This is a genomic window from Agromyces sp. H17E-10, assembly GCF_022919715.1.
Lineage (GTDB): Bacteria > Actinomycetota > Actinomycetes > Actinomycetales > Microbacteriaceae > Agromyces.
The window spans coordinates 1713827-1826194 of the sequence record NZ_CP095042.1 but is presented as its reverse complement, the minus strand read 5'-3'; the positions used below and the strand labels follow the sequence as shown (position 1 = coordinate 1826194).

Sequence of the window (112368 nt, the reverse complement as noted above, 5' to 3'; positions counted from 1 at the left end):
ACCTCGAAGCGGGTTCCGGGGCGTTCGTAGATCCCGACGTAGCGCGCGGGGTCGAGGGCGAGTGCCGGGTCGGCCTCGGGCAGGTGCGGGATCCCGGCCATGCCGAGCTGCTCGAGGATGAGGTCGAAGACGCGCCTGTGGCGGCCCTCTCGTGGATCGCCGTTGCTGAGGAGGACCAGCGCGAGGTCGTCGTCGGGGAGGATCCGCATCCGGGCGTTCTGCCCGATCGTGCTGCCGTCGTGCCCGTACACGGTGCGGCCGTGCCAATCGCTGACGACCATGCCGAGTGCCCACGCGTGGCCGAGGGTGTACGGATCGGGGATCGGCACGCGCGAGGTCAGCATCTCCGTGATGGACGCCGCCGAGACGATGCGGCGCCCGTTCGGCGCGAGTCCAGCGTGCAGGAAGACGTGGGCGAGGGCGAGCACCTCACGAGCGGTGGAGGTGATGGCGCCGCCGGGTCCGTAGGCGCGGGGGAGGTGGTCCACCGGGGTGGGGAACGGCCCCTCCTCGAGCGAGCGGATGAGGTGGCCCCGCGCGGCGCGGTCCGGGTCGACGTCCTCCGGGCGGGCGGCGGTGCTGCGCAGCCCCATCGGGGTGAAGAGACGGTCGGCCATGATCAGGTGCCACGGCTTGTCGTCGGCGACCTCCATGATCCGGGCGAGGATGGCGTAGCCGAGCGCGGCACTGTAGCCGTGAACAGCGCCGAGCGGGCTCACCTGCGGGGCGTCGACGATCGCATCGACCATGCGCGAGTAGACGTCGTCGCCTTCGCCGGGGTCGCCGTACGCCTCCTCGATCCCGCTGGTGTGATCGAGGAGGTGCCGCGGCGTCACCCGCGCGCTCGCCCTCGCGTCGGCCACCTCGAACCGCGGAAGGAGGCGCCGCACCGGTTCATCCAGATCGAGCCCGCCCTCGTCGACGAGCTGCATGAAGGCCAGCGCCGTCCATGACTTCGTCAGCGACCCGCACTGGAAGACGGTGTCGGTCGTCACCGGTCGCCCGGTGGTGACGTCCTCCACGCCGAAGGCGAGCTCGGTGATCTCGCCGTCGTGCACGATACCGACCGCGGCGCCTGGCGTCTGATACTCGGCGAGCACCTGCGCGATGCGAGGCTCCAGGTCGGTCAGCCGGTTCATGTGCGCGGCCTAGGCGACGAGTCCGACGGCGTTCGCCGCATCGGCCTCGAGGTACTCCGTCACCGCCGCCGCGCCGGCGTATCCGTCGAGGAACTCCCGCACGGCGCCGATCGAGTCGTGCCGGATCACGTTCACCGCCCGGGTCCCGTCCGAGCTCGCGAGCGCGAGCACCCACGTCGCGCCGACGGGCAGCCGGCCGTACGCCTTCTTCAACCCGCCCCAGAACCGGTCGCTGTCGCTCACCGTCGAGATCGCCAAGACGTGCATGATGTCCTCCCTGTTCTCAGTTCACGAAACGCTACGTTGCGTTTCAAAAATCGGCAACGTAAACTCCTTGAAATACACGAATCGTTGCGCGGAGATGTTCGTAAACGCAACCGAATGGCGGTGCAGCGAGCGACGAGCTTGAGTGGAGGGGGCGGGGTGGCCGGGGGCAGACTGACCATGGACGACCGCCGAGCCATCGCCGCCGGAATCGGTGACGGGCTGTCGTACGCGGAGATCGCGCGACGGATCGGGCGACCGACCTCGACGATCAGTCGCGAGGTCGCCCGCAACGGGCACGGTCGGTACGCGGCAGACCGCGCGCAGCAGGCGACCCGCCGCAGGGGCCGAAGGAGTGCGACTCACGACGCGCGAGGCGAGTCCGCGGGTCCTGCCCGCGAGTTCGTCGACGAGCTCACCGCGCTCCTCGCCGGCACCGGGATGCCTCGCATGGCCTCACGTGTGTTCGCAGGCCTGATCACCTCGCCGACCGGCAGTCGCACCTCGGTCGAACTCGTGTCCGAGCTCCGCGTGAGTCCGGCGTCCGTGTCGAAGGCCATCGGCTACCTCGAGAGCATGGAACTCGTCGAACGACGACCCGATCCTCGCAGCCGCAGGGAGCGGTATTCGATCGGCGACGACATCTGGACGCGGGCCGTCAGGACCGACTCCAGCGCGCACGCCGCCGTCGCCGACGCGGCACAGCGCGGGGTCGTGCTCTTCGGCGCGGGAACGCCTGCGGGCATCCACCTCTCCCGGATGGCCACGTTCTTCGGCGACCTCACCCGGCAGCTCCGCGGCAGCGGCCTCGCCGACCCCGGCATCGACGACGCCATGACCGCGGTCGCCGCCCTCGGCCACGCCCGACAGCCGATGACCGCGCAACAGCTCGGCACTGTGCTCGGATGGCCGCAGCACCGCCTCGACGATGCGATCGGCCGGCTCCGCGAACAGCCCGCCCTCGGCGACCCCTTCACCCTGACCGAAGATCATGTCGGCTACCGGCTCGAGCCGCGCCAGGACCGGCTGTCCGCCGACCAGCGCGACGCAGTACGACGTGCGTCGGTCGGCGAATCGCGCGACTGACCCGTCGGTCCGCGGTGCCGTGCCTAGTGCGCCTCGTCGGCGCGCACGCCGAACACGGCCTCGAGGCCGTCGATCCACGCGCGCTGGTCGCCCGCTCGGGCGTACTCGCGCGAGCGCACCATGGGCGTGTGCAGCAGCACGCCGGCCATGTGCCGAAGTGCGGCCTCGACGCGCTCGTCGGCGGCCTCGTCGCCCGTGCCGCGCGACCGGGCGCGGGTGATCTCGGCCTCGAGCACTCCCTGCACGTGCGCGCGGAGCGCGACGACCGAGGGGGCCAGGTCGAGCTCTTCGCCGACCGCGCCGAAGTTGCGGGCCGCACGTTCGATGAGCACGCGGGCGTCGTCGGAGGCGCCGAGCTCTTCGAGCGGCGCGTGGCGGCGGATCGTCTCGAGGTCGAGCAGCTCGACCCCGTCGACGTCGACGACGTCGGTCGCGACGTTGCGCGGCATGCCGAGGTCGATCACGAGCTGGCGGGCGCCCAGTGCGGCTTCGGGCACGGGGCACCAGGCACGGAACTCGGCGAGCACGCCGGCGTCGGAGGGCGCAGTGGCCGAGGCATCCGGTTCGGTCGTCGCTGAGCCGGCCACCCCGGAGCCCGCCGCAGGGGCGGCGAGGGCCGAGTGGGAGGAGGCGAGCGTCGCGCGCCCGCCCTCGAGCAGCACCCGGTCGACGACGTGGTGCTCGGCGGTCGTGCAGGTGATGATGACGTCGGCGGCCGCCGCGGCGATCGCGTAGCCCGCGTGGGAGACGGCGGTGATGTCGTGGTTGCGGGCGAACTTCGCGGCCCGGCCCGAGGGGGAGTAGACGCGCACGTCGTTCGCGCCGCGGTCGCGCAGCGCCGCGAGCGTCGCGCCGGCGTACTGGCCGGTGCCGACGAGCAGCACGCGCGCGGCCGACCAGTCAGTGACGCGGCTCGACGCGAGTTCGAGCGCGAGGCGCACGAGCGAGCGGCCGGCGCCGCCGATGCCCGTCTCGTTCTTCACCCGGCGCGAGGTCTGCGAGGCGCGCTGGAAGAGGCGCTCGAGCTCGGGAGTCGTGGTGCCCTCGGCACGGGCGCGCTCGAGCGATCGGCGCACCTGGCCAGCGATCTCGCCCTCGCCGACGACGACCGATTCGAGACCGGATGCGACGGAGAAGAGGTGGCCGGCGACGGCGTTGCCGTGCACGAAGCCGAACGTCGAGCGCAGCTCGTCGGGCTCGAGGCCGGCGGCGTCGCCCACCGCGCGGATCGCCTCGTGCACGGCGGGAACGGGCGAGTCGCCCTCGGCGGTGTCGAGGTCGAGGTAGGCCTCGAAGCGGTTGCAGGTCGCGACGACGACCGCGCCCTGGAGCGAGTCATGACGGTCGAGGATGCGCGGCGCGGCGGATTCCGCGTGCGCCGAAAGCCGTTCGAGGGTGTCGAATGCGGCGTTCTTGTGGCTCGCGGTCAGGCAGATGAGCACCCGACGATTCTACCCGCCGTCGAAAGCGAGGATGACTCGGGGCGCAACAGCCCCCGGTGGTCGAGTAGCGCGCGCCCCGGTGGTCGAGTAGCGAAGCGTATCGAGACCCCTACCGAGCCCCCGCGTACGCCATCCCCGGCCTGATCACCGGAATCGCCCCGGTGACGGGCGGCGGCTCGATGCCCTCGGCCTTGAGCGCTTCGCGGTGCAGCGCCTTCCAGCTGCGCACGAGCGCGTAGAAGGGCGCGTCGCCGAGTGCGTACGCGCCGACGCGCGGAGCGCTGAACACGATCGGCAGCTCGGCACTGGTGCCGCCGCGGCGCACCCGCAGCACGAGCACGGAGACGAGCGTGCCGCCGATGACCATCGAGTCGGCGCGGATGTTACGCACCTCCCGCCAGGGGAAGAACACCGCGCGACGCGGTCGGTGGCCGCCGTTCCAGAAGGCGACGCCGAGCTCGTCGGCCACCATCGAGTAGCGGGCCGCGAGACGGATCGCGTGCGGCTCGTCGACGCGCACCTCGTTGAGTGCGCTGACGAGCATGCTGGTGCGGATGCCGCAGCTCACCTGGCCGCGCACGCTGGCCTCGAGCGCCCGGCGTCGCGCACGGCACCGGCCGGCCCGGGCCAGCCGGACGAGGATCAGGATCGCGCACACGAGTGCCGCAACGGCGATCACAGCCAGGGTCGCCCTGCCACCGGGCACGGTCGGCAGTCGGGGCACGACCTCCTCGACACGGGCCGCGCCCACGACGAGCCCGGCGACGACGAGTGCCGCGAACAGTGCGACGAGCACGGTGAGCTTGGTGCGATGGGGTGCGGCTTCGTTCATCGGATGCCTCGTGCGAGGTCGATGGCGCGGCGAAGCTGCGCGACGGTACGGGTGGACGTCATCGTTCGGGACATGCGAATCTCCGTGGGGGCGGAGGCGCGCCGTCGGGCGGCGCGTCGTCGCGCGTGGGTGGCGCACAACGACTCCGACCTTAGCGTGGCGCGAGTCGCGAGCGGAAGGGCGAGGTGAGGTTCCCTTCCCTGACTCCACGTTCAGTGCGACGGCGGAGAGAATCGGTGGCGTCGACGTCTCATCAGCACGACGTCAGGCCACTAGTTTCGGTGCATGGGCAATCTCAGCGGTGATGGTCACCTCCCGCCCAGGGTGCGTCATCGCTGGGCTTGGACCGTGCCGTTCCTTGTGCTCGCCGTGTCGCAGATCCTGATGTTGTTGCGTTCGCCTTCCGGCGACGGAATCCCTCTTGTCCTGACTGCGTGTGCGATCGGGCTGGCGGGTGTTGTGCTCCTCGTGCCCGTGCGGGTCGTCCGAGACGAATGGCGCGCGCGCCGACTGGTCGACGCCGTCGAGCGAGCCGGAGCGCCGCGCCCCCTGCTCGTTCGGAGAACGAAGGAGCTCGTCGCGTTCCTCGACGCCGTCGACGAGACGTTCGCGCTGTCGGAGCGGCCCTACCCGCCGCCCTACATGGCGGTCACGTTGGACGACGGTCGAGTCGGTTTCTGGGAGGACCTGCAGCACCCCGCCGAAGCTTGCTCGATCGAACTCAGCCAGGTGAAGGACGTCGCCCCCGGGGTTGCTCGCCTGAAGATGTCGACCGAGCGCGCAATCGACCTGACCCTCGACAGCGACCTCCGGACATCGATCGTCGTCATGGAGTGGAGGCACTGGCTGGGTGTGCACGTTGCACGGGCCGCCGAGTACATCGCCGCGCTCGACGAAATCTCACGCGCGGCAGAAGTCGACGACCGCGCCGCGGATGGGGGAGTGCGAAGCCCATGATTCGCTTTCTGTACTACGACGCGGTCGCGGTCGTGCCGATCGTCGGACCAGCGCTCGCATGAGTGAGGTCGCGCAGCTCCTTCTGCTGGTCATCCGAGGGATCCTGCTCTGGGTCATGGTGCCGGCCGGAGTTCTCTCGTGGATGGTGCTCGGCCCGATGACGAACGCTTCCCTCGGAGCCTGTCTCGGGTGGTTCGACCTCAACCTGATCGCCTTCGTTCAGCGAGGACTCCTGCGCCTCGTGATCCGTGATCCACAGGCAAAGTGGGTTCCCCTCGCCGAGATGAGGGCGACGAAGCACCGAATCGTCTTCCTCGGGATGTGGTAGCGATTTTCGAAGCGGTGCGCGCCAAGTACTTCTCCTGAATCGGAGACATCGTGACTCCGATGGGCGTCGATCCCGTCGGCATCCGGCTCCACCCTCCCAGCCCCGTGCGAGACAATGTCGGGCGTGATCCTCTCCCCGCAGCATCCCCTCTCTGCCGGCCTGACCAGCGACTCGCGCCTCGTGCGCGCCTACCGGGGCGAGCGCGCCGACACGACGCCCGTCTGGTTCATGCGCCAGGCGGGTCGCTCGCTGCCCGAGTACCGGGAGCTGCGCGTCGGCACGCGCATGCTCGACGCGTGCCTCGACCCGGCGATGGCGAGCGAGATCACGCTGCAGCCCGTGCGCCGTCACGGCGTCGACGCGGGCATCTTCTTCAGCGACATCGTCGTGCCGCTGAAGCTCGTCGGCGTCGACGTCGAGATCCAGCCGGGGCGCGGCCCCGTCTTCTCGAGGGGCTATGCGGATGCCGCGGCCGTCGCCGAGCTCACCGCCATCGACCCCGCGTCGCTCGACCAGGCCTCGGGCCCGATCGCCGAGGCCGTCGCGCTGACGATCGCCGAGCTGAACACGACCGCGCCGTCGGGCGGCTCGGGCGACGCCGGCACCCCGCTCATCGGCTTCGCCGGCGCCCCGTTCACGCTCGCGGCCTACCTCGCCGAGGGCGGCCCCTCGAAGGACCACCTTGCCGCCCGCACCCTCATGCACGCCGACCCCGGTGCGTGGCGCGCGCTCATGGAGTGGACGGCCGAGCTCACGGGTCGATTCCTGCGCACCCAGATCGTCGCCGGCGCCTCGGCCGCGCAGCTCTTCGACTCGTGGGCCGGTGCGCTCTCGCTCGCCGACTACGAGACCCACGTGGCACCCGCCTCGGCGCGCGCGCTGAGCTTCGTGCACGACCTCGAGTACGCGACCACGGATGCCTCGGGGCAGGCGCAGCCCGCACGCCCCGTGCCCGTCGTGCACTTCGGCGTCGGCACGGGCGAACTGCTCGGCGCCATGAAGGAGGTCGGGGTCGACGTCGTCGGCGTCGACTACCGGGTGCCGCTCGACGTCGCCGCCGAGCGCATCGGTGCCGGTGTGCCGCTGCAGGGCAACCTCGACCCGGCCCTGCTCGCCGCGCCCTGGCCCGTGCTCGAGGCCGCGGTGCGCGACGTGCTCGAGAAGGGCCGCGTCGCCCCCGCGCACGTGTTCAACCTCGGCCACGGCGTTCCGCCGGAGACCGACCCGACCGTGCTCACGCGCGTCGTCGAGCTCGTGCACGAGGCGGGCGCGGCGTGACCGACGAGGCTCCGCACATCACCGTCGAGACGACCGACGTGGTCGTCATCGGCGGCGGCGTCGCGGGTATGGTCGCGGCCCTCGAGTGCGCCAAGATCGGCCTGCGGGTCACGCTGCTCGAGCGGCGCGACGCGCTCGGCGGATGCGTCGGCCGCATCGAGCTCGACGGGCTCACCCTCGACTCGGGTGCCGAGTCGTTCGCGACCCGGGGCGACACGGTCGCCGAGCTGGTCACCTCGCTGAAGCTCGACGACGAGGTCGTCGACCCGAACCGGGCGGGTGCCTGGCTCGTATGGGGGAGTGCCGTGAACGACGCGCTCGACGCCGCGCCGCTGCCGAAGACCGGCGTGCTCGGCATTCCCGCGAACCCCCTCGGCGACGACGTGCGTCGCATCATCGGCTGGAGCGGCGCAGTGCGCGCGTATGCCGACCGGCTCATGCCGATCATGCGCATCGGCCGCGCCCACAGCCTCGGACAGCTCGTGCGCTCGCGCATGGGCGACGCGGTGCTCGACAAGCTCGTGACGCCGATCTCGGCGGGCGTCTACTCGGCCGATCCGAACCTGCTCGACCTCGACGTCGTGGCGCCGGGCCTCAACGAGGCGATGACCCGCATGGGCTCGCTCTCGGGCGGCGTGGGCCAACTCGTCGAGCAGCGCAAGGCGGGCGGCGCGGTGCGGGGCCTCCGCGGCGGCATGCACACCCTCGTCGACGCGCTCGTGCGCGAGCTCGCACGGTTCGACGTGACGGTGCTGACGGACGCCGACGCGACGGCGCTCGAGCGGGTCGGCGACGCCGGTTGGCGGGTGCGTGCGACGGTGCCCGGCGTCGACCCCGCGGGTGGCGAGGGCCTCGATGCGGATGCTGCTCCGTCGTCGCCGACCCCGCCGGCACGGGAGGAGCTCGATCTCATCGCGCCCGAGGTCGTGCTCGCGGCCCCCGCGCACTCCTCGCTGCGCCTCCTCGACGAGGCGGTCGAGGGCTGGGAGTCGACCGCCGACTGGCCGCAGGCCGCCTCGGTCGAGCTCGTGACGCTCGTGCTCGACGCGCCCGCACTCGATGCCGCACCGCGCGGGACGGGCGTGCTCGTCGCGGCCGACACCGCCGGAGTGGCGGCGAAGGCGCTCACCCACTCGACGGCGAAGTGGACGTGGCTCGCCGAGCAGGCTGCCGGCCGGCACGTCGTGCGACTCTCGTACGGCCGTGCCGGACAGCCGAACCCGCTCGACGGGCTCACCGACGAGGCGGTCGCGGCGCTCGCGCTCGCCGACGCCTCACGACTGCTCGGGGTGCCGCTCGACGCCTCGATGCTGCGGGCCTCGGGTCGCACCGAGTGGCGCGACGCGGTGTCGCACGCCGCGATCGGCCAGCGCGACCGCGTGCACGCGCTCGAGGAGGCGATCGCCGCCGAGCCGGGCATCGAGGTCACCGGATCGTGGGTCGCGGGCACCGGCCTGGCCTCGGTCGTGCCGCACGCTCGCGAAGCGGCCGCCCGCGTCCGCCACCGCGCCGTGCAACGACGCGAGCAGGGCTGACGCCGTTCAGGCGAGCGTCGCCGCGAGCTGCGCATCGGTGAGCGCGCGGTCGGCGTAGACGAGCCTGATCGCCGCGGGGTCGGGGTTGCCGGCGTCGGGCGCCCGATGCCGCAGCTCGAGGCCGACCTTCTCGGCGACGCGCGCCGACGCGAGGTTGTGCTCGAGCAGGTAGGCGACGACGGGCAGCTCGGGCCGGCGCGCGCGGGCCTCGTCGATCGCGGTCAGCGAGAGCTCGGTGGCGTAGCCGTGCCCGTGCGCTTCGGGCCGGAAGCGGTACCCGAGGTTCCAGAACGAGCCCGTGGGCGTCGTGGCGCCGCGGATCGCGCACCCGCCGTGACCGATGACCGTCGCCGGATCGGCGAGTGTGCGCACCGTCCAGGCGCCGAACCCGGCATCGCGCCAGTCGGCGAGCCAGCGGTCGAGCACCGCCTGCGTGTCGTCGATCGAGGCGTGCCGCCCCGACGGCAGGTGCTCCCATGTGCGCGGGTCGCCGTAGATCTCGTGCAGCGGCTCGAGGTCGGCCTCGACCGTCTCGTCGAGCAGCAGGCGGGCGGTGCGTCGGGTCATCCGAGGAGTCTAGGCGGGGGCGCCGACACGGTCCCGCTGATGCCCGGGGAATGCATGGCCGAAACGGAATATTTCGTCGCAACCCCCTTGCGCGGGTCGGCTCGGGGTCTACGCTGGAAAGGTCGCTGTGGCTGAACAGCGGGGGAAGACGGGGTGCACATGAAGGGCAAGATCCTCTTCGTCGTGGGGCTCGGTGTCGGCTACGTGCTCGGCACGCGCGCCGGACGCGAGCGCTACGAGCAGATCAAGCGCGCCGCCGAGGGCGTGTGGAACACGCCGGCCGTGCAGCAGGGCGTCGACCAGGTGAAGGGTTTCGCCGCCGCGAAGGCAGGCGACCTCTCCGACTCGGTGCTCGACGGCGTGAAGTCGTTCATCGGCAACGCGACGCGCGGATCGGGCGCCACCAGGAGCGACGTCTCCGACGCTGCCGCGAAGGCGAAGCGCGGTGTCTCCGACGGGGCGAAGGCCGCGAAGTCGGCCGTCGACGGTGTCGCCGATACCCTGAGCGACGCGATCGACTCGGCCGCCGAGGTCGCAGAAGACGCGGCGAAGCCGGCGAAGGCGAAGCCTGCGCCGAAGCGCTCAACGTCGCGCGGCGCCAAGCCCGCGGCATCCGGTTCATAGGATTCAGGCACCACAGACGGGAGGCGACCGCGCGATGGCCGCACCGACGAACGACGACCGCTCGCTGTTCACGCTGATCGGCGAACTGCCCGACACGATCTCGAACCTCGTGCGTGCCGAGATCGACCAGATCAAGGCCGAGGTCACCTACAAGGTCAAGCACTTCGGCATCGGTTCGGGGTTCTTCGTGGTGGCGCTCATCGTGCTGCCGTTCCTGATCTTCACCCTGCTCGCCGCGGCGATCTTCGCCCTCGCGCTCGTGATGCCGGCCTGGGCGGCCGCGCTCGTCGTGTCGGGCGTGCTCGTGCTGATCATCGCCGTGCTCGTGTGGATCGGCATCGTGAACTTCCAGCGGGGGTCCGAGCCCCTCGAATCGGTCGAGAGCCTCAAGGCCGACCTCGACGCCCTGAAGGGAACGGGTGACTATGACCGCCGCTACTGACGCGCCCCGCCCCTCGAAGCGCGAGAACGCCGAGCGCGAGCGCAACCTCACGCGCGTGCAGGCCCGGGTCGCCTCGCGCCAAGCTCGCGACGAGTTCGCCAAGACCCTCGACGCGCTCGAAGACAAGCTCAACGTGCCGAAGCAGGTCGGCATCCGCGTCGACCGCGCGAAGGTCTCGCTCAAGCGGTTCTACGACGAGCAGCCGGGCGTCGCGATCGCGGCAGCCGTCGGCGTCGCCGCCGCGGTCGGCGGGCTCGTGTGGCTCGTCGTGCGATCGAAGCTCGGCGACTGAGCGGGTCGAAGCGAGGGGATGCCTCGGTGTCGACGTCGAGCGCGGACACCGCCGTCGAGCGGGTGGCCGATGCGATCCGCTCCGAGATCCTGAGCGGGGCGATCGCCCTCGGATCGCCGTTGCGCGAGGAGGCCCAGGCCGAGCGCCACGGGGTGTCGCGGCACACGGTGCGCTCCGCGTTCCAGCGGCTCGTGGCCGAGCGGCTCGCCGAGGCCGAGCCCTACCGCGGCGTGCGTGTCGTGAGCTTCGACGGCGACGAGATCCGGGCGCTGCAGCAGTTGCGCGCCGCGCTCGAGGGCGAAGCGGTGCGCATCGTCGCCGAGCGGTACGGCCAGACCTGGCCGGCCGAGGTGCTCGCGCCCGCCGAGGAGGTACTCGATCGGCTCCGCGGGTTGAGGAGCGAGCGCAGCGAGCGTCTCGAAACCGAGGTGGGTCTCGAGGCGTCCCCTTCGCCGTCCCCGCAACCTGCTGTCGACTGGCTGGAGGTCGAGCGGCTCCACGCCGACTTCCACCGGGCGATCGTCGCCGCGTCGGCCAGCCCGCGCATCATCGAGACGCACGACGCGCTCGGCAGCGAGCTGCTGCTGTTCCTGCTGCACGTGCGGCCGCACTACACGCTCGAGTCGATCATCGTCGAGCATCGCGAGCTGCTCGACGCGGTGCAGGTGCGCGGCCCCGAGGCGATGCGGGAGCACCTCGTGCACTCGACCGAGCTGTTGCTCGGCGAGGCCGAAGCCGAGGCCGAGGCCGACGCTGCTGCCGATACCGTCGGCGACACCGCCACCGACGTCACCCCGTGATCGCCGCGTACCAGATCAGCAGCATCGTCACGGCGAAGCCGACCGCGTAGTTGATCGCGAGGAACCGCTTCCACCCCGCGTTCGCGCGGCCCGAGCTCGCGTCGGTGACGTCGACGAACGGTGCCGCCGCGACGATGTAGGGCACGACGAGCACCGCCGCGAGCGGGCCCGGCCACGAGGTCACGAGCATGAGCGCTCCCGCGACGGCCCAGAGCGCGATCGCGAACCGCACGGTGCGGCGCGCGCCCATGGCGGTGGCGATCGAGGCGATGCCCCCGGCGCGGTCGGGCACGACGTCTTGCACGGCGCCGAAGGCGTGGCTTGCGACGCCCCACGCGAGGAAGGCGAGCAGCAGGGCGATGAGCGGCGGCGTGAACGACGCCCCGGCCAGCACGAGCCCGTAGACGGCCGGCCCGACGAAGTGCACGCTCGAGGTGATCGAGTCGAGGCCCGGCACCTCCTTGAAACGGAGCCCCGGCACCGAGTACGCCGCGACCGCGAAGAGGCAGACGGCGAGCACGGCCGACGCCGCCGGAGACCCGAGGAGCACGAGCACGGCGACGAACGGCAGGCAGGCGACGATCGCAGCGACGATCGTCAGCCGGTGGCGGGCAGGCACGAGGAGTGCGCCCTCGGCCCCGCCCTTGCGCGGGTTCGCGGCATCCGAGGCGTAGTCGAAGACGTCGTTGATGCCGTACATCGCGAGGTTGTACGGCACGAGGAAGAAGAGCGTGCCCACGATGAGGGCTGCGTCGATCTCGCGGGTGGTGAGCAGGTACGCGGCCGCGAACGGGTATGCGGTGTTCACCCAGCTCAGCGGCCGCGACGCCGTGATCAGGTCGCCGATCGCGCCGCGTCGGCGTACGTCAGTGCTCACGACGCGGCCCTCCGAGGAGGTTCCAGAGCCCGCTGAGCAGCAGGACCCCGGCGATCGGGTAGGCGAGGTCCTCGACCGGGGCGAGCCAGATGCGCACGCCCCAGATGTGCGCCGCGCCGTAGTCGAAGAGCCCGGCCGCGATCATGATCGAGTCGAAGACGACGGTCAGCACGACGAGGATGCCGGCGGTCGCGCCCACCGCGCCCCAGTGCCACCGGGGTGCACGCCGCGCCCCGATGAGGGCGACGACGACCGCCACGGTCATGAAGACCGCGGAGAGCAGGAGGTAGGTCACCGGCCGTCCTCCCTCGTGGCGGCGAGGTGCTCCTGCACCGACGCCGTGTGCGCCCGCGCCGACGCGATGCGACGCATCGCTGCGTAGACCACGAGCGTGAGGTACGTCAGGAACGCGAGGAACACGATCTCCTCGACCGGCAGCTCGGGGGCGAGCAGCAGGCCGGTGCTCACAGGGTTCTCAGCACGATGGAAGATCCCGAGTGCGATGCCCGCGAGGTCCCACAGGAGGAAGAACGCAACCCCGGTGGCGACGAGCACCGCCGCCCGCCGCGCGCCGCCCGGCACGGCGAAGACGAGGCGCAACCGCACGTCGACGAGCACCATGCAGGCGATGCTCGCGCCGAGCACGGCGAGGTAGGCGAAGCTCATGCCGGCACCATCCCGCCCTGCGGTGCGGGCTCGGGCAGCCGCCCCGCGCCGCGTGCGCCGCGTACCGCCTTCGCCACGAGCTCGGCACTGATGAGGCACATCGGCAGTCCGATGCCGGGGACGGTCGTGGCGCCGGCGAAGAACAGCCCGCGCACCCGTTTCGACACCGTGCGACCGCGCAGGAACGCGCTCTGCCGCAGCACGTGGGCCGGGCCGAGCGCCGAACCCCGCCACGAGTTGAGGTCGACGGCGAAGTCGCCCGGGCCGACGGTGCGCCGCACCACGACGCGCTCGGCCAGGTCGTCGATGCCCGCCCAGGCGCCGAGCTGGGCGATCGCGGCGTCGGCGATCCGCTCGACGGTCTCGTCGCCCGCGCCGTCGACGCCGCCTCGGCCGAGCGCGGGGTCGGCGGGCACGGGCACGAGCACGAACAGGTTCTCGTCGCCCGCGGGGGCGACCGCGGCATCGGTCGCGCTCGGCATGCAGACGTAGAGCGACGCCGGGTCGGGCACCGATGGGGCGGGGCCGAAGATGCGCGCGAAGTTCTCGTGCCAGTCGGCGGTGAACAGGAGGTTGTGGTGGAGGAGCTGCGGCAACCGCCCGCGCACGCCGAGCATCACGAGCACGGCGCCGGGCCCGGGGTCGGCCCGTCGCCACGACGCCGCCGACCGGGTGCGGTGCTCGGGTGCGAGCAGGTCGTTCTCGGTGTGGTGGAGGTCGGCGGTCGAGACGACGAGGTCGGCGGCCGCGACGCGCTCGCCGCCGGCCGGGTCGGCGATGCGGATGCCTCGTGCCGAGCCGTCCTCGACGACGATGCCGGTGACCCGTGCGCCGGTCACCACCCGGGCGCCGGCCTGCTCGGCGAGGGCCGCGACCCGATCGATCAGGCCCGAGAACCCGCCCTGCGGGTAGTACACGCCGTCGTCGAGGTCGAAGTGGCTCATCAGGTGGTACAGGCTCGGCGCCGCCGACGGCGAGGTGCCGAGGAAGACGGCCGGGTAGCCCAGGATCTGCCGCAACCGCGGATCGCGGAACCGCCGGGCGATGCGACGGTCGAGCGGCTCGGCGAGCAGCCGCGTCAGGCGGCCGGCGTGGCGCAGCACGGGGCGCGAGACGAGCGACGACGGGGAGGAGAAGTCGTCGTAGAGGAAGTGATCGACGGCGAGGCGTGCGGTCTCGGCGGCGGAGTCGAGGTACCGCTCGAGCTCGTCGCCGGCACCGGGCTCGATCGATTCGAAGACCTCCGCTGCGCGGTCGCGGTCGGCGTGGAGGTCGAGCGGCGCGGGCTCGTGCTCGAAGAACACCCGGTACCCGGGCGCGAGCCGCACGAGCTCGAGCTGCTCCTCGGTGGTCGTGCCCATGAGCCGGAAGAAGTGCTCGAAGACCTCGGGCATGAGGTACCACGACGGCCCGGTGTCGAAGCGGAAGCCCTCGGCCTCCCATCGTCCGGCGCGACCGCCGATCTCGTCGCGCGCCTCGTACACGGTCACGTCGTGACCGTCGCGCGCGAGGAGCGCGGCGGTGGCGAGCCCCGCGATGCCCGCGCCGATCACGGCGACGCGGCTCACGGGCGCGCCTCCCGGGCGACTGCGACGGCGCTCGCGTCGGCGTGCGCGTCGGCGTGCGCGTTCGGCCGCGGCATCCCGCGCCCCGGGGACGCGACCGCACGCACGAGCAGCGCGAGCTTCCTCGCGGCGGGGACGCTCACCCGCTCGCGCACGAGCTGCTCGGCAGGCGTGCGCCGGAGTCGGGCCGAGAGCTCGGCGAAGAGCGCGTGCGCCGCCGCGACCGCGCGTCGGCACCCCGCCGGGAGCTCGGGGATCACCTCGCCCGCGATCGCGAGGTCGCGATCGATGTCGTCGAGCACCCGCTCCTGCTGCGCGTCGGTGAGGTGGGCGGGGTCGACCCCCGGCAGGTAGCGGCGACCGCGCTCGCCGAAGTCGTCGGCGAGGTCGCGCAGGAAGTTCACCTTCTGGAAGGCGGCGCCGAGGTGTCGCGCACCGCGCTGCCACCGTGCGTCGCGGGCCGCGTCGGCGGGCAGGCCCTCGCTGAACGCGCGCAGGCACATGAGGCCGACGACCTCGGCCGACCCGTAGACGTAGGCGTCGAGCTCGGCCTCGTCGAAGTCGATCGGGTCGAGGTCGCGGCGCATCGAGGCGAAGAACGGGCGGGTCAGCTCCGCGCCGAAGCCGGTGGCGCGCGCCGTCTGCGCGAACGCGTCGACCACGAGGTTCGCGCTGTATCCGCACCGCATCGCACGCTCGGTCTCGGCCTCGAGCGCGTCGAGCATCGCGAGGCGCTCGCCCCGGTCGAGCCCGGCCTCCTCGGCGGGTCCGTCGACGATCTCGTCGGCGATGCGCACGAGCGCGTAGACGGCGGCGACGTGGGTGCGCACCGGTCGCGAGCAGAGGCGGCTCGCAAGGCCGAACGAGGTCGAGTACTCGGTGATCACCCGCGCCGAACCGAGGCGGGCGGTGCGGTGGTAGAGGGCCAGGCCGGTCGTCGTCATCGCACGCGCTCCACGCAGCGCCCGGCGGTCGCGACGAGCTCGTCGCGGAGCGTCTCGGGGAAGCCGCCCGCCTCGATCGCGGCGACGGCCTCGGCGCAGCGTTCGCCGATCATCGTCTCGACCCGATCGAGAGCGCCGCTCGCGATGATCGCCGTGCGCAGGCGGGCCGCGGCCTCCTCGTCGAGGTCGGGGCGGCCGAAGTCTCCGGCGACCGCTCCCCAGCCGTGGTGCTCGCGCGCGAACGCGACCAGCAGGGTCTGCTTGCCCTCGCGCAGGTCGCCGGTGACCGTCTTGCCCGTGAGCGATGCGCTGCCGAACACGCCGAGCACGTCGTCGCGCAACTGGAACGCGACCCCCAGGTGACGCCCGACCTCGCCCAGGCTCGCCACCGACGGTGCCGGTGCGCCGCCGAGGAGCGCGCCCGCCCGCAGCGGCCCGCTGAACGAGTAGGCCGCGGTCTTCTGCTCGATCATCGCCACGATCTCGTGCGGGCCCGGCGACGCGGTGGACTGGCGAACGTCGGCGAGCTCGCCGGCCGCGGTCAGCAGCACGCACTCGTCGAGCACGTCGAGGAGGGCGGTGCGCACCTCCGTCGCGGCGTCGAGCCCCGCGACGATGCGGTGCGCCGAGCTGATGAGCAGGTCGCCGGCGAGGATCGCGGCCGCTTCGCCGTACTCGCGCGAGCGGGGCTCGCCGACGCCGCGGGCGAGCGCCTCGCGCATGAAGCGGGCCGTCACGTTCGGCGCGCCCCGCCGCTCGAGATCGTGGTCGATCACGTCGTCGTGCATGAGGAAGGCAGTGTGCAGGAGCTCGAACGCGGCGGCGAGCTGCACCGCCGCGGCGTCGCCGCGCTGGGTCGCGGCGCCGCGCTCCGCGTAGGCGGCATGCGCGGCGAGCACGAGCTCGGGTCGCAGGCGCTTGCCGCCCGTCGAGCTCGAGCGCGCGGCATCCCAGAGCCGCAGGTAGTCGTCGCCGCACGATGACGCCCGCGTCGCACGCTCGGTGAAGAACGCGTCGATGAACGCCTCGACGTCGGCGGTGCCCAGCCGGGTGGGCCGCTCGAGGACCGCGCCGATCATGAGGCGAGCACCCGCGGCTCGGAGGAACCGGAGAGGAACGGCAGCAGTCGGGCCTGCAGCACGAGCCAGGGGCTGAACGCCCAGGGTGCCCCGTCGATCGCGGCCGCGAGGCGTTCGGGCTCGACCCAGGCGATCTCCATGACCTCGTTCGGGTGCGGCTCGGGCGTCGACCGGGTGCGGGCGGTGTAGACGGGGCAGAGCTCGTTCTCGACGATGCCCGAGGCGTCGACGGCTCGGTAGTGGAAGAACGGCAGCACCGGCTCGAGGTCGTCGAGTTCGAGCCCGAGTTCGAACTCTCCGCGGCGGCGGATCGCATGGATGAGCGTCTCGGCCGGTGCCGGGTGCCCGCAGAACGAGTTGGTCCAGACTCCGGGCCACGCCTGCTTCGCGAGCGCTCGGCGGGTGACGAGCAGGCGACCCGCGTCGTCGAACACGTGGCACGAGAAGGCGAGGTGGCGGGCGGTGGCGGCTCCGTGCACGCTCGCCTTCGGTGCTCGCCCGATGGGGCGGTCGTCGGCGTCGAGCAGCACGACCTCTTCGATCAGGGTCACGGTCATGACGACTCCCTCGTTCGGTCGGCATCTTCTATCTGCCTTGGCAAGAAGCTAGCTTAGCGAACTATATGCCGAGTTGGCTAGAATCACGACATGGCAGATGAGTCAGCCGCGTGGCGGGAGGTCGCGCGGGGCATGCACGACCCCCGCATCTCCGATCGTGAGGGGCACCTCGTCGACCGGTCCCGACTCGACGATTCCGAGGTCGATCAGATCGTGCGGGTGATGCAGAGCCTGCGCGGATGGCACGAGACCCAGCGCCGCATGAGCGAGGCGTCTCGGCGCTACATGAAGCTCAACGAGACCGACATGCGCGCCATCCGGTACCTCGTCGCCGCCCGCAACCAGGGCGAGATCGCGACACCCGGAGCCATCAGCGCCTATCTCGGCATCTCGAGCGCCTCGACCACGAAGCTCCTCGACCGCCTCGAGCACGGCGGCCACATCGTGCGCGCACCGCACCCCACCGACCGGCGTGCGCTCGCCATCTCGGTGACCGACACGACCCGGGCCGCGGCGCGCGAGTCGGTCGGCCGGCTGCACGCCCGGCGATTCGCGGTGGCAGCGGCACTCACATCGGCCGAGCGGGAGACCGTGATCCGCTTCCTCGACGCGCTCAGCGCGACCGAGGTCGATGACGATGACGTCGACGACGCTGCGGCCGAAGGTCCGGCCGGCCCGCCTCAGTCCTGAGCGTCGGTCGCGCCTCCCGGCGGAAGCATGGCGCGCTCCCATGATGCGGCCGGCCCGTCGACCACCGCGAACAGCGGATGCTGTTCGGGGAGCACGACCGCCGACCAGCGTTCGGCGACCTCGGGGCTCCGCGCGGCGAGCTTCGCCCGCAGGTGCCGCCACTCCAGGTCGAGCTGACCGGTCGTCACCTCGATCGGCGCGGTCGCCCCGCGGCGGTGCACCTTCGCGTCGTCGAATCGATATCCGCGGGATGCCGCCTCCGCTGCCACCACGGCCAGGTAGTCGCCGATCGCCTCGAGCGGCCGGCCCGACTCGCGGAAGCGCTCGAGCTGCGGATGGCGCGTGTAGCCGCGAGTCGCACCCTCGAGCACCGCCTGCGCGAGCAGGGCCTCCCGCCAGCAGGCCGTGAGGCCCTGCCGGTCGAGGTATCGGGGGTGCAACGACCAGATCCGCATGGCAGGCAGCCTATGCGCGAGGCGGGAGGGTCGCTGCTTTTGGCCGTTCGCCCCGAAAGGGGGAGACTGGAATCATGTCTTCCCCCGCTGCCGAAGCGGCAGCCGACGCGTTCCATTCCGATTCCGACGCAGCGCAGACGCTCGAGGGGTACACGGTCTTCGCCGTGCTCCGCCGCGATCCCGCTCGTCCCGACGACTTCGACGGCCACGACGTCCCCCGCGTCGTGTCCGAGCTCGACGGCGTGATCTCGCTGATCGAGAACGAGGGCGTGACGCTCCGCGGCATCTACGACGTCTCCGGCCTGCGCGCCGACGCCGACGTCATGCTGTGGCTGCACGGCCCGACCGCCGAGGGGCTGCAGTGGGCGCTCCGCGAGCTCCGCCGTGCGCGCCTGCTCAAGGCGCTGCTGCCGACGTGGAACGCCATGGGCGTGCACCGCGACGCCGAGTTCAACAAGGCGCACGTGCCCGGGTTCCTCCGCGGCCTCGAGCCGAAGGGTTGGCTCACGGTCTACCCCTTCGTGCGCAGCTACGACTGGTACCTGCTCGACCCCGCCGAGCGCAGCCGCATGCTCGCCGAGCACGGCCGCAAGGGCGCCTCGTTCCGCGGCGCGATCGCGAACACGGTCGCCGCGTTCGCCCTCGGCGACTACGAGTGGCTGCTGCCGATCGAGTCCGACGAACTCACCGAGCTCGTCGACATGATGCGCGAGCTCCGCGCCACCGACGCCCGCATGCACGTGCGCGAAGAGGTGCCCTTCTACACCGGTCGACGCATCTCGACCGCCGAACTCGTGGAGGTGCTGCAGTAATGGCCGCCGTGAACCTCGGTGGGCGCGGCCGCAAGCCCGCGCCCGCGGCATCGGCCCCGTGCGTCGCAGGCGCGGTCGTTCCTGGCGCGACGCCGGCCGCCCAGGGCGGCGCACCCCACGTGACCGAACCGGTCGCCTACGACGCGATCCTGCTCGCCGGCTTCGGCGGGCCCGAAGGCCAGGACGACGTCATCCCGTTCCTCCGCAACGTCACCAGCGGACGCGGCATCCCCGACGAGCGCCTCGAAGAGGTCGCCCACCACTACCGCCACTTCGGCGGCATCAGCCCCATCAACGAGCAGAACCGGCAGCTCAAGGCCGCGCTCGAGCGCGAGCTCGCGTCGCGCGGCGTCGACCTGCCCGTGCTCTGGGGCAACCGCAACTGGGACCCGTACCTCAACGACGCGCTCGACGAGGCGAAGGCGGCCGGGTTCACCAAGCTCATCGCGATCGCGACGAGCGCCTACAGCTCGTACTCGAGCTGCCGCCAGTACCGCGAGGACTTCGCCGACGCGCTCGCCGACACGGGCACGGGCGAGGGCGAGCACGCGATCCAGATCGACAAGGTGCGCCAGTTCTTCGATCACCCCGGGTTCGTCGCCCCCTTCATCGAGGGCGTGCGCGACGGCATCGCCGGGCTCGTGGCCACGACCCCCGGGCTCGATCCCGTCACCGAGCTCGAGGTGCTCTTCGCCACGCACTCGATCCCGTCGACCGACGCCGCCAAGTCGGGGCCCGCTGAGCGCGGGTTCGGCGAGGGCGGCGCCTACGCGGCCCAGCACCGCGCGGTCGCCGAGGTCGTCATGCGCGAAGCGGGGGCATCCGACGTGCCCTGGCAGCTCGTGTACCAGTCGCGGAGCGGCCCGCCCTCGATGCCGTGGCTCGAGCCCGACATCAACGACGCCATCGCCGAGCTGCCGGCGGCAGGTCGCAAGGCGGTCGTGATCGTGCCGCTCGGCTTCGTGAGCGACCACATGGAGGTGCTCTGGGACCTCGACAACGAGGCCCTCGAGACCGCCGAGGAGCACGGGCTGGTCGCGGTGCGCGTGCCCACGCCCGGCACGCACCCGGCGTACGTCGCGGGTCTCGTCGATCTCGTGCTCGAGCGCGTGAACGGCACTCCGGTCGCCGAGCGGCCCGCCATGACCGACCTCGGGCCCTGGTACGACGTCTGCCGGCCGGGCTGCTGCGAGAACGTGCGCCTCGGCTTCCGCCCGGCGCTGGCCGGGATCGCGCCGTGAGCGGGCAGGGCGGTCCCGTCATCCGGGTCGGCACCCGCGGCAGCGCCCTCGCGATGGCGCAGACGAAGCAGATCTCCGAGCGCATCGCGAAGGCGGCGAACGCCGAGATCGAGCTCGTGCCGATCACGACCCAGGGCGATACGTCGCGCGCGTCGCTCTCGTCGATCGGCGGCACCGGCGTGTTCGCGGCCGCCCTCCGCGAGGCGCTGCTCGCCGGGGAGTGCGACCTCGTCGTGCACTCGCTGAAGGACCTGCCGACCGCCGAGCACCCGGGCCTTCGTCTCGGAGCCGTGCCGAAGCGGGTCGACGCGCGCGACGTGCTCTGCGCGCGCGACGGGCTCACGCTCGCCGAGCTGCCCGAGGGCGCCCGGGTCGGCACGGGCTCGCCGCGGCGCATCGCGCAGCTGCGTGCGGCCCGCCCCGACATCGAGGCGGTCGACCTGCGCGGCAACGTCGACACCCGGCTCGGTCGGGTATACGGCGACCCTTCGACAGGCTCAGGGCAGGCTGCCGACCTCGATGCGGTCATCCTGGCCGCCGCAGGCCTCGGTCGTCTCGGCCGGCTGGATGCCGCGACCGAGCACTTCTCGCTGGGCGACTGGCCGACCGCACCGGGTCAGGGCGCGCTCGCGATCGAGGTGCGCCGCGAACGCGGCGATCGCGACCTCGAGCGGGCGCTCGAGACGATCGACCACCGCTCCTCGCGGGCGACCGCGCTCGCCGAGCGGCTCGTGCTCGCCGGGCTCGAGGCGGGCTGTGCCGCACCGGTCGGGGCGACGGCACTCGTCGAGGACGAACTTCTGTTCCTGACCGCGAGCGTGTACAGTGCCGACGGGACGCGGCGACTCACCAGCTCGCACGCGGCCACTCCTGACAGCCACTCGGCCGCCGATCTTGCGGCCGCAGCCCACGACGTCGCCGACCGCGTCGTCGAAGAACTCCTCGGCAACGGCGCCGCAACCCTCGTTCCCCCAGAGGAGCAGCCGTGAGCGAATTCGAACCGATGACGGGCGCGATCCACCTGCCCGCGTCGGCCGGCGGTGCCAAGCCGCTCGCCGGGTGGCGCGTGCTCGTGCCGCGCGGCGGTCCGTGGGGCGACGGCGTCGCCGCCGCACTTCGCGACCGCGGAGCATCCCCGGTCATCGCCCCCCTGATCAACTTCGCGCCCGCCGACGACCAGCCGGCGCTCGAGGCCGCGCTCGCGAAGCTCGCCGCGGGCGGCTTCGACTGGCTGACGGTCACGAGCGCGACGACCGTCGACGTGCTCTCGTCGTACGGCGCAGTGATCCCCGAGACGACGAAGGTCGCAGCGGTCGGCGAGACGACCGCTGCCGCGCTCGTCGCCGCGGGCTATCACGCCGACATCGTGCCCTCGGAGGAGAACTCGGCGCGCGGCATGCTCGAGGAATGGGAGGCCGCGACCGGCGGTGCCACCGGCCTGCACGTGCTCGCGCTGCGCTCGGCGATCGCGAAGCAGGTGCTCTCGATCGGCCTCGAGCGCATGGGCCACCATGTCGAGGCCGTCGTCGCGTACCGCACCGTCGGGGTGCCCGTCTCGGCGAAGGTCGCCGACGACGTGCGCGCCGGCCGGGTGAACGCCGTGCTCGTCACCTCGGGCAGCGTCGCCGAGCAGGTGCAGCAGCAGCTCGGGCCGCTGCCCGAGTCGACGCTCGTCGCCGCCATCGGCCCGCAGACGAAGAAGGACGCCGCGAAGGTCGGCCTCCGCGTCGACGTCATCGCGCGCGAGCGCAGCGCCGAGTCGCTCATCGACGCCGTCGTCGGCGCCGCGACCGCGCTGGCGTAGACGCTCCGCCCGCTTGAGCAGCGCCCGACGCAGGAGGACGCGTATCGAGACCCCTTCGGCCGAGGTCGGTTCGCCCGAGGCATCCGTGGTGCTCACCGAACCATCGCCGAGGCGGCGCCGGTGGGCACCCATCGCGGGCTCCCTCGGCATCGTGCTCGCGATCGTCGGTGCCGCCGCGTTCGCGACCAAGGGCATCGTCGTCAAGCTCGCGCTCGCCGAGGGCATCGACTCGCTCACGACGTTGACCTGGCGCATGATCGTCGCCGTACCGGTGTTCGCGACCGTCGGCATCGTCGGCGTGCTGCGCCACCGCGACGCACGCACCGCGACCGGGGAGCGGGTGCTCGACGTGTCGTCGGCGCTGCAGGCCGCGGGCGTCGGCATGATCGGCTACTACCTCGCGAGCCTGCTCGACTTCTCGGCGCTCGAGTTCATCTCGGCGCAGCTCGACCGGCTCATCCTGCTGTTGTACCCGTTCTTCGTGGTGCTCTTCGGGGTGGTGTTCTTCCGGCGCCGAGTGACCCGCGTGATGATCGTCGGCCAGGTGCTCAGCTACCTCGGCATCGCGGTCATCTTCTGGCGCGACCTGAGCTTCGCGGGCGAGCACGTGCTCTTCGGATCGATGCTCGTGCTGGGCGCTGCGGTCGCGTACGCCGTCTACCAGATCCTCGCGAAGCCGCTCATCGACCGGATGGGTGCCGGGCTCTTCACGTCGATCGCGATGAGCGGCGCGGGCATCGCGATCTTCGTGCACTTCGCGCTCACGCATCCGATCGGCGAGCTCGCGGTGCCCGCCGACGCGTGGCCGCTCGTCATCGCGATCGGGCTCGTCTCGACGGTGCTCCCGTCGTACAGCATCTCGGCGGCGATCGGCATGATCGGCTCGGAGCGCACCGCCGTCATCGGCAACGTCTCGCCCGTCATCACGATCGTCTTCGCGGTGTGGCTGCTCGGCGAGCCGTTCACGGTGTGGCACGCGGTCGGCACCGCGCTCGTGCTCGTCGGCGCCTGGATCTTCGCGATGCCGCGCGCAGCGCGCTGACCCGCGCTCGCGCGCCCGCGCTCGCTGACGTCTCGGGGGTGCTTTCGCGCAACCGCGGGCGCGATTCGGGGCGGTGTCTTGCGGAAAAGCACCCTCTGAACGGATCAGGCGGAGCGGGCGGCACCCCCGGCGTGCGCCCAGCCGGGCGCGCGTAGGCTGGTTCGGTGAGTTCCGCGCCCCTTCCCCGCGTCCGACCGCGCCGGCTCCGCGAGACGCCGGCCCTGCGCCGCCTCGTCTCCGAGACCCGCCTCGACCCCGCCGACCTCGTGCTGCCGATCTTCGTGCGCGAGGGCGCAGCCGCCCCCGTGCCGATCGGCTCGATGCCGGGCGTCGTGCAGCATTCGCTCGAGAGCCTTCCGGGCGCGATCGACGAAGCCGCGGCGGCAGGCGTCGGCGGCGTGATGCTGTTCGGCGTGCCCGCGGTGCGCGACGCGCGAGGCTCGGGTGCGACCGACCCCGACGGCATCCTGAACGTCGCGACCGGCGTCGCCGCCGAGGCATCCGCCGGCCGCCTGGTGGTGCAGACCGACCTGTGCCTCGACGAGTTCACCGACCACGGGCACTGCGGCGTGCTCGACGAGCAGGGTCGCGTCGACAACGACGCCACCCTCGAGCGGTACACCGCCATGGCATTGGCGCAGGCGCGCGCGGGCTCCGAGCTGCTCGGCCTCAGCGGCATGATGGACGGCCAGGTCGCCGCCGTGCGCGACGCGCTCGACGACGCCGGCCGGCAGGACGTCGCGATCCTCGCGTACTCGGCGAAGTACGCGTCGGCGTTCTACGGTCCCTTCCGCGACGCGGTCGAGTCGACCCTCGAGGGCGACCGCCGCAGCTACCAGCTCGATCCCGGCAACCGCCGCGAGGGCCTGCGCGAGGCGATGATCGACATCGACGAGGGCGCCGACGTCGTCATGGTGAAGCCCGCGGGCGGCTACCTCGACGTGCTCGCCGACGTCGCGGCCGCGAGCGAGGTGCCGGTCTGGGCGTACCAGGTGTCGGGCGAGTACGCGATGATCGAGGCCGCCGCCGCGCACGGCTGGATCGACCGCAAGCGCGCCGTCATCGAGTCGGTGCGCTCGATCAAGCGCGCCGGCGCCGACGCCGTGCTCACCTACTGGGCGACCGAGCTCGCCGAATGGATCCGCAAGGGAGACGCCTCGTGACCGCCACCAACGCCGAGCTGTTCGCCCGCGCACAGGCCGCGATCCCGGGCGGGGTGAACTCGCCGGTGCGCGCCTTCCGCTCGGTCGGCGGCACGCCCCGCTTCTTCGTCTCCGCCAAGGGTGCGACCCTCACCGACGTCGAGGGTCGCGAGTACGTCGACCTCGTCGCCGGGTGGGGGCCCGCGATCCTGGGGCACGCCGACCCGCGGGTCGTCGAGGCGGTGCAGGATGCCGCGGCCAGGGGCCTCTCCTTCGGCTCGTCGACGCCCGCCGAGACCGAGCTGGCCGAGCTCGTCGAGGGCCGCGTCGCCCCCGTCGAGCAGCTGCGGCTCGTCTCGACCGGCACCGAGGCGACGATGAGCGCGATCCGCCTCGCCCGTGGCTTCACCGGCCGCGACCTGCTCGTGAAGTTCGCCGGGCACTACCACGGCCACTCCGACGGCCTCCTCGCCGAGGCCGGTTCGGGCCTCGCGACGTTCGCCCTCCCGGGCTCGGCCGGCGTGCCCGCCGAGATCGCCGCGCTCACCCTCGTCGTGCCCTACAACGACCTCGATGCGCTCCGCGCCGTGTTCGCCGAGCACGGCGACCGCATCGCGGCCGTCATCGTCGAGGCGTCGGCCGCGAACATGGGCGTCGTGCCGCCCGCGCCGGGCTTCAACCGCGCGCTCGTCGAGCTCGCCCACGCCAACGGCTCGCTCGTCATCAGCGACGAGGTGCTGACCGGCTTCCGCGTCTCGGAGGCCGGCTGGTGGGGGCTCGAGGCCCGCGCCGAGGCGTCCGCATACACCCCCGACCTCATGACCTTCGGCAAGGTCATCGGCGGCGGCATGCCGGTCGCCGCCCTCGGCGGCCGCGCCGAGATCATGCAGCGACTCGCGCCGCTCGGACCGGTGTACCAGGCGGGCACCCTCTCGGGGAACCCGGTCGCGGTCGCCGCGGGCATCGCGACGCTGCGCGCCGCCGACGCCGAGGTGTACGCGAAGCTGGATGCCGCGGCCGCGACCATCTCGGGCGCCGTCTCCGCCGCGCTCTCCGCGGAGGGCGTCGCCCACCGGGTGCAGCGAGCCGGCAACCTCTTCAGCTTCGTGTTCGGCGAAGAGCTCGCCGGAGCCGAGGTGCGCGACTACGCGACGGTGCAGCGGCAGGAGGCATGGCGGTACGCGCCGTTCTTCCACGCGATGCTCGACGGCGGCGTCTCGCTGCCGCCGAGCGTGTTCGAGGCGTGGTTCGTCACCGCCGCGCACGACGACGACGTGATCTCGCGCATCGTCGACGTGCTGCCGGCGGCGGCGAAGGCGGCGGCTGCGGCGACGGCGTAGCCGGGGTTTCGAGACGGTCGCTGGCGCTCCCTCCTCAACCCGCCCCGTTTTCGGGCAGGATGGGTACATGGCGAAGCTCCGCGTGCATCACGACCGGGTCGAGGTCCACCTCACCGCGGCCGAGAAGTCGCTCGCGCTCCGCGCCGACGACCTCGTCGTGCAGCGCGACGACATCCGCTCGGCGACCATCACCGACGATCCGTGGATCTGGATCCGCGGCATCCGGCGCCGCGGCACCGAGGTGCCCCTCGTCGTCGCCGTCGGCGTGTGGAAGTACCACGGCGGCAGCGACTTCGTGATCGTCAAGGGCAAGCGCCAGGCCGTCGTGCTCGAGCTCGCGGGCGGCGAGTTCGCCCGCATCATCCTCAGCACCAACCACGCCGCCGAGCTCATCGACCGGCTGCGGCTGACCCCCCTCGACGACCCGGCCGACGCCGCCGGCGACTGACCGGCACCGCAGCCCCGCCATCCGGGCCGGCGGCCGATTCGGCGGCACGACCGGCCTCGTTTAGGATGTCCCCCGGATGCCGCGGCTTCGCCGCGCCGCCGCTCGGGGGAGTTCGCCTTCGCCGACGGTTCCGGCGAGGCATCCGTCACCCGAACCCGACCGGCCCCGCCGGCGACCCGAACAGCCGGCAGGAGGGGCGCAGCTCGTGGCCAAACGCCTGCCCTCGGCACCCCCGGTCCTGTCGGGCTACAGCTACGTCCGCCCGCTCGGCACGGGCGGGTTCGCCGACGTGTTCCTCTACGAACAGGACCTGCCCCGCCGCGTCACCGCGGTCAAGGTGCTGCTCGTCGACGTCGTCGACCCCGAGGCCCGCCGCGCGTTCACGGTCGAGGCCGACTCGATGGCCCGGCTGAGCGCGCACCCGTCGATCGTGACGATCTACCAGGCGTCGATCTCGGCCGACGGGCGGCCCTACTTCGTCATGGAGTACTGCCCCGAGTCGCTCGGCGCCCGGTCGAAGCGCGGTCCGATGCCGGTCGGCGAGGTGCTCGACATCGGCGTCCGCATGGCCGGCGCCCTCGAGACCGCGCACCGCTCGGGCCTCCTGCACCGCGACATCAAGCCGTCGAACCTGCTCGTCAACTCGCTCGGCGCGCCCGTGCTGGCCGACTTCGGCATCGCCGGCACGATCGGCGACGGCGGCGCCGGCGACACGTTCGCGATGTCGATCCCGTGGAGCGCGCCCGAGGTGCTCGGCGAACGCACCACGGGCACCGTGGCCACCGAGATCTGGAGTCTCGGCGCCACCCTCTACACCCTGCTCGCCGGCCACAGCCCGTTCGAGCTGCCCGATCGCAGCCGCAACACCGTCGACCAGCTGTCGCGGCGCGTGCTCGGCGCGAAGTACACCCCGCTCGCCCCGCGCGGCGTGCCGGCCCGCATCGACACCGTGCTCTCGACGGCGATGCAGCGCGACCCCGCGCGCCGGTACGGCTCGATGGCCGAATTCGGCGAGGCGCTGCGCTGGGCGCAGTACGAGCTCGGCGTCGCGCCCACGAGCCTCGAGGTCGCCTCACCCGAGTGGGCGGCCGCGGCCCCGCTCGATTTCACGGATGCCGCGGAGCGAGGCCCGGTCGTGACGACCGTGAACCCCGACTCGCGTCGCGCGAGCCGTGCCGCGGCGACGGCCGCGGCCCGCCCCGCCGGACCCCGCATCGACGACGGCGGGCTCGCACCCGCCAGGGCGCGCGGCGGGGCGTGGAAGCCCGTGCTCATCGGCGTCGGCTCCGCGGTCGTCGTGATCGCGCTCGCCGCCGCCGGCCTCGTCATGTCGGGACTGATCTGATGGCGCGCCGCCGCGGGGCGATCATCGGTGCGATCGCCGGCGTCGCCGCCGTCGCGACCGTCGTGACCCTCGCGGTCACCGCGAACGGCTACGAGGCGCAGGAGGTGCCGCAGCTCGAGACCTCGATCTGGGTCACGCGCGACGCCGGCCAGTACGCCCGCGTCAACACCGACCTCGCCGAGATCGACCTCGTGCGCGACGTCGACGACCCGAGCACCATCGTGCAGTCGGGCTCGACCGCGGCGATCTTCAGCCAGGGCCTGCGCCAGCGATGGTCGATCGACCCGGCCGACCCCGTCGACCTCGTCTCGGAGGACGGCGGCGGCTCGGTCCCGACGCCGACCGGCACGCGCGACGTCGTCACGGCCGGCGACTGGATCGCCTACCGCACCGACACCGGCACCGTGCATGCCGGGCGCGTCGACGGCGACGACGCCTTCCCCGTCGACCCCTACGCCGAGGAGCGCGGCGACGGCGGCGACGACGAGACCTACGCGGCGACCGCGGTCGGCGTCTCGCCGGCCGGGCTCATCGCCATGTACTCCGGGCGCGAAGCGGCCGTTCGGCTCTACGACGCGTCCACGGGCGAGTTCACCGGCGGCGAGGTCGCCGTGCCCGAGCCGCCCGCCGCCGACGCCCGGCTCGAGCTCGCCGTGCTCGGCGAGCGATGGGTCATGCTCGACCCCGCCGCCGGCCGCGTCTGGATCGCCGGGCGCGACGCGCCGGTCGACCTCGACGTGGCTGCCGACGCCCGCCTGCAGCAGGGCTCCGGCCCCGAGGCATCCGTGCACGTGGCCGACTCGGCCGGCCTCGTCGAACTGCCGCTCGACGGCGGCGATGCCGACCGCATCGTCGACGCGACGGGCGCGCCCGCCCAGCCCATCCTCGTCGGCGACGAACTCGTCGCCGCCTGGCTGTCGACCGACGGCGGCTCGGTCTGGACGTCGGACGGCGGCGAACCGGTGCCGCTCGAGGTGCCGCAGGGCACCGCAGGCGGCGACGGGCCGCAGTCGCTCACACCCGTCCTGCGGGGCAACGGCGACCGTGCCGTGCTCAACGAGACGTCGTCGGGCCTCGTCTGGACCGTGCCCGACGGTCGCCTCGTGCCGCTCGCGCAATGGGAGCTCGACGACGAGATCGAAGACCGGGTCGGCACCGAGGAGGTCGAGGACCTCGCCCGCCAGGAGCCGCCCGTCGCCGTCGCCGACAGCTTCGGGGTGCGCGCCGGTCAGCAGGTCGAACTGCCGGTGCTCTACAACGACCACGACCCGAACGCGAAGGACGTGCTGACGGTCGACCCGGCCTCGATCACGGGCGGCCTCGCCGACCCCGCGTTCGGCGAGCTCGCGCTCACCGCGAACGACCAGACGCCGACCGTGCGGGTGCGCGCGAAGTCGGGGTCGACGACGTTCACCTACGCCGTCACCGACGGCGCGGCGAGCTCGGCACCGGTCACCGTCACACTCACCGTCGTGCCGGGCGACGTCAACTCGGCACCGGTCTGGTGCGGGGTCGACGACTGCCTGCAGACGTGGCCCGAGCCGCAGCTCATGCCGGGCGGCACGGCGCTCGTGTCGGTGCTCCCCGGCTGGGTCGACCCCGAGGGCGACCCGTTCGTGCTCGCCGACGCGCAGCCGGTCGACCCGAGCGCCCCCGTGAGCGTCGTGCCGATGGCCGACGGCCGGGTCGCGATCCGCCACACCGACCCGAACGCCGCGGCCGAGAAGGTGCAGGTGCGCCTCACCGTCGCCGACGTGAACGGGGCCGCGACCGAGGCGACCCTCGACGTGCGGGTCACGACGAACGCCTCGCTCGAGGTCGCACCGGTCGCGGTGACCGCGGGCGCCGCCGAGACCGCGATCGTCGACATCGCCGAGCACGTGAGCGGCGGGTCGGGCTCGATCCGACTGCTCGACGCCGTGCCGACCGCGGCCGCCGCGAGCGCCGGGCTCGCGGTCGTGCCGAACGCCGCCGCCGGCGAGGTCGAGCTCACCGCTGAGAAGCCCGGCGCCTACCTCGCGACGTTCACCGTGCAGGACCTGGTGACCCGCGCCGAACAGACCGCGACGATCCGCATGACGGTCGCCGCGCCCGGCGCACCCACCGCGCTCGCCCCGATGACCGCGTTCGTGCGAGCGGGCGAGGACACGATGGTCGACGTGCTCGGCGCCGCGCAGAACACGAGCGGACGGGTGCTCGTCGTGACCGGCGCCGTGTCGGCCACGCCCGAGCTGGGGGTCGGCGTCGTCGCCCAGTCGCAGGTGCGAGTGACGGGCGTCACCCGCAACGGCGAGCCCGGACTCGTCGGCCGGGCGAAGGTCACCGTCTCCGACGGCGCCGGTGCGACCGCGACCGGCGACCTCAGCGTGTTCCTCGTCGCGCCGTCGGCGGGTCTCAGCCCCATCGCCATGCCCGACACCGTGACGATGCGCGCCGGCGAGCTCATCTCGATCCCCGTGACCGACAACGACGTGAGCCCGCGCGCCGAGGCGCTCGTCGTGCACCCCGAGGTGACGAGCTCGGGCGCCGACGGCGAGCTCGCGTTCGCCTCGGGCGACGACGTGCGCTACCTCGCCCCGAAGACCCCGGGCACCTACGAGCTCGGCTACGCCGTCGGACTCGCGCAGGCGCCCGAACGACTGGACCACTCGACGGTCACCGTCACGGTGCTGCCCGACGGCGCGAACCGCGCACCGCAGCCGCACCCGCTCGTCGCGCGCGTGCTGAGCGGCCAGAGCGTGCGCATCCCGGTGCCGTCGACCGGCATGGACCCCGACGGCGACCGCACCGTGCTCGTCGGCGTCGCCCAGCCGAAGGCCGGACTCGGCATCGCGACCATCTCCGCCGAGGGCGACGCGATCGTCTACACCGCGCCCGAGAACGGCACGGGCGACGGGCAGCCGTCGTTCGAGTACACCGTTCGCGATGCGTCAGGCTCGGAGGGCGAGGGGCGCGTGCGCGTGGGCGTGCTCACCGCCGCCGTCACCGACGCGGCGCCCGTGACGTTCAGCGACTACGTGCGGGTGCAGCAGTCGGCGCCCACGCCCGTCACGGTCGAGCCCGCCGGCAACGACCTCGACCCGGCGCAGGGCGAACTCGAGCTCGTCGGCGTCGTGCCGAACGCACCCGAGGGCAGCCCCGAGTACGACCGCCTGGCCGAGCTCATCGACTCCTCGACCGACCCGGCCGCGGGGCGCGTCGTGCTGCACCCCGGCGACGTCGCCGGGTCGAACTCGTACCGCTACACCGTGCGGAGCGCGAAGACCTCGTCGACGGCCGAGGGCCTCATCGTCGTGAAGGTCACCGAGGGCGAGTCGCCCGACGCGCCCGTCGTCGCCGACACGGTGGTCACCGCACGTTCGCGCGCCGACCTGCCGAAGGACGGGCTCGACGTCGTCGCCGGCCACGTCACGTGGGCGTCGGGCGACCTCTCGGCGCTGCAGCTCGAGCTCTGGGGCAAGGCTCCCTCAGGCTACCGCGTCGACGGCCACCGCATCGTCGGGCCGCTCCCCGACGACGGCGCGCTCGTGCCGTTCCGCGTGCACGGCACCGACCGGGCCGGGCGCGACGCCGAGGCGTTCGGCTTCCTCGTCGTACCCGCGGCCGACGACCTGCGGGTGCAGCTACGCGGCGACCTCGACGAGATCGAGGTCAAGGAGGACCAGAAGGTCGCGTTCGACGTACGGGAGCTGCTCGACCTCGCGCCCGACGACTCGGTCGACGTCGGCACCGACGGCTACACGGTGCAGCGTGCGAACGCGAGCTGCCGCCCCGCCTCCGGCGGAAGCGCCGAGTACGCAGCCGGCCGGGACGCCCCGTGGAGCGACCACTGCCTCGTACCGGTTCGTCTCGACGGCCAGCAGAGCTGGTCGTGGGTCGGCGTTCCGATCTCGATCGTGCCGCGCGACCCGCAGGCGATCCTCTCGGCCGTGAGCCGAACCGTCGCGCCCGGCGCCGCCGAGAGCGTCAAGCTCTACGACGAGATGACGACGTGGGAGGGCGGACGCGAGGGCGACCGGTCGAAGCTCGACTACTCGGTCTCGTACTCGGGCAGCGCGTTCACCGTCGAGCAGAAGGGCGACACGGTCTCGTTCGAGGCGCACGCCGACGCCCGCCCGGGCACCCGCGAGACGGCGACCGTCGGCATCAGCGCGTTCGGCGGCCTCACCTCGGCGATCACGCTCGTCGTCGGCCAGGCTCCGCCCGACACCCCGCGCGGAGCGGTGTTCACCCAGCAGTGCTCGGTCGGCGACGGCGCCTCCTGCACGATCGCCGTCGTCGGCGTCTCGGGGGAGTACGACCCCTTCGCGGGCAAGACGGGCGCGGGCCTCAAGCTCGCCGGGCTGTCGGCCGGCGCGAACAGCTGCCAGGTCGCGAGCATCCGCGCCGTCGACGACCGGTCGGTCACGGTCACCTGGCCGAGCGGCAAGAACGCGTTCGGCGGCGAGTGCGTCGTGCCGTTCACCGTGACCGACGCCCAGGGGCGTTCGGGCGACGGACGCCTCACCGTCGACCTGCTCGGGCTCCCGCAGGCTCCCGCCTCGGTGTCGACGGCCGACTACACGGCGAACTCGGTGACGCTCGAGGTGTCGCTCGGCGAGGCGCTCCGCGCCCACCCCGACGTGACCGGCATCGAGATCCTCGAAGGCGAGCGCACCGTGCGCGCCGACTGCAAGCCCGGAGCACCGGGCGTGTGGTGGTGCACGGTCGGCGGACTCACCCCCGGTGAACGGCACCGCTACGCCGCCCGTGCGGTCAACAGCGTCGGCGCATCGACCCCGACGAGCCCCGTCGAGACGTGGAGCTACCAGGCGCCCGTGATCTCGTCGGCCGTCCCCGCCGTCGTCTACCGCGAGGGCACGACCGCCCCGAACGCGGGCGTCGTCGAGCTGCGCATCTCGGCCGAGCGCGATGCGCGCTCGTTCCGGGTGCGGGAGACGGGCCAGGTCATCGACCGTCGCGGGGCCACGACGACGGCCGAGCTCACGCTCGCGCCCGGCCCGCAGATGCTCACCCTCGTGCCGATCAGCATCTACGAACCGCCCACCGGGCGCGGCGGCAACGAGGGCGGCAACTTCGTCGTTCCCGTGACCGTGGCGGGCTCGCCCATCCTCAGCCCCAACGGCATCGCCGCCGCCGCGGCGTCGAACACGTCGATCCTCGTCACGGGCGTCGGGCTCGACGCGAACCACAGCGCCCGCGCGTCGGAGCTCGTCTATCTCGCGTGGCAGCGTGGCGACGCCTCGTGCCGGGCCGACGGCGACGGCGGGCTGCAGACCTCCGGTGCCGAGGTCGTCTCGAGCTCGTCGACGATCGCCGGGCTGCAGGACAGCCAGCGCTACTACGTGAAGGCGTGCGCCTCGAACGGCTTCGGCGTCGTCGAGACCGAGACGGTCCGCGCCGACACGATCCACGACGTCGACCCGCCGAGCGGCACGCTGACGTACACGGTCGCGACCGCGCCCGCCGGCAGCGGGGACCACTTCGAGTACCGGCTCTCGCAGGCCCCCGTCGTCGAGACCTCGAAGGGCTTCACGCCGTACTTCTACCTGTACGGCGACTGGCACGAGGACTTCCAGCTGCAGACCTGGGGGCTGCCGGGCGACGTCAAGGTGAAGACCTGCAAGCGTTCGTGGTGGGACACGAAGTGCTCCGGCGAGGTCGCCGTGATCGCGACGACCGCCCCGACCGAGGTGACGGTCGACTTCGCGGCCGGCTGCATCCCGAGCCAGGACGAGCTCGGCGTCACCGTCTCCGAGGCGGCGCGCGGTTCGTACGAGATCCGCAACTGGCGCCAGACCGACCCGACGAACGCGCCGCTCGCGGTCGCCTACGACCTCGTGTTCACGGGTGACTTCGTCAAGCTGGAGCCGATCCCGCGCTCGGGCGAGCTGTGCCCGCCGCCCGAGCCGACCCCGACACCGACCCCCACGCCGACCCCGACGCCGACCCCGCCCGCACCTGCCGGCTGAGCGGCCACCCACCCCGAGACATCCACCCCGCCCTTTCGAGAGGACCACCACCGTGACGATCGCACCTGAGCAGTCCGCCTGGTTCGCCGAGACGTTCTCGCTCATCGCCGACAACGTCGAGCAGGCCGTGCTCGGCAAGCGCCACGTCGTCGAGCTCGTGCTCGCGACCGCGATCTCGGGCGGCCACGTGCTGCTCGAGGACGCGCCCGGCACGGGCAAGACCGCGCTGGCCCGTGCGATCGCGCAGACGATCCACGGCACGAGCTCGCGCATCCAGTTCACGCCCGACCTGCTGCCGGGCGACGTCACGGGCATCACGGTCTACGACCAGAAGGCCGGGCAGTTCGAGTTCCACGCGGGTCCGGTGTTCGCGAACATCGTGCTCGCCGACGAGATCAACCGCGCGAGCCCGAAGACGCAGTCGGCGCTGCTCGAGGTGATGGAGGAGGGCAACGTCACGATCGACGGCGTCACCCGCCCGGTCGGCAACCCGTTCATGGTGCTCGCGACGCAGAACCCCATCGAGCAGGGCGGCACCTACCGCCTGCCCGAGGCGCAGCTCGACCGCTTCACCGTGAAGTCCTCGATCGGCTACCCCGACGAGGCGTCGACGATGCGCATCCTGCAGGCGGTCGGCGCCCCGAAGCCGCGCCTCGACGGCATCGTCGGCACCGACACGATCGTCGCGATGACCGAGCTGAGCCGCGGCGTCTACGTGAACCCACTCGTCTCCGACTACGTCATGCGCATCGTCGACGCCACCCGTCGCGCGAGCGAGGTGCGCCTCGGCGTGAGCGTGCGCGGCGCGATCGCGCTCTCGCGCCTCGCGATGACGTGGGCCGCTGCGGCCGGCCGTACCTACGCGACCCCCGACGACGTGCGCGAGCTCGCCGTCGCCGCGCTCGCGCACCGCCTCGTGCTCGAGCCCGAGCCCGAGTTCGACGGCGTCACCGCGATCGCCGTCGTCAACCAGATCCTGCTCGACGTGCCGGCGCCCCGGGAGAACGGCGTGGCGTGACCGAACCGACCGAACTCCTCACCAAGCCCGCGACCGCCGACACGCTCACCTCGACGCGTGGCGCGACGGTCACACGGCTGTCGCGCACGCGCCGCGGCCCCATGGCCGAGGGCGCTGCCCGGCTGCGCCGTGGTGCTCGGGCCGCGGGCGGCGCCGTCCGGCGCGCGGTCGCGTGGGTGCGGGAGACGGTCTCACCGGCGGGGATGCTGCTCGCCGCGCTCGTCGTCGCGGGCATCGTGTGCGGCGCCCTGTTCGGATGGTTCGAGGCCTGGGTGGTCGCGGCGATGGCGGCGACCCTCCTGGTCGTGTGCGTGCCGTTCCTGCTCGGCGCGCACGACTATCGCGTGAAGCTCGACCTCGACCGCGACCGGGTGGTCGCGGGCTCCGAGATCCGGGGGACGCTCGACCTCGTGAACAGCGGGTCGCGTCCGTCGCTGCCCGGCGTCGTCGACATCCCGGTCGGCAAGGGACTCGTCGAGGCGCACATCCCGCTGCTGCGCGGCGGCGCGCACCACCGCGAAGAGCTCGTGATCGCGGCGCAGCGCCGCGGCATCATCGACGTCGGCCCCATGACGGTCTCGCGGGGCGACCCGCTGCGCGTGCTCCGCCGCGAGATGAGCTGGCCCGAGGTGCAGCGCGTGCACGTGCACCCCGTCACGGTCGCGCTGCCCCCGTCGAGCGCCGGGCTCATCCGCGACCTCGAGGGCGCCCCGTCGAACCAGCTCGTCGACGCCGACCTGTCGTTCCACGCCGTGCGCGAGTACGTCGTCGGCGACTCGCAGCGCCACGTGCACTGGAAGTCGACCGCACGCACGGGCAAGCTCATGGTGCGCCAGTACGAGGAGTCGCGCCACGCCCGCATCGCCGTGCTGCTCGACCTCGACCTCGACGGCTACTCGGGCGACGACGAGTTCGAGACCGCCGTGAGCGCGGCCGCGTCACTCGGCGTGCAGGGCGTGCACGAGGGACGCGACGTGCTCGTCGGCGTCAGCGCCTGGCTCGACACGGCCGACCGCGGCGCCGTGCAGTCGATGCGCTCGCTGCCGACCGTGACGCCCCGCGTGCTGCTCGACGGCATGTCCGGCCTCGAGGGCGGATCCGCGGCGGGGACGGGTGCCCGCGTCATCCGTCTCGAATCGGTCGCGGCCCTCGTCGCGCAGTCGTTCGGCGACCTCTCGATCGCCTTCCTCGTGACCGGCTCCCAGGTGCCGCTGCAGCGGCTGCGCCGCGCGGCCATCACGCTGCCGCCCGGCATCACGGTCGTCGCGGTGCGCTGCGAACCGGGCGCCGAGCCCGCCGCCCGTCGCTCGCGCGAGCTCACCGTGCTCACGCTCGGCGAGCTGGGCGACCTGCCGCAGCTGCTCGCGAGGGGAGCCGTGCGATGAGCGCCGCGAACGGCCCGAGCACGGCCGCCACTCCTGCCGCCCCCGCGACCCCCACGCCCCCGGGCGTGCGGCCGCGCCGGGCGCGCGGCGGCGACGGGGAGTCGGCCCGCACCGCGCTCGGCATCGGCTACGTCGTCGTCGCCGGCCTGCTCGCGACCGTCGCCGCCTGGCCGGTCTACGCGTCGATGCGCATGCTCGTGGTCGCGGCCGCCGGCATCGTCGCCGGCCTCGGGCTCGCCGCCCTGGCCCGTGCGCTGCCGCTGCGCGGCGTGCTGCGGGTGCTCGTGGTCGTGGTCGCGACGGCCGCCGCGTACGCCCTGCTCGTCGTGCCGGTCGCGATCCCGTCGGCGATGACCGGCCTGCAGCCGTGGCTCCTCGGGATCCGCGACGGCTTCGTCGGCGTGGTCGTCGGGTGGAAGCAGTTGCTCACGCTGTCGCTGCCGCTCGGCGAGTACCAGGCGGTGCTCGTGCCGTTCCTGATCGTCATGCTCGTCGGCACCCTCGTCGCGACCCTCCTCGTCGTGCCCGACCGGCGCAGCTCACCGCTCGCGGTGATCGTCGGCTTCGCGATGTCGGGCTTCGGGCTCGCCTTCGGGTCGTCGACGCTGAGCGAGCCGCTCGTCATCGGACCCGTCGTCGTGCCCGCCCCGCGTGAACTCCTCGTCGGCATCGGCGGACTCGTCGCCGCGCTCGTGTGGCTGCTGCTGCGTTCGCGCTCGATCCGCGCGGTCGCCCTGCGCCGGGCGACGGCCGGCACCGTGCAGCGCGCAGGTCTGTCCGGCTGGCCGGCCTGGCGGCGGCGGGCGCTCGCGGGCGTGCTCGTCGTGCTGGCGCTCGTCGCCGGCGCCGTCGCCACCCCCGCAGCGGCATCCCTCGCCGACCGGACCGCGCTGCGCGACCGGGTCGAACCCGAGGTCGTCGTGCGCCAGACCGCGTCCCCGCTCGCGAGCTACCGCGCGGCGTTCGGCGCCGACCGCGTCGACGAGCCGTGGCTCGAGCTCTCGGGCGACACCGAGGGCCTGCAGCGACTGCGCCTCGCGACCCTCGAGGACTACGACGGCGAGACCTTCCACGTCGCCACCACCGGCCCCTCGTCGCAGTTCAGCCGGTTGCCGCGTGCGGCGGTGCGCGCACCGGGCGACGTGGCTCTCGAGGTCGGCGTCGGCGACGGCTACGCGGGCATCTGGGTGCCCGCGCCGCTCGGCCTGCGCGCTGCACCCGACTTCGGCGGGTCGCGGCAGGCCGCGCTCGACGACGGCTTCCACCGGTCGGCCGACGGCGCGACCGCCATCAGCATCGCCAAGATCCCGGATGCCTCGGGCGCACCGGCCGGCGTCACCCGCGGTCTCGCGCCCGGCGACGGGTACGACCTCGTCTCGGCGCCCGACGCGACCACGAAGCTCGCCGAACCCGGCGGGACCCCGCAGCTCGACCCCGAGGAGTACCCGGCCCTGTCGGCGTGGCTCGAACTGCAGGACCAGCCGAGCTCGGCCGCGGGCCTCACCGAGCTCGTGCAGCGACTGCGCGCCCGCGGCTACCTGAGTCACGCCGCGGTCGACGGACCCGACGCGGCCGGCTGGATCGCGGGCCTCGGCGGCGGCTACTCGTTCCTGCCGAGCTACTCGGGGCACTCGAAGGCGCGCATCGAGGCGCTCTTCACGCAGCTCGTCGACCAGCAGCGACTCGCCGGCCCGAAGGCCTCCGACGCGGCGCTCGTCGCCGGCGTCGGCGACGACGAGCAGTTCGCCGTCGCGATCGCGCTCATCGCGCGCGCGCTCGGCTACGACTCGCGGGTCGTGCTCGGGTTCCGGCTGCCCGACGCGGGCGACGTGCCCGGCGTCGCCACGTGCACCGACGTCTGCACGGGCGGTTCGCTCACGGCCTGGACCGAGGTGTCGGGCGGCGACGACGTCTGGGTGCCGATCGACGCGACGCCGCAGTTCGAGGTCGCGCCGAGCCTCATCCAGGAGGGTGAGCAGCTGCCGCAGCATCCCACGACGCCCGACCGCCCCGACACGGCGACCGTCGACCCGCCCTCCGCGCAGAGCGAGTCGAGCGACGCGACGGCCGCACCGCCCGCCGACGACCCCGTCGTCGGATCGTCGGTCTTCGCGGTGCTGCGCTGGGTCGCACTCGGCCTCGCCGTCGCGCTGTGCCTCGTGCTGCCGTTCCTCGCGCTGCTCGTCGCGAAGGGCGCCCGGACGCGCCGGCGCCGCCACGACCCGGTGCCCGAGCTGCGCGTCGTCGGCGCGTGGGACGAACTGGTCGACCTGTACGTCGACCACGGCGTGATCGACGCCGAGCGCGCCGCGCGCGCCGACACCGCCCGCGCTTCGGGCCGGCCCGCCGCCGCGACGCTCGCGGTGCTCGTCGACCGGGCGGTCTTCGCCGGGGACCCGCCGTCGACCGTCGACGCCGAGGCGGCGTGGGCGATCGTCGACGCCGAACGACGCGACCTCCGCGCGGCGGCTCGCGCGAGGCGCCGACTTTCCGCGAGGCTGTCGTTCGCCTCACTCGTCCGTCCATTCCGCCCTGCTCGCGCATCACTCGAGGAGCCCGCACGATGACCACCGCCGACACGCAGCAACTCGCCGCGCTCTCGCTCATGATGATGGGCATCTCGTTCCTCGTCGGCATCGGCGTGTACGTCTGGTACGCGGCGATGTTCGCGAAGGTGCTCAAGCGCTTCGGCCAGCCAGCCTGGTCGGCGTGGGTGCCCGTGTACAACGAGATGCAGCTGTTCAAGATCGGCGGCCAGCAGCCGTGGCTCGCACTGCTGCTCTTCGTGCCGCTCGCGCAGCTCGTCGGCATCGTGTTCAAGATCTTCGCCCTGCACCGCATCAGCCAGCAGAGCTGGCGCGGCATCGGCACGACCGTGCTCGGCGTGCTGCTGCCCCCGGTGTGGGCGACCGTGCTGGCGTTCGGGCCGTCGCCCGACCCCGAGCAGGGCCGCATGCCCGTGCGCGGGACGCCGACCGGCGACATCCCGCCCGTCGCGCCGACCGGCCCGCTCGCCGGCGCGGCCCCGGGCTCGCCGATCACCGGTGCGCCGGCCGGCGCACCCGTCGCGCTCGGCGGAGCGCCGGCCGCAGGGGCACCAGCCGACAACTGGTTCCTCGCCCAGCAGCAGGGCGCCCCCGCGCCGATCGTGGCGCCGGCACCCGCAGCCGCAGGGCCGGGTGCGGTCGCCGAACCGGCCCCGGTCGCAGCCCCGGCCACGACGCACCCCGACTGGGCGCCCGCCGCCGCGCAGGCGTGGTCCGCCCCCGGCAACGAATCGTCGGGTGCGGCGCCGGCGAACGCGCCGGCGCCGGTGCCCGCGTCGTCGGACTCGGGCATCAGCACGACCGGCGGGGCCTCGGCGCTCGCGTCGCTCTTCGCGCCTCCCGGCGATGCCCCGTCCGCGGCGCCCGTCGAACAGCCCGCCCGCATCCCGGGCCGGATCGAGCCGCTGCCGCCCGTGCCCGTGACGCCGCCGCCCGCTGCCGCCCCGGCGCTGCCCGCCGCGGCGCCGCCCGCCGCGCCCGCTGCGGCTGCAGCACCTGCCGCACCGCTCGCTGCAGCGGCTGCGGCCGCCGTCGCAGCACCCGTGCCGCCCGCCGCCGCCGCGCCGGCCGGGGTGCCGGTCGCAGGGCTGCCAGTCGTGCCCCCGCCCGGATTCGCGGGCCCGGCGACGGTCGCGGCCGCCGCGGTGCCGGCCGGCGGCTACGACCCGGCCGACGCGGAGACGATCGTGACGGGCGACGGCGACGACGACCCGCTCGACCGAACCGTCGTGGTCAGCCGCCGCCCGGTCGTGCCCTGGCGCCTCGTGCTCGACGACGGCACCGTGCTCGCGGTCGATGCCGTGGTCGTGGTGCTCGGTCGCAACCCGCGTGCGGCGCTGACGGGCGAGCAGCGTCTCGTCGTGCCCGACCCGAGCCGCACCCTGTCGAAGACGCACGCCGTGCTGCGCCTCGAGGGCGACCAGTGGACACTCACCGACCTCGACTCGACGAACGGCGTGATGGTGCCCGACGCGTCGGGCGTCGACCAGCTCGTCGACGCGGGGGTGCCGACCCCCGTGCGCGACCGCTTCGTGCTCGGAACGCTCGGCGTCCGCCTCGAGCGCACCGGCGAGACCCCGGGCGGCCGATGACCGACGCCACCGCCGTGAACCTCTCCGCCGCCGCCGCGACCGACGTCGGCCTCGTCCGGCGCGCCAACGAGGACGCGGCGCTCGCCGAGCGGCCCGTGTTCGTCGTCGCCGACGGCATGGGCGGCTACGAGGCCGGCGACCGGGCGAGCGCCGCCGTGGTTGCCGCGTTCCGCGAGCACGTCGCGGGGCGAACGGTCGCGACCCTCGCCGACGTGCGCACCGCGCTCGCGACCGCGAGCGACGCGGTGGCCGCCGTCGCGGCGACGACCGATCGCGGCGCGGGGTCGACCGTCGCCGGCATCGCGCTCGTCGACGACGAGGGCGAGCCCGCGTGGCTCGTGTTCAACGTCGGCGACTCGCGCGTCTACCGTCATCACGGCACGGTGCTCGAACAGCTCACGGTCGACCACTCGCTCGGCCAGGAGCTCGTCGACAACGGTGCCCTCGCCCCCGAGGACCTGGCGACGTTCGAACGCCGCAACGTGATCACGCGGGCGATCGGCGCCCCCGACTCGACGGCCGACAGCTGGCTGCTGCCCGTGATCAACGGCGAGCGGCTGCTCATCTGCAGCGACGGGCTCACCTCGGAGGTCAGTGACGAGGGCATCCGGGCGACGCTCACCATGAGCGGGCGCCCCGAGTCGGCGGCCGCAGCGCTCGTGCAGCGTGCCCGCCAGGCCGGCGGCCGCGACAACATCACGGTCGTCGTGGTCGATGTCGTGTCGGGCGGACTCGACGACCAGGGCGATGCCACCACCGGCCTGCCGCGACCGACGCCGACGAACGCGCCAGAGGTCGACGACGAGACCACCATCCCCGTGCGAGGCCGGTCATGAGCGACGGGCCGGTGATGAGCGACGAGCCGGTCATGGGCGAGGGGCCGGGTGCAGGCGCCGAGCTCGATCCGAACGTCGATGCGACCGTCGTGGTGCGACGCGACGACGACGCCACGATCGTGAGCTCCGCCGTCGCCGACCCCGACGCGACGATCGTCGTCGAGCGCGGGCAGTCTCAGGCGGCACCGCGGTCCGGTGTCGTCGACCTCGCCGACCCGGATGCCGACGATGCGACGGTCGTCGTCGCGCGCCCGGCGGCGGACGACGACGCCACCCGGGTCGTCGAGCGCGGCGAGCAGGCCGATCGCCGGTTCACGCACGGCGGCGCCGTGATGAACGCCCCGCGGCGCCGCGACCGGCGGCGTCCGGCGCCCGCTCCTGTCTCCGACGAGGTGCTGCGCACGGCGGAGCCCGCCGCCGGCCCCGGACCGCTCGCCCGCTACGAGGTCCGCGAGCTCGAGGCATCCGCACCGGCTGCCCCACCTCGGTTCGCCGACGGCCCGGCCCCCACGCGAGCCTCCGCCGACGCGCTGCCCTCGGTCGCACGCCGCAGTCGCCGCAGTGCCGCCGCCTCGATCGCGGCCTTCGCGGCCGCCTGCGTCGTCGCGGTCGCCGGGCTCACCGCCGTCGCCGTCGTGGTGCTCGGCGAACTGCTGGGCTGAGGCCGGCCGACCGGTCCAGCGGGTCGCCGCCCCGTCGGCCCATCGGCCCACCGGCCGCTCCGGCCAACCGGCCGCTCCGGTCACCCGCCGATCCGCTCAGCCGCTCACGCGAACGCGAACAGCACGAACCCGATGAGCGGCAGCGTTCCCTGGATGATCGCGGGCTTCAGGTAGCCGCGCCCGGTCGTCGTGAGCACCGCGGCGGCGAGGAACATGCACGCCGTCGTGAACAGCACGAGCGTCTTGCCGACGGGCATCGCGCCGGCCCAGTAGAGAACGAGCCCGAGCGCCGCGCCGATGCCGAGGAACAGGTTGTAGAACCCCTGGTTGTACGCCATCGGGCGGGTCGTGTCGGCTTGCTCCTGCCCGGCGACGCCGAAGCGCTTCCAGACCGACGGCCGCGTCCACCAGACGCTCTCCATGAGGAAGATGTAGCCGTGCAGCAGCGCGGCGAGGGCGACGACGACGGTTCCGATCACTGCGGCCATGCGGTGATCGTACGCGGTCGGGATGCCTCGGGGCGGGCGCCGCGCTCGTGCACCGGCAGGGGCGTTCAAGCCGCGGAGCGGGCCGGCAGTGCGGTGATGTCGGGCGGCGGCGGCAGGACCGCCGGCAGTCTTCGGTTGCCGGCGCGCGGCCGCCGTGCCGGATCGAGATGCGCGGGCGGCACGAACCACGTGAAGCCGCGCTCGATGAGGATGATCCAGCCATCGTCGTGGATGCGGTGGTGGTGATGACTGCAGAGCATGATGCCGTTGTCGAGGTCGGTGCCGCCCTTGTGGCGCCTCCACCACCTGATGTGGTGCGCCTGCGTGTGGGACGGCGGCCGCGCGCAACCAGGCCAAGCGCAACCGCCGTCGCGCTCGGTGAGCACGAGCTTCTGTGCCTGGGTGAACAACCTGCGTGACCTGCTGAACGTGACCTTCTCGCACCCGTCACCGACGTAGAGGAGTGAGATGCCGGCGGACATCGCGATCTGCCGGATGGAGGAGATCGACACGGGCTGGTCGATGCCGTCGATCATGCCGTGCCCGCGCCCCGCCCCGAGCGCCTCGGCGTCGGTCCTGACGACGACCGTCGCCTGCCGGAGCGGCACCGGCCCGTCTTTCGCGCCCAGCGAGTGGCGGGCGATGTCGGCCAGCGCGTCGAGGTTCATCTGCACGATCGTGCGCTGCTCATCGAACACGTCGTCGATCGCCGCACCGTTCTCGATGCCGGCGGGGCCGGCCGCACCGCCGGCGGGGTGGGTCGTCGTGCCCGGCGAACGGCGTTTCGCGTCGCGTGCCCGGTGGAGCTCGGCCCCCACCAGGGTCTCGATCGCGAGCTTGATCGGAGCTCCGTTGACGGGGTCGGCGGCGCCGGTGAACCGGATCATGCCGTGCTCGTCCTCCCAGATGCGGAACTCGCGAGCGGCCCGGAGCTCGTCTTCGCGCGGTTTCACGCCGTCGGGGTCGAGCCGGGCTTCGAGGCTCTTCACCAACCGAAGCAGCCCGTCGGCACCGACGACGGGGGCACGCTCGACGAGGAACCGTTCGGCCTCGCCGAGTTCGCCTCGATCGGCCCGGGGGGCGACGCGCTCGAGAAACCGGCGGATCACGTCGGCGGCGTCGACGCACACCTCGCCCGCTGCGATCGCTCGAGCGAGATGCGGATGCCGCGGCGGGAGCACCTCACCGGTGAACGCGGCGCGGGGCGCGGTGGCCTGCCCGACCGCGACGAGCTTCACGGCTTCTCGGTAGCGGCTGCCGGTCGCAGACGCGATCAACCGCTCGGCGGACGAGAAGCCGTGCTTGCGGGCGACCTCGTCGGTGCCCGGCCTCGACCGGGCCGCGAGTTCGGCCGCGACCGGCGCCTGCAACGCCTGCACCTGACGGAACAGCTCGCCCAATGCCTCGGTCACGCGGACCAGCCCGTCGGCGCTCATCAGTCGCACGTCGGAAGCGGCGTCGCTCGACGCCGGCGTGCCTGCCAGGAATGCGCCCGCCCACGCGTCGGCGAGCCCGAGTGCGGCAGCTGAAACCCCGGTCAGGGCGGGTATTCCAGCAGGTTCGGGCATGTCTCGATTCTACGCGAAATCCACCGAAATTCGAAGATATGTTCGATATTTGTGGAGAAATTCTCGAGCCGGAACTCGAGGTACAGGGGGAGCTGCCGTCAGACGGCGGCGACCGACTCGCGCTCGACGTCCGCGGGCACGCCGAGGAACGCGGCCACCTCGGCCAGTCGCCCCTCGAGGGAGCGCTCTTCGTCGGGAGTGAGCTCGCGCCACGGCAGGACGCGCAGCGTGGCACGGCCGCCCCGCACGACCGGCGCCCAGCGTCCGATCATCGTGCCGCCCGCGAGCATCGCGTGCAGCGGGTACTCGGGGATGATCGGCTGCTCGATGCCCGGCGGCTGCAGGTAGGCGCGCGGCATCGCGTGGCCCATCACGTACTCGTCGTAGCCCTGCAGCAGGTCGACGAGGGCGGGGTCGTCGTCGCGCGCGGCGCGGTCGGGTGGCCTGGCCGTCCATGCCGCGGACACCACGCCGTCGTGCCAGAGCTCCTCGTCGTCGGCGAGCAGGGCGATGCGCCCGACGGTGCGATCGGATGCCGCGGCCAGCGCCGCGCGCACGTCGCCGAGCGTCGATCCCGACCAGGTCGCGAGGTCGCGCACGGTCGCGGGCCCGCGGGTCGTGAGTGCCCGCTCGACGAGCTCGGCGAGGGCCTCCTCACGCGCCCGGGGCGGCGAGGCAGGCACCCGCTCGTCGAAGGCCGCATAGGTGCGCTGCTTGCCGGCGCTCGCCCCCGAGATCGCCACGCGCTCGACCTCGGCGACGAACAGCACGAACCCCAGCCCCGTCGTCGGCAACCCGGCGCGGTCGAACGCGGCGGCGAGATCGCTCCGGGTGCGATGGCCGCCGTCGAGCTCGCGCGCGATCACCTCGACGCCCCGTGCTCCGGCGTCGCCGTCCCAGCCGGCCTTGCGGATGTCGCTCGCCATCTGCCGGCGGATCCGCGGTGCCGAGAGCTCGAGCAGCCACCGGGCGTCGTCAGGCGTGACGAAGTGCCAGGTGGGGCGCAGCACGTGCGTGCGCAGGATCTCGCCGTGATCGACGGCGGCGGCGACCTCGGCGGCACCGGGCCGCGCGACCGGGTCGATGCGCTGCGCGAGTCCCCACTGGGAGGGCAGGTACTCCTGCGCCTGCACGGCGAGCGCACGGCGCACGACCTCGGCGGTCGTGCGCGGCGCCGGCCCCGAGGCATCCCCGTCATCACCGACCGGGCCGCGGAGGCCCTGTGCGAACAGGCGGCGCGACCGCAGCTCGGCGGGATGCACCTACGACACGTCCCTCCGCCACGTCGTCGCGCCGCCGATGACCGTCGCGACGACCGCGATGCCGAGCAGCACGAGACCGCCCTGCCACCACTCGAGCGACTGCACGGCCGCGCCTGTGGGCGTGGCCATCGTGTAGAACGACGCTCCGACGAGCGCGTCGCTCGCGGCACCCGGCAGGAACTGCCCGATCTTCGCCGTCACGTCGCTGAGCGAGGCGACGAGCCGCAGGATGGGCTCGATGAACTGGGCGAACACGATCACGATGACGATCGCCGCGACCTGGTTGACGACGAGCACGCCGAGCCCGACGCCGATCGCGCCCCAGAGCGCGAGCGCGAGCACGCCGCGACCGATGAGGGCCCACGTGTCGGACGAGTCGAGCCCGGTGTCGAGGCCGAACGCCGCGAGCGCGGCGGCGCCCGCACCGACCGAGGCGGCGAAGGCGAGCACGCCGAGGCCGGCGCCGACGACGAGCTGCGAGACGAACTTCGACCACAGCACGACCTGCCGGTACGGCGCGGCGAGGAAGGTCGGCGTGAGCGTCTTGTGCCGGTACTCGCTCGTGACCGCGAGCGCACCGAGCAGAACTGGGAACACGTAGCCGATCGACGAGGCGAAGCTGTAGATGAGCGGGGCGAGCGCGGTGCCCGGCGGTACGACGGCTCCGCCGCCACCCCCGCCGCTCGCGGCCGCAGCGGCGTCGGGGTTGGCGGTCGCCCAGCCGAGGAAGGCCCCGAGGCCGCCGGCCATGATCGCGACGTAGGCGACGAGGATGATCGCGAGCAGCCACCACATGCGCGTGGTGAAGACCTTGCGGAACTCGGCCGCGAGGGCGTTCCCGGCGTTCACTGCTCCTCACCTCCGCCCACGAGCGAGAGGAACGAGTCCTCGAGTCCGGATTTGAGTCGATGCAGCGCGCTCAGCTCGACGCCGCCGACGAAGGCGGCATGACCCACGCGGGCGGGGTCGGGCTCGGCGACGATGAATCCGCTGCGGCCCTCGGTGTGCTCGAGCCCCGCGGCGTCGAGCGCCGCCGCGAGCGCGGCCCGGTCGGGGGAGTCGACGATCGTGCGCGGCGCCGAGTCGAGCTCGAGGCTCGCGAGGGTGCCGCGCTTGACGAGTCGCCCCCGCGAGATGATGACCACGTCGTCGACCGACTGCTGCACCTCGCTCAACAGGTGCGACGACACGAGCACCGTGCGACCCTCGCGGGCGAGCGCCTGCAGGAACCCGCGGATCCACTTGATGCCCTCGGGGTCGAGACCGTTGATCGGCTCGTCGAGCACGAACACGGCCGGGTCGCCGAGCAGCGTGTAGGCGAGTGCGAGCCGCTGCCGCATGCCGAGCGAGTAGCCGCCGACGCGGCGGTCGGCGAACTCCTCGATGCCGACCTGCGCGAGCACGGCCGGAACCCGGGCCTGGTCGATGCCCGCCGCGGTCGCGTATACGCGCAGGTGGTTGCGCGCCGACCGGCCGGGATGGAAGCTCGCATCGAGCGAGGCCCCGACCGTCTCGAGGGGTCGCGACAGCGCCGCGTAGGGGGTGCCGCCGAAGGTCGCGGTGCCGGCGTCGGGCCGTTCGAGCCCGAGCAGCACGCGCAGGGTCGTCGTCTTGCCGGCGCCGTTCGGTCCGAGGAAGCCCGTGACCCGGCCCGGCTGCACTGTGAACCCGAGATCGTCGACCGCGGTGACCGCGCCGAATCGTTTGGTGAGACCCGAGATCTCGATGGGGATGCCGTCGACCATGCGCCCTCCTCAACGTCGGGGGCGTGATGGGCCGCGCAACGGGCCGCGCCCCGCACAGCCCAGGGCGACCCGGAGGTCGCCACACGGCCACCCTAGCGAGCGCGTCAGCGCCGAGGCATCCGTCTCATGGGGGATTCGCAGATCAGGGGTCGGAATCGAGGTCGCCCGTCGTCGGTCGAGGAGGCGCGCCGCGCCGTGTCGAGACCACCGGCGGCGGCGCCCCCGCCCCGCCGCCGCTCAGTTCAGCGGACGGATGCCCTCGGGCAGCACGCCGCCCGCGTAGAGCCCGCTCGCGAGGTCTTGGAGCGCGCCGAGCGCGACGCGCTGCGTGGTCGGTCCGTACGACAGGCGGGCGACGCCGAGCGCTTCGAGACGCGCGGGTGCGGGGATGCCCGGCAGTCCGATGAGCGAGATCTTCTGCTCGCCGATGCCCGCGACGAGCTCTTCGATCTCGGCCTCGCCGAACACGCCCGGCACGAACACGGTCGTCGCACCTGCGTCGAGGAACGCACGACCGCGCTCGATCACGTCGGCGATCCACACCTCGCGCGGGCGATCGTGGCCGCGCAGCCACGCGTCGGTGCGGGCGTTGAGCGCGAACGGCACGCCTTCGGCGTCGGCGGCTGCGACGGCGGCCTCGACGACGGCGACCGACTCGGCGAGCGGCTTCAGGCGGTCTTCGATGTTCGCGCCGACGATGCCCTCGCCGATCGCGCGGCGAACGGTCTCGCCCGGGGCGCCGTAGCCGTCGTCGAGGTCGGCGCTCACCGGCACCTCGACCGAGCGCGCGATGCGACCCGCCATGTCGAGCATGCGGTCGACGGGGATCTCGCCGTCGGGGTAGCCGAACGACGCGGCGATCGAGTGGCCGGCCGTCGCGATGGCGCGGGTCTCGGGCAGGGCGGCGACGGCGCGGGCGCTGACGACGTCCCACACGTTCACCACCTGGAGGAGCTCGGGGGCGGCGTGCAGGCGGCGGAGTTCGGCGGCGGTCTCGGCGAGGGTCATGATTCCAACCTAGGGGTCTGGTCCGACAGCCCGCCCGGCCACGACCGCCCGCGAGTAGCATTCGGACATGGGGGAGCAGTCGGCCGGGGCATCCGCATCGCCGCGCGCCGGCCGCATCTCGGCGAACGCCGTGCTCGACGGATTCTTCTTCGTCTACGCCGGCGTCGCCGCGGTCTGGCTGGCATGGCTGATCCTGCAGCAGAGCTTCGACTGGGGCTGGTTCGGGCTGCTGTTCTTCGTCGTGTTCTGGCTCGTGCTCGCCTACCTCGTGCTGCCGCGCCTGCACCGCATCCTCACGACGATCTACGTGCCCGACTACTTCATCGGCCGGGCCCGCACGAGCGACGGCCTGCTCGGCGACCCCGTCAACCTCGCGCTCCTCGGCGACGAACGCTCGGTGCACGAGGCGATGCTGGCGGCCGGCTGGACCCGTGCCGACGACGTCGACGCCCGATCGAGCTGGCGCATCATCACGTCGACGCTCACCCGACGCAGCTACGACGAGGCGCCCGTGAGCCCGCTGTTCCTCTTCGGGCGCATGCAGGACTTCGCCTACCAGCAGGAGGTCGAGGGCAACCCCGCCAAGCGCCACCACGTGCGGTTCTGGCGCACGCCCGACGGATGGCTGCTGCCCGGCGGGCGTCGCGTCGGCTGGCTCGCCGCCGGCACGTTCGACAAGTCGGTCGGGTTCTCGCTGTTCACCCTGCAGGTCACCCACAAGATCGACGCCGACACCGACGTCGAGCGCGACCACATCGTGCGCACCCTCGTCGACTCGGGCGTGCCGGTCGAGGTGGGCGTCATCCGCGACTTCTCGACCGGCTACCACTCGCGCAACGGCGGCGGCGACACGATCCGCACCGACGGCGACCTGCCGATCGTCGCGCTCGGCGACGCGGTCGGCTCGGGGCTCGGCGAGGGCGCGGCGTCCGCGCGGGCGGGCGGGCTCGCGCCGCATCCGGCCGCCGCCGCCGCCGCCGACGACGTCGCCGCCGTCGCCGAGGTCGACGTCGGCAAGCGCACCGCGTTCGAGCCGTTCGCGCGGCTCGCCGAGCGCGATGCCGGCGGGATGCCCCGGGCCCGAGCCGACCGCCGGCCGATCGCGATCTCGCTCGGGGCGCTGCTCATCGTCGTGCGGGTGCTGCTCGGCGTGCTCTGGCTGATCTCGCTCGCGGTGCAGTGGCCGACGATCGTGCGCGAGGCCGACATCCACCTCGATGACGTCGGCGACGCCGAGGCCGCGCAGATCGTGCTGTGGGTCTTCATCGTCGGCGGGGTCGTCGTGCTCATCGGCCAGCTCGTGTTCGCGTGGCTCGTCTACCGCGGCAGCAACTGGGCCCGCATCACGGTCATGGTCGTGGCCGTGCTGTCGACGATGCTGTCGGCGATCGACTGGTGGCTCGGCGGCGACGAGATCACCCTGCAGACGACGCTGCTGACGCTCGCGGCCGACATCCTCGTGCTGCTGGCGCTGTCGAGCCGTGCCGCGCGCAGGTGGTCGCGGCGGCCGCGCTGAGTCATGCGACCGCGCTGAGTCACGCTGCCGCGCCGGTCACGCCGCCGCGCTGAGTCATGCCACGGGGACGGGCCGCTCCACGGCCGGCAGCGCGAGCTCGGCGTTGCCCGCTGCGAACATGCGGCGCACGAGCGGCAGCAGCGGCTTCGACAGCATGACCCGGGTCGTCGCGCGGGCCATCGCCGCGGCGAACGGCGTCGCGGGCACCATCCGGTCGATGCCGCCGCCCGGGATCTTCTTGCCGGCCTCGACGAACGGCGCGATGTCGACCGCGTAGCGGGTGAGCGCCGCCTCCAGGTCGCCGGGCCGGGCCGCGACGTGCTCCGCGAGCAGGTACGCGCCGATGAGGGCCGTCGCGGTGCCCATGCCGGTCATCGGCGAGCCGCACGAGGCGGCGTCGCCGAGCAGCGCCACCCGGCCGTTCACGGGCGCGTCGAGGTCGATGCGCACGAGCTCGTCGAAATAGAAGTCGGATGCCTCGGCCATCGCCGCGACGATCGTGTCGGCGTGCCACCCGGCGCCTTCGAGAGCGCGGCGCACGAGCGCTTCCTGGGCGACACGATCGCCCCGCAGTGCGGGGTCGTGCGCACCGCGCAGCGTCAGGATCGCCTTCGACGTCGAAGGGTCGCGGTCGGGCCGCAGGCCGAAGGCGATGCCGGGCACGAAGCGCAGCGCGAACCAGCCGGGCTCGAGGTCGCTCGGCGTCGGGAGGGTGAAGAACGCGGCGTAGCCGCCGAGCGGGTGCGCATACTCCTCCTCGGGGCCGAACGCGAGGCGGCGGGTCGCCGAGTGCACGCCGTCGGCGCCCACGACGAGGTCGAACGAGGCGGGCGCAGCGTGCTCGAACACGACGTCGACGCGGTCGGGGTGCTGCTCGAGCGCGGTGATGCGGTCGCCGTAGCGCACCTCGACGAGCCCGGGTGCGGTGGCGGCGGCCTGGTCGAGCGCCTCGAGGAGGACCTCGGCGAGGTCGCCGCGGGCGATCTCGATCTCGGCGACCGCGCCCTCCCCGTCGAAGTCCTCCATCGACATGCGGCCGAAGACGCGCCCCTCGCCGTCGACGTACGACATGCCGAGCTCGTGCACCCGGCGTGCGTCGATGCCGGGCATGAGGCCCATGCGCTCGGCGACCTCGCGGCTCGCGCCGCGCAGGTCGACGGCCTGGCCGCCGGGTCGCGGCGCCTCGGCGCGTTCGACCACGGTCGAGCCGATGCCGCTGCGGGTGAGCTGCAGCGCGAGGGCGAGCCCGGCGATGCCGGCGCCCGAGATCAGGACGTGCGGTGCGGAGGTCGTGCTCATCGTCGTGCTCCTTCAGGTTGAGACATTTGTCTGACACGAATGTTCTACACCGGATTCAGACGTTTGTCTAATACAAATGTCTGAATCGTTCGCTAGCATGGGGCCATGGGCAATCGTGAAGACCTGCTCGAGGGCGCGCGGCGCGTGATCCTCGAGCGCGGCGTGGCGAAGGCGACCGCGCGCGACATCGCCGCGGCCGCGGGCGTGAGCCTCGCGGCGATCGGCTACCACTTCGGCTCGAAGGATCAGCTCATCACCGAGGCGCTCACCGAGTCGCTCGGCTCGGGCATCGGCGACCGCATCGACGAGGTCATCCGCGAGACCACGGCCTTGCCGCTGCTCGGGGGCTTCGCCGCGCTCTTCAACCGGATGCCGGAGGTGTTCGCCGACAATCGCGAAGCCCTGATCGCGAGCCTCGAGAACACGGTGCGGGTGCTGCGCGGGCCCGGCGGCGGGCACGATCTCGCGGCGGCGTCGAACGAGGCGGTGCGGGGCATCGCCGAGCACCTGCGTGCATCACGTCCCGAGCTCGACGACGAACAGGTCGAGGCGGTCGCGAAGCTGGAGTTCACGCTCGTGCAGAGCCTCGGCATCCTGTGGCTCGTCGACCCCTCGCTCGTGCCGACCGGCGACGAGCTCGCGCTGGCGGTCGCGGCGATCGCGGCGCCTCCCGCTGGTTGAGTAGCGCCCGACGGAGTCGGACGCGTATCGAAACCCGGCGAGCCGCTCTCGAGACCCGGTCACCGGGTTTCGATACGCGTCGCGCTGCGCGCGGCGCTACTCAACCAGCGGGGAGGACGTGCGCCGCGCACGGCGCGACCCCGCACGACGCGCACAGCACGAACTCGGCGTCGCACGAGGCATCCGTGCAGTTGGCGGTGCGGTTCGTCGCCGTACCGCAGCGCGCGCACTCGCCGATGACGGCCGCGTGGTCGCTGAAGTCGATCGAGCCGCGGCCGTCGAAGACGTAGAGCGAGCCCTCCCAGAGCCCGTCGTCGCCGAACCGCTCGCCGTAGCGCACGATGCCGCCGTCGAGCTGGTACACCTCGCCGAACCCGCGGCTCGCCATGAGGCTCGAGAGCACCTCGCAGCGGATGCCGCCCGTGCAGTACGTGACGACCGGTCGGTCCTTGAGGTGGTCGTACGCGCCCGAGTCGAGCAGCCCGATGAAGTCGCGGGTCGTCTCGGTCGGCGGCACGATCGCGCCGCGGAAGCGTCCGATCCCGGCCTCGAGCGCATTGCGCCCGTCGAAGAACACGACGTCGTCGCCGCGCTCGCCGACGAGCTCGTGCAGGTCGTCGGGGCTCAGCTTCGTGCCGCCGCCCACGACGCCCGCGTCGTCGACCCGCAGCTCGCCGGGCGCTCCGAACGAGACGATCTCGTCGCGCACCTTGACGCTGAGCTTCGGGAAGTCGAGGCTGCGTCCCGCGTCGTCGAGACCGGTGCCCATGCTCCACTTGAAGTCGACGTGCGCGAACGGCGGGTACTCACGGGTCCTTCGCACGTACCGCTTGAGCGCACCGAGCTCACCGCCGAGGGTGCCGTTGAGGCCGTCCTTCGAGATCAGGATGCGGCCGCGCAGCCCGAGCGACTCGGCGAGCCCGCGCTGCCACAGCCGGATCGCCTCGGGATCGGCGAGCGGCGTGAAGGCGTAGTAGAGCAGGATCTTCGCGACGGGCACCCGCAGATCCTACGGGCGTAGGCTGACGATCGGCCCGGATGCCTCGACCCGGGTCGGGAGAGGACACCGATGTTCGACCACGATCCCTACGCGCAGTTGCAGGCCCTGAGGCCCATCGGCTCGTTCACCGTCACGAGCGCCGACCTCGAGGCCGGCGGGCAGCTCGCAGCGCCGCAGCGCAGTGCCGGCCGGGGCGGCCAGGACGTCTCGCCGCAGCTGAGCTGGTCGGGGTTCCCCGCCGAGACGAAGAGCTTCGCCGTCACCTGCTTCGACCCGGATGCTCCGAGCGGAGCCGGTTGGTGGCACTGGGCGGTCGCGAACATCCCGGTGACGACGACCTCGCTCGAGGCCGGCGCGGGCGCGCCCGACGCGCTGTCGCGGGGACTGCTGCCCGAGGGCGTGACCGTGCTCGACAACGAGTACCGCGAGCCGAGGTACCGCGGCTCGGGCCCGCCTCCCGGAACGGGCGTGCACCGCTACTTCTTCGTCGTGCACGCGCTCGGCGTGGAGCGGCTCGACGTCGACCCCGCGACGACGACGCCGACCGTGCTGAGCGCGCAGTGCTTCTTCAACAGCGTGGCCCGCGGCATCCTCCTCGGCACCGACCTGAACCCCGCCGACGCGTAACCCCTCGGTGGTCGAGTAGCGCGCGACGAAGGAGCACGCGTATCGAGACCCCTCGCGACGGGTCTCGATACGCTCGCTGGCGCTCGCTACTCGACCACCGGGGCGACGTCAGTGCTTGGAGCCGCTGAGCGCGAGCACGCCGCCGAGCCCGATCATCATCACGCCGCCGGTCGCGGCGAGGTGCTCGGCGCGCTTCGGCGACTTCGCGAACCAGTCGCGGGCCGAGCCGGCCGCGAGCGCCCAGACCGAGTCGCACACGAGGGCGAGCACGACGAACACGACGCCGAGCTCGGCCATCTGCAGGGGGATGGAACCCGCGTGGAAGTCGACGAACTGCGGCAGCACTGCGACGAAGAACGCGATGGTCTTGGGGTTCGAGATGCCCACGACGAAGCCTTCGGCGAGCAGGCGCCATGGCGAGCGGCGCGCCACCTTGCCGGCGACCGCGGCCGAGGCATCCGCGCGATGCCGGATCGCCTGGATACCGAGGTAGGCGAGGTACAGCGCACCCGCGATCTTGATGATCGTGAAGAGCGCGACCGACTGCGCGACGATCGCCCCGACGCCGAGCGCGACAGCGGCGACGAGCGGCAGCATGCCGAGCTCGTTGCCGACGACGCTGAGCAGGCCGCCCATCCGTCCGAGCGCGAGCGACCGCCCGATGACGAACAGCACGCTCGGACCGGGGATCACGATGAGCACCACCGAGGCGATGACGAACGCCCAGAGATTCGATGCGGGGACCATCCCGGAATCGTACGCCTCATCTCGTCACGCGTGAATCGCACTTCTTCACCCCTGTTGGGTTGCACGCACGAGCCGCATTGGTTCTCCGTTTCACCTGTTTCAGTTCCGCCTCACGATGAGGCGGAACTGAAACAGCTCGAACGAGAATCCGCCAGGGCGGCGGCACGCTCAGCGACCGCGCCGCCCCTTGCAGCCCGCCCGGTGCAGACGCGCTGGCAGCCGGCGCTCAGCGTGCGGGACTCGCGATGGTTCGAGTCGAAGAGGATCGCCGTCGGTGCCGAACCCGTATCGATGGCGCCAGAGCGCAAAGAGCTCGCCGACCGCCTCGTCGAGTTCGAGAAGGAAGCCCTCTTCCAGGAGGTAGAGCCGCTGCGTGTAGTCGGGGATCACCTTCACGACCCCGTGGTCCCGCAGGACCTTCAGGTGGTGCGAGACGGCCGATCGCGACACTCCGAACTCGCCTGCGACGGCATCGGCCACCATGCCCGACGGGTGCGATCCGACAGCGAGCACCTCGATGATGCGTCGGCGCACGGGTTCGGCCATGATCTCGAACGGGTCCACGCTCGCACGCTACGTCGTGCTGATTCGAGAGGGCCCCGGCGCCGGACTCTGTACGTGTGAACGTGACGGATCCGCTCCTGTGGAGGACGGCTCAGGGCGATACGGTGGCAGCGTGAGCGCCCACATCTCCGCGACGGTCGCCGACGGCGTCGGCCACGTCACGCTCGACCGCCCCCAGGCCATCAACGCCCTCTCGTACGAGATGGTGCGCGAGCTGACCGCCGTGTTCGACGCGTGGCGCCACGACAGCGAGGTCGGCGTCGTCGTGCTCGACGGCGCCGGCGACCGCGGGTTCTGCGCGGGCGGCGACATCCGGGAGCTCTACCACTACGCGACGAACGACGGGCACGGCGAGGCGCGCGACTTCTTCCGCACCGAGTACCGGCTCGACGCCGCGATCGCGCGCTTCCCGAAGCCGGTCGTGGCGATCATGGACGGCATCACCATGGGCGGTGGCATCGGGCTCTCGGGGCACGCCGCGATCCGTGTCGTCACCGAGCGGTCGAAGCTCGCGATGCCCGAGACGCGCATCGGCTTCACGCCCGACGTCGGCGGCACCTGGCTGCTCGCGAGCGCGCCCGGCGAGACCGGGGTGCACCTCGCCCTCAACTCCCGCACGATGACCGCCGCCGACGCGATCTACGCCGGCTTCGCGGACTCGTACGTGCTCTCGCGCGACCTGCCGCACCTCCTGCAGGCGCTCGCCGAACGCGCCGACCCCGGCAGCCCCGCCGAGATCGTCATGCTCTTCGACGAGACCCCGGCCGAGGCATCCACCCTCGCGCTCGCACGCGACTGGATCGACGAATGCTATTCGGCGCCCACGGTGGCCGAGATCATCGCGCGCCTGCGCGCGCACGCGCACCCCGACGCCGCGAGCGCCGCCGACGAGCTCGAGACGCTCTCGCCGACCGCGATGGCCGTGACCCTCGAGTCGGTGCGCCGGGCGCGCACCCTGCCGAACCTCGAAGCGGCGCTCGAGCAGGAGTTCCGGGCGGTGAACTGGTTCCTCGGGCAGCACGACCTGCACGAGGGAATCCGCGCGCAGGTCATCGACAAGGACCGCAACCCCACGTGGAACCCGCCCGAGCTGCGCGACCTGCCGCACGACCTCGGTGCACGCGTGCTCGACGACCCGAGCGCAGGCCCGGTCTTCGATACCGGGGGTTGAGGAGGAGCGAAGCGACGTCTCGAAACCCCGGTTCGTTCGTGCAAGGGTTTCGAGACGCTCCTACGTCGCTCCTCAACCCGCAGGGCGGGCCGCCTGCGCGAGGCACGCCTCGAGGGCGACCCACGCGAGCATCGCGCACTTGACGCGCATCACGTACTTCGAGACGCCGTGGAACGCGATCGCGTCGCCCAGCACGTCCTCGTCGGGCTCGCCAGCGCCCTGCGAGCGCAGCATAGTCCGGAACGCCTCGATGAGCTCGCGTGCTTCGTCGACCGTGCGGCCGGAGACGAGCTCAGCGAGCGTCGAGGCGGAGGCCATCGAGATGCTGCACCCGTCGCCCTGCCAGGCCAGGGTGTCGATGCGTTCGGCTCCCTCGGCGCCGGGCGCCAGCTTCACCCGCACCGTGATCTCGTCGCCGCAGGTCGGGTTGTACTCGTGGTGCTCGGCATCGGCGCCCTCGAGCGGGCCGTCGCCGTTGCGACGCTTCGACTGGTCGAGGATGATCTGCTGGTACAGCCCCTCGAGCCCGCTCACGCGATCACCGCCGCGGTCTCGTCGGAGGAGACCCCGAAGAACCGGCGCACCTCGCCGAGCGCGTCGACGAACCGGTCCATCTCGTCGGCCGTCGTGTAGACGTGCGCACTCGCGCGCGTCGTCGCCGTGACGCCGAGCGCCCGGTGCAGCGGCTGCGCGCAGTGGTGGCCGACCCGCACGACGAGGCCGTGCTCGTCGAGGAACTGCCCCACGTCGTGCGCGTGAACGCCCTCGACGGCGACGGCGACGAGGCCGGCGCGCGGCGAGCCCGCCTGCGGGCCGACGACCCGCACGCCCGGAAGCTCCGCGAGCTGCGCGACCACCCGTTCCGCGAGCGCCTGCTCGTGCGCCACGACCGCGTCCATGCCGATCGCCTCGAGGTAGCGCACCGCCTCGGCGAGGGCGACGACCTGCGAGACCGGCTGCGTGCCCGCCTCGAAGCGGTGCGGCGCGGGCAGGAACTCGGCGTGTTCGAGCGTCACCCGCGTGATCGTCGACCCGCCGGTACGGGCAGGCGGCAGCGCGTCGAGCAGTTCGGCGCGCCCGTAGAGCACGCCGATGCCGTTCGGCCCCAGCATCTTGTGGCCGCTGAATGCGGCGAAGTCGACCCCGAGGGCCGCGAAGTCGGACGGACGGTGCGGCACCGACTGGCACGCGTCGAGCACGATGAGCGCCTGCGGCGCCCGCTCGCGAACGAGGGCGACGACCTCGGCGACCGGGGCGATGAAACCCGTGACGTTCGAGACCTCGGCGAACGCGACGACCTTCGTGCGCGACGAGAGCGCCTCGGCAAGCGCGTCGAGCGACCAGAGCCCGTGCTCGTCGACCCGAACGCCCCGCAGGCTCGCTCCCGTGCGCGCGGCGAGCCGCTGCCAGGGGATGAGGTTCGCGTGGTGCTCGGCCTCGGTCACCACGATCTCGTCGCCGGGCGCGAGCACGAACCGGGATGCCTCGGGGCCGCCGAGCCCGGCCGCGGCGTCGGCCATGCCGAGGGCGACGATGTTGAGCGCGTCGGTGGCGTTCTCGGTCCACACGATCTCGCGCTCGCCGGCGCCGACGAAGCGCGCGACCGTCGCACGGGCGTCTTCGAAGAGGGTGGTCGAGCGGCCGACGGCCGCGCTCGCACCGCGGTGCACGGGCGCGAGGTGGCGTTCGAGGTAGTCGCGCTCGGCGTCGAGCACCTGGCGGGGGCGCTGCGCGGTCGCGGCGGAGTCGAGGTACGCCGCGGCGTGGCCCCCGAGCTCGTCGAAGCGGCGAAGGCCGGGAAATCGCCGCGGAGGTCTGAGACCGCTCGGGTGCCGATGCGGTCGAGGTCGGTGGTGCTCATCCCTTCAATCGTCCCACGCATGTGAGGGGTGACGGCTGGGAAGCTCATGTATACACAGCGAGCAGAAATGCTCGATATTTGCGCAGACGACCGCGCGAGCGTATACATGAGTGGGGGGAGGGAAGCATGCGAGCGAGTGAACGCGCCTATCAGGCGCTCCGCGAGGAGATCCTCGACGGCGTGCTCGCGCCTGGAACGGCCCTCGCCGAGGTCGAGCAGGCCAACCGGCTCGGCGTCTCCCGCACCCCCGTTCGCGAGGCGCTCGCCCGGCTCGAGGCCGACGGGCTCGCGACCGCCGCCTCGGCGCGGGTGCTGCAGGTCTCGGCGCTCGACGCCGCGAGCATCGCCGCGCTGTACGAGGTGCGCGAGGCGCTCGAAGGGCAGGCCGCCCGCCTCGCGGCCATGCGCCGCGACCCCGCGCGCTTCGCCCTGCTCCGCGACCGCATCGCCGAGGCGCCCGCGCTGCTCGACGACGGCGACGAGGGCCTTCGCACGTACTACGAGATCGTCGACGCGCTCGACGACGAGGTCGAGGCCGCCGTGGCCAACCCGATGCTGGCGGCGGCGCTGCAGAGCGCCAGGCTGCACTCCGCCCGCGTCCGCAGGCTCGCACGCCAGCATCCCGAACGGCTCCGCACCGCGGCATCCGAGCACCTGCTCATCGTCGATGCGATCGTCGCCGGCGACGCGGCACTCGCCGCCCACGCCACCCACGTGCACCTGCACCGCAGCCTCCGACACGCGCTCGCGTCGATCGAGGAGGGATCCGCCCCTCGTCAGCCCGACGGGCACCGCGTAGCCTGACCGATGGAACACTTCAGAAAGGTCCACCCCATGCACAACCACCACGTCCGCACGCACCGCAGCGACGAGAACCTGCAGCGCGAGGGTCAGCTCGCCTGGGCGCTCGCCGGCGTCGCGACCGACCCGGTCGAGCTCGACGACGACGTCGTCGACATGGTGGTGAACCGCGTCATCGACAACGCCGCGGTCGCGGCGGCCGCGATCGCTCGTCGCCCGGTCGTCTCGGCCCGCAGCCAGGCGCTCGCGCACCCCGTCTCGATCGGCGGCGACGGCGCGACCGTGTTCGGTGCCGACGCGGCGCGGCGCACGAGCCCCGAATGGGCGGCGTGGGCCAACGGGGTCGCGGTGCGCGAGCTCGACTACCACGACACCTTCCTCGCGGCCGAGTACTCGCACCCGGGCGACAACATCCCGCCGGTCACGGCCGTCGCCCAGCATCTCGCGCAGCGGCGCGGGCTCAGCGGGCGCGACCTCGTGCGCGGCATCGCGACGGGCTACGAGATCCAGGTCGACCTCGCCAAGGCGATCAGCCTGCACAAGCACAAGATCGACCACGTCGCCCACCTCGGCCCGTCGGCCGCCGCGGGCATCGGCACCCTCCTCGGCCTCGACCGGGAGACGATCTTCCAGGCGATCGGCCAGGCCCTGCACACGACCACCGCGACCCGCCAGTCGCGCAAGGGCGAGATCTCGACGTGGAAGGCGCACGCCCCCGCCTTCGCCGGCAAGATGGCGATCGAAGCCGTCGACCGCGCGATGCGCGGCCAGACGAGCCCGGTGCCCATCTACGAGGGCGAGGACGGCGTGATCGCGTGGCTGCTCGACGGCCCGGATGCCTCGTACGAGGTGCCCCTGCCCGACGAGGGCGAGGCGAAGCGCGCGATCCTCGACTCCTACACGAAGGAGCACTCGGCCGAGTACCAGGCGCAGGCGTGGATCGACCTCGCCCGCAAGCTGCACGACGAGTACCCGCTCATCCTCGACGCGGAGCACATCGAGTCGATCACGCTGCACACCTCGCACCACACGCACTACGTCATCGGCTCGGGCGCCAACGACCCGCAGAAGTACGACCCCGACGCCTCGCGCGAGACGCTCGACCACTCGATCCCGTACATCTTCACGGTCGCCCTGCAGGACGGCGCGTGGGACCACGACACCTCGTACTCGCCCGAGCGCGCGCACCAGCCCGAGACGGTCGCGCTGTGGAAGAAGGTCTCGACGGTCGAGGACCCCGAGTGGACGCGCCGCTACCACTCGCTCGACATCGCCGAGAAGGCGTTCGGCGGCCGCGTCGTGATCAAGCTCGCCGACGGCGGCGAGATCGTCGACGAGATCGCGGTGGCCGACGCGCACCCGCTCGGCGCCCGGCCGTTCGCCCGCGAGCAGTACGTGCACAAGTTCCGCACGCTCGCCGAGTGGGCGCTCACGCCCGACGAGATCGAGCGCTTCCTCGACGTCGCGCAGCGCCTGCCCGAGCTCGGCCCCGACGAGCTCGGCGGCCTGACCTTCACGGTCGCGCCGGGGGCGCTCACGGGCGTCGAGATCCCCGAGGGGCTGTTCTGATGCTGTACTCATCCACCCCGGCGCACGAGAAGCGGCGCCTGTTCCGCGAGCGGCTCGCGACGGGCGAGATCATGCGCTTCCCGGGCGCGTTCAACCCGCTCTCGGCGAAGCTCATCGGCGAACGCGGCTTCGAGGGCGTCTACATCTCGGGCGCCGTGCTGAGCGCCGACCTCGGCCTGCCCGACATCGGGCTCACGACCCTGAGCGAGGTCGCGGGTCGCGGCCGGCAGATCGCCCGCATGACCGAGTTGCCCGCGATCATCGACGCCGATACCGGCTTCGGCGAGCCGATGAACGTCGCCCGCACGGTGCAGGAGATGGAGGACGCGGGCCTCGCCGGCCTCCACATCGAGGACCAGATCAACCCGAAGCGCTGCGGCCACCTCGACGGCAAGCAGGTCGTCGACGACGAGACGGCGCTCCGCCGCATCCGCGCCGCCGTCGACGCGCGCCGCGACGAGAACTTCCTCATCATGGCGCGCACCGACATCGCCGCGGTCGACGGGCTGCAGGCCGCGATCGACCGGGCCAAGGCCCTCGTCGACGCGGGCGCCGACGCGATCTTCCCCGAGGCGATGCGATCGCTCGAGGAGTTCGCGGCGATCCGCGCCGCGGTCGACGTGCCGTTGCTCGCGAACATGACCGAGTTCGGCAAGAGCGAGCTCTTCACGGTGCAGCAGCTGGCCGACGTGGGCATGAACATCGTCATCTGGCCCGTGTCGCTCCTGCGACTCGCGATGGGCAGCGCGATGCGCGGGCTCGACGAGCTCGAGGCATCCGGTTCGCTCACCGCCAAGCTCGGGGACATGCAGCACCGGGCCGAGCTCTACGAGCTCGTCGACTACGAGGCGTACAACCACTTCGACACCTCGATCTTCAACTTCACCGTCGCACGCTGACGACCGCAGAACGCCAACGCAAGGGAGCATCCATGGCCGAGCAGGAGATCTACAAGGGGCTGGCCGGGGTGCCGGTCGACTACACCGCCATCTCGAAGGTCAACCCCGAGACGAACTCGCTGCTCTACCGCGGCTACCCGGTGCAGGAGCTCGCCGCCTCCTGCACGTTCGAGGAGGTCGCCTACCTGCTCTGGTACGGCGAGCTGCCGAACGACGACGAGCTCGCGGCCTTCGAGGACCGCGAGCGGTCGCTGCGCGGGCTCGACCACGAGGTCAAGCGCATCATCGACGAGCTGCCGCTCGAGGCGCACCCGATGGACGTCGTGCGCACGGCCGTCAGCGTCATCGGCGCGAGCGATCCCATGACTTCGGATGCCTCGCCCGAGGCCGACCTCGACAAGGCGATCCGCCTCTTCGCGAAGCTGCCGTCGATCGTCGCCTACGACCAGCGCCGCCGGCACGAGCTCGAGTTCGTCGAGCCGCGCGACGACCTCGGCTACTCGGCGAACTTCCTGTGGCAGGCGTTCGGCGAGGTGCCCGAGCTGCCGGTCGTGAACGCGTTCGACGTGTCGATGATCCTGTACGCCGAGCACTCGTTCAACGCTTCGACGTTCACCGCGCGCGTGATCACGTCGACCCTCGCCGACCTGTACTCGGCGGTCACGGGTGCGATCGGTGCGCTCAAGGGTCCGCTGCACGGCGGCGCGAACGAGGCGGTCATGCACACGTTCGACGAGATCGGCGCGGGCCCAGGCGGCGCCGAGCGGGCGGTAGCCTGGCTCGACGACGCGCTCGCGTCGAAGCGCAAGATCATGGGCTTCGGGCACCGCGTCTACAAGAACGGCGACTCGCGGGTGCCGACGATGCGCGACGCCATGGAGCGCATGGTCGACTTCTACGACCGCCCCGACCTGCTCGAGCTGTACGTCGCGCTCGAGCAGGCGATGGGCGAGCGCAAGAACATCAAGCCGAACCTCGACTACCCGGCCGGCCCGACCTACCACCTGATGGGCTTCGACACGCTCACCTTCACTCCGCTCTTCGTCGCCTCCCGGGTGACCGGGTGGACGGCGCACATCATGGAGCAGGCCGCGTCGAACGCGCTCATCCGCCCGCTGTCGGTGTACAACGGCGTCGACGAACGGCACGTCCCGGCCAAGGGCTGACGCAGAGGGGCTGAATCGATGTCGCACGTCTTCCTCGAGATGACGATGACGCTCGACGGCTTCACGGCCGCCCACGGCGTGAGCCTCGAGCATCCGCTCGGCATCGATGGCGAACGCGTGCACGAGTGGATCCGCAACTCGGTGTTCAGCGGCGCCGTACCCCAGTCGAGCGACGCGGTCGTCGACACCGAGCCGGCCCGCATCGATCGCGAGGCCCGCGAGCGCATGTTCGAGTCGACCGGGGCGTTCGTGCTCGGCCGTCGCACCTTCGACGTCGGTGAGGCGGCCTGGGGGGATGCCCCGGTGTTCGAGGGACGCCCGTGCTTCGTCGTCACGAGCCGCGAGCACGAACCCGTCGAGTGCGGCGGCTCCCGCTTCGAGTTCGTCACGGGCGGCGTCCGCGAGGCCGTCGCGCGGGCGAGCGAGGCCGCGAGCGCCGCGTCGGTGTGCATCATGGGCGGTGCGCGGGTCGCGCGCGACGCGTTCGCGGAGCAGCTCGTCGACGAGGCGCGGCTGCACCTGGTGCCGGTGCTGCTCGGCGGCGGTGCCCGACTGTTCCCCGACGCGGCGGAGCATCGCATCGAGCTCGACCCGCTGAGCGTCGCGCAGGGCGCGAAGGCGACTCACCTGCGCTACCGCGTGGTGCGCGACGCGCGACCGACCTAGATCGTCAGCAGTTCGACCGGCGAGTTGTTCATCAGCACCGCGCCCTCGTCGCCGACCACGACGATGTCCTCGATGCGCACGCCGAACCGTCCGGGCAGGTAGACGCCCGGCTCGATCGAGAACGCCATGCCGGGCTCGAGCGGGCGGGTGTTGCCGGCCACGATGTACGGGTGCTCGTGCACCTCGAGCCCGATGCCGTGACCGGTGCGGGTGATGAAGTACTCGCCGTAACCGGCCTGCTCGAGCACCTCGCGGGCGGCACGGTCGATCGACTCGGCCGTCGCTCCCGGCCGCACCGCGGCGACTGCGGCGCGCTGCGCCGTGCGCACCAGCTCGTGCACCTTCGCGAACTCGGGGTCGGGCTCGCCGCCCGCCACGAGGTAGGTGCGGGTGCTGTCGGAGTTGTAGCCGGCCGGGTTCGGGCCGCCGATGTCGACGACCACGGGGTCGCCCGCCTCGATCACCCGGTCGGAGGCCTCGTGGTGCGGCGACGCCCCGTTCGGTCCCGACGCGACGATCACGAAGTCGGCCGAGCGGTGCCCCTCCTCGACGAGTGCCTCGGCGATGTCGGCGGCGACCTCGTTCTCGGTGCGACCGGCGCGCAGCCACTCGCCGATGCGCAGGTGCACGCGGTCGATCGCCGCGCCCACCGCCGCGAGTTCGTCGATCTCGGCCGGCTGCTTGCGCATGCGCAGTTCGGCGATGAGCTCGCCGGCCGGCTGCAGGCGCAGCGCCGGCCGGGTCTGCTGCAGCCGGAACGCGTGCAGGTACGGCAGGTGGTCGTCGACGGCGGCGCTGCCGAGTGCGCCGCCCGCATCGAGCGCGTCCAGCAGCATCGCGTACGGGTCCTGCCCGTCGAGCCAGGTGATGAACCGGATGCCGGCCGCCTCGGCCGTGCTGCCCTCCCAGCCGCCGCGCTCCAACGCGGGCAGGACCATGACGGCGTCTCCCGGCGAACCCGACGGCACCGCGAGCAGCGTCAGCCGCTCGTGCGAGGCGACCGAGTGGCCGACGAGATAGGCGAGATCGGGGCCGGGCGCGATCAGCGAGACGTCGATGCCCGCGTCGCGGGCGGCGGCGGCCAGTCGGTCGAGGCGGTCGGTGGTCGTGGCGGTGGCGTCGGTCGACATGCCTCGGAGTCTACGGCGGGGGTCGGCTGGGCCTTCGGCACAACTTCGGCGCGAGGCATCCGCCCCCGCGTTGTCAGGATCGAACGACTATCGGAACCCACCGCGGAATCGGCATACAGTCGTTGATCATGCACATGTTCTTCCGCACGATGCTGCATTTCGTGCTCGCCCGCTTCCGCAGCCGGCTCGGCCACGGCGACGTCGCCCGCACGAACTTCATCACCCTGCCGACCGACCTCGACATCCTCAACCACATGAACAACGGGGTCTACTTCTCGATCATGGATGTCGCGCGGTTCGAGATGCTCGTGCGCAACGGCGTGTGGCAGCTCATGAAGGAGCGCGGCTGGTACCCGGTCGTCGCGAGCGAGACGATGACGTTCCGCAAGTCGCTCAACCCGTGGGACCGGTTCACGATCGAGTCGCGCATCGTCGGTCACGACGACAAGGCCGTCTACATGGAGCAGCGGTTCGTGCGGCCGTCGGCGGCAGACGGATCGCCCGAGATCTACGCGACCGGGCACATCAGGGCGCGGTTCCTGCGCAAGTCGGGCGGCACCGTGCCGATGTCCGAGCTCGTCGAGGCGTTCGGCGTCGACGGCTTCGACGGCATCCCCGAGTGGATCGAGCGCTGGGGCGATGACGTCGCGCTGCCCGCGACGCGCGCCGCGGCACCCTCGATCTGGAAGTGAGCCGGCGGCTCAGCCCGCCTTGCTGAGCCCTTCGAGCACGAGCCCGAGCTTGTCGCCGAACGTGCACGCGAAGAGCTCGTCGACCTGGTCGTCGACGTCGATGCCCACGGTCAGGTTCGACGCGATGAGCGTGTTGATGAGCATGCCCTGGGCGATGAAGCGCATGGCCCCCTCGGCGTCCATGACGCTGCGCAGGCGCTCGTAGATCGTCATGAAGCCCTTTCGGGCGACCGGGCCGATCGCCGGGTCCTGGCCCAGGATGAACCCCTGCATGAGCGAGAGCAGGATGCCGCGGTCGGTCTGCACGAGGTCGACGTAGGCCTCGCCGATGCGGGGGCCGACCGTGCGGTCGCTCGACTCGTCGGCGATCGCCCGGTCCATCGCCTCGGCGATGCGCGCGCAGGCTCGCTCGACGACCTCGATGAACAGCTGCTCCTTCGTGCCGAAGAGGCGCACGACGTACGGCTGGCTGATGCCGGCGGCCTTCGCGACGCGGTCGGTCGTGGCGCCGGCGTAGCCCTGCTCGCCGAAGACCCGGGTGGCGGCCTCGAGGATCTGCTCGCGCCGCTCCGTTGCCGGGATCCGATCGGTGCTCGAACTCATGCTTGACATGTTATCAGTCGATTACTACATTTGCTCCCGAACGGGTTATCAGTCGATTACCACACCCCGGGCGGCTCACGGTCGCACCCCAGCCCCGATCCCTTCGAAGGAGCATCCGATGTCCACCAGCGCACGCCGCATTCCCGTGTGGCTCGCCATCGTCGCGGCATCCCTGCCGATGTTCATGGCGACGCTCGACAACCTCGTCATCACCAACGCACTGCCCGCGATGGCCGTCGACCTCGGCGCCTCCATCGAGGAGCTGCAGTGGTTCGTCAACGCCTTCACGCTCGCGTTCGCGACGTTCATCCTCGCGGCGGCCGCGCTCGGCGACCGCATCGGCCGGCGCACGGTCTTCGTCGTCGCCATCGCGATCTTCACGGCCGCGAGCGCGCTCGTCGCGCTCAGCACCGAGCCGTGGCAGGTCATCGCGAGCCGCGCCGTGCAGGGCTTCGGCGCGGCGGGCATCATGCCCCTCTCGCTGACCCTGCTCGCCGGCAGCGTGCCGAAGCGCCTGCGGCCCATGGCGATCGGCATCTGGGGCGGCGTCGCCGGCCTCGGCGTCGCGCTCGGGCCCCTCATCGGCGGCGCCGTCATCGAGGGCTGGAACTGGCAGGCGATCTTCTGGCTCAACGTGCCCGTCGGCATCGTCGCGATCCCGCTCGCGCTCGCCGCACTGCCGAACGCGCTGGGCGCGAAGGCCCGCATCGACCTCGTCGGGGTCGCGCTCGCCGGCCTCGGCGTGCTCGGCGTCGTGTTCGGCATCGTTCGCGGCAACGACGCCGGCTGGGACAGCGCCGAGGTGATCGGCTCGCTCGTCGCCGGCGCCGCGCTGCTCGCCGCGTTCGTCTGGTGGGAGTCGCGCACGAGCGCCCCGCTGCTGCCGCTCCGGCTCTTCCGCGATCGCAGCTTCACGGCGGCGAACCTCGTCGGCTTCTGGTTCAGCTTCGGCATGTTCGGGTCGGTGTTCGTGCTCATCCAGTTCCTCCAGGTCGTGCAGGGTGCGTCGCCGCTCGAGGCCGGCGTGCAGACCATGCCGTGGACGCTCGCGCCCATGTTCATCGCCCCGATCGCCGGTGCCATCGCTCCCAGGGTCGGCACGCGCACGCTCATCGTCACCGGTCTCGCCCTGCAGGCGGCGGCGCTCACCTGGCTCGCGCTCGAGCTCGACCCCGACGTGGCGTACGCGTCGCTCATCGGCCCGTTCCTCATGGCCGGTATCGGCATGTCGCTCGTCTTCGCGCCGATGTCGACCGCAGTGCTCGCCCACATGCCCGAGGACGACCACGCCAAGGCCTCGGGCACGAACTCGACCCTCCGCGAGGTGGGCGTCGCCCTCGGCGTCGCGGTGCTCACGGCGGTCTTCACCGGCGCAGGCGGCGAGCTCACCCCGACCGGCTTCACGGATGCCGCGGGGCCCGCCGTGCTCGTCGGCGCCGCGGGCCTCGTGATCGCGTTCGTCGCGGCGCTCTTCCTGCCCGCCGGGCGCGGCACCGGCGACCACGGTTCGAGTGACGACGGCTCGGCGATCGAGGATGCCGCGGCCGAGGCATCCCGCACGGCCGACGAGCTCGCCGAGCGAGCGCCCGCCGCCGTGTGATCCCAGCCGGACCGGGCCGATGCGCGGGGCGACGTCGGTGGTCGAGCGTACCGTCGGCCCGGTGGCGGTGAACGAGACACGACGACCCCGCGTCGTCATGATGTGCGGGCCGGGCGGTGCCGGCAAGACCACCTACGCCAAGCGCCTCGAGCGCGACGGCTGGACGCGGCTGTCGTTCGAGGTGGAGTTCTGGGAGCGTGGGATCACGACGATGCCCTCCGCCGATGTGGTCGCCGAGGTGGCGGCAGAACTGAAGGCGAGCCTGCTGCGCCAGGTCGCGGCGGGGAACGACGTCGTGCTCGACTTCGGATTCTGGTTCCGGCGACAACGCGACGAGTATCGCGCACTGCTCGCACCCCGGGGCATCGTGCCCGAGACGGTGTACCTCGCGACGAGTCTCGAGGTCATCCTGAGTCGAGTCGGCGACCGGCACGGCAGGGGAGCGGACGACTGGCCGCTCACCGAGCAGACGGCGACCGAGTACTTCGAGCGGTTCGAGCCGCCGACGGCCGAGGAGGGGCCGCTCGAGGTGGTCTCCGAGGCCGTGTGAGCTCGGGCCCGGCCGCCCCTAGCTGCGCGCCTGCTTCGGGATGACGACCTCGCGGATGATGAGCAGGATGCCGGCCGAGATCGGGATCGCCACGAGGGCGCCGAGGAGGCCGAGCAGGGTGCCGCCCGCGAGCGCCGAGATGAGCACGATCGTGCCGGGCACCTGCACCGCCTTGCCCATGACCTTCGGCGTGAGCACGTACGCCTCGACCTGCATGTAGACGAGCATCGCGATGAGCACGATGAGACCGGCGACCGGCGATACGAAGAGGGCGACGATCGTCATGATCACGGTCGTGATGACGGTGCCGATGAGGGGGATGAGCGTGATGAAGAACGCGAGCACACCGATGAAGAGCGCATAGCGCACGCCGACGAGCGAGAGCAGGATCGTCGACCACACCGCGTTGAAGAACGCGAGCACGACCATGCCGCTGAGGTACTTGCCGACCGAGAGCATGATGCGCTCGGCGAGGCTCTCGACGCGCTCCCGGTGGCTCGCGGCCACGAGCGTGTAGCAGGCGCGCTTGGTGGTGTCGAGGGTCGCGATGAAGTAGATCGAGAGCACGACGACGAAGACGCTCGTCGAGATGCCGTCGAGCAGGGCGGCCCCGAACTGCAGCGCTCCGCCGCCGATCGCCGCCCACGTGTCGGGATCGGTGAGCACGCCGCCGATCCACTCGACGATCGACGAGAGCACGCCGTTCGTCGAGTCGTCGTACCGCTCGAACCAGCCCGAGTCGACGAGGTGGTGCACCTCGGCGGGCATCGTCTTGATGAACACCGCGGCCTGGTTGACGACGGGCGGCACCACGAGCCAGATGACGCCGATCACGACGGCGACGAAGATCAGGATGACGGTGACGATCGCCGTACCGCGCGACATGCCCCGCCGCTGGAACCAGCGGATGAGCGGGTCGAGCCCGAGCGCGACGAACGCGGCCACGAATACCGAGAGCACGACGCCCTGCAGGGCGACGAGCGCCGACGCCAGCATGAGCGCGAGCAGCACGCCGAGCGTGACGATGAACCCCCAGCGCAGGGGGTGGTCCACGAAGAGTCCGCCGCGCCGGCGGGATGCCGGGCGCTCGCGCCGGCGGAGTCGTTCTGCCGTGTTCACGCGCGTCAGTCTAGGGTGCGGCTGTTCTGCGGTGCGGATGCCCCGGCGGAGGCATCCCGATCGGTGAAGCCCGCCCGGTCAGCCCTTCGCGGCGTCGGGCACCGTCAGTCCGCGGTAGTGCGGCGAGAACGACGGGAAGTACGTCTCCCAGGCCGGCAACGCCGACCCGGAACGCGAGGCGATGAGCCGGTCGAGGTAGAAGTCCCAGCCGGGACCGATGCTCGCCGCATCCGCCCCGTCTTTCACGCGCTGGCCGAGGGTGAGGGTCGTCATGCCGCCGCCCTCGACGAGGTGGCAGAACACGCGCACGCCGCTCGGGCCCGAGCCCGAGTCGGCCGTGAACCGGTGCGGGGCGTCGCACTCGAGGATGGAGACGTTCATCCACTCGGCCCCCTCCTCGCTCATCTGGAAGCGGACGCCGCCCGTCGCCGGGCTGCCGGTGTACGTGCCGATCCAGCCCTTCATCGCGTTCGGGTTGGTGAGGCTGTACCAGACGTCCTCGATGGGGGCGTGGAACAGGCGGTCGAACTGCAGGTAGAGCCCGTCGGCCTTCAGCACGTAGTGCCCGGTCGGTTTCGCGGTCATCGTCGCCCCCAGTCGCGTCATGAACCCTGAAGTTTCATTCAATTCAGGCTAAGCCCGCCCGTGCACGAAGCACTAGAGTCGGAGCCATGAGTTCGAAGGGGCGCACGGCGCACGAAGAAGCGTTGGACATCACCGAGGGCAAGTCGGGGCTGTGGGGCTGGCTCGCGGGTCTGGTCGTGCTCGTGCTCGTCGCGCTGCCGCTGTCGGCCGCGTTCGCGTTCGCCACCAACCCGCACACCCAGCAGCTGTTCTCCGGGCGGCTCGAAGAGGTCGGCGCCGGCGCGTACCAGACGTTCTGGTGGATCGTGACGCTCTTCCTCGTCGCCGTCCCGATCCTCGTCGGCTATGTCGTCGCGAACCTGTCGGCGAAGTCGCTCGCGATCGCGGGCGCGATCATCGCGCTGTTCGTCATCGCGATCATCGTGCTCGGCCAGATGTACATCTTCTGAGCCGGCTGATCTAGCCTTCTGCTCCTCGGAGCATCCTGGTCCGCGATCACGCCTCGTCGAAGGCCTCACGCGCGTCGGTGATCTGCTCGTGGTGGGCGGCGGCCCAGCCGACGAGACCCAGCACGGGCTCCGCGAGCGAACGGCCGAGCTCGGTCGCGGCGTACTCGACGCGCGGCGGGATCTCCGCGTAGCTCGTCCGTGAGACGAGTCCGTCGCGCTGCAGGTTGCGCAGCGTCTGCGTGAGCATGCGGTGCGAGATGCCGTCGATGCGCCGCTGCAGTTCGGTGAACCGCAGCGGTTCGTCGTGCAGCAGCCCGATCACGAGCAGGCTCCACTTGTCGCCGACGCGGGCGAGTACATCGCGGATGACTCCGCTCGCCTCGTGCTCGACGCTGCACGGCGACGCCGCGACGGATGCCGCCGCCGGGCAGTCGCCGATGACGGGGTCGATCGTCAGGGGTGCCGGGTTCGCCATGGTGGTCCTCTCTCGACGCGCTCGGCGCCGATACGCACGCCGAGGTGCGTGACGCACGGTGAAGTGCGTGGCGGCCGTCGGTTAGAGTCACCGATCGTGCGTTACGCACTGATAGTAACCGACCGATCGGAGAATCACCTTGATCATCGCGCTGTGGATCGTCACCGGGCTGCTCGCCCTGCTGTTCGTGATGGCCGGAAGCATGAAGGCCCTGAAGTCCCGCGAAGCGGTGCTCGCGAACATGCCGTGGGTCGAAGAGGTCAACGCCGGCCAGCTCAAGATGATCGGCATCCTCGAGGTGCTCGGCGGCATCGGACTCGTGCTCCCGGCGGCGACCGGCATCCTGCCGTGGCTCACCCCGGTCGCCGCGTTCGCGCTCGCCGTCACGATGGCGTTCGCCGTCGCGCTGCACGTCAAGCGCAAGGAGTCGTTCGTGCCGAGTCTCGTGCTCGGCCTCGTCTCGATCGTGGTCGGCGTCGGCTGGGTGCTGCTCGGCTGAGGTCGTCGGGGTTTCGAGACGTCGCTGCGCTCCTCCTCAACCCGCGAGGGATTCGAGCACGGCCATCGCCGCATTGTGCCCGCCGATGCCGCTCACCGCGCCGCCGCGCACGGCGCCCGATCCGCAGACGAGCACGCGAGGATGCCGCGTCGCGACGCCCCACCGCTCGGCCGGCGTCGCGAGTGCTGCGTCGTCGGCCCACGGCCACGACAGCGGCCCGTGGAAGATGTTGCCACCCGGCATGCGCAGCGCCTCCTCGAGGTCGAGGGTCGTCTTCGTCTCGATGCACGGCCGGCCCGAGGCATCCGTCGCGATGAGGCCCTCCACCGGTTCGGCGAGCACCGAGTCGAGCGAGTCGAGCACGGCGCGCTGCAGGAGCTCGCGGAGCTCGTCGTTGCCGTAGCGCTCGAGCAGCCGGTGCGGCACGTGCAGGCCGAAGACGGTGAGCGTGTGCATGCCGGCCTCGACGAGCTCGGGCGCGAGGATCGACGGGTCGCTCAGCGTGTGGCAGTAGACCTCGCAGGGCAGGGGCGTGGGGATGCCGCCGCGCGACGCGATCGTGAAGGCGGAGTCGAGCTGCGTCGCGAGCTCGTTGACGTGGAACGTGCCGGCGAACGCCTGCTCGGGCACGACCTCGGTGTCGCGCAGGCGGGGGAGCCGGGTGAGGAGCAGGTTGACCTTCACCTGGGCGCCCTCGGGTGCGTGGAGGGCGCGCAGGCGGGCCGCGACGACGGGCGGCACGCTCCCCGGGCCGGCATTCGCAGCGGCATCCGCATCGACGAGTTCGTCGAGCACGGCGGGCGCGACGTTCGCGAGCAGGGTGTGCGCGGTCGCGGTGTGCTCGTCGCCGTGCGCATCGCGGTACCGCACACGGCCGGTCGCCGGGTCGACGCCCAGCACCTCGGCCCCGGTCAGGAGCCGGGCACCGGCGTCGCGGGCCGCGCGTTCGAGCTCACCGGAGACGGCGCCCATGCCGCCGACGGGCACGTCCCAGTCGCCCGTGCCGCCGCCGATCACGTGGTACAGGAAGCAGCGGTTCGCGTCGAGCGACGGGTCGTCGAGGGCGGTGAACGTGCCGATGAGTCCGTCGGTCGCGACGACGCCTCGCACGAGGTCGCTCGTGAAGCGCGCGTCGATCGTGTCGCCGAGCGGGCGTTCGACGAACGCCGCCCAGACGTCGTCGTCGCCCACGAGCGCTCGCGCCTCGGCCCGGGTCGGCAACGGCTCGGTGAGGGTCGGGAAGAGTCGCTCGGCGAGCCGCGCGGTGTGCGCGCCGAACTCGCGCCAGGCGGCCGCGTCGCCGTCGGCGCCGGCTCGTGCGAAGGCTGCCCGGGATGCCTCGGGGCCGGCGTCGCGGTCGACGAGGAGGCCGCGTGCGGGATCGGCGGGATCGGGCGTGTACGACGAGAAGCGGCGCCGCACGAGCTCGATGTCGAGACCGAGGTCGTGGAGGATGCGCTGCGGCAGCAGGCTCACGAGGTACGAGTAGCGGCTGAGCCGAGCGTCGACCCCAGCGAACGCCTCGGCCGAGATCGCCGCGCCGCCCAGGTGGTCGTCGCGTTCGAGCAACAGAACGTCGAGCCCGGCCCGGGCGAGGTAGGCCGCGGCGGTGAGGCCGTTGTGGCCGCCGCCGACGATCACGACGTCGTGGTCGGCGGACTCGTGCTCGGTGCTCGTGTGTTCGGCGCGGGGGAGTGGCATCCTCCGAGCGTAGGCGGCCGACCGGCGCGGTGCCTCCCGGGCCGGCTCGGCCGCTCACGCGTTGCGGGGGTGCTCTCCCGACACTTCGGGCCCTGTTCGGACCTGCAGGCATCGGAAACGCACCCCCGGAGTGGGCCCGGCGACCGGCCCTGCCCAGCTCAGCGGGCCCGGCGCATCGCGCGCACGCCGACGAACACGCCGATCGCGCACGTGATGATCGCGGCGATCGCGCCGCCCACCACGGCGGGCGCCCCGAAGTCGCCCGCGAGCAGCGCCCGCTCGGCGCCGACGAGGTAGCTCAGCGGGTTGACCGCGGCGGCGACCTGCATCCAGCCGGGACCGTCGTCGAGCGGCAGCAGCATGCCCGACAGGATCATGAGCGGGAACAGCAGCGTCTGGTGCACCATCCAGAACATCCAGTCGCGGTTGCGGCAGGCGAGGGCGAGGGAGTAGCTGAGCGCGCCGAAGCCGATGCCGAACACGGCGAGCACCGCGAGGCCGGCGACGAGCCCCGGCACGTCGACGCTGAACCCGAACGGCACGGCCACGAGCACGACGAGCGTGCCCTGGATGACGAGCGGAACGACCTCCTTGAGGGCACGGCCCACGAGCAGGGCGCTGCGTGACAGCGGAGCGACGAGCGTGCGCTCGTGCGAGCCGGTCTGCATCTCGAAGAGCAGGTTCGCGCCCGTCGAGGCCGTGCCGAAGAGGGCGACCATGACGAGGATGCCGGGCACGAACCACTGCAGCGTGCCGGCGACGTCGCCGCCCGCCTCGCCGATGAGGAGCGGGCCGAACAGGCCGAGGAACACGAGCGGCTGCACGAGCGAGAACACGACGCTGAACGGGTCGCGCACGAGCGGCTTCGACTCGCGGGCGAAGACGGCCGCAGTGTCGCGGACGAACCCGGTCGGGCGGGCGGTGGGAGCGATGGTGGTCATGATGGTGGTCCTTTCAGGTGAGTCGAGCTGGTCGAGCGAGTCGAGGAGGAGCGGAGCGACGTCTCGAAACCGTCGTGTGCGCGGTTTCGAGACGCTTCGCTCCTCAACCGGCGAGGGCGAGCTCTTCGGCAGGCTCCGCGTGCGCCGCCTCCTCGCGGAGGCTGCGACCGGTGAGCGCGAGGAAGACGTCGTCGAGCGTCGGCCGGCGGTGCGTGGCGGCGACGACGTCGAGCCCCGCGTCGGAGAGCCCGCGGACGTAGCGCGGCAGTGCCCGGTCGCCGCCGGGAGCCGTCACCGTGACGACCCGTGCGTCGGCGGGGTCGACGTCGCCGCCGACGCGGGCGGCCGCGGCCGCGGCATCCGACGCCGTGTCGAACGTGAGCGTGACGCGATCGCCCGCGAGCGACTGCTTGAGCGCGATCGCCGTGTCGTCGGCGATGACCGAACCGTGGTCCATCACCATGACGCGTTCGGCGAGCTGGTCGGCCTCGTCGAGGTAGTGGGTCGTGAGGAAGATCGTCGTGCCGGTGGTTCGGCGCAGGTCGACGATGTGCTGCCACAGGTTGGCGCGGCTGTGCGGGTCGAGCCCGGTCGACGGCTCGTCGAGGAACAGCAGACCCGGCCGGTGGATGAGCCCGAGCGCGATGTCGAGACGGCGCTTCTGCCCGCCCGAGAGCTGCTGCACCGTGCGGTTCGCGACCTGCCCGAGCTCGAGCGACTCGATGAGCTCGGCGGAACGGGCGCGGGTCTCGCGGCGGCCGAGCCCGTAGAACGCCCCCTGCGCGTGCAGCTCGTCGCGAACCCGCTGGGTGTGGCCGCCCGAGCTGCCCTGGCCGACGTAGCCGATGCGTCGGCGCACGCCCGCCGCGTCGGTGCGGATGTCGCAGCCGGCGACCCTCGCCTCGCCGCTCGTCGCGGGCAGGAGGGTGGTCAGCATGCGGAGGGTCGTCGACTTGCCGGCGCCGTTCGGGCCGAGGAACGCGACGAGTTCGCCCTCGCCGACGGCGAGGTCGAGGGAGCGGACGGCCTCGACGGTCTGCCCCTTCGAGCGGAACGTCTTCGTGAGGCCCTGGGCGGAGATCATCTGGTTCGTGTTCGTCATGAGCCCAGCTTCTCGATCAATCCGGTCACTTTCCGTCCGCATTGGCGAGAGAATCGGAACATGGCCGCAACCACCTCGAGGACCCTCGAACTGCTCTCGCTGCTGCAGAGCCACCGGCACTGGTCGGCGCGCGAACTCGTCGACCGCCTCGGTGTGAGCGACCGCACCCTGCGCCGCGATGTCGAGCGCCTGCGCGAGCTCGGCTACGGCATCGAGTCGCTGCGCGGCAGTGCCGGCGGCTACCGTCTCGAGGCCGGCACCGGGTTGCCGCCTCTGCTCCTCACCGACGACGAGGGCGTCGCGATCGCGCTCGGTCTGCGCTCCCAGGCGACGGCAGGGCTGCGCGGCGCCGAGCACACCACGCTCTCGGCGCTCGCGAAGATCGAGCAGGTGCTCCCGCCCGCCCTGCGCCGGCGCATCGAGGCACTGCAGTCCCACACGGCGGCCGGGCCGGGCACCGGCGCGCGGAACCGCGCGGGCCGGCCGTCACCCGAGGTCGACACCGACCTGCTCGGCCTCCTCGCACTCGCCTGCCGCGACAGCGAACGGCTGCGATTCCGGTACACGGATGCCTCGGGCGCGGCGTCGGCGCGAAGCGTCGAGCCGTACCGGCTCGTACCGGTCGCACGGCGCTGGTACCTGCTCGCCTGGGACCGCGATCGCGACGACTGGCGCACGTTCCGGCTCGATCGCATCAGCGACGTGTTCCCGACCCGGGTGCGGTTCGACCCGCACGTGCTCTCCGAGGACGACGCCCGCGAACGCGTCGAACGGGCCGTGCGCTATCGACGCCGCGTGATCACGGCGCGCGTGGTCGTCGACCTGCCGCGCGACGAACTCGTGGAGCACCTCGGCTGGTACGGCCGCGAGGTCGAGGCCGTCGATGCGACCCGTTGCGCGTGGCCGCTCGAGGCCGACTCCGTGGAGGTGCTCGCCTCGGCGCTCATGTGGCTGCCGCCCGGCGCACGTTACCGCGTCGAGGGATCGGCCGAACTCCAGGAGTTCCTCGCCGCGCAGGCGACGCGATTCGCCGCGGCATCCGCGGCGGCCTGACGAAGGCGGGCTGACCAACCGGCTCAGTCGGCCCGCTCGAGGGTGCCGATCTCGTACCCGTCCTGGCCGAGCACGGTCATCGTGTCGTCGCCGACCGTGGCCTCGTCGAGGCCGGCGAGCCAGGTGTCGACGTCCTCGCAGGCCATCATCGTCGATGCGACGTTCTCGAAGTGGACGTGGTCGGACTCGTCGACCGTCCACGTGCCGCTCAGTTGATTGCAGCCGTCGGTGCCGCTGAAGTCGCCGCCGTCCTCGAGCACGAGCGACGGTGCGGTGGCGTCCGAGGTGTCGCCCCAGGTGCCGGCCGGATCGACCGATCCGCCCTTCACCGACCCCTCCATGCCGAGGCATCCCGTCAAGAGCAACAGCACGACCGCGGCGCCCGAAGCGAGCGCGGCCCCCCGAATGATCGCCATGGCGGTCAGGGTAGTCCTCGGCAACGGCCGGCGCCATGCCCCGAACTGGGCTATGCCGTGCGGGGGAGCGTCGCGACGACCGCGTCGTGGTCGTCGTAGACGGTGAGGGTGTCGCCGTCGACCGAGGCGGAGTCGAGCTGCGCGAGCGACTGGTCCACACCGTCGCACGCCACCAGCGTCGACGCCATCTGGTCGAACTCGATGCGATCGCCGTCCTCGGGCTCCCAGCGTCCGGTGAGCGAGTTGCAGCCGTCGCTGCCGGTCACGGTGCCGTCGGCGGCGATCACGAGGAACGCCTGCTGCGCGCCGTCGGTGCCCCAGGTGCCGACGAACGCGCTCGTGGCGCCGGCGTCGGTCGGTGCTGGGGAGCCGGTGCCGCCCGCCGGTTCGGCCGACGTGCGCTCGAGCACGCCGAGCTCGACGTCGTCGTCGCCGAGCACGGTCATCGTGTCACCGTCGATCGTGGCCTCGTCGAGTCCCGACAGCCAGGTGTCGACGCCCTCGCACGCCATGCGGGTCGAGGCGACGTCGTCGAACTCGATGCGGCCGGGGCCCTGGTCCTCCCAGCGGCCGGTCAACAGGTTGCAGCCGTCGGTGCCGGTGAGCGTGCCGTCGGCCGCGAGCGAGAGCGACGGCGACGAGGCGTCGGACGCGTCGCCCCACGTGCCCACGGCGCTCGACGCGGTCGGCGTCGGCGACGAGGCATCCGACCCGCCTGGACCGCCCGGGCTCGCGCAACCCGCCGCGAGGGCGATCGTCGCAAGGGCGACGGACGCGAAGCCCAGTGCGCGGCCGAATCGGCGGCCGACCTGGCGATTCCCGAGCTGCATCGGTTCCATGGGCCGAGCGTAGTCCTCGGACCCGCTCACCGCACCGATCCGCCGTGCGGATGGAGCGTCTCCTCGGACGGGCATCACTCCGTGGCGGGCGTCACGGTCGCGCGCGCGGCTCGGGCGAGCGCGTCGCGACAGGCGACGACCGCGGGGCGGGCCGCGGCGGCGTGCCTGGTCGAGGTGAACACCTCGCGCACGGGATGCCCCGGCAGGTCGACGAGGCGCACGCTCGGCGCCTCACCCGCCCACACGAGGTCGGGCAGCACGCCGACGGCGTTGCCCGAGCGGATGAGGCGGATGTGCGCCATCAGGTCGGCGGTCTCGAAGCGCACGTCGGGTTCGAAGCCCGCTTCGCGGCACAGCTGCTCGGCCCACTCGCGTGACGCGGTACCCGCGGGTTCGAGCACCCAGGGCAGGGATGCGGCGCCGGCGAGCCCCGTCTCGCCGATGGCTGCCGTGGGATGCGGCGGCAGCGCGAGCCGGATCGTGTCGGCGGCGAGGTGCACGCGGTCGAGCTCGGCGCGGTGCGCCCGGGTGTGGCCCGGGTACTGCTCGGCGATCACGAGGTCGAAGTCGCGGGCGGCCACCTCGAAGAGGCCGACGTCGGGCTCGCGTTCGGTGATCTCCACTCGCAGCGCCGGGTGCTCGGCGCGCAGCAGCGTGAGCGCCTGCGGCACGACCGCGTGCGCCGCCGACTGGAACACCGCGATGCGTACGGTTCCGCCGACCGACGTGAGCGACCGGGCGACGTCGGACTCCGCCTCCTCGAGCCGGTCGAGGATCGCGCGGGCGTGCTCGACGAGCACGAGCGCCTGCGGGGTCAGTTGCACCCGCCGGCCGACCTGCACGAGCAGCGGGACGCCCGCCTCGCGCTCGAGGAGGCTGAGCTGCTGCGACACCGACGACGGGCTGTACGAGAGGGCTTCGGCGACCGCGGCGAGCGTGCCGCGCTGGCTCAGTTCGACCAGCAGGCGCAGGCGTCGCACGTCGAGCATGGGCTTCGCTCCCGGGTCGGTCGAGACGGTTCGCCGACTTACTCAACGACCGTTCGGTTTCACTGAACAGTATGCATCGGAATCATTCGCTGTACCCGAAGGATAACCCGGACGCACACTTGAAGCGACAGGCGTGCGAACCCCCGGCGCGCCCGAAGAAAGGGACACTACCCTCGTGACCATGTCGAACGCCGCCACTGACGCACGGCCGAACACCGATCACGTCGTCGCCCTCGTGCGACGCTGGCTCGAAGAGAGCGCGAACCATCCCGTCGACCCCGCCGCCGAGCGCCTCGCCGGCGTGCTCAAGGACCCCAATGGCCTCGCCTTCACCGTCGGCTTCGTCGACGGCGTCATGCGCCCCGAAGACCTCGGCGTCGCCGGCCGCAACCTCGCACAGGTCGCGAAGCTCACCCCGAAGTTCCTGCCCTGGTACCTGAAGGCCGCGATCCGACTCGGCGGGGTCGTCGCGCCCGTGCTGCCCTGGGTCGTCATCCCGATCGCGCGCCGCGTGCTGCGTGCCATGGTCGGCCACCTCGTGCTCGACGCCACCCCGGCGAAGCTCGGCCCGGCGATCGCGAAGCTGCGCGAGTCGGGCAACCGCCTGAACCTCAACCTCCTCGGCGAGGCCGTGCTCGGCGAGGACGAGGCCGACCGGCGCCTCAAGGGCACCTACGAGTTCCTTGCACGCGACGATGTCGACTACGTGTCGATCAAGGTGTCGTCGGTCGTGAGCCAGCTCTCGATGTGGTCGTTCGACGAAGCCGTCGCGAAGGTCGTCGCGAAGCTCACGCCGCTCTACGAGCTCGCCGCCGCCGGCAGCGCGAAGGGCAAGGCCAAGTTCATCAACCTCGACATGGAGGAGTACCGCGACCTCGACCTCACGATCGCGGTCTTCACGACCCTCCTCGACCAGCCGCAGCTGCGCGGCCTCGAGGCGGGCATCGTGCTGCAGACCTACCTGCCCGACGCGCTCGGCGCGATGCAGGAGCTCACCGCGTGGGCGCGGGCCCGTCGCGCCGACGGCGGTGCGCCCATCAAGGTGCGCATCGTCAAGGGCGCGAACCTCGCGATGGAGCAGGTCGACGCCGCCGTGCACGACTGGCCGCTCGCGACCTACTCGTCGAAGCAGGACTCCGACACGAACTACAAGCGCGTGCTCGACTGGTCGATGACCCCCGAGCGCGCCGACGCCGTGAAGCTCGGCGTCGCCGGCCACAATCTCTTCGACGTGGCGCACGCCTGGCTCACCGCCCGCGAGCGCGGCGTCGAGGACCGCGTCGAGTTCGAGATGCTGCTCGGCATGGCGACCGGCCAGGCCGAGGCGGTGCGCGGCGACGTCGGCAACCTGCTGCTCTACACGCCCGTCGTGAACCCGTCCGAGTTCGACGTCGCGATCGCCTACCTGATCCGTCGCCTCGAGGAGAACGCGAGCCAGGAGAACTTCATGTCGGCCGTGTTCGAGCTCGGTGCCGACCGGCGCCTGTTCGAGCGCGAGCGCGAGCGGTACCAGCGCTCGCTCGACGCCCTCGAACGGGATGCCTCGGCGCCGGCGCCGAACCGCACCCAGAACCGGCACACCGAGTGGGAGGGCGACGCGCTCGCCACCGCGATGGCCACCGCCGAGGCGCCCGCGCCCGGCAGCGAGCACGAGGGTTCGCTCACGAGCGTCGTGCTCGGCATCACGCGCGGCTCGGCCGGGGAGGGACTCGCGCCCGAGGCATCCTCGTCGGACCGGACGGATGCACCCGGAGCCGTGACCGGCCCCGGCGTCACGCCCGGTTTCCGCAACGAGCCCGACACCGACCCGGCGCTCGCGGCGAACCGCGAGTGGGGTCGCCGCATCCTCGCGAAGGTGCCCGAGACGCGCCTCGGCCTCGACGCCATCGCGGCCGCCCGCGTCGACGACGAGGCATCCCTCGAGCGCATCATCGCGACCGTCGCCGAACGAGGCAAGGCGTGGGGCGAGCTGCCCGGCGCCGAGCGCGCCGCCGTGCTGCACCGCGCGGGCATCGCGCTCGCCGCGAACCGCGACCGGCTCATCGAGATCATGGCCGCCGAGACCGGCAAGACGATCGCCGAGGCCGACCCCGAGATCAGCGAGGCGATCGACTTCGCGCACTACTACGCCGAGCGGGCTCGCGAGCTCGACCACGTGCAGGGTGCGACCTTCGTGCCGTCTCGCCTGACGGTGGTCACCCCGCCGTGGAACTTCCCCGTCGCGATCCCCGCCGGCGGCGTGCTCGCCGCGCTCGCCGCGGGCTCGGGCGTCATCATCAAGCCCGCGAAGCTCGCGCAGCGTTCGGGTGCCGTCATGGTCGAGGCGCTGTGGGAGGCGGGCATCCCGAAGGACCTGCTCGCCCTCGTCGACATCGGGGAGCGGGAGCTCGGCAAGGAGCTCGTCTCGCACCCGACCGTCGACCGGGTCATCCTCACCGGCGCGTACGAGACGGCGCAGCTGTTCCGGTCGTTCCGCCCCGACCTGCCGCTCCTCGCCGAGACGAGCGGCAAGAACGCGATCATCGTCACGCCGTCGGCCGACCTCGACCTCGCGGCCTCCGACGTCGTGAAGAGCGCGTTCGGCCACGCCGGCCAGAAGTGCTCGGCGGCGTCGCTCGTCATCCTCGTCGGGTCGGTCGCGAAGTCCGAGCGGTTCCGCCGCCAGCTCGTCGACGCGGCGACCTCGCTGCGGGTCGGCTACCCGGCCGACGCGCAGAGCCAGATGGGCCCGATCATCGAGCCCGCGAACGGCAAGCTGCTCAACGCCCTCACCGAGCTCGGCATCGGCGAGGAGTGGCTCGTCGAGCCGAAGCAGCTCGACGACACCGGCAAGCTGTGGTCGCCCGGTGTGAAGACCGGCGTCGCGCCCGGCTCGTACTTCCACCTCACCGAGTTCTTCGGGCCGGTGCTCGGCATCATGCACGCTCGCGACCTCGACGAGGCGATCCGCTTCCAGAACGCGGTCGACTACGGCCTCACCGCGGGCCTGCACTCGCTCGACTCGGAGGAGCTCGCGACGTGGCTCGACCGCGTCGAGGCCGGCAACCTCTACGTCAACCGCGGCATCACCGGCGCGATCGTGCAGCGCCAGCCCTTCGGCGGCTGGAAGAAGTCGGCCGTCGGCGCCGGCGCCAAGGCGGGCGGCCCCAACTACCTGTTCGGACTCGGCGACTGGGTGCCCGAGCACGGCAGCGCCTCGAAGTCGCTGCACCTGCGCGGGCTCGAGCGTCGCGTGACCGAGCTCATCGAGGCCGCCCAGTCGGCGCTCGACTACGACTCGTTCGAGGTGCTGCGCCGGTCGGCCCTCTCCGACGAGGTCGCCTGGGCGGAGGAGTACGGCACCACCCGCGACGTGTCGGGCCTCGGCGTCGAGCGCAACGTGTTCCGCTACCGCACGCTGCCCGTCGCGGTGCGCATCGGCGAGCAGGCCTCGCTCGCGGAGGGTCTCCGCGTCATCGCGGCCGGCCTCCTCGCGAAGGCGCCGTTCACGGTGTCGAGCGGCGTCGAGCTGCCGAAGAACGTGCGCACGGTGCTCTCGGCGCGCGACGTGCGCGTCGTGCGCGAGAACGACCGCGACTGGCTCGAGCGGGTGCGCTCGAACCGAGCGACCGCGCTCGGCGGTGCGAGCCGCGTGCGGCTCGTCGGCGGGGATGCCTCGGCGCTCGCGTCGGCCCTCGGCGGCACGCCCGACGTGGCCGTGTGGTCGCACCCCGTGACCCCGTCGGGTCGCGTCGAGCTGCTGCCGTTCCTGCACGAGCAGGCGATCTCGATCACGAACCACCGCTTCGGCAACCCGACGACGCTCTCGGACGGGGTCATCTAGCCTGCGCGGGCCCGGCTCCGTGTGATGCGAGCACGGTGCCGGGCCGGATCGTCGTCATCGTCGAGATCCGTGGTCGTTCGAACGGGCTCGGTCGACTATGTTCGGATCACCACCGACCCGACGATGGAGTTGCCCGTGTCCCTACCCGCGATGGGTTCTGCGAAGAGGCGCGGCCTGCTCGCCTCGCTCGGCGTGCTCGTGCTGGCCCTCACCCTGACCGCTCCGCTCGTTCCCGCGGCCGCCGCCGGCACCGTCTCCATCTCCGGAGTGATCGTCGACTCGGCAGGAGTGCGGGCTGCAGGTCAGAACGTCGCGGCGTACCTTCCCGACGGAGGCGCCGGCTGGGGTAAGCGTGTGAGCGCGACGAACGCGGCTGCCGACGGTACGTTCCGCCTCACCGGCCTCGAGGCCGGGCGGAAGTATCGTCTGAGAACCGAGTGGTCCGACTGCTGTGCGCAGGAGAACCTCAAGCCCTCGTTCTCGGGCTTCGCCACCAAGGACCCCGTCAACTCGATGACCAGGGAACCGGCGCTCGCCGGGCTGTTCACCCCGGGCACCTCGGGCCTGACCGGCGTCACGTTTCGGCTCGAACCGTCGACGGTCATGACCGGCCGTGTCGTCAGGCAGGACGGCACGCCGCTCGCGGGTGTCGAACTCGATATCCTCGCGCACACGACGCAGCGGGATATCTACCGATACGGTTCGCACGTCTTCGCGTCGCAGGCCGTCAGCAAGGCCGACGGGACGTTCCGGGCGACGGGGTTGGAGTACCTGGGCTCGGAGTTGCTCGGCCATTTCGTGCGCGTCACCACGCCGAACGGACATCAAGCGTTCGTCGGATCGGATACCTCGGGTCTGGTCCCCGTCGATCAGGCGCGGATCTTCGCGAAGTCGTCGACCGGCACCTCGGGCGTCAAGGTCATGGTTCCGAACGTGAAGCGGCCCGTCGAACAGATCGTGCTGGGGCGTCCGCTCACGGCAACGGGGGACCGATACGGGGAGATCATCGCAGTCGGCTCGGGAACGCTCTCGGTCTTCTCCCTCAGCAGGTCGACGGGCAAGGTCGGCACGTCGTATGCCCTGCGCACCGGCTTCGGCGACGAACAGGTCTACGCGCCGGGCGACTGGGGCGGCGTCGCACGCGACTGGCTCGAGAACGAGAATCCCGCGTATTCCCACTTCGAGTACTACGACGACCTCGTCTCGGTCGACACGCGCGGCGACATGTGGCTCTACGAAGGTGATGGCCATGCGACCCTGCGCAAGCCGAAGCGCATCGGGTGGGGTTGGTCGGGCTATCGTGTGATCCCTGTCGGCGACGTCAGCGGTGACTACATCCCCGACTTGCTCGCCATCGATCGCGACGGGTACCTCAAGTTGTACCGGGGCGACGGCAAGGGCGGCTTCCTCTACCCCTACCCGAGGATCGGCAACGGCTGGAAGGGCTTCGACCTCTACTCCGCCGGTGATCTCAACCGCGACGGACGGAACGACATCCTGTCGGTGGACTCGAGCGGCCGCCTGTGGATGTACGCCGGCAACGGGGTCGGCAGTCGAGGCAACGGCACGTTCGCCATGCGCAAGCAGGTGGGCTCGGGCTGGGGAGCCTTCACCGTTGGCGCCGGCGCCGACATCGACGGCTACTACAAGGAAGGCTACGGCGACGTGAACGGCGCCGCCGACATCGTCGGTCGCAAGGACGCGACCGGCGAACTGTTCCTCTTCTCCGGTCGGGGCGACGGAGGGTTCAAGGCCGCCAAGCTCATCGCAACCGGCTGGTAGCCCTCGCCGATCGCGAATTGCGGTAGCGGATGTCGGCTTCGGTTACAGGATGACGCGGTCGGCACCCCTGTATGCGGGGGTGCTTGCCGCCTCGTCCTGTAAGTGCGGGGTCGAGACCGTTCTGTCGCTACTCCGGCCGCGCGGGGTCGTCGTCGACCTCCCAGTCCGCCCGCGGCCAGTGGGAGGGGAGTTCGCCCGCGGTCCGTCGGTGAACAGCGCCGTGTTCATCGACGCTGATGCGCAGCGTCCGCGTGAGGATCGGATACGTCGGCGCCCCGGAGAGCCAGTAGATCGGGTTGACCAGCTCGACGAGCATGCGCCAAGCCGGCGGTGTCGCGGAGTGGGTCATCGTCATCTCGAACGCCGACTGTTCGACGACGTCCCAGCCCTGGTTCATCCGCGCCAGCATCTCGCCTCGAAGCAATGCGGTGCGGGCGCCCTCGTTCACGTCGTGTCAGCGCCCGCGATTGCGGCGACGGATGCCCCGGGGTGCGCGTCCGCCGATGAACGACTGGGCCGAGTCGACGACGAAGCCCTGGCGCAGCGCCTCGCGGCCGATGAGCATGCGGAACCCCATCTCGTCGCGGTTCGTGAGCGTCACCTCGGCGGTCACGGTGCGACCCTGCAGCACGACGTCCATGAGCACGACGATTCGCTCCTCGGTGTGACCCGACGAGCTGCGCACCTGACGTCGGTCGTGCACCGGCAGCTCGACGACGACGGCGTCGTCGTCGCTCTCCTGCCACGGGCGCACGCCGAAGCGGACACGGCCGAGGGGCGCCTCTGCAGCGGCATCCGCGCCGCCTGACGACCCGGCCGCCTGGCCGGCCGGAAGCTCCTCGACGTCGAACGCGTGCAGCGACGACGACCGCGCGCCGGTGTCGAGTTTCGCCTTGATCCACGGCACGCCCAGCGCCGGCAACGAAACCCATTCGCGCCATCCCGCGATGGTGCTTGAATGGGAGATCTCAGTCACATCGTCCATCTTGGCAGGGCACCACGCATGAAACTCGCGATCCTCTCGCGCGCGCCGCAGGCGTACTCGACCCAGCGACTGCGCGCCGCCGCGCAGTCGCGCGGGCACCAGGTGAAGGTGCTCAACACCCTGCGATTCGCGATCGATCTCGCGGGGCCCGAGCCCGACCTGCAGTTCCGCGGCCGGCAGCTGAGCGACTACGACGCGATCCTGCCGCGCATCGGCAACTCCATCACGTACTTCGGCACGGCCGTGGTGCGCCAGTTCGAGCAGATGGACGTCTACACGCCGAACACCGCGAACGGCATCTCGAACGCGCGCGACAAGCTGCGGGCGAACCAGATCCTCTCGCGCCACAACATCGCGCTGCCGCCGACGGCGTTCGTGCGCAACCGGGCCGACGTGCGGCCCGCGATCGAGCGGGTCGGCGGGGCGCCGGTCGTCATCAAGCTGCTCGAGGGCACGCAGGGCATCGGCGTCATCCTCGCGCCGCAGGTGAAGGTGGCCGAGGCGATCATCGAGACGCTGCACTCGACGAAGCAGAACGTGCTCATCCAGAAGTTCATCGCCGAGAGCCGTGGCCGCGACATCCGGGCGCTCGTCGTCGGCGACCGCGTGGTCGCGGCGATGCGCCGGGTCGCGAGCGGCGACGAGTTCCGCTCGAACGTGCACCGCGGCGGCACCGTCGAACCGGTCGAGCTCTCGCCCGAGTACGAGCTGGCGGCCGTGCGCTCGGCGCAGATCATGGGCCTCAAGGTCGCGGGCGTCGACATGCTCGAGGGCGACGAGGGGCCGCTCGTCATGGAGGTCAACTCGTCGCCGGGCCTGCAGGGCATCGAGACGGCGACCAACCTCGACGTGGCCGGCGCGATCATCGACTACATCGCGAACCAGGTCGCGTTCCCCGAGATCGACGTGCGCCAGCGGCTGACCGTCTCGACCGGTTACGGCGTCGCCGAGCTGCTCGTGCACGGCAACGCCGACCTCGTCGGCAAGACGCTCGGCGAGTCCGGTCTCTGGGAGCGCGACATCACGGTGCTCACCCTGCACCGCGGCACGACCGTCATTCCGAACCCGCGCAAGGGCGTCGTGCTCGAGGCCGACGACCGGCTGCTCTGCTTCGGCAAGCTCGAGGAGATGCGCTCGATGATCCCCGAGCGCCGGCGTCGGCGCGCGAAGGTGCGCAAGCTGCCGAAGCAGCCGCTGCCGCCGCAGGAGTAGGCGCTCGGCCGGCTCGTGGCCGGCGCTCAGCCGGCGTCGAGTGCGGTGCCGACGATGGCACGGGCGGCGGATGCCTCCACGCCGAGCCGCTTCGCGAGCGCCGCGTAGTCCGCGGCGGCGGCCTGCAGCGCCCGCTCGGCGGGGTCGCCGTGCTCGGCGACGAACGTGCCGTTGCGCCCGCGCCCCTCGATGACCCCGTCGGCCTCGAGCGCCTTGTACGCCTTCGCGACGGTGTTCACCGCGAGCCCGAGTTCCTCCGCGAGGGCCCGCACGGTCGGCAGTTTCGTGCCCGGGGCCGCGCGACCCGAGCGCACCGCATCGACGACGGCCGCGTGCAGCTGCTCGTAGGGCGGCAGGGATGACGCGGGGTCGAGTTCGAGCATGTGGCAAACGGTATGGTGGCGGGCTGCGACGGGTCAAGGGGCGATTCCGGACCCTCACGCCCCGAAGTTCGCCGCTGGAGCGCCGAAGCTCGCGATGACTCCTGTTGCGGAATCCACGTAGACGAAGACGCCGAAATTGAGTCCATCCGCACCAGGTATCTGATCGGTCGGCGGAAGATCCTCGCCGATGCCGATTCGCGTGTACGCCGTCGAATCGGCGCTCGACCATCCCTCCTCGGTCTGGATCTCGTTGCCGCGATCGCCGACGACGACGCCCACGCTCGAGCCGACGCCCGGTGCGGCGCGCAGTGCAAGTCCGTCGACGGTCGGTGCCCAGGCGGTCACGCTGAAGTTCTCCCAGTACGGATATTCGGGGGAAGAGACCTTGTCGTAGAGCGCGAACCCCTCCCACTCGTATACGGTCCCGGTGAATCCATCGCCGCGCGACTGCAGTTCGCTGACCACCGGTTCACCGAGCAGTTCCGTGAACGTAGCGACCGCCGTACCGACGTCGTCGAAGTAACTGAACGCGGCGAACTCGGATTCGTCGTCGGCGATCACGGCCACGCGCTCCGAGGAGATCTCGATGACCACGGGCACGGGCACGGGCGCGGGGTCAGGTGGGGGCGCGGGGTCGGGCGCTGGCGCGGTCGCTTCATCGTCCTGCCCGGCCGTTGCCTGCGGGCTCGACGCTGCCGTCGATGGTGCAGTCGGCGTCGAGCTCGCCGCAGGCGTCGGGACGGTCCTCGGCCAGAGACCGATCGCGGCACCGGTGCCGGCACCGAGCAGGAGTGCGATCGCTGCGACCGCGCCGAGCACCTCGTTGCGCACGCGCCTCTCGTGCCTGCGCGGTACGGGGTCGTCGGTGGTCTGATCGATCGCTTGCTCGGGCATCGAGGTGTGCGGCGGCTCGCATGCCCGCGCGTCGTCGAGACCGGTCAACCGTAACCGCACGACGTTCACACCCCGTAGTTCGCCGACGGTGCAATGAGTTCGACCACGAGACCGCTTTCGGCGTCAGCCGTCACCCAAACACCGAAGTTGGCTTCGAACTCGCTCGTTGCCGGACTGAGCGGTGGAAGGGGCTCTCCGATACCGATCCGTGTCGATCGCCAAGCCTGGCCGGTCTCGGGATTGGGATTCTCCGACCAGGATTCTTCCGCGACGATGTCCGCCGTCGAATCCCCGACCGACACCCCTGCTGCGGTACCGACGCCCGGGGGCGTGCGTACGACGAGGTCGCCGACCGCCGCCGCAGTTGCGTGGACGTAGAAGCCGGGGCCGTGCGGTGGATCCGGCGGATAGATGCCGTCCGAGAGCACGAACCCGTTCCATTCGTACCGGGTTGAGCTGTACCCCTCCCATTGCGGGCGGACCTCGGTGACGACCGGTTCGCCGAGCTGCTCCGTGAGCAGTGCGATCAGCGGGGCGGGCTCCTCGAAGTAGCTGTACGCGGCGAACTCCGATCCGTCGTCGGCGATCACGGCCACGCGCTCCGAGGAGATCTCGATCACCGCGGGCACGGGGTCGGGCGCCGGAACGGCCGTGTACTCCTCCTGCTCGATCGTCGTGGTCGGCGATGGCGCCGCGGACGGAGCGGCGGTCGGCGTCGAGATCGCCGCCGGCTCGGGTTCGGGGCCGTCGGGCCAGAGCCCGAACGCGAACGCGGCCCCGGCCCCGACACCGAGCAGCAGGGCGATTGCGGCGAGTGCGCCGAGCACGCCGTTGCGGAGGCGCGATTCGCGAACGCGGGGGGCGGGTTCGTCCTCGGTCTGCTCCAGCACCTGTTCGCGCATCGAGGCGAGCAGGCGGGCGAGTTCATCGCCGTGCGGGGGTTCAGTTCTCATCGGCGGTCACCGCCTTCCTGAGTCGTGCGCGGCTGCGCAGGACGCGTTGCTTCACCGCGCCGACGGAGAGACCGAGGGACTCGGCCGCTTCTCCGTAGGGCACGCCGTCGACGAGGCACAGTTCGCACACTCGCCGGTCGATCGGCTCGAGCCGGCCGATCTCTTCGAGCACCCAGCGAAGCTGCTCGCGCGCCGCCTCCGCGTCGCGTTGCGCATGCGTGGAACGCTCGAGCCGGAACTCGTCGGGCAGTTCCTCCGCCAGGTTGCGGAGGTGCCGGCGGCCGGCGTTCGCGGCGAGGTAGCGGCACGTGGTGAGCAGCCATGGCAGCAGGGATGCCTCGTACAGCACGATCTCGGCCGACTTGCGCCAGAGCGTGATGAACGTGTCCTGCACGATCTCCTCGAGATCCTGCCGGTTCTGCGCGATCGCCCACGCGTACCGCGTGACGGTCGGCGCGTGACGGTCGAACAGGACCGGCAGCGCCGCGCGGTCACCGCGCACGAGACCGGCGAGCAAGGCATCGTCGCCGACGTCGATGTGGTCGTCCACGTGCACCTCCTTCACCTGAGAGATGTCGGAAGAAGTGCGAAGGTCACACGACGAGCGCAGCGATTTTCTCGAGCGGCTCGCGCCCGAGGCATCCGCATGCTTCGGCTGTCAGTCGCGGTTGCGGTTGACGAGCCGCGAGAGCACGATGGCGCTGCGGGTGTGGTCGACGTTGGGGGCGATGCGCACGCGTTCGAGCGCGTCTTCGAGCGAGGCGATGTCGCGGGCCCGGATCTGCACGATCGCGTCGGCCGACCCGGTGACCGTACCCGCGTAGACGACCTCGGGCACGTCTTGGAGGATGCGCTTGAGCTCGTCAGGAGCGACGGTGCCGCGGCAGAACAGCTCGACGTACGCCTCGGTCGACATGCCGTCGACGGCGGGGTCGACCTGGATCGTGAACGAGCGGATCACCCCGTCGGCGACGAGCCGGTCGACGCGGCGCTTCACCGCGGAGGCGCTGAGCCCGACCGACGAGCCGATGTCGCCGTAGCCCGCCCGGGAGTTCTGCCGCAGCAGATCGAGGATCGCGCGATCGAGGTTGTCCATGGTGGGAGTGTACGCGGATTCTTTGCGCGACGGCACCGGCTGGCGCCGGAATCGTGCGAGGTCAGGTCGTCGGCACGGCGGCGGCCCGCCTCGCGCGCAGGCCGTCGAGGAGGGCCGCGATGCCGATCTCGAAGGCGGCGGCGGCGCTCGTGGTCTCCTCGTACTCGGGTGCGAGCGCGGCGTGCACCATCTCGAGCTCGGCGGGCACCGACGCCTGGTCGAGCATGTCGCCCGGGGCGACGATGTCGAGCGCCGAGCCGAGCACATGGGCCTCGACCGTGCGCATCACGGCGACCGCGTCCTGCAGCGGCCAGCCCGCGTCGATGAGCGCCCCGATCACGACGTCGTAGATCTCGAACGTCGACACGTCCCGGATGGGCGTCGTCGCGAGGACGCGGATGAGGTTCGGGTGGGCCGCGAAGACGCGCAGGTACGAGCGGGCCCAGTCCTCGAGGGCGACGTCCCATCGGTGCTCGGCGAACGCCGAGGTGTCGATCTCGCTCACGATGCGCGCCCGGATGAGCTCGATGAGCTCGTCGCGGCTGCCGACGTGGTTGTAGAGCGACGAGACCTGCCGGTGCACCCGGCCCGCGAGGGTGCGCATGGTGAGCGCGTCGCTGCCCTGCTCGTCGACGATCTCGAGCGCGACGCGCACGAGCTGTTCGCGATTCACCGTCGACATGTTGCGCCCGCCTCTTCCGTCTGCCCTGCGGAGAGTGTAACCTCTCAGAACTCGATACGAACAGTGTTCGTATGAACAGCGTTCGTACGACGCGACGTTCGTACGAACAGCGCCCGGCGTCACCGACGCCGGGTCGACGGAAAGCAACGGTGCATGACCACGACCCACTTCTTCGGCGGAACCATCTGGCGCGGAGCCGGTGCGGCCACCTCGCGATCGCTCCTCGTACGCGACGGTCTCGTGGTCGCGCTCGACGACGAAGCGGATGCCGCGGCCGAGGCCGCCCGCGCCGCCGACGCGTCGATCGAAGTCGTCGATCTCGCCGGTGGGTTCCTCATGCCGTCGTTCGGCGACGGGCACGCGCATCCGCTCTTCGGCGGCCTCGAGGCCGAAGGCCCCGACGTGCGCGACTGCACCTCGGTCGAGCAGATCGTCGCGGCCGTCGCCGGGTACGCCGCGGCCAACCCCGACGCGCCGTGGATCTTCGGCGCCTCGTACGACCCCGCCCTCGTCGACGAGGGCCTGTTCGACGCCCGCTGGCTCGACGCGGCGGTCGCCGACCGGCCCGTCGTACTGCGTGCCTACGACTACCACACGATCTGGGTCAACTCGAGGGCGCTCGAGCTCGCGGGCATCGACGCCGACACGCCCGAGCCCGAGCTCGGCGAGATCACCCGCCGGGCCGACGGCAGCCCGCTCGGCACTCTGCGCGAGTGGGGCGCCGTCGACCTCGTGCTCGACGTCGCGCCGCCCCGTCCGGTCGACGAGCGTCGCCGCGCGCTGCAGCGCGCGGGGGAGTACTACCTCGCGCGCGGCGTCACCTGGGTGCAGGACGCCTGGGTCGAGCCCGGCGACGTCGAGAGCTACCTCGACGCCGCCCGGCACGACCTGCTGCCCGTTCGCTTCAACCTCGCGCTCTACGCCGACCCGCGTCGTTTCGCCCGACAGCTGCCCGCGATGGTCGAGGACCGCCGCCGCGTCGAGGCACTCGGCTCGCCGCTGTTGACCGCGAACACCGTCAAGTTCTTCGCCGACGGCGTCATCGAGTCGGAGACGGGCGCCCTGCTCGAGCCGTACTGCTCGGCGCTGCACAAGCACGGCATGGCGGTCTGGCAGGGGCGCGACCTCGACGACGCCGTGCGCGCGGTCGACGCCGCCGGGTTCCAGGTGCACATCCACGCGATCGGCGACGCCGCCGTGCGCCAGGCGCTCGACGCGATCGAACGCGCCATGGACGCCAACGGCCCCCGCGACCGCCGACCCGTGATCGCGCACGCGCAGCTCGTCGACGACGCAGACCTCGCCCGCTTCGCCGAGCTCGGCGTGATTGCGTGCATGCAGCCGCTCTGGGCGCAGCTCGACCCGCTCATGACGGTGCTCACCGTGCCGCGCCTCGGACAGGCGCGTGCCGACCGCCAGTACCGCATGCACACGATCGCCGAGTCGGGCGCCGTGCTCTCATTCGGCTCCGACTGGCCGGTGAGCTCGGGCGCCCCGCTCGACGGGCTTGCGATCGCCGCCTCCCGGCAGACCGCCGACGGCGTGCCGGCCGGCGGCTGGACGCCCGACGAGATCCTCCCGATCGACCGCGCACTCGACGCCTACTCGGCCGCCGTCGCGTACCAGGCGTTCGGGGATGCCTCGGCCGAGGCATCCGCGACCTGGGGCCGCATCGAACCGGGTGCGAGCGCCGACCTCGTCGAGTTCGTGCGCGACCCGCGCGAGCTCGCCCCGGGCGAGCTGCCCGACCTCCCCATCCGCGCCACCTACCTCGCAGGAAGCCCCCGATACCGCGCCGCAACGTAGCGACGCACACGAAAGGATCCCCCATGTCCCAGTCGCCCGCCCCCGAGCCGCTGATCTCACCCACCTCGGCGACCGCGCAGGTCACCGAGGGCCGCTTCAAGCGCGTGCTCGGCGTTCCGTCGCTCACACTCTTCGGCCTCGCCTACATGGTGCCGCTCACCGTGTTCACCACCTACGGCATCGTCACCGAGATCACGGGCGGGCGGGTGGCGGCCTCGTACATCATCACGCTCGTCGTCATGGTGTTCACCGCCCGCTCGTACGCGCGCATGGCCGTGGCCTACCCGTACGCGGGCTCGGCGTACGTGTACGCGCAACGCAGCTTCGGCGGCGCGGTCGGGTTCCTCTCGGGGTGGGCGCTGCTGCTCGACTACCTGTTCCTGCCGATGATCAACTACCTGGTGCTCGGGCTCTACCTGAACACCTCGTTCCCCGCGGTGCCGCCGTGGGTGTGGATCGTGCTCGCGATCGCCATCGTCACCGTGCTCAACCTCATCGGCATCGTCTCGGTCGCGCGGGCGAACTTCGTGATCATCGCCGTGCAGGTGATCTTCATCGTCGTGTTCGTCGCGCTCGTGGTCGCCGCGGCCGGCGGAAGCGAGGTCGACCTGCTCGCCCCGTTCACCGGCGACGGCACGGTCGACGGCATCGCCCCGCTGTTCGCGGGTGCGGCGATTCTCTGCCTCTCGTTCCTCGGCTTCGACGCCGTGTCGACTCTCGCGGAGGAGGCGAAGGACTCCACCCGCACGGTGCCGCGGGCCATCATGATCACGACGATCGGCGCCGGCCTCCTCTTCATCCTGCTCGCGTACTGCGCGCAGATCGGGTTCCCGTCGAACGAGTTCGGCTCGGCCGACACCGCCGCGTTCGACGTCGTGCAGGCGGTCGGCGGCCAGTGGCTCACGCCGCTCTTCATCGCCGGGTTCGTCGCTGGCGCCTTCGGGTCGGCGCTCACGTCGCAGGCGTCGGTCGCGCGCATCCTGTTCGCGATGGGTCGCGACGGCGTGCTGCCGCGCTCGATCTTCGGGCACCTCAACAAGCGGTTCGGCACCCCGCACGTCGCGATCCTGATCGTGTCGGCGGTGTCGCTGCTCGCGATCTGGATCGAGCTGCTCGCACTCACCGAGATGATCAGCTTCGGCGCGCTCATCGCGTTCTCGGTCGTCAACCTCGCGGTCATCAAGCACTACTACTTCGACCGCCGGGAGCGCTCGGGCTGGGGCCTCGTCCGCAACCTCATCCTGCCGCTCATCGGCTTCGCGCTGACCGTCTGGCTCTGGACGAACCTGTCGCCCCGCACGTTCCTGATCGGCGGCATCTGGCTCGCGGTCGGCGTGATCATCCTGGCGATCGCGACGAAGGGATTCCGCCGGCCGACGCCCATGCTCGACCTCAAGGAGTAGGCCCTTGGGGGCGTGGTGCGATTCGCATGAAATCGCGCCGTCGCCCTTGAGGCGGTCCCCCATCGCTCGTCACGATGGGGGACATGGTGCCGAAGGTTTGGTGGGGAATCCTGGCGGCGATCTTCGGGGTGTTCGTCCTCGTGGTCGCGATGCTGCACAACTCGTCGTCGACGGCGCCCGTCGCCGCGGGGCCCGGGCCGCAGGGGGAGGGCGAGCAGAAGAGCTGGACCTTCATGGTCTACATGATCGGCGACACCGACCTCGAGCCGTACGCGCTCGACGACATCGCCGAGATGGCGTCGGTCGGGTCGACCGACGAGGTCAACATCGTCGCGCTCGTCGATCGCAGCCCCGACTACACGACCGACCCGGCCGTGGATCTCGCCGACTTCGAGGACACGGTCGCGTTCCAGGTGCAACAGGACCACCTCGCGATCGTCGACGAACCCGGCGAGCTCAACATGGGCGACCCCGATACCCTCGCCGACTTCGTCGCCGACACGGCGACGCGGTTCCCGGCCGACCAGTACGGCCTCGTGCTGTGGGACCACGGCGCGGGCTGGCCGGGCATGGGGCCCGACGAGTCCGACGGCTACGACATCCTCGACCTCGACGAGATGGACGTCGCACTCACCGACGGGCTCGGCCGTGCCGGCATCGACAAGCTCGACTTCATGGGCTTCGACGCATGCCTGATGTCGACCTACGAGGTGGCGAGCGTGATGTCGCAGCACGCCGACATCATGGTCGGCTCGCAGGAGCTCGAACCCGGCCACGGCTGGAACTACGGCGAGCTCTCGGTGCTCGCCGACGAACCGGCGACGACCCCGACCGAGCTCGGCTCGGCGTTCATCCAGGGCTACGCCGAGCAGGCCGACGAGTGGGGCACGGGCGCCGACATCACGCTCGCGATGCTCGACCTCTCGCAGGTGGGCGGCGTGCAGGACGCGGTCACCGCGCTCGCCGACGTCTACGAGGCCGACCCCGACGGGCTCGGACCCGAGCTGGCGACCGCCCAGTCCGACGTGCTCGAGTTCGGCCGCAACCCCGACCCCGAGCTCGCCACGAACCAGATCGACCTCGGCGGGTACGTGCAGAGCCTCGCCGAGACCGGTGGGCCCGAGGTCGCCGCAGCCGCCGATGCGGTCGCGCAGTCGCTCGAGGCGCTCGTGCTCGACGAGACCACGGGGCCCGCGACCGACGCTGCGTCGGGTCTCTCGATCTACTTCCCCGAGGTCGAGGCGTACTTCTCCGACGACTACTACACGCTGCGCAACGTGCCGGCCTGGCCCGACGCCCTCTCCGCGTTCTTCGACAGCGGCAGCCGGCTCGCCGATGACGTGCGGGCCCGGTTCGAGACGGGCGACGGCTCCACCGACGTGCAGTTCGGCGACGACGGCGTGACGTTCACGGCCTACCTGCCGCCGGCCTCTGCGGCCGCGGTCATCAGCTCGACGGTGTCGGCGGGCTACCGCGACGGAGACGACCTCGTCTACGTCGCCGAGATGCCGGCGAAGCTCACGGCGGGCGCCGACGAGGCGTCGGTGACGGCCCAGTACGACCTGACCTACCTGACGGTCAGCGACGGGGATGACGAGATGGCCGTCTACCAGGACATCACGACCGACCCCGAGACCGGCTATCGCACGATCGACGTGCCGCTCGAGTACGTCGCGCCCGACGACGACGAGTACCAGGACGCCCTGCTCTCGATCGTGCTCGACACCGCCGGCGACGTGGTCGAGGAGGACTTCTACGTGCTCGACGAGTCGGGCACGTACGGCGCGATGACGCCCGACCCCGACGCGCGCATCTACCCGGTCGCCCTCGTGTTCACGGGCGACGGGGAGTGGGAGTACCAGCGCACCGACGACGTCGGCGTCGCAGCCGACCTGCCGGCGATCCAGTACGCGTTCGAGTACCTCGAGTCGGGCACGACGCTCGTGCTCGACGCCGACGTGCAGGACTACGGGCAGCAGGCCGATACGGCGAGCGTCGAGGTGGTGATTCCCTGACCGGGCGGGTCATAGGCTGTGCGCATGCCCTACGACGATCGTGTACGCCTCGGCGTGCAGCTGCAGCCCCAGCACGCCCGTTACGAGTCGATCCGCGACGCGGTGCTGCGTCTCGAAGAGCTCGGCGTCGACTTCGTCTTCAACTGGGACCACTTCTTCCCGCTGCACGGCGACCCCGACGGCCTGCACTTCGAGGCGTGGACGATGCTCGGCGCCTGGGCCGAGCAGACCGAGCGCATCGAGTTCGGCACGCTCGTGAACTGCAACTCGTACCGCAACGCCGACCTGCAGGCCGACATGGCTCGCACGCTCGACCACATCTCGGCGAAGGGCACGGGCGTCGGCCGCTTCGTCTTCGGCACCGGCGCCGGCTGGTTCGAGCGCGACTACGACGAGTACGGCTACGAGTTCGGCACCCGCGGCTCGCGCCTGAACGCGCTCGGTGCCGCGCTGCCGCGCATCGAGGCCCGCTGGGCGAAGCTCAACCCCGCGCCGACCCGCCGCATCCCGGTGATGATCGGCGGCCAGGGCGAGCAGAAGACGTTGAAGCTCGTCGCGAAGCACGCCGACATCTGGCACTCGTTCGTCGCACCCGACGTGATCGCGCACAAGCTCGACGTGCTGCGCCGGTGGGGTGACGAGGTCGGCCGGGATGTCTCGGAGATCACGATCTCGAACGAGCTGAGCCGGCACGGGGCCGACGTCGAGCACGCCGACGCGCTGTACGACGCGGGCGTGCGGCTGTTCACGCTCGGGGTCGACGGGCCCGACTACGACCTCGAGCCGGTGCGTCGCTGGCTCGCGTGGCGTGACGAGCGCAATGGCTGAAACCCCGAGCGGCGACGGTTCCGAGACGGCGCACTCGGCGCACACGGAGCCGGCTTCGCAGGCGTCGTCCGCGCCGTCCGCTTCCCGTCGGGAGCAGCGGGCGGCGGCCCGCAGTACGGTACGCCGCGGACGGCTGCGCGCCACGATCGACCGGGTGCCGACGAGCTGGCTCGCGACCGGGTTCGTCGTCGTGCTGCTCGGCGCCTCCGCCGCGTTCGGCGGGCTGGCCGACGCGCCTGAGCCGCCCATCGCGAAGGTCGTGCCGGGCGAGTCGATCGCGGGCACGCAGCTCGAGATCGCGGTGACCGGTGCGACGGTCGCCGATGCGCTGCCCGAGTTGTACCTCGAGGCCGAGCCGGGCATGCGCTACGTGACGGTCACCGCCGACGTCGAGAACGTGTGGACGACGCCCGCGAGCTCGGGCGACTTCGGCACGGTCGTGCGGCTCGGCGGCGTCGTCGGCAAGGCGCTCACGGTCTTCGACGTCGACGACGCCCGCGCGAACCCGGTGCTGCAGCACGGGGTGCCGCGCGCTCTCGGCTGGGTGTGGAAGCTGCCGGCCGACGCCGTCGACGACTCCGTCGGGGTGCGGGTGTACGACCGCAGCTACACCGAGGGGAAGACGGTCACGAGCGGCGGATCGTTCGGCGACCCCGTGCTCGTCGCGGCGGGACCCGTCGCGGTCGTCGAGGCACCGGCACCGTCGCCCGACGCGACGATCGACGGCTTCGCCGCTGGGGATTCCGAGTGAGCGCGCGACGCGGACTCGTCTCCGCGGGCATCGCGGTGGTTGCCCTCGTGGGCGCGTGGGCAGTCACCGAGACCGCGCCCTCGGCCCACGACTGGCTCGACCCCATCCCCGTGACCGCAGCGTTCGGCGAGGAGGCGGTCGGTCGAAACCTCGCCGCCACCGTGCACGACGCGACCGCCGCCGAGACCGTGATCGACCAGGATGGCGCCGAGATCGAGACGGGCGGCGTCTGGGTCGTCGTGGATGCCTCGGCCAGGGCGGTCATCTCCGAGCGCGCAGTGAACCTCGGCGGCACGAGGCTCGTCGTCGACGGCGTCGAGTACTCGCCGACCGACCGGGTGGACCGCTCCACCACGCTCGCCGGCCGACCGCTCTCGATCGGCGTCGACCTGCGCGGCCCGCTCGTGTTCGAGCTCCCCGCGGTCCCCGACGAGGCCGAGCTGCGGCTCGGACGCGGCGTGGGCGCCGGCCCGGTCGACCTGCGCGGCGACTCGGTGCTCGTCGTGCCGATCGATCTCGAGGGACGCGAGCCCGAGGCATCCGTCACCCTGCCCACCCCGGCCTTGGAGTCGGAGTGAACGCCCCGCGCCGCAGTTGGTGGCGCCGCAACGGACTCGGCCTCGCCGCGCTCGTCGTGCTGCTGCCCACGACGGTCGCCGTGACGAGCTGGAACGGCTGGACCGCCCTGTTCGCCGAGCGCCCGACGATCGCGGTCGACGAGTCGCCGAGCGAGACGTTCACCTACGGCGCCGCCGACTGGCGCCTGGTCGACGCCGCACGCGGCCGGCCGCAGCAGTCGCGCACCCCGCTGCCCGAGGGCATGCAGCTCGTCGTCGCGCAGGTCGAGGTCACGCCCACCGGCGCGCAGTCGCCCGGCTGCACGATCGAGCTCGTCGAACGCGCGACGGGCCGCATCTTCACGGACGACGCGTTCGCCGGCTACTGGGATGCGAGCGCCGACACGACCACGACCTGCAGCTCGGAGCAGACCGAGCCCTACGTCGTCGAGGTGCCGTTCATGGTGCCCGAGGACACGGGCGACGTCTCGCTCACGATCGCGGTCGTCTCGGAGCTGCCCTCGTTCGCGCGGGTGCCCCTCGAGATCGAGGCCAAGCAGTAGTCGTACGCCGCAGCGACGAGCACGAACAGCAGCGGCTGGAAGATCGTGTCGACGACGACCGCGATCGGCGTGTCGATGAGGAACCAGATGAGCTGCTCCTGCGGGCCGACGATCGGACCGAGCGCGTGCACGAGCCATTGCTCGCCCGCGAGCACGATCGAGTAGGCGAGCACGTACAGGCTCATCGGCACCGCACCGGCCCGCCAGATGAGCAGCAGCGCATCGGTGATGGTCTTCCACCGGCTGATCGACGACTCGCCGACGTCGGCGAGGCGACGCCGCGACCACTCGGGCAGCTTCGCGTAGCGGGCCTTCACCTGCTCGAGCGGGCGCTCGAGTGCGCGCAGGCGCCCGTACGTCACCGACCCGAGCGCCTGCCCGAAGACGACGCCCGCGATCGCGAGCCAGGCGAGCGGTTCGAGCAGCAGCCCGCCGAGCTGGTCGAGCACCCAGCCGATGCCCTGCTGCACGGGATCGAGCCACGAGAACACGACGTTGACGGCGCCCGTGAAGTCGTTCCACCAGTGCACCGCCGCGCGCGCGTTCATCCAGTCGGTCACGAAACCGATCAGGTCGCCGATGAGGAACAGCGTGAAGAACACCCACACCGCTTCGCAGTAGGCGGCGACGAGCGCGGTCCATTTCGGGAGTCGCTCCCGATTGCGCTTGATGAGCCAGCGTGCCGCGTAGGTCGCGACGACGACCGCGATCGTCACCACGTCGAACGCGAGCGTGTCGACCTCGCCCTCGCCGACCGAGTCGGTGAACCAGTTCACCTTGCCGAACGCACTCAGCTGGTAGGCGACCACGTCGTCCTTCAGGAAGCCCCACGCCGCATAGAAGAGGAAGAACGGCAGGATGGCGGCGAGCACCGAGCTCATGAACTGCGGCCGCTGCGCCCCGGTGAGCGTCGAGTAGTTCGGCATCGCCTCGCGCATCGTGAGGAACATCGCGATGAAGCTCACGAGCCGGGCGAGCGCGGCGAGCGGCAGCACGAGGAAGGCGCCGAGCGTCGAGTTCACGCCGATCGTGCCCGCGAGCTCGATGATCAGGTAGCGCGCGAGCCACCCGGCGACGTACCACGCGAGCAGCCGCGGCCACGTGCCCGCGAGGATGCGGCCGGCCGTCTGCAGCGTGTCGAGCATGGGGAAATGCTAGCGGCGCGGTGAGGGGCGTCGGTCACTCGGCGGCGGGCTGCCCGGCGACGTTCAGGATGACGCCGCCGTCGGGGCGGAGGGATGCGTCGATCCTCGCCTCGTCGTTGGCTTCGAACGAGAGGACGATGCCCTCGGTCGGCATCATCCCGTGCTCGGTGCAGGTCGACGCGGCGCCGAGATCGGGCTTCAACACGATGAAGCAGAGCTCGGAGCCCTGCTCGATGGAGGCCGCGAACGCCTGGACGCCGTCGGAACGCGTCGCCAGCAGCCTGAGGCTCTCGGGGTCGAGGTTGAGCCCGTCGACGAAGCCGGCGGGCGCAGAATCCGATGCTCGAGCTTCGCGCGCGAGGACGGCCGAGACCGGCGCATCGGCGACCGGGATCATCGACGAGACGATGCCCGTGTCGGGATCGGCCGAGACGCTCCCCGTTCCCTGATCCACCGAGACCGTGGCGCCGGGCGTGACGGGGCCGGCCGCAGGGACGCCGCCCGGTGCGACCAGCTCCACCGGCGCGGCCGCGAGCGACGAGATCTGCGTGCCGATCGCGATGCCGACCGCGAGTGCGACGACGCCGGCGGTGACGACCCAGCGCACCGTCGCCGTACGTGCCCGAGGCTCGTCGGGCTGGGAGGTCGCCGGCGCCGAGACGTCGCTGCGCTCCTCCACGACCGGCTCAGGGGCCCATGCGACGCTCGTCGCGGCATCCGCGAGCGCGTGCAGCTCGGCCTCGGCGGCCGCGCGCTCCTCGGGGGAGGCATCCGCCCCGTAGGCGATGCGCTGCAGGCGGCGCCGCCGTTCATCGTCTGGCGAGCCGTCCACGCGACCTCCGGGTTCGGGCCGGCGGGCCGCCGGGTCAACTCAGGATGCCGCAGGGCCCGCGCCGTGGCAAGCCGCAGTGCGGCGTGGCCGGCGTCACCGGCCGACGACGCGGATCGCCCCGTTCGACGTCGAGAGGTCGAGCGTGAACTCGCCGTCGTCGGTGTCGTCGATGCCGACGTCGACCGAGCCGTTCGAGGTGCCGGCGTCGACGCGGTACGTCGCACCGTCGGTCGGCACGGCGAGGTCGATCGCGCCGTTGGAGGTGCGCGCCTTGACGTCCTGCGCGGCGTCGAGCCGCAGGTCGATCGCACCGTTCGAGGTGACGGCGCGAATGCCGGACCCGGTGAGTCCGCGGCCCTCGATGCGCCCGTTGCTCGTGCGCGCGTCGACGGTGCCCGTCACGCCGTCGAGCTCGATGCGCCCGTTGCTCGTCTCGACGTCGACGGCGGCGACGTTCGCGAGCTCGATCGCCCCGTTCGTCGTGGAGCCGCGCACCTCGACGCCGGCAGGTGCGCTCACCGTGTACTCGACCGAGCAGTTGCGGCCGCAGCCGCCGAGCACGAGCACGCCGTCGCGCACCTCGACCGTCTCGCGCGTCGGGCGCTGGCCGCGGTACGACACCGTGCGTTCCACCGCGACCGAGCCGACGCCTTCGACGCCTTCGACGTGTACCGCGCCGTCGGGTTCGTCGATCTCGATCGACTGCACGGGTTCGTCGAACGAGGCGTCGTCGCTGAACCGCTCGACCGGCTGCAGCCAGGCGCAGCCGGTGAGCAGCGCGGCCACCGCGACGGTGCCGGCGAGTGCGATGGTCCTGGTGGTACGCATGCGGAGCGTCATCTCTTCCCCTCGGGGCACGGCGTCTCCCCGCCCCCGTTCGATGCTGGCACGGCGGCGAGCGGGCCGCACGGGGGCGAACCCCCGGGACGTGGCCTCGATACGGCGCTGCGCGCCTACTCGACCGACGAGACGGGGCCGGGGAGTAGGGTGACCCCCATGGGCAGTGTCACCGAACCTGCCCCGGGGGAGTACGGACCGCCTGAGCCGGGTGTGACCGGCGGGGGCGAGCGAGACACCCGGGGCGACCACGGATTCTTCGGGCAGCCGCGCCCGCTCATCCACATCTTCGGTGTCGAGATGTGGGAGCGGTTCAGCTTCTACGGCATGCAGGGCATCCTGCTGCTCTACCTCTACTACTCGGTCGCCGACGGCGGGCTCGGCATGGACCAGACCGCCGCGGCCGGCATCGTCGGCGCCTACGGCGGCACGGTCTACCTCTCGACCATCCTCGGCGCGTGGATCGCCGACCGATTGCTCGGCAGCGAGCGCGTGCTGTTCTACAGCGCGAGCGTCATCATGGCGGGCCACCTCGCCCTGGCGTTCCTGCCCGGGTTCTGGGGCGTGGGCGTCGGCCTCGTGCTCGTCGCGTTCGGTTCGGGCGGGCTCAAGGCCAACGCGACGAGCGTCGTCGGCACGCTGTACGACGAGCACGACCCCCGTCGCGACGCCGGCTTCTCGATCTTCTACCTCGGCATCAACCTCGGCGCGTTCCTCGGCCCGATCCTCACGGGGCTCGCGCAGACCACGCTCGGCTTCCACTGGGGCTTCGGGCTCGCCGCCGCCGGGATGGCGTTCGGACTCATCCAGTACTCGTTCGGCCGCAAGAAGCTGCCGCCCGAGGCATCCGTGGTGCCGAACCCCCTGCCCCGCGACCGTATCGGCCTCGTGATCGGCATCGGCGTCGCGGCCGTCATCGTCGTCGCGGTGCTCGTGCTGACGGGGCTCGTCACCGCGACCAACCTCGTGAGCTGGGTGATCGGCGGCACGATCGCCGCGGCCGTCGCGTACTTCATCGTGATCCTCGCGAGCAAGCACCTCTCGTCGACCGAGCGCAGCCGGGTGTTCGCGTTCATCCCGCTGTTCATCGCGAGCGTCGCGTTCTGGTCGCTCTACCAGCAGCAGTTCACGGTGCTCACGATCTACTCCGATGAGCAGCTGAACCGCGACCTGTTCGGGTGGGAGATGCCCGTGTCGTGGGTGCAGTCGATCAACCCGATCTTCATCATCGTGCTGTCGGGCGTGTTCGCCGCGATCTGGACGAAGCTCGGCGACCGGCAGCCGTCGACGCCGATCAAGTTCGCGCTCGGCACGATGATCATGGGCGTCGCGTTCCTGCTGTTCCTGCCGTTCGCGGGCGGCGGGGCCGGGTCGACGCCGCTGCTCTGGATGGTGCTCATCCTGCTCGTGTTCACGGTCGCCGAGCTGCTGCTCTCGCCCGTGGGGCTCTCGGTCACGACGAAGCTCGCGCCGAAGCGGTTCCACACCCAGATGGTCGCGCTGTTCTTCCTGTCGATCGCGCTCGGCACCTCGATCGCGGGCCTGCTCGCCGAGTTCTACACGGTTGTCGACCAGATCACGTACTTCGGGGTGCTCGGCGGCATCGCGATCGTGCTCGGCGCGGCGCTCGCGGTCGGCAGCCGCGGCGTGCTCAAGCTCATGGCGGGGGTGCGCTGAGCAGCGGCGGGTCGCCATCGCCGGTTGAGGCGGAGCGCAGCGACATCTCGAAACCCGGTTACGATTCTCAGGATGTCCCGACCGCTCGTGGTGATCCCCACGTACAACGAACGTGAGAACCTCGCCCCGATCGTGGCGCGGGTGCGCACGGCGGTTCCGGATGCCTCGGTGCTGGTGGTCGACGACGCCTCGCCCGACGGCACCGGGGTGCTCGCCGACGATCTCGCCGCCGCCGACCCCGCGGTGCAGGTGCTGCACCGCACCGGCAAGGAGGGGCTCGGCGCCGCGTATCTCGCGGCGTTCGACTGGGCGCTCGAGCACGGGTACGACCCCGTCGTGCAGCTCGACGCCGACGGGTCGCACCAGCCCGAGCAGCTGCCGTCGATGCTCGCCGCGCTCGCCGGAACCGACCCCGCAGGTGAGCCCGTCGACCTGGTCATCGGCTCGCGATGGATCGCGGGCGGGGCGATCGAGAACTGGCCCCGCCGCCGGCAGCTGCTCTCGCGCGGCGGCAGCGCGTACGCGCGCTGGGTGCTGCGGTTGCCCACCCGCGACGCGACCGCCGGCTACCGGGCGTTCCGCGCCGACGCACTGCGCCGCATCCGCCTCGAAGACGTGCACACGCGCGGCTACGGGTTCCAGGTCGACATGCTGTGGCACGCGCGCGAGGCCGGACTCACGGTCGTCGAGGTGCCCGTGACGTTCGTCGAGCGCGAGCGCGGGCGGTCGAAGATGAGCGCAGGCATCGTCGTCGAGGCGATGCTGCGGGTGACCGGCTGGGGCATCCAGAGCCGGTTCCGCAAGCCCGCGCGCTGACGCGTCAGCCGGCGAGCAGCAGCGGCTCGGCGACGAGGCGTTCGCGCGCCTGGCTGCGGGCGCCGATGAGCGCGGCCTCGCCGCCCGCACGACTCGCGGCGAGCGTCGGGATCGCTTCGAGCGCCCCGCCGCCGAGCGTCGGCCGGTTCGCCCGGAACGCCGCCTCGATGTCGCCGAGGAGGAGGCCCCAGTGGCCGCCGACCACGACGACCGTCGGGTCGAGCGCCGGCACGACGAGCTGCAGCGCCCGGCCGATCCAGTGGGCCGCGTCGAGCCACGACCAGCGGGCGCGGTCGTCGGCCGACTGCACCCGTGCGACGAGCTCGGTGAGGGCGGCGAGCTGGCCCTGCTCTGCCGCGAGGTCGGCGAGGCCGGCCCGCTCGACGATGCGCTCGGGGGCGGCGACTGTGACGAGGCATCCCTGCTGCCCGCACTCGCAGCGCACCCCGTCGGGCACGACGGGCAGGTGCGCGAAGCTCGCGGCCAGCCCGTGGCCGCCGGTCAGCGCCCGTCCGCCCGTGATCGCCGCGGCTGCGAGGGCGTCGTCGCCGACGATGTAGAGCACGTCGTCGATGCCGGGCAGCGCGGCGTGCTCGGCAGCCACCGCGGCTGCGGCGGCCGGCCGCAACGAGACGGGCAGCGCGAGCGCGGCCTCGGCCTCGGCGAACGCGGGAGCGTATCCGCGCAACACCCCGAGCACGTCGAGGGGCTCCGCGCCCAGGCGCGGGTCGGCGATCACGATCTGCGGTCGCCCGACGACGGCGCCGCCCGTCAGCACGGTGATCTCGGCGATGGGATGCTTCGCGCGCTGCGCGCGCCCGATCGAGCGCGAGAGCACCGTCGAGAGCAGCTCGAGCGGGTCGGCCTCGATCGTGAGCGGCTCGGTGAACCGGGCGATCTCGGTGCCGTCGAGGGCGGCGACCGTCGCGATCGCCTCGTCGGTGCCGAGCATCGCCGTGACGAGGGTGTGGTCGGCCGCGGCCAGGGCGAGCGGAGCTGCGCGGCCGTCGGCGGCGTCGCCCGTCTCGCCGGGACGCAGCACGCCCGAGTCGAGGAGGCGCGAGGTGAGACCTGCGATCGTGCCGCGGCCGAGCCCGGTCGCCGAGGCGAGCTCCGATCGGGTCGCGGGCCCGTGCACGGCGAGATGGTCGAGCAGCCTGGCCGACTGCGCGCGGTGCACCTCGTCGAGCGGGCCGGTCGTGGTGGGAACGGGGGATTCGCCGGCCGCGGTCATGTCGCAAGCATGCTCGGGTCGCGCCCGACGGTCACGTACCCCGTTCGGGGGTCATCTCGTACCCGGAGGCGCGTGGGTCAGAGCAGCGGGCGCACGCTCGCGTAGCCGTCGTCGGCCACGGTCGACGGGGTGTCGTAGACGCGGGTGGCGCGCGAGGCATCCGTGAACGCCGGCCAGTCGTCGCCGGGGGCACCGGTGGCGACGAACGCGACCGCCGCGGCGTGCAGTTCATCGGCGAGCGCCTGCGGCGGGTTCGGGCCGGCGAGGGGCGCCATCGCCGGGCCGTCGAGGCAGTCGAAGAAGAACGGTACGTCGAGGCAGTGCTCGGCGAAGCCGAACGTGCCCGACGGCCACGAGAAGCGATACAGCCACGTGGATGCCGCGGCCGAAGCCGTGCCGGTGGCCCGAGTGCCCGCCGCGCCGCGTGCGGCGACCGCCCGCAGCATCGGCACCTTGAACATGCGGTCGGTGACGAGCCGGCCGAGCAGACGTGCGTTGCCGAGCTTCGACACCTCGCGGTTGGCGGCGAGGTAGTCGCGGGCGACCGGCTTCGAGAGGCCGGCCTTCTTCACGAGCGCCGACTTCGGCACGAAGCGCAGGACCTTCGGGGCATCCATGAGGGCCATGGCGAACTCGTCGTCGGTCGCGCCGAGCACGAGGGGCTTGTCGGCGCCGACCCCGGCCGCGAACGAGTCGACCGTCGAGCGCGTCATGAGGTCGCCGTCGATCGTCGGGCCGAGTTGCAGGCCGAGCTCGAGCAGCTCGTTCATGGCGTCGGGGCCCTCGAGCGAGGTCGCGGCCTGCTGCGCCTTGATGAGGCGCTCCTCGTCGACCGAGCGGAACCCGGCGAGCGTCGGCTCGACGCCGAGGTCGGCGGCGATCCTGCGGCCGAGCGACTCGGCCCGGTCGGGGGTGACGTCGGCAGTCGCGCCCGAGATCGCGTAGACGCCGTGGAAGAGGTGCTGCGCCGCCTCCATGCCGAGGAGGGTCAGCACGGCCCCGCCGCCCGCCGACTGACCGGCGATGGTGACACGCGACGGGTCGCCGCCGAACGCGGCGATGTTCTGCTGCACCCACTCGAGGGCGAGCAGCCAGTCGCGGATGCCGCGGTTCGACGGAGCCCCGTCGATCCAGCCGAAGCCGTCGAAGCCGAGCCGGTACGAGATCGTCACGGTCACGACGCCGTCGCGGTTGAAGTTGCGGCCGTCGTACCAGGGGCTCGCGGGCGAGCCGGCGAAGTAGCCGCCGCCGTGGATCCAGACGAGCACGGGAAGCCCGGTCTCGTCGTCGGCGGGGCGGGTGGGCGAGGGCGTGAAGACGTTCACGTTGAGCGTCGAGTCGCCGGGGATCGACGGCTCGGGGATGAGCGTCACGCCGGGGTCGCCGCGCTGGGCGGTCGGGGCGAACTCGAGGGCGTCGCGCACCCCCTCCCACGGGGCCTTCGGCACGGGCGCCGCGAAGCGCAGCTCGCCGACGGGTGCCTCGGCGAACGGGATGCCGAGGAACGCGGCCGACGCCGGGGCGCCGGCGCCGTCCGTGGCGTCGCCCGCGTGGCGGAGGGTGGGCCGCCACTGGCCGCGCACGCGGCCGGCCAGGGTGTCGACCTCGACGAACGGGGCGGCCGCGGTCGCGGCATCCGCAATCGGCTGGGCCTCGGGGGAGGGGGTGTGCGACATGGGGATGCTCCTAACGGACGCTCTTGATGGGCGCGGTCGCGACGGCTCCTGCGACCGTGAGCACGATGCCGAAGACGAACAGCATCGCATAGCCGCCGAGCGCGGTGATGATGATGCCCGCGATCGCCGCGCTGAGCGCCTGCGGGATGTTGGTGGCGATGTTGAGGATGCCGAGGTCGCGCGCCGCGTCCTTGCCGCCGTCGGGGAGGACCTCGGTCATGAGTGCCGCGTCGACCGACATGTAGAGCCCGAAGCCGATGCCGTTGACGACGTTCATGATGATCATGCCGGTCATGTCTGGCATGACGATCGGGGCGATGAAGCCTGCCGCCATGACGACCGACGACACATAGATGAAGACCTTGCGCCGGCCGATCCGGTCGCTCCACCAGCCCGACAGTGCGATCGCGGCGAGCGTCGGCACGAGCGAGATGAGCGTGAGCATCACCGTCGCGCTGCTCGCCTCGACCATCGACATGCCGATGTAGTCGGTGAGCATGTAGAACGACATGGCGACGACGACGAAGTAGCCGAGCATGAGCGCGAAGCGCGCGGTGAACGCCCAGGCGAAGTCGGGGTAGCGGCGGGGGCTGCGCCAGAAGCCGGCGAGGAACGCCTTCCAGCTCCACGGGGCGACGGTCGCCTCCTTCGACGACCAGTCGCGGTCGACGACGACGAAGACGAGCGTGACCACGATGATCGCGATGCCGAACGAGGCGTAGCCGAGGCCGAGGTTCATGGTCTCGGCGAAGACGCCCGCCGCCATGATGCCGAGCGTCATGCCGACCTGCGTGCCGATGCCGAACATGGCGCTCGCACCGCCGCGCTTGTCGCGGGCGAAGCGGTCGGGCGTGATCGCCGAGAGCGGGCCCTGCACGGCGTTCAAGGCGACCTGGATGACGACCCAGAACACGCCGACCCAGAAGACCGAGTCGAGGAAGCCCATGCCGAGCAGCAGGATGCCGCCGATGAGCGCGCCGCTCACCATCCAGGGGGCGCGACGGCCGAGGCGCGAACGCGTGCGGTCGCTGATCGCACCGACGATGGGCTGGGCGAAGAGCGTGAACACGAACGACACGGTCGAGACGATCGCGAGGTTCTGCACCTTGTTCGCGTCGTCGATCATGGCGATCTGCATCGGCAGCAGGATCGCGCCGATGCCGCCGTAGATGCCGAACAGCACGAGTCCCGTGGTGAGCAGGCCCGGCAGAGTGCGCCAGGTGGGCGGGGGACTCGCGGCCGGGTCGCCCGGCAGCGGCTCGGTGGCGCTGATCACGCCGGTCGGTGCGAGCTCGGTCGCGGCGTCGCTCGGGGGCTGGATGGACAAGGCGGGCTCCTCTTCGTCGAGGCTGGGAGGGGAAGTCAGGGGACTCAATACCGAGTGGTGTTCGGGATAAGTGTGACGCGGGGGCGATGAAAGTTCAAGTCGTGAATTATGTGGAGATGCTCGTGAATGTGTGCGCGTGCGCGTGCGCGTGAATGCGTTGATGCAGTCGCGTGGGCGGCCGGCGGTCGGGCTGCGCCCGAGTGCTGCGTGGGCTGGTGCTCGGCTAGTGCGATCGCGAGAGCGCCGCCGGGTCGGCGAGCAGCCGCACGACCGCTGCGTGCTCGGCGCCGACGAGCGCGGCATCGCGCCCGAGCCGGCTGCCGAGCAGGGGAGGCGGTGTCACCGTGACCTCCCCGACCACCGGCTGGATGCGCGCCAGCACCTCGGCGAGGTCGTCGGCCAGCGCCGCGAGGTAGCCGCCGACCACGATGAGCGCGGGGTCGACCGTGAGCGTGACGATCTGCAGTGCCCGGGCGAGTTCGGCTGCGGCATCCCGCCAGACCGACGTCGCGACGTCGTCGCCCGAGCGCACACGCCGCACGAACTCGTCGAGCGCGGCCGGGAGGCCCTCCGCGCGGGCGATCTCGTCGAGGCCGGAGCGGGCGAGCACCGCGTCGGGCCCGGCGACGGTCACGAGGCAGCCGTGCTGCCCGCACTCGCAGCGCACTCCGCCCTGCACGATCGGCAGGTGGCCGAGCGCGCCGGCGAGGTGGTGGCTGCCGTCGAGCGGCGTGCCGTCGACGACGATCGCGCCGCCGATGCCCGAGTCGCTCTTGAGGTAGAGCAGCCCGGAGGGCCGGCCGGCGCTCGCGTGCTCCGCGAGTGCCGCGACGAGCGTGTCGGCCATGAGGTGCACGCGGCCGGCCTCGACGAGGTCGGCGAAGCGGGGCGCGCGCTCGGCGAGCAGGCCGAGCACGTCGACGGCGCCCCAGCCGAGATCGGTGTCGGCGAGCACGATCGGCGGTTCGCCCGCGACCGGTGCCCAGACGATGACGGATGCCTCGGCGACGCGCCGACCGGCGATCGAGTCGAGCACCTCGTCGAAGACGGCGGCGGCCACGTCGAGCACCCGCCCCGGGTCGCCCATCGGTCGTCCGTGCCGGCGTTCGACCCGCGAGAGTCGTGCGCCGCCGAGCGCGGTCGCGACGGCCGTCGCCCGGTCGGCGTCGATGAGCACGGTGACGATCGCGAGGTGGTCGGCCGAGAGCTCGAGGAGGGTGCGCGGTCGGCCCTTGCCCTCGGCGGCGACCTGCTCGGTCTCGCGCACGAGCCCGTCGGCCTGCAGCCGGCGCACGAGCGCGGTGACCGAGCCGCGCGCGAGCCCCGTCGCGTCGGCGAGGTCGCTGCGCGAGGCGGTGCCGAGCTCGGCGAGCCGCGAGACGACGAGCGCGAGGTTGTGGCGGCGAACGTCGGCGCTCGCGAGCGAGCTCGCGCTCACGGCGCGGCCGGGCGGGCGAAGAGGCCGATCAGGTACTCGATGTGGGCGGCCATGTCGATCGACGGGTCCATGAGCCACTGGGTCTGGAGGCCGTCGGAGACGGCGAGCAGGATGCTCGCGAGGCGCTCGGCGTCGAGGTCGGCGGGGATCTCCCCGCGCTGCTGGCCCGCGCGGATGTCGTCGGCGGCGAGCTCGCGGAACATGCGGAAGCGCTCTTCGAAGAAGGCGTGCGCGGCGTGGTCGGGTGCCGTCGCCTCGTTCGACAGGCGGGCGTAGAGCTGCACGAGCCCCGGCACCTCGGCGTTGTGGCGTACGACGCCGACGAAGCCGTCGAGCAGCGACACCTCGTCGGCGTCGGGGTCGTCGGCGTGGTCGGCCTCGAGCACTTCGCGGTCGACCTCGTCGCGCTTGCGGAGCACTTCGGCGAAGAGCTCCTCCTTCGAGGAGAAGTAGTGCAGCAGGCCCGCCTGGCTGAGCCCGACGGCGTCGGCGAGCTCGCGCACGGAGGCACGGCCGTAGCCGTTGCGGGCGATCACCTCGAGCGCGGCGGTGAGGATCTCCTCACGCTTGGCGATGCCCTTCGCGTACGAACCTCGACGTGCCATACCTGCATCGTAATCGCCGGGAATCATTGCCGAACGGCGCTTGAGTTTCAAAACCAAGCAACGTATGGTTTTCGCACCCGGTCTCATCGGCGAGGCCGCCCCCAGAAGGAATCCCCCATGACAACGGCGTCCACCCCAGAACCCGTCACCGACCAGCGCCCCGACGAACCCGACGAAGCACTCGCCTTCTTCGAAGACGCCGCGGGCAACGAAGACCCGCCCGCCCCGATCACGGGTGTCAGGCGCCTCCTCGGTTGGATCATCCCGGCGAACCTCGGCATCTTCATGATCTGGGGAGCGGTGCCGGGCATCCTGCTGCCCGCGCAGATCACGTCCCAGTTCGGCGAGGCCGACAAGGTCACCAACCTCCTGATCGTGACGACCATCGGATCCTTCTTCTCGATGCTCGCCCAGCCCATCGCGGGCCAGATCTCCGACCGCACGCGCTCGCGCTTCGGCCGCCGGGCGCCGTGGATCTTCCTCGGCTCGCTCGCGGGCGGCCTCGCGCTCGTCGGCCTCGCCTTCGCGGACTCGCTCGTCGGCGTCGTGGTCGCCTGGACCCTCGTGCAGATCACCTACAACTTCGCGCAGGGCCCCCTGAGCGCGGTCATGCCCGACCGGGTGCCGCTCAACCGACGCGGCACGTTCGCTGCGCTCTCGGGCATCGGCCTCATGGTCGGCGCGCTCGGCGGCCAGATCGTCGGTTCGATGTTCCTCGGCTCGATCGCCGCCGGGTACGTGACGTTCGCGGTCTTCTCGCTCGTCATCCTCACGCTCTTCATCGTGTTCAACCCCGACCACCCCTCGAAGGACCTCTCGCCCGAGCCGTTCAAGCTCGCCGACTTCCTGCGCACCTTCTGGGTCAACCCGGTCGAGCATCCCGACTTCTTCTGGGCCTTCACCGGCCGCCTGCTGCTCTACACCGGCTACTTCGCGGTGACCGGCTACCAGTTCTTCCTGCTCACCGACTACTTCGGCATCGAGAACCCGGGCGAGGTCATCCCGGTGCTCGGCCTCATCAGCCTCGCCGGCATCCTCGTCGCGACGGTCGCCTCGGGCCCGCTCTCCGACCGGTTCGGGCGTCGCAAGCCGTTCGTCTTCGCGTCCTCGCTCGTCACCGGACTCGCGCTCGTCGTGCCGTGGGTCTGGCCCGACCTGACGGCGTGGATGATCATGACCTTCATCGCGGGCCTCGGCTTCGGCATGTTCCAGGCCGTCGACACCGCCCTCATGAGCGAGGTGCTGCCCTCGGCGAAGTCGTTCGCGAAGGACCTCGGCGTCGTGAACATCGCCGCGACCCTGCCGCAGACCCTGGCCCCCGCGGTCGCCGGTGGCATCGTGCTGACGCTCGGCTACGCCGGGCTGTTCCCGGTGGGCATCGTGCTCTCGGTGCTCGGCGCGTTCGCCGTCTGGCCCATCAAGGCGGTGAAGTGATGACGGCGGATGCCGCGGGCCCGACGAGCACGACGCCGGCGCCGCGCGCGGCCGACGCCAGCGAGGTAGCCGTCATCGGGGGAGCGAGCGCGACCCTCATCATCTGGTGGCTCTTCGCGAGGCTGCTCGCGAAGGACTCCGGCAAGCCCCTCTTCCGGCGGAGGACCGAATCACCGGCGAACGAAGGAGCATCATGACCGACACCCTCGAACCGACCACCGACCAGGCCGGCTTCGCCCGACGCGACGCCGCCGAGATCGTCGCCGAACTCACCCTTGAGGAGAAGGCGTCGCTCACCAGCGGCGCGAGCTTCTGGACGACCAAGGCCGTCGAGCGCGCGGGCGTGCCGTCGATCGTGCTGACCGACGGCCCCCACGGCGTACGCCTCCAGCGCGGCAGCGCCGACCACCTCGGCATCGGCGACAGCGTGCCGGCGACCTGCTTCCCGCCCGCGGTGGCGCTCGGCTCGACGTTCGACCCCGAGCTGCTCGAGCGGGTCGGGCGCGCGCTCGGCGAGGAGGCCCGCGCCGAGGGCGTCGGAGTCCTGCTCGGCCCGGGCATCAACATCAAGCGCTCGCCGCTCTGCGGCCGCAATTTCGAGTACCTCTCGGAGGATCCGATCGTCTCGGGCGCGCTCGGTGCGGCCCTCGTGCGCGGCCTGCAGTCGCAGGGCGTCGGCGCGTCGCTCAAGCACTTCGCGGCGAACAACCAGGAGCACGACCGCATGCGCGCCTCGAGCGACGTCGACCCGCGACCGCTGCGCGAGATCTACCTGCGCGGGTTCCAGCGCGTCGTCGAGGATGCGCAGCCGTGGACGGTCATGTGCTCGTACAACCGCATCAACGGCGTGTACGCGAGCGAGGACCCCTGGCTGCTCACGAGCGTGCTGCGCGACGAGTGGGGCTTCGACGGGGTCGTCGTCAGCGACTGGGGTGCCGTGAACGACCGGGTCGCGGGCCTGCCCGCTGGGCTCGACCTCGAGATGCCCGCCTCCGACGGACGCACCGACGCGCAGCTCGTCGCGGCAGTGCGCGACGGCCGCCTCGACGAGGCCGCACTCGACGTCGCCGTGCGTCGTGCGGTCGAGCTCGCGCAGCGGGCGACCGCCGGAGCCGACGCCGACGCGACGTACGACGTCGACGCGCACCATCTGCTCGCCCGCGAGGCCGCCGCCCGCGGCGCCGTGCTGCTGCGCAACGAGGGCGGCCTGCTGCCGCTCGCCCCTGCGACCGGCTCAGGGAACGGGCAGAACGTCGCCGTCATCGGCGAGTTCGCGCGCACCCCGCGCTATCAGGGTGCGGGTTCGTCGCTCATCAACCCGACCCGGCTCGACACCGCGCTCGCCGCGATCGAGGAGCAGGCGGGCGCGGGCGTCGTCTTCGCCCCGGGCTTCGCGATCGATGCGAACGACGCCGACGCCGAGGCATCCGCCCTCGTCGACGAGGCGGTGGCCGCCGCGGCCGCCGCCGACGTCGCCGTGCTGTTCCTCGGACTGCCGGCGGCGCACGAGTCGGAGGGCTTCGACCGCGAGCACCTGCGACTTCCCGGCAACCAGCTCGCGCTCGTCGACGCCGTGCTCGAGGCGAACCCGAACACGGTCGTCGTGCTCGCCAACGGCGGCGTCGTCGAACTGCCGTTCGCCGACCGCGTGCCCGCGATCCTCGAGGGCTGGCTCGGCGGCCAGGCCGGAGGCAGCGGCATCGCCGACGTGCTCTACGGCGTCGTCAACCCGTCGGGCCGCCTCGCCGAGACGATCCCGCTGCGCCTCGAGGACACCCCCGCGTTCCTCGACTTCCCGGGCGAGTTCGGCCACGTGCGCTACGGCGAGGGCCTCTTCGTCGGCTACCGCTGGTACGACGCGCGCGACGCCGCCGTGCGCTACCCGTTCGGGCACGGCCTCTCGTACACGACCTTCGCGTACTCGGGCCTGTCGATCGAGCGGGATGCCTCGGGGTTGACCGTGCGCGTGACCGTCGAGAACACCGGCTCGCGCGACGGGCGCGAGGTCGTGCAGGTCTACACGGGCCTCGCAGCGTCGACCGTGCAGCGCGCGCCGCGCGAGCTCAAGGGGTTCGCCTCGGTCGAGCTCGCCGCGGGCGAGTCGCGCGAGGTCTCGATCGCGGTGCGCCGCGAGGACCTCGCGTACTGGGACACCCGGGTCGACCGCTGGGTCGTCGAGGGCGGCGAGCTCACCGTCGAGGTCGGGGCGTCGAGCCGCGACATCCGCCTCACCGGCACCGCCGCGATCGACGGCGACGCCGTGCGCCTGCCGCTCACGATGGAGTCCTCCATCGGCGACGTCATGGCCGACCCGATCGCCGGCCCGGCCGCCGCTGCGGCCCTCGCGGGGCTCGCCGCCGGCATGGGCGACACCGACGTCTTCACCGACGAGGGCATGGCGAAGATGATGGGCTCGTTCCCCATCGGGCGGCTCGTCGGGTTCCCCGGCATCCCCGTCTCGTACGAGCAGATCGAGCAGCTCATCGCCGCCGCCAACGCGGGTGCCGGACCGGCCGACCGAACGGCGTAGGTGCACGCACGGATCCGGTCGGATCCGTGCAGCGCAGGTGAATGCGGGGCGGCCCGGGTGCGAGGCATCCGGCCGCCCCGTAGCGTTCGCAGCATGGAC

106 protein-coding genes and 1 pseudogene (1 of these 107 running past the window's edge) are annotated in these 112368 nt (G+C 72.1%); 55 read left to right on the top strand and 52 right to left on the bottom strand.

Going from position 1 to position 112368, the window contains the following annotated elements:
- Positions 1–1139, bottom strand: partial view of a serine hydrolase domain-containing protein gene (locus tag MUN74_RS08170; RefSeq protein ID WP_244855990.1) — the 5' portion only. Its footprint begins 235 nt before the window's first position; the window shows 1139 of its 1374 coding nt (coding positions 1–1139); it begins with the start codon at positions 1137–1139; the stop codon falls past the left edge of the window.
- Between the two features lie 9 nt (positions 1140–1148).
- Entirely contained in the window at positions 1149–1406 is a 258-nt protein-coding gene (locus tag MUN74_RS08165) for a hypothetical protein (protein WP_244855989.1), read from the bottom strand.
- Between MUN74_RS08165 and MUN74_RS08160 the strand changes: the two genes are divergently transcribed.
- Positions 1401–2489, top strand: coding sequence for a GbsR/MarR family transcriptional regulator (locus tag MUN74_RS08160; protein ID WP_244855988.1), 1089 nt, complete (start codon positions 1401–1403; stop codon positions 2487–2489). The two genes, MUN74_RS08165 and MUN74_RS08160, sit on opposite strands and share 6 nt — an antisense overlap.
- A gap of 23 nt (positions 2490–2512) precedes the next feature.
- Here the strand turns inward: MUN74_RS08160 and MUN74_RS08155 are convergent, their stop codons facing one another.
- Positions 2513–3931, bottom strand: coding sequence for a glutamyl-tRNA reductase (locus tag MUN74_RS08155; RefSeq protein WP_244855987.1), 1419 nt, complete (start codon positions 3929–3931; stop codon positions 2513–2515).
- Positions 3932–4040: 109 nt separating this feature from the next.
- Positions 4041–4763 (bottom strand): hypothetical protein, encoded by a 723-nt coding sequence (locus MUN74_RS08150; RefSeq protein ID WP_244855986.1) that lies wholly within the window; start codon positions 4761–4763, stop codon positions 4041–4043.
- 285 nt (positions 4764–5048) lie between these two features.
- On the opposite strand from MUN74_RS08150, the gene MUN74_RS08145 reads away from it, so the two are divergent.
- The 4 genes from MUN74_RS08145 to MUN74_RS08130 all read left to right on the top strand — a co-directional run bounded on the left by MUN74_RS08145 (position 5049) and on the right by MUN74_RS08130 (position 8861).
- Entirely contained in the window at positions 5049–5720 is a 672-nt protein-coding gene (locus MUN74_RS08145) for a hypothetical protein (RefSeq protein WP_244855985.1), read from the top strand.
- Between the two features lie 58 nt (positions 5721–5778).
- A complete protein-coding gene (locus tag MUN74_RS08140) occupies positions 5779–6048 on the top strand; it encodes a hypothetical protein (protein WP_244855984.1) in 270 nt (89 codons plus the stop codon).
- 114 nt (positions 6049–6162) lie between these two features.
- Positions 6163–7326 (top strand): uroporphyrinogen decarboxylase, encoded by a 1164-nt coding sequence (gene hemE, locus MUN74_RS08135; protein ID WP_370647365.1) that lies wholly within the window; start codon positions 6163–6165, stop codon positions 7324–7326.
- Positions 7323–8861: a protoporphyrinogen/coproporphyrinogen oxidase gene (locus MUN74_RS08130; protein WP_370647364.1), complete on the top strand. Its 1539-nt coding sequence runs from the start codon at positions 7323–7325 to the stop codon at positions 8859–8861. The genes hemE and MUN74_RS08130 overlap by 4 nt, the downstream gene beginning before the upstream one ends.
- A 6-nt stretch (positions 8862–8867) precedes the next feature.
- Here MUN74_RS08130 and MUN74_RS08125 read toward each other — a convergent pair whose 3' ends face one another.
- On the bottom strand, positions 8868–9428 hold the full coding sequence (locus tag MUN74_RS08125; protein WP_244855982.1) for a GNAT family N-acetyltransferase: 561 nt from the start codon (positions 9426–9428) through the stop codon (positions 8868–8870).
- A gap of 159 nt (positions 9429–9587) precedes the next feature.
- On the opposite strand from MUN74_RS08125, the gene MUN74_RS08120 reads away from it, so the two are divergent.
- From MUN74_RS08120 to MUN74_RS08105, 4 genes are read left to right on the top strand one after another with little or no spacing between them, the layout of a single operon-like run.
- Entirely contained in the window at positions 9588–10052 is a 465-nt protein-coding gene (locus MUN74_RS08120) for a hypothetical protein (protein WP_244855981.1), read from the top strand.
- A gap of 34 nt (positions 10053–10086) precedes the next feature.
- Entirely contained in the window at positions 10087–10494 is a 408-nt protein-coding gene (locus tag MUN74_RS08115; protein WP_244855980.1) for a phage holin family protein, read from the top strand.
- Positions 10478–10786, top strand: a complete 309-nt coding sequence (locus MUN74_RS08110; RefSeq protein ID WP_244855979.1) for a hypothetical protein — start codon at positions 10478–10480, stop codon at positions 10784–10786. Before MUN74_RS08115 ends, MUN74_RS08110 begins: the two co-directional genes overlap by 17 nt.
- A gap of 26 nt (positions 10787–10812) precedes the next feature.
- The gene (locus MUN74_RS08105) at positions 10813–11586 is read left to right on the top strand and encodes a GntR family transcriptional regulator (protein WP_244855978.1); all 774 of its coding nucleotides are present in this window, start codon (positions 10813–10815) and stop codon (positions 11584–11586) included.
- On the opposite strand, the gene MUN74_RS08100 is transcribed toward MUN74_RS08105, so the two are convergent.
- From MUN74_RS08100 to idi, 7 genes are read right to left on the bottom strand one after another with little or no spacing between them, the layout of a single operon-like run.
- On the bottom strand, positions 11576–12463 hold the full coding sequence (locus MUN74_RS08100; protein ID WP_244855977.1) for a prenyltransferase: 888 nt from the start codon (positions 12461–12463) through the stop codon (positions 11576–11578). The genes MUN74_RS08105 and MUN74_RS08100 overlap by 11 nt on opposite strands.
- Positions 12453–12758: a lycopene cyclase domain-containing protein gene (locus MUN74_RS08095; protein ID WP_244855976.1), complete on the bottom strand. Its 306-nt coding sequence runs from the start codon at positions 12756–12758 to the stop codon at positions 12453–12455. Before MUN74_RS08095 ends, MUN74_RS08100 begins: the two co-directional genes overlap by 11 nt.
- Positions 12755–13129: a lycopene cyclase domain-containing protein gene (locus MUN74_RS08090; RefSeq protein WP_244855975.1), complete on the bottom strand. Its 375-nt coding sequence runs from the start codon at positions 13127–13129 to the stop codon at positions 12755–12757. Before MUN74_RS08090 ends, MUN74_RS08095 begins: the two co-directional genes overlap by 4 nt.
- Positions 13126–14697 (bottom strand): phytoene desaturase family protein, encoded by a 1572-nt coding sequence (gene crtI, locus MUN74_RS08085; protein ID WP_244855974.1) that lies wholly within the window; start codon positions 14695–14697, stop codon positions 13126–13128. Before crtI ends, MUN74_RS08090 begins: the two co-directional genes overlap by 4 nt.
- Positions 14694–15638 (bottom strand): phytoene/squalene synthase family protein, encoded by a 945-nt coding sequence (locus MUN74_RS08080; RefSeq protein ID WP_244855973.1) that lies wholly within the window; start codon positions 15636–15638, stop codon positions 14694–14696. Before MUN74_RS08080 ends, crtI begins: the two co-directional genes overlap by 4 nt.
- Positions 15635–16717: a polyprenyl synthetase family protein gene (locus tag MUN74_RS08075; protein WP_244855972.1), complete on the bottom strand. Its 1083-nt coding sequence runs from the start codon at positions 16715–16717 to the stop codon at positions 15635–15637. Before MUN74_RS08075 ends, MUN74_RS08080 begins: the two co-directional genes overlap by 4 nt.
- Positions 16714–17274, bottom strand: coding sequence for an isopentenyl-diphosphate Delta-isomerase (gene idi / locus MUN74_RS08070; protein WP_244855971.1), 561 nt, complete (start codon positions 17272–17274; stop codon positions 16714–16716). Before idi ends, MUN74_RS08075 begins: the two co-directional genes overlap by 4 nt.
- A 90-nt stretch (positions 17275–17364) precedes the next feature.
- On the opposite strand from idi, the gene MUN74_RS08065 reads away from it, so the two are divergent.
- Entirely contained in the window at positions 17365–17964 is a 600-nt protein-coding gene (locus MUN74_RS08065) for a MarR family winged helix-turn-helix transcriptional regulator (RefSeq protein WP_244855970.1), read from the top strand.
- Here MUN74_RS08065 and MUN74_RS08060 read toward each other — a convergent pair.
- Positions 17955–18419 carry a pyrimidine dimer DNA glycosylase/endonuclease V gene (locus MUN74_RS08060; protein WP_244855969.1) on the bottom strand — a complete coding sequence of 155 codons (465 nt, stop codon included), beginning with the start codon at positions 18417–18419 and terminating at the stop codon, positions 17955–17957. The genes MUN74_RS08065 and MUN74_RS08060 overlap by 10 nt on opposite strands.
- A 74-nt stretch (positions 18420–18493) precedes the next feature.
- Between MUN74_RS08060 and hemQ the strand changes: the two genes are divergently transcribed.
- From hemQ to MUN74_RS07980, 16 genes are all read left to right on the top strand, one after another.
- On the top strand, positions 18494–19231 hold the full coding sequence (hemQ, locus tag MUN74_RS08055; RefSeq protein ID WP_244855968.1) for a hydrogen peroxide-dependent heme synthase: 738 nt from the start codon (positions 18494–18496) through the stop codon (positions 19229–19231).
- Positions 19231–20472: a ferrochelatase gene (locus tag MUN74_RS08050; RefSeq protein ID WP_244855967.1), complete on the top strand. Its 1242-nt coding sequence runs from the start codon at positions 19231–19233 to the stop codon at positions 20470–20472. Before hemQ ends, MUN74_RS08050 begins: the two co-directional genes overlap by 1 nt.
- Before the next feature lie 53 nt (positions 20473–20525).
- A complete protein-coding gene (gene hemC, locus MUN74_RS08045) occupies positions 20526–21461 on the top strand; it encodes a hydroxymethylbilane synthase (protein WP_244856391.1) in 936 nt (311 codons plus the stop codon).
- Between the two features lie 14 nt (positions 21462–21475).
- A complete protein-coding gene (locus MUN74_RS08040; protein WP_244856390.1) occupies positions 21476–22276 on the top strand; it encodes a uroporphyrinogen-III synthase in 801 nt (266 codons plus the stop codon).
- A gap of 13 nt (positions 22277–22289) precedes the next feature.
- Complete coding sequence (locus MUN74_RS08035) at positions 22290–23318, top strand: DMT family transporter (protein WP_244855966.1); 1029 nt, start codon at positions 22290–22292, stop codon at positions 23316–23318.
- A gap of 164 nt (positions 23319–23482) precedes the next feature.
- Positions 23483–24481 (top strand): porphobilinogen synthase, encoded by a 999-nt coding sequence (gene hemB, locus MUN74_RS08030; RefSeq protein ID WP_244855965.1) that lies wholly within the window; start codon positions 23483–23485, stop codon positions 24479–24481.
- Positions 24454–25800 (top strand): glutamate-1-semialdehyde 2,1-aminomutase, encoded by a 1347-nt coding sequence (gene hemL, locus MUN74_RS08025; protein ID WP_370647363.1) that lies wholly within the window; start codon positions 24454–24456, stop codon positions 25798–25800. Before hemB ends, hemL begins: the two co-directional genes overlap by 28 nt.
- Positions 25801–25867: 67 nt before the next feature.
- Positions 25868–26248 (top strand): hypothetical protein, encoded by a 381-nt coding sequence (locus tag MUN74_RS08020; protein ID WP_244855963.1) that lies wholly within the window; start codon positions 25868–25870, stop codon positions 26246–26248.
- A 205-nt stretch (positions 26249–26453) separates the two neighbouring features.
- Positions 26454–27593, top strand: a complete 1140-nt coding sequence (locus MUN74_RS08015) for a serine/threonine-protein kinase (RefSeq protein WP_244855962.1) — start codon at positions 26454–26456, stop codon at positions 27591–27593.
- A complete protein-coding gene (locus tag MUN74_RS08010; RefSeq protein WP_244855961.1) occupies positions 27593–33565 on the top strand; it encodes an Ig-like domain-containing protein in 5973 nt (1990 codons plus the stop codon). Before MUN74_RS08015 ends, MUN74_RS08010 begins: the two co-directional genes overlap by 1 nt.
- A gap of 52 nt (positions 33566–33617) precedes the next feature.
- Positions 33618–34583 (top strand): AAA family ATPase, encoded by a 966-nt coding sequence (locus tag MUN74_RS08005; RefSeq protein ID WP_244855960.1) that lies wholly within the window; start codon positions 33618–33620, stop codon positions 34581–34583.
- On the top strand, positions 34580–35968 hold the full coding sequence (locus MUN74_RS08000; protein WP_244855959.1) for a DUF58 domain-containing protein: 1389 nt from the start codon (positions 34580–34582) through the stop codon (positions 35966–35968). Before MUN74_RS08005 ends, MUN74_RS08000 begins: the two co-directional genes overlap by 4 nt.
- Positions 35965–38535 (top strand): transglutaminase-like domain-containing protein, encoded by a 2571-nt coding sequence (locus MUN74_RS07995; RefSeq protein WP_244855958.1) that lies wholly within the window; start codon positions 35965–35967, stop codon positions 38533–38535. The genes MUN74_RS08000 and MUN74_RS07995 overlap by 4 nt, the downstream gene beginning before the upstream one ends.
- Entirely contained in the window at positions 38532–40106 is a 1575-nt protein-coding gene (locus tag MUN74_RS07990) for a DUF5684 domain-containing protein (protein WP_244855957.1), read from the top strand. Before MUN74_RS07995 ends, MUN74_RS07990 begins: the two co-directional genes overlap by 4 nt.
- The gene (locus tag MUN74_RS07985) at positions 40103–40942 is read left to right on the top strand and encodes a PP2C family protein-serine/threonine phosphatase (RefSeq protein WP_244855956.1); all 840 of its coding nucleotides are present in this window, start codon (positions 40103–40105) and stop codon (positions 40940–40942) included. The genes MUN74_RS07990 and MUN74_RS07985 overlap by 4 nt, the downstream gene beginning before the upstream one ends.
- A gap of 14 nt (positions 40943–40956) precedes the next feature.
- Positions 40957–41604, top strand: coding sequence for a hypothetical protein (locus MUN74_RS07980; RefSeq protein ID WP_244855955.1), 648 nt, complete (start codon positions 40957–40959; stop codon positions 41602–41604).
- A gap of 104 nt (positions 41605–41708) precedes the next feature.
- Here MUN74_RS07980 and MUN74_RS07975 read toward each other — a convergent pair whose 3' ends face one another.
- From MUN74_RS07975 to MUN74_RS07950, 6 genes are all read right to left on the bottom strand, one after another.
- Entirely contained in the window at positions 41709–42092 is a 384-nt protein-coding gene (locus MUN74_RS07975; protein WP_244855954.1) for a DUF1304 domain-containing protein, read from the bottom strand.
- A gap of 65 nt (positions 42093–42157) precedes the next feature.
- Entirely contained in the window at positions 42158–43660 is a 1503-nt protein-coding gene (locus tag MUN74_RS07970) for an HNH endonuclease signature motif containing protein (RefSeq protein ID WP_244855953.1), read from the bottom strand.
- 98 nt (positions 43661–43758) lie between these two features.
- Entirely contained in the window at positions 43759–44922 is a 1164-nt protein-coding gene (locus MUN74_RS07965; protein ID WP_244855952.1) for a winged helix DNA-binding domain-containing protein, read from the bottom strand.
- Positions 44923–45771 (bottom strand): ABC transporter permease, encoded by an 849-nt coding sequence (locus MUN74_RS07960; protein WP_244855951.1) that lies wholly within the window; start codon positions 45769–45771, stop codon positions 44923–44925.
- Complete coding sequence (locus MUN74_RS07955; protein ID WP_244855950.1) at positions 45768–46667, bottom strand: ATP-binding cassette domain-containing protein; 900 nt, start codon at positions 46665–46667, stop codon at positions 45768–45770. Before MUN74_RS07955 ends, MUN74_RS07960 begins: the two co-directional genes overlap by 4 nt.
- A gap of 237 nt (positions 46668–46904) precedes the next feature.
- Entirely contained in the window at positions 46905–47675 is a 771-nt protein-coding gene (locus MUN74_RS07950; protein WP_244855949.1) for an isocitrate lyase/PEP mutase family protein, read from the bottom strand.
- Between the two features lie 67 nt (positions 47676–47742).
- Here MUN74_RS07950 and MUN74_RS07945 point away from each other — a divergent pair, with 67 nt between their 5' ends.
- The gene (locus tag MUN74_RS07945; protein ID WP_244855948.1) at positions 47743–49191 is read left to right on the top strand and encodes an LssY C-terminal domain-containing protein; all 1449 of its coding nucleotides are present in this window, start codon (positions 47743–47745) and stop codon (positions 49189–49191) included.
- A 54-nt stretch (positions 49192–49245) separates the two neighbouring features.
- Here the strand turns inward: MUN74_RS07945 and MUN74_RS07940 are convergent, their stop codons facing one another.
- Entirely contained in the window at positions 49246–50490 is a 1245-nt protein-coding gene (locus MUN74_RS07940; RefSeq protein WP_244855947.1) for an FAD-dependent monooxygenase, read from the bottom strand.
- 105 nt (positions 50491–50595) lie between these two features.
- Here MUN74_RS07940 and MUN74_RS07935 point away from each other — a divergent pair, with 105 nt between their 5' ends.
- Positions 50596–51171 (top strand): TetR family transcriptional regulator, encoded by a 576-nt coding sequence (locus tag MUN74_RS07935; protein ID WP_244855946.1) that lies wholly within the window; start codon positions 50596–50598, stop codon positions 51169–51171.
- A 100-nt stretch (positions 51172–51271) separates the two neighbouring features.
- Here the strand turns inward: MUN74_RS07935 and trhO are convergent, their stop codons facing one another.
- The gene (gene trhO, locus MUN74_RS07930; protein WP_244855945.1) at positions 51272–52171 is read right to left on the bottom strand and encodes an oxygen-dependent tRNA uridine(34) hydroxylase TrhO; all 900 of its coding nucleotides are present in this window, start codon (positions 52169–52171) and stop codon (positions 51272–51274) included.
- Between the two features lie 69 nt (positions 52172–52240).
- Between trhO and MUN74_RS07925 the strand changes: the two genes are divergently transcribed.
- The gene (locus MUN74_RS07925; protein ID WP_244855944.1) at positions 52241–52798 is read left to right on the top strand and encodes a YbhB/YbcL family Raf kinase inhibitor-like protein; all 558 of its coding nucleotides are present in this window, start codon (positions 52241–52243) and stop codon (positions 52796–52798) included.
- A gap of 108 nt (positions 52799–52906) precedes the next feature.
- Here MUN74_RS07925 and MUN74_RS07920 read toward each other — a convergent pair whose 3' ends face one another.
- Both MUN74_RS07920 and MUN74_RS07915 read right to left on the bottom strand, forming a co-directional pair.
- Positions 52907–53545, bottom strand: a complete 639-nt coding sequence (locus MUN74_RS07920; RefSeq protein ID WP_244855943.1) for a LysE family translocator — start codon at positions 53543–53545, stop codon at positions 52907–52909.
- A 168-nt stretch (positions 53546–53713) separates the two neighbouring features.
- Positions 53714–54109, bottom strand: coding sequence for a helix-turn-helix domain-containing protein (locus MUN74_RS07915; RefSeq protein WP_244855942.1), 396 nt, complete (start codon positions 54107–54109; stop codon positions 53714–53716).
- 112 nt (positions 54110–54221) lie between these two features.
- Here MUN74_RS07915 and MUN74_RS07910 point away from each other — a divergent pair, with 112 nt between their 5' ends.
- The gene (locus MUN74_RS07910) at positions 54222–55280 is read left to right on the top strand and encodes an enoyl-CoA hydratase/isomerase family protein (protein ID WP_244855941.1); all 1059 of its coding nucleotides are present in this window, start codon (positions 54222–54224) and stop codon (positions 55278–55280) included.
- Between the two features lie 72 nt (positions 55281–55352).
- On the opposite strand, the gene sufU is transcribed toward MUN74_RS07910, so the two are convergent.
- A complete protein-coding gene (gene sufU / locus MUN74_RS07905; RefSeq protein ID WP_244855940.1) occupies positions 55353–55814 on the bottom strand; it encodes a Fe-S cluster assembly sulfur transfer protein SufU in 462 nt (153 codons plus the stop codon).
- Positions 55811–57022: pseudogene (locus MUN74_RS07900) on the bottom strand (aminotransferase class V-fold PLP-dependent enzyme); the annotation flags it as partial. The gene sufU and the pseudogene MUN74_RS07900, both read right to left, overlap by 4 nt.
- Positions 57023–57267: 245 nt before the next feature.
- Between MUN74_RS07900 and MUN74_RS07895 the strand changes: the two are divergent.
- From MUN74_RS07895 to MUN74_RS07875, 5 genes are read left to right on the top strand one after another with little or no spacing between them, the layout of a single operon-like run.
- Entirely contained in the window at positions 57268–57945 is a 678-nt protein-coding gene (locus tag MUN74_RS07895; RefSeq protein ID WP_244855939.1) for a GntR family transcriptional regulator, read from the top strand.
- Between the two features lie 30 nt (positions 57946–57975).
- Positions 57976–59511 carry an MmgE/PrpD family protein gene (locus MUN74_RS07890; RefSeq protein WP_244856389.1) on the top strand — a complete coding sequence of 512 codons (1536 nt, stop codon included), beginning with the start codon at positions 57976–57978 and terminating at the stop codon, positions 59509–59511.
- Positions 59511–60410: a methylisocitrate lyase gene (prpB, locus tag MUN74_RS07885; protein ID WP_244855938.1), complete on the top strand. Its 900-nt coding sequence runs from the start codon at positions 59511–59513 to the stop codon at positions 60408–60410. The genes MUN74_RS07890 and prpB overlap by 1 nt, the downstream gene beginning before the upstream one ends.
- Positions 60411–60442: 32 nt before the next feature.
- Positions 60443–61576, top strand: coding sequence for a bifunctional 2-methylcitrate synthase/citrate synthase (locus MUN74_RS07880; RefSeq protein WP_244855937.1), 1134 nt, complete (start codon positions 60443–60445; stop codon positions 61574–61576).
- An 18-nt stretch (positions 61577–61594) separates the two neighbouring features.
- A complete protein-coding gene (locus MUN74_RS07875; RefSeq protein WP_244855936.1) occupies positions 61595–62242 on the top strand; it encodes a dihydrofolate reductase family protein in 648 nt (215 codons plus the stop codon).
- Here MUN74_RS07875 and MUN74_RS07870 read toward each other — a convergent pair.
- Positions 62239–63372, bottom strand: coding sequence for a M24 family metallopeptidase (locus tag MUN74_RS07870; RefSeq protein ID WP_244855935.1), 1134 nt, complete (start codon positions 63370–63372; stop codon positions 62239–62241). The genes MUN74_RS07875 and MUN74_RS07870 overlap by 4 nt on opposite strands.
- 128 nt (positions 63373–63500) lie before the next feature.
- Between MUN74_RS07870 and MUN74_RS07865 the strand changes: the two genes are divergently transcribed.
- A complete protein-coding gene (locus MUN74_RS07865) occupies positions 63501–64064 on the top strand; it encodes an acyl-CoA thioesterase (protein WP_244855934.1) in 564 nt (187 codons plus the stop codon).
- 9 nt (positions 64065–64073) lie between these two features.
- On the opposite strand, the gene MUN74_RS07860 is transcribed toward MUN74_RS07865, so the two are convergent.
- Complete coding sequence (locus MUN74_RS07860; protein ID WP_244855933.1) at positions 64074–64667, bottom strand: TetR/AcrR family transcriptional regulator; 594 nt, start codon at positions 64665–64667, stop codon at positions 64074–64076.
- 118 nt (positions 64668–64785) lie between these two features.
- Here MUN74_RS07860 and MUN74_RS07855 point away from each other — a divergent pair, with 118 nt between their 5' ends.
- Together MUN74_RS07855 and MUN74_RS07850 are read left to right on the top strand one after the other, a co-directional pair.
- Positions 64786–66267 carry an MFS transporter gene (locus MUN74_RS07855; protein WP_244855932.1) on the top strand — a complete coding sequence of 494 codons (1482 nt, stop codon included), beginning with the start codon at positions 64786–64788 and terminating at the stop codon, positions 66265–66267.
- A 61-nt stretch (positions 66268–66328) separates the two neighbouring features.
- A complete protein-coding gene (locus MUN74_RS07850; RefSeq protein WP_244855931.1) occupies positions 66329–66817 on the top strand; it encodes a P-loop nucleotide/nucleoside kinase family protein in 489 nt (162 codons plus the stop codon).
- Positions 66818–66835: 18 nt separating this feature from the next.
- Here MUN74_RS07850 and MUN74_RS07845 read toward each other — a convergent pair whose 3' ends face one another.
- Together MUN74_RS07845 and MUN74_RS07840 are read right to left on the bottom strand one after the other, a co-directional pair.
- Positions 66836–67936, bottom strand: a complete 1101-nt coding sequence (locus MUN74_RS07845; protein ID WP_244855930.1) for an AI-2E family transporter — start codon at positions 67934–67936, stop codon at positions 66836–66838.
- A 78-nt stretch (positions 67937–68014) separates the two neighbouring features.
- Positions 68015–68521, bottom strand: a complete 507-nt coding sequence (locus tag MUN74_RS07840) for an SRPBCC family protein (RefSeq protein ID WP_244855929.1) — start codon at positions 68519–68521, stop codon at positions 68015–68017.
- Positions 68522–68607: 86 nt separating this feature from the next.
- Here MUN74_RS07840 and MUN74_RS07835 point away from each other — a divergent pair, with 86 nt between their 5' ends.
- The gene (locus MUN74_RS07835; protein WP_244855928.1) at positions 68608–68970 is read left to right on the top strand and encodes a hypothetical protein; all 363 of its coding nucleotides are present in this window, start codon (positions 68608–68610) and stop codon (positions 68968–68970) included.
- 46 nt (positions 68971–69016) lie between these two features.
- Here MUN74_RS07835 and MUN74_RS07830 read toward each other — a convergent pair whose 3' ends face one another.
- Complete coding sequence (locus MUN74_RS07830; RefSeq protein ID WP_370647362.1) at positions 69017–69445, bottom strand: winged helix-turn-helix transcriptional regulator; 429 nt, start codon at positions 69443–69445, stop codon at positions 69017–69019.
- Between the two features lie 139 nt (positions 69446–69584).
- Here MUN74_RS07830 and MUN74_RS07825 point away from each other — a divergent pair, with 139 nt between their 5' ends.
- Positions 69585–69944, top strand: a complete 360-nt coding sequence (locus MUN74_RS07825) for a DoxX family protein (protein WP_244855926.1) — start codon at positions 69585–69587, stop codon at positions 69942–69944.
- A gap of 36 nt (positions 69945–69980) precedes the next feature.
- On the opposite strand, the gene MUN74_RS07820 is transcribed toward MUN74_RS07825, so the two are convergent.
- The 3 genes from MUN74_RS07820 to MUN74_RS07810 all read right to left on the bottom strand — a co-directional run bounded on the left by MUN74_RS07820 (position 69981) and on the right by MUN74_RS07810 (position 73688).
- Positions 69981–71645, bottom strand: coding sequence for a phytoene desaturase family protein (locus MUN74_RS07820; RefSeq protein WP_244855925.1), 1665 nt, complete (start codon positions 71643–71645; stop codon positions 69981–69983).
- Positions 71646–71803: 158 nt separating this feature from the next.
- Entirely contained in the window at positions 71804–72586 is a 783-nt protein-coding gene (locus MUN74_RS07815) for an ABC transporter permease (protein ID WP_244855923.1), read from the bottom strand.
- A gap of 103 nt (positions 72587–72689) precedes the next feature.
- Positions 72690–73688 carry an ATP-binding cassette domain-containing protein gene (locus tag MUN74_RS07810; RefSeq protein ID WP_244855922.1) on the bottom strand — a complete coding sequence of 333 codons (999 nt, stop codon included), beginning with the start codon at positions 73686–73688 and terminating at the stop codon, positions 72690–72692.
- Positions 73689–73748: 60 nt separating this feature from the next.
- On the opposite strand from MUN74_RS07810, the gene MUN74_RS07805 reads away from it, so the two are divergent.
- Positions 73749–74741 carry a helix-turn-helix transcriptional regulator gene (locus tag MUN74_RS07805; protein ID WP_244855921.1) on the top strand — a complete coding sequence of 331 codons (993 nt, stop codon included), beginning with the start codon at positions 73749–73751 and terminating at the stop codon, positions 74739–74741.
- A gap of 23 nt (positions 74742–74764) precedes the next feature.
- Here MUN74_RS07805 and MUN74_RS07800 read toward each other — a convergent pair whose 3' ends face one another.
- The 3 genes from MUN74_RS07800 to MUN74_RS07790 form a co-directional block, all read right to left on the bottom strand.
- Positions 74765–75157, bottom strand: coding sequence for an META domain-containing protein (locus MUN74_RS07800; RefSeq protein ID WP_244855919.1), 393 nt, complete (start codon positions 75155–75157; stop codon positions 74765–74767).
- Positions 75158–75207: 50 nt separating this feature from the next.
- A complete protein-coding gene (locus MUN74_RS07795) occupies positions 75208–75996 on the bottom strand; it encodes an META domain-containing protein (RefSeq protein WP_244855918.1) in 789 nt (262 codons plus the stop codon).
- Between the two features lie 74 nt (positions 75997–76070).
- Positions 76071–76985, bottom strand: a complete 915-nt coding sequence (locus tag MUN74_RS07790; RefSeq protein WP_244855916.1) for a LysR family transcriptional regulator — start codon at positions 76983–76985, stop codon at positions 76071–76073.
- Between the two features lie 181 nt (positions 76986–77166).
- Between MUN74_RS07790 and MUN74_RS07785 the strand changes: the two genes are divergently transcribed.
- Together MUN74_RS07785 and MUN74_RS07780 are read left to right on the top strand one after the other, a co-directional pair.
- Positions 77167–80808, top strand: a complete 3642-nt coding sequence (locus MUN74_RS07785) for a proline dehydrogenase family protein (protein ID WP_244855913.1) — start codon at positions 77167–77169, stop codon at positions 80806–80808.
- Between the two features lie 150 nt (positions 80809–80958).
- On the top strand, positions 80959–82590 hold the full coding sequence (locus MUN74_RS07780) for an FG-GAP-like repeat-containing protein (protein WP_244855911.1): 1632 nt from the start codon (positions 80959–80961) through the stop codon (positions 82588–82590).
- A 127-nt stretch (positions 82591–82717) separates the two neighbouring features.
- Here MUN74_RS07780 and MUN74_RS07775 read toward each other — a convergent pair whose 3' ends face one another.
- Positions 82718–83038, bottom strand: coding sequence for a hypothetical protein (locus tag MUN74_RS07775; protein ID WP_244855910.1), 321 nt, complete (start codon positions 83036–83038; stop codon positions 82718–82720).
- 6 nt (positions 83039–83044) lie between these two features.
- Positions 83045–83575: an ATP-dependent zinc protease family protein gene (locus tag MUN74_RS07770; protein ID WP_244855909.1), complete on the bottom strand. Its 531-nt coding sequence runs from the start codon at positions 83573–83575 to the stop codon at positions 83045–83047.
- An 18-nt stretch (positions 83576–83593) separates the two neighbouring features.
- On the opposite strand from MUN74_RS07770, the gene MUN74_RS07765 reads away from it, so the two are divergent.
- Positions 83594–84787 carry a RimK family alpha-L-glutamate ligase gene (locus tag MUN74_RS07765; RefSeq protein WP_244855908.1) on the top strand — a complete coding sequence of 398 codons (1194 nt, stop codon included), beginning with the start codon at positions 83594–83596 and terminating at the stop codon, positions 84785–84787.
- Between the two features lie 26 nt (positions 84788–84813).
- Here the strand turns inward: MUN74_RS07765 and MUN74_RS07760 are convergent, their stop codons facing one another.
- From MUN74_RS07760 to MUN74_RS07735, 6 genes are all read right to left on the bottom strand, one after another.
- Positions 84814–85170, bottom strand: coding sequence for a GntR family transcriptional regulator (locus MUN74_RS07760; RefSeq protein ID WP_244855907.1), 357 nt, complete (start codon positions 85168–85170; stop codon positions 84814–84816).
- Positions 85171–85224: 54 nt separating this feature from the next.
- Positions 85225–85731 carry a hypothetical protein gene (locus MUN74_RS07755; protein ID WP_244855903.1) on the bottom strand — a complete coding sequence of 169 codons (507 nt, stop codon included), beginning with the start codon at positions 85729–85731 and terminating at the stop codon, positions 85225–85227.
- A 398-nt stretch (positions 85732–86129) separates the two neighbouring features.
- Positions 86130–87017 carry a hypothetical protein gene (locus MUN74_RS07750; RefSeq protein WP_244855902.1) on the bottom strand — a complete coding sequence of 296 codons (888 nt, stop codon included), beginning with the start codon at positions 87015–87017 and terminating at the stop codon, positions 86130–86132.
- Positions 87007–87567, bottom strand: coding sequence for an RNA polymerase sigma factor (locus tag MUN74_RS07745; protein WP_244855901.1), 561 nt, complete (start codon positions 87565–87567; stop codon positions 87007–87009). Before MUN74_RS07745 ends, MUN74_RS07750 begins: the two co-directional genes overlap by 11 nt.
- Positions 87568–87675: 108 nt before the next feature.
- Positions 87676–88113, bottom strand: a complete 438-nt coding sequence (locus tag MUN74_RS07740; RefSeq protein WP_244855900.1) for an Lrp/AsnC family transcriptional regulator — start codon at positions 88111–88113, stop codon at positions 87676–87678.
- Between the two features lie 61 nt (positions 88114–88174).
- Positions 88175–88795, bottom strand: coding sequence for a TetR/AcrR family transcriptional regulator C-terminal domain-containing protein (locus MUN74_RS07735; protein WP_244855899.1), 621 nt, complete (start codon positions 88793–88795; stop codon positions 88175–88177).
- 153 nt (positions 88796–88948) lie between these two features.
- Here MUN74_RS07735 and MUN74_RS07730 point away from each other — a divergent pair, with 153 nt between their 5' ends.
- The 6 genes from MUN74_RS07730 (at position 88949) to MUN74_RS07705 (ending at position 96176) form a co-directional block, all read left to right on the top strand.
- Positions 88949–90601, top strand: coding sequence for an amidohydrolase (locus MUN74_RS07730; protein WP_244855898.1), 1653 nt, complete (start codon positions 88949–88951; stop codon positions 90599–90601).
- 23 nt (positions 90602–90624) lie between these two features.
- Complete coding sequence (locus MUN74_RS07725) at positions 90625–92004, top strand: APC family permease (RefSeq protein ID WP_244855896.1); 1380 nt, start codon at positions 90625–90627, stop codon at positions 92002–92004.
- 83 nt (positions 92005–92087) lie between these two features.
- The gene (locus MUN74_RS07720) at positions 92088–94019 is read left to right on the top strand and encodes a clostripain-related cysteine peptidase (protein ID WP_244855895.1); all 1932 of its coding nucleotides are present in this window, start codon (positions 92088–92090) and stop codon (positions 94017–94019) included.
- Positions 94020–94043: 24 nt separating this feature from the next.
- Positions 94044–94847: an LLM class F420-dependent oxidoreductase gene (locus MUN74_RS07715; protein ID WP_244855894.1), complete on the top strand. Its 804-nt coding sequence runs from the start codon at positions 94044–94046 to the stop codon at positions 94845–94847.
- The gene (locus tag MUN74_RS07710; protein ID WP_244855893.1) at positions 94840–95598 is read left to right on the top strand and encodes a hypothetical protein; all 759 of its coding nucleotides are present in this window, start codon (positions 94840–94842) and stop codon (positions 95596–95598) included. Before MUN74_RS07715 ends, MUN74_RS07710 begins: the two co-directional genes overlap by 8 nt.
- Positions 95595–96176, top strand: coding sequence for a hypothetical protein (locus tag MUN74_RS07705; protein ID WP_244855892.1), 582 nt, complete (start codon positions 95595–95597; stop codon positions 96174–96176). The genes MUN74_RS07710 and MUN74_RS07705 overlap by 4 nt, the downstream gene beginning before the upstream one ends.
- A gap of 418 nt (positions 96177–96594) precedes the next feature.
- Here MUN74_RS07705 and MUN74_RS07700 read toward each other — a convergent pair whose 3' ends face one another.
- From MUN74_RS07700 to MUN74_RS07690, 3 genes are all read right to left on the bottom strand, one after another.
- On the bottom strand, positions 96595–97863 hold the full coding sequence (locus tag MUN74_RS07700; RefSeq protein WP_244855891.1) for a hypothetical protein: 1269 nt from the start codon (positions 97861–97863) through the stop codon (positions 96595–96597).
- Between the two features lie 34 nt (positions 97864–97897).
- Positions 97898–98695 (bottom strand): hypothetical protein, encoded by a 798-nt coding sequence (locus MUN74_RS07695; protein WP_244855890.1) that lies wholly within the window; start codon positions 98693–98695, stop codon positions 97898–97900.
- Positions 98696–98788: 93 nt separating this feature from the next.
- A complete protein-coding gene (locus MUN74_RS07690) occupies positions 98789–99523 on the bottom strand; it encodes a DUF4097 family beta strand repeat-containing protein (protein WP_244855888.1) in 735 nt (244 codons plus the stop codon).
- 168 nt (positions 99524–99691) lie between these two features.
- Here MUN74_RS07690 and MUN74_RS07685 point away from each other — a divergent pair, with 168 nt between their 5' ends.
- Both MUN74_RS07685 and MUN74_RS07680 read left to right on the top strand, forming a co-directional pair.
- Positions 99692–101209: a peptide MFS transporter gene (locus MUN74_RS07685; protein ID WP_255820937.1), complete on the top strand. Its 1518-nt coding sequence runs from the start codon at positions 99692–99694 to the stop codon at positions 101207–101209.
- A 72-nt stretch (positions 101210–101281) separates the two neighbouring features.
- Positions 101282–102025, top strand: a complete 744-nt coding sequence (locus tag MUN74_RS07680) for a polyprenol monophosphomannose synthase (protein WP_244855886.1) — start codon at positions 101282–101284, stop codon at positions 102023–102025.
- A gap of 4 nt (positions 102026–102029) precedes the next feature.
- Here MUN74_RS07680 and MUN74_RS07675 read toward each other — a convergent pair whose 3' ends face one another.
- The 5 genes from MUN74_RS07675 to MUN74_RS07655 all read right to left on the bottom strand — a co-directional run bounded on the left by MUN74_RS07675 (position 102030) and on the right by MUN74_RS07655 (position 108305).
- Complete coding sequence (locus MUN74_RS07675) at positions 102030–103259, bottom strand: ROK family transcriptional regulator (RefSeq protein ID WP_244855885.1); 1230 nt, start codon at positions 103257–103259, stop codon at positions 102030–102032.
- Between the two features lie 77 nt (positions 103260–103336).
- Positions 103337–104935: a carboxylesterase/lipase family protein gene (locus tag MUN74_RS07670; RefSeq protein ID WP_244855884.1), complete on the bottom strand. Its 1599-nt coding sequence runs from the start codon at positions 104933–104935 to the stop codon at positions 103337–103339.
- A 10-nt stretch (positions 104936–104945) separates the two neighbouring features.
- Entirely contained in the window at positions 104946–106262 is a 1317-nt protein-coding gene (locus tag MUN74_RS07665; protein ID WP_244855883.1) for an MFS transporter, read from the bottom strand.
- A gap of 223 nt (positions 106263–106485) precedes the next feature.
- Positions 106486–107700, bottom strand: coding sequence for an ROK family transcriptional regulator (locus MUN74_RS07660; RefSeq protein WP_244855881.1), 1215 nt, complete (start codon positions 107698–107700; stop codon positions 106486–106488).
- The gene (locus MUN74_RS07655; RefSeq protein WP_244855879.1) at positions 107697–108305 is read right to left on the bottom strand and encodes a TetR/AcrR family transcriptional regulator; all 609 of its coding nucleotides are present in this window, start codon (positions 108303–108305) and stop codon (positions 107697–107699) included. The genes MUN74_RS07660 and MUN74_RS07655 overlap by 4 nt, the downstream gene beginning before the upstream one ends.
- A gap of 117 nt (positions 108306–108422) precedes the next feature.
- Between MUN74_RS07655 and MUN74_RS07650 the strand changes: the two genes are divergently transcribed.
- From MUN74_RS07650 to MUN74_RS07640, 3 genes are read left to right on the top strand one after another with little or no spacing between them, the layout of a single operon-like run.
- Complete coding sequence (locus MUN74_RS07650) at positions 108423–109739, top strand: MFS transporter (protein WP_244855877.1); 1317 nt, start codon at positions 108423–108425, stop codon at positions 109737–109739.
- Positions 109739–109936: a hypothetical protein gene (locus MUN74_RS07645; protein WP_244855876.1), complete on the top strand. Its 198-nt coding sequence runs from the start codon at positions 109739–109741 to the stop codon at positions 109934–109936. Before MUN74_RS07650 ends, MUN74_RS07645 begins: the two co-directional genes overlap by 1 nt.
- Positions 109933–112269: a glycoside hydrolase family 3 C-terminal domain-containing protein gene (locus MUN74_RS07640; RefSeq protein ID WP_244855875.1), complete on the top strand. Its 2337-nt coding sequence runs from the start codon at positions 109933–109935 to the stop codon at positions 112267–112269. The genes MUN74_RS07645 and MUN74_RS07640 overlap by 4 nt, the downstream gene beginning before the upstream one ends.
- The last annotated feature ends 99 nt before the right edge of the window (positions 112270–112368 follow it).

What these genes read in the sequence shown, in the direction of transcription:
- MUN74_RS07950 (WP_244855949.1), bottom strand. Translation starts at nt 47,675, where the DNA reads ATGACCCTCGCCGAGACCGCCGCCGAACTCCGCCGCCTGCACGCCGCC.
- MUN74_RS08140 (WP_244855984.1), top strand. Translation starts at nt 5,779, where the DNA reads ATGAGTGAGGTCGCGCAGCTCCTTCTGCTGGTCATCCGAGGGATCCTG.
- MUN74_RS08065 (WP_244855970.1), top strand. Translation starts at nt 17,365, where the DNA reads ATGGCAGATGAGTCAGCCGCGTGGCGGGAGGTCGCGCGGGGCATGCAC.
- MUN74_RS07750 (WP_244855902.1), bottom strand. Translation starts at nt 87,017, where the DNA reads ATGAGAACTGAACCCCCGCACGGCGATGAACTCGCCCGCCTGCTCGCC.
- MUN74_RS08050 (WP_244855967.1), top strand. Translation starts at nt 19,231, where the DNA reads ATGGCCGCCGTGAACCTCGGTGGGCGCGGCCGCAAGCCCGCGCCCGCG.
- MUN74_RS07700 (WP_244855891.1), bottom strand. Translation starts at nt 97,863, where the DNA reads ATGCTCGACACGCTGCAGACGGCCGGCCGCATCCTCGCGGGCACGTGG.
- MUN74_RS07970 (WP_244855953.1), bottom strand. Translation starts at nt 43,660, where the DNA reads ATGCCCGAACCTGCTGGAATACCCGCCCTGACCGGGGTTTCAGCTGCC.
- MUN74_RS08150 (WP_244855986.1), bottom strand. Translation starts at nt 4,763, where the DNA reads ATGAACGAAGCCGCACCCCATCGCACCAAGCTCACCGTGCTCGTCGCA.
- MUN74_RS08120 (WP_244855981.1), top strand. Translation starts at nt 9,588, where the DNA reads ATGAAGGGCAAGATCCTCTTCGTCGTGGGGCTCGGTGTCGGCTACGTG.
- MUN74_RS07815 (WP_244855923.1), bottom strand. Translation starts at nt 72,586, where the DNA reads ATGACCACCATCGCTCCCACCGCCCGCCCGACCGGGTTCGTCCGCGAC.
- MUN74_RS07740 (WP_244855900.1), bottom strand. Translation starts at nt 88,113, where the DNA reads ATGGACAACCTCGATCGCGCGATCCTCGATCTGCTGCGGCAGAACTCC.
- MUN74_RS07650 (WP_244855877.1), top strand. Translation starts at nt 108,423, where the DNA reads ATGACAACGGCGTCCACCCCAGAACCCGTCACCGACCAGCGCCCCGAC.
- MUN74_RS07835 (WP_244855928.1), top strand. Translation starts at nt 68,608, where the DNA reads ATGAGTTCGAAGGGGCGCACGGCGCACGAAGAAGCGTTGGACATCACC.
- MUN74_RS08110 (WP_244855979.1), top strand. Translation starts at nt 10,478, where the DNA reads ATGACCGCCGCTACTGACGCGCCCCGCCCCTCGAAGCGCGAGAACGCC.
- MUN74_RS07810 (WP_244855922.1), bottom strand. Translation starts at nt 73,688, where the DNA reads ATGACGAACACGAACCAGATGATCTCCGCCCAGGGCCTCACGAAGACG.
- MUN74_RS07670 (WP_244855884.1), bottom strand. Translation starts at nt 104,935, where the DNA reads ATGTCGCACACCCCCTCCCCCGAGGCCCAGCCGATTGCGGATGCCGCG.
- MUN74_RS07640 (WP_244855875.1), top strand. Translation starts at nt 109,933, where the DNA reads ATGACCGACACCCTCGAACCGACCACCGACCAGGCCGGCTTCGCCCGA.
- MUN74_RS07725 (WP_244855896.1), top strand. Translation starts at nt 90,625, where the DNA reads ATGTCCCAGTCGCCCGCCCCCGAGCCGCTGATCTCACCCACCTCGGCG.
- MUN74_RS08090 (WP_244855975.1), bottom strand. Translation starts at nt 13,129, where the DNA reads ATGAGCTTCGCCTACCTCGCCGTGCTCGGCGCGAGCATCGCCTGCATG.
- MUN74_RS07925 (WP_244855944.1), top strand. Translation starts at nt 52,241, where the DNA reads ATGTTCGACCACGATCCCTACGCGCAGTTGCAGGCCCTGAGGCCCATC.
- MUN74_RS07645 (WP_244855876.1), top strand. Translation starts at nt 109,739, where the DNA reads ATGACGGCGGATGCCGCGGGCCCGACGAGCACGACGCCGGCGCCGCGC.
- MUN74_RS07675 (WP_244855885.1), bottom strand. Translation starts at nt 103,259, where the DNA reads ATGACCGCGGCCGGCGAATCCCCCGTTCCCACCACGACCGGCCCGCTC.
- MUN74_RS07985 (WP_244855956.1), top strand. Translation starts at nt 40,103, where the DNA reads ATGACCGACGCCACCGCCGTGAACCTCTCCGCCGCCGCCGCGACCGAC.
- MUN74_RS07865 (WP_244855934.1), top strand. Translation starts at nt 63,501, where the DNA reads ATGCACATGTTCTTCCGCACGATGCTGCATTTCGTGCTCGCCCGCTTC.
- MUN74_RS07940 (WP_244855947.1), bottom strand. Translation starts at nt 50,490, where the DNA reads ATGAGCACGACCTCCGCACCGCACGTCCTGATCTCGGGCGCCGGCATC.
- MUN74_RS07945 (WP_244855948.1), top strand. Translation starts at nt 47,743, where the DNA reads ATGGGGGAGCAGTCGGCCGGGGCATCCGCATCGCCGCGCGCCGGCCGC.
- MUN74_RS07980 (WP_244855955.1), top strand. Translation starts at nt 40,957, where the DNA reads ATGAGCGACGAGCCGGTCATGGGCGAGGGGCCGGGTGCAGGCGCCGAG.
- MUN74_RS07830 (WP_370647362.1), bottom strand. Translation starts at nt 69,445, where the DNA reads ATGGCGAACCCGGCACCCCTGACGATCGACCCCGTCATCGGCGACTGC.
- MUN74_RS08115 (WP_244855980.1), top strand. Translation starts at nt 10,087, where the DNA reads ATGGCCGCACCGACGAACGACGACCGCTCGCTGTTCACGCTGATCGGC.
- MUN74_RS07785 (WP_244855913.1), top strand. Translation starts at nt 77,167, where the DNA reads ATGTCGAACGCCGCCACTGACGCACGGCCGAACACCGATCACGTCGTC.
- MUN74_RS07870 (WP_244855935.1), bottom strand. Translation starts at nt 63,372, where the DNA reads ATGTCGACCGACGCCACCGCCACGACCACCGACCGCCTCGACCGACTG.
- MUN74_RS07720 (WP_244855895.1), top strand. Translation starts at nt 92,088, where the DNA reads ATGGTGCCGAAGGTTTGGTGGGGAATCCTGGCGGCGATCTTCGGGGTG.
- MUN74_RS07690 (WP_244855888.1), bottom strand. Translation starts at nt 99,523, where the DNA reads ATGCGTACCACCAGGACCATCGCACTCGCCGGCACCGTCGCGGTGGCC.
- MUN74_RS07730 (WP_244855898.1), top strand. Translation starts at nt 88,949, where the DNA reads ATGACCACGACCCACTTCTTCGGCGGAACCATCTGGCGCGGAGCCGGT.
- MUN74_RS07875 (WP_244855936.1), top strand. Translation starts at nt 61,595, where the DNA reads ATGTCGCACGTCTTCCTCGAGATGACGATGACGCTCGACGGCTTCACG.
- MUN74_RS07920 (WP_244855943.1), bottom strand. Translation starts at nt 53,545, where the DNA reads ATGGTCCCCGCATCGAATCTCTGGGCGTTCGTCATCGCCTCGGTGGTG.
- MUN74_RS07800 (WP_244855919.1), bottom strand. Translation starts at nt 75,157, where the DNA reads ATGGCGATCATTCGGGGGGCCGCGCTCGCTTCGGGCGCCGCGGTCGTG.
- hemL (WP_370647363.1), top strand. Translation starts at nt 24,454, where the DNA reads ATGGATCCGCAAGGGAGACGCCTCGTGACCGCCACCAACGCCGAGCTG.
- idi (WP_244855971.1), bottom strand. Translation starts at nt 17,274, where the DNA reads ATGACCGTGACCCTGATCGAAGAGGTCGTGCTGCTCGACGCCGACGAC.
- hemC (WP_244856391.1), top strand. Translation starts at nt 20,526, where the DNA reads ATGGCGCAGACGAAGCAGATCTCCGAGCGCATCGCGAAGGCGGCGAAC.
- MUN74_RS07780 (WP_244855911.1), top strand. Translation starts at nt 80,959, where the DNA reads ATGGGTTCTGCGAAGAGGCGCGGCCTGCTCGCCTCGCTCGGCGTGCTC.
- MUN74_RS07735 (WP_244855899.1), bottom strand. Translation starts at nt 88,795, where the DNA reads ATGTCGACGGTGAATCGCGAACAGCTCGTGCGCGTCGCGCTCGAGATC.
- MUN74_RS07710 (WP_244855893.1), top strand. Translation starts at nt 94,840, where the DNA reads ATGGCTGAAACCCCGAGCGGCGACGGTTCCGAGACGGCGCACTCGGCG.
- MUN74_RS07890 (WP_244856389.1), top strand. Translation starts at nt 57,976, where the DNA reads ATGCACAACCACCACGTCCGCACGCACCGCAGCGACGAGAACCTGCAG.
- MUN74_RS08125 (WP_244855982.1), bottom strand. Translation starts at nt 9,428, where the DNA reads ATGACCCGACGCACCGCCCGCCTGCTGCTCGACGAGACGGTCGAGGCC.
- MUN74_RS07855 (WP_244855932.1), top strand. Translation starts at nt 64,786, where the DNA reads ATGTCCACCAGCGCACGCCGCATTCCCGTGTGGCTCGCCATCGTCGCG.
- MUN74_RS07935 (WP_244855946.1), top strand. Translation starts at nt 50,596, where the DNA reads ATGGGCAATCGTGAAGACCTGCTCGAGGGCGCGCGGCGCGTGATCCTC.
- MUN74_RS07770 (WP_244855909.1), bottom strand. Translation starts at nt 83,575, where the DNA reads ATGGACGATGTGACTGAGATCTCCCATTCAAGCACCATCGCGGGATGG.
- MUN74_RS07765 (WP_244855908.1), top strand. Translation starts at nt 83,594, where the DNA reads ATGAAACTCGCGATCCTCTCGCGCGCGCCGCAGGCGTACTCGACCCAG.
- MUN74_RS07955 (WP_244855950.1), bottom strand. Translation starts at nt 46,667, where the DNA reads ATGGTCGACGGCATCCCCATCGAGATCTCGGGTCTCACCAAACGATTC.
- MUN74_RS07895 (WP_244855939.1), top strand. Translation starts at nt 57,268, where the DNA reads ATGCGAGCGAGTGAACGCGCCTATCAGGCGCTCCGCGAGGAGATCCTC.
- MUN74_RS08080 (WP_244855973.1), bottom strand. Translation starts at nt 15,638, where the DNA reads ATGACGACGACCGGCCTGGCCCTCTACCACCGCACCGCCCGCCTCGGT.
- hemE (WP_370647365.1), top strand. Translation starts at nt 6,163, where the DNA reads ATGTCGGGCGTGATCCTCTCCCCGCAGCATCCCCTCTCTGCCGGCCTG.
- MUN74_RS07790 (WP_244855916.1), bottom strand. Translation starts at nt 76,985, where the DNA reads ATGCTCGACGTGCGACGCCTGCGCCTGCTGGTCGAACTGAGCCAGCGC.
- MUN74_RS08040 (WP_244856390.1), top strand. Translation starts at nt 21,476, where the DNA reads ATGACGGGCGCGATCCACCTGCCCGCGTCGGCCGGCGGTGCCAAGCCG.
- MUN74_RS08020 (WP_244855963.1), top strand. Translation starts at nt 25,868, where the DNA reads ATGGCGAAGCTCCGCGTGCATCACGACCGGGTCGAGGTCCACCTCACC.
- MUN74_RS08060 (WP_244855969.1), bottom strand. Translation starts at nt 18,419, where the DNA reads ATGCGGATCTGGTCGTTGCACCCCCGATACCTCGACCGGCAGGGCCTC.
- MUN74_RS08145 (WP_244855985.1), top strand. Translation starts at nt 5,049, where the DNA reads ATGGGCAATCTCAGCGGTGATGGTCACCTCCCGCCCAGGGTGCGTCAT.
- MUN74_RS07995 (WP_244855958.1), top strand. Translation starts at nt 35,965, where the DNA reads ATGAGCGCCGCGAACGGCCCGAGCACGGCCGCCACTCCTGCCGCCCCC.
- MUN74_RS07680 (WP_244855886.1), top strand. Translation starts at nt 101,282, where the DNA reads ATGTCCCGACCGCTCGTGGTGATCCCCACGTACAACGAACGTGAGAAC.
- MUN74_RS08010 (WP_244855961.1), top strand. Translation starts at nt 27,593, where the DNA reads ATGGCGCGCCGCCGCGGGGCGATCATCGGTGCGATCGCCGGCGTCGCC.
- MUN74_RS07715 (WP_244855894.1), top strand. Translation starts at nt 94,044, where the DNA reads ATGCCCTACGACGATCGTGTACGCCTCGGCGTGCAGCTGCAGCCCCAG.
- MUN74_RS07840 (WP_244855929.1), bottom strand. Translation starts at nt 68,521, where the DNA reads ATGACCGCGAAACCGACCGGGCACTACGTGCTGAAGGCCGACGGGCTC.
- MUN74_RS07760 (WP_244855907.1), bottom strand. Translation starts at nt 85,170, where the DNA reads ATGCTCGAACTCGACCCCGCGTCATCCCTGCCGCCCTACGAGCAGCTG.
- prpB (WP_244855938.1), top strand. Translation starts at nt 59,511, where the DNA reads ATGCTGTACTCATCCACCCCGGCGCACGAGAAGCGGCGCCTGTTCCGC.
- MUN74_RS07860 (WP_244855933.1), bottom strand. Translation starts at nt 64,667, where the DNA reads ATGAGTTCGAGCACCGATCGGATCCCGGCAACGGAGCGGCGCGAGCAG.
- MUN74_RS07805 (WP_244855921.1), top strand. Translation starts at nt 73,749, where the DNA reads ATGGCCGCAACCACCTCGAGGACCCTCGAACTGCTCTCGCTGCTGCAG.
- MUN74_RS07685 (WP_255820937.1), top strand. Translation starts at nt 99,692, where the DNA reads ATGGGCAGTGTCACCGAACCTGCCCCGGGGGAGTACGGACCGCCTGAG.
- MUN74_RS07975 (WP_244855954.1), bottom strand. Translation starts at nt 42,092, where the DNA reads ATGGCCGCAGTGATCGGAACCGTCGTCGTCGCCCTCGCCGCGCTGCTG.
- MUN74_RS07655 (WP_244855879.1), bottom strand. Translation starts at nt 108,305, where the DNA reads ATGGCACGTCGAGGTTCGTACGCGAAGGGCATCGCCAAGCGTGAGGAG.
- hemQ (WP_244855968.1), top strand. Translation starts at nt 18,494, where the DNA reads ATGTCTTCCCCCGCTGCCGAAGCGGCAGCCGACGCGTTCCATTCCGAT.
- MUN74_RS07795 (WP_244855918.1), bottom strand. Translation starts at nt 75,996, where the DNA reads ATGGAACCGATGCAGCTCGGGAATCGCCAGGTCGGCCGCCGATTCGGC.
- MUN74_RS08075 (WP_244855972.1), bottom strand. Translation starts at nt 16,717, where the DNA reads ATGATCGGCGCGGTCCTCGAGCGGCCCACCCGGCTGGGCACCGCCGAC.
- MUN74_RS07990 (WP_244855957.1), top strand. Translation starts at nt 38,532, where the DNA reads ATGACCACCGCCGACACGCAGCAACTCGCCGCGCTCTCGCTCATGATG.
- MUN74_RS08165 (WP_244855989.1), bottom strand. Translation starts at nt 1,406, where the DNA reads ATGCACGTCTTGGCGATCTCGACGGTGAGCGACAGCGACCGGTTCTGG.
- MUN74_RS07820 (WP_244855925.1), bottom strand. Translation starts at nt 71,645, where the DNA reads ATGCCACTCCCCCGCGCCGAACACACGAGCACCGAGCACGAGTCCGCC.
- MUN74_RS07880 (WP_244855937.1), top strand. Translation starts at nt 60,443, where the DNA reads ATGGCCGAGCAGGAGATCTACAAGGGGCTGGCCGGGGTGCCGGTCGAC.